The organism is Nocardia sp. NBC_01009, from assembly GCF_045208035.1.
Classification (GTDB): Bacteria; Actinomycetota; Actinomycetes; order Mycobacteriales; family Mycobacteriaceae; genus Nocardia.
This window is the reverse complement of sequence record NZ_CP108695.1, coordinates 5461183-5576525: the sequence shown is the minus strand read 5'-3', so window position 1 is coordinate 5576525 and position 115343 is coordinate 5461183. Positions and strand designations below refer to the sequence as shown.

103 protein-coding genes, 8 pseudogenes and 1 riboswitch (2 of these 112 only partly in view) are annotated in these 115343 nt (G+C 66.2%); of the genes and pseudogenes, 57 read left to right on the top strand and 54 right to left on the bottom strand.

Annotated elements, in window-relative coordinates; translation table 11 throughout:
* The 7 genes and pseudogenes from OHA42_RS24910 to OHA42_RS24880 all read left to right on the top strand — a co-directional run.
* Positions 1 to 845, top strand: partial view of a polyprenyl synthetase family protein gene (locus OHA42_RS24910; protein WP_406230267.1) — the 3' portion only. Its footprint begins 187 nt before the window's first position; 845 of the gene's 1032 nt are visible here — the last part of the coding sequence; its start codon lies beyond the left edge, outside the window; the stop codon is at positions 843 to 845.
* 257 nt (positions 846 to 1102) lie between these two features.
* Entirely contained in the window at positions 1103 to 1603 is a 501-nt protein-coding gene (locus OHA42_RS24905; RefSeq protein WP_406230266.1) for a hypothetical protein, read from the top strand.
* Between the two features lie 5 nt (positions 1604 to 1608).
* Entirely contained in the window at positions 1609 to 2556 is a 948-nt protein-coding gene (gene ispH / locus OHA42_RS24900; protein ID WP_406230265.1) for a 4-hydroxy-3-methylbut-2-enyl diphosphate reductase, read from the top strand.
* Between the two features lie 60 nt (positions 2557 to 2616).
* Positions 2617 to 2907: pseudogene (locus OHA42_RS24895) on the top strand (flavodoxin-dependent (E)-4-hydroxy-3-methylbut-2-enyl-diphosphate synthase); the annotation flags it as partial.
* Positions 2904 to 3980 (top strand): polyprenyl synthetase family protein, encoded by a 1077-nt coding sequence (locus OHA42_RS24890; protein WP_406230264.1) that lies wholly within the window; start codon positions 2904 to 2906, stop codon positions 3978 to 3980. The pseudogene OHA42_RS24895 and the gene OHA42_RS24890, both read left to right, overlap by 4 nt.
* Before the next feature lie 12 nt (positions 3981 to 3992).
* Positions 3993 to 4222, top strand: a pseudogene (locus OHA42_RS24885) (ferredoxin family protein); the annotation flags it as partial.
* 181 nt (positions 4223 to 4403) lie between these two features.
* The gene (locus OHA42_RS24880; RefSeq protein WP_406230263.1) at positions 4404 to 6656 is read left to right on the top strand and encodes a germacradienol/geosmin synthase; all 2253 of its coding nucleotides are present in this window, start codon (positions 4404 to 4406) and stop codon (positions 6654 to 6656) included.
* 19 nt (positions 6657 to 6675) lie between these two features.
* Here OHA42_RS24880 and OHA42_RS24875 read toward each other — a convergent pair whose 3' ends face one another.
* The 5 genes from OHA42_RS24875 to OHA42_RS24855 all read right to left on the bottom strand — a co-directional run bounded on the left by OHA42_RS24875 (position 6676) and on the right by OHA42_RS24855 (position 12632).
* Complete coding sequence (locus OHA42_RS24875) at positions 6676 to 7464, bottom strand: adenylate/guanylate cyclase domain-containing protein (protein ID WP_406230262.1); 789 nt, start codon at positions 7462 to 7464, stop codon at positions 6676 to 6678.
* 823 nt (positions 7465 to 8287) lie between these two features.
* Entirely contained in the window at positions 8288 to 9085 is a 798-nt protein-coding gene (locus OHA42_RS24870) for a class I SAM-dependent methyltransferase (RefSeq protein WP_406230261.1), read from the bottom strand.
* A 102-nt stretch (positions 9086 to 9187) separates the two neighbouring features.
* On the bottom strand, positions 9188 to 11455 hold the full coding sequence (locus OHA42_RS24865; RefSeq protein WP_406230260.1) for an MMPL family transporter: 2268 nt from the start codon (positions 11453 to 11455) through the stop codon (positions 9188 to 9190).
* A 145-nt stretch (positions 11456 to 11600) separates the two neighbouring features.
* Complete coding sequence (locus tag OHA42_RS24860; RefSeq protein WP_406230259.1) at positions 11601 to 12110, bottom strand: GtrA family protein; 510 nt, start codon at positions 12108 to 12110, stop codon at positions 11601 to 11603.
* A 45-nt stretch (positions 12111 to 12155) separates the two neighbouring features.
* Entirely contained in the window at positions 12156 to 12632 is a 477-nt protein-coding gene (locus tag OHA42_RS24855; RefSeq protein ID WP_406230258.1) for a MarR family winged helix-turn-helix transcriptional regulator, read from the bottom strand.
* Positions 12633 to 12722: 90 nt separating this feature from the next.
* Here OHA42_RS24855 and OHA42_RS24850 point away from each other — a divergent pair, with 90 nt between their 5' ends.
* The 3 genes from OHA42_RS24850 to OHA42_RS24840 all read left to right on the top strand — a co-directional run bounded on the left by OHA42_RS24850 (position 12723) and on the right by OHA42_RS24840 (position 16285).
* Positions 12723 to 13052, top strand: a complete 330-nt coding sequence (locus OHA42_RS24850; protein WP_406230257.1) for a rhodanese-like domain-containing protein — start codon at positions 12723 to 12725, stop codon at positions 13050 to 13052.
* Between the two features lie 372 nt (positions 13053 to 13424).
* The gene (locus OHA42_RS24845) at positions 13425 to 15698 is read left to right on the top strand and encodes a molybdopterin-dependent oxidoreductase (protein WP_406239585.1); all 2274 of its coding nucleotides are present in this window, start codon (positions 13425 to 13427) and stop codon (positions 15696 to 15698) included.
* A 110-nt stretch (positions 15699 to 15808) separates the two neighbouring features.
* Complete coding sequence (locus OHA42_RS24840; RefSeq protein ID WP_406230256.1) at positions 15809 to 16285, top strand: nitroreductase family deazaflavin-dependent oxidoreductase; 477 nt, start codon at positions 15809 to 15811, stop codon at positions 16283 to 16285.
* A gap of 84 nt (positions 16286 to 16369) precedes the next feature.
* Here the strand turns inward: OHA42_RS24840 and OHA42_RS24835 are convergent, their stop codons facing one another.
* Together OHA42_RS24835 and OHA42_RS24830 are read right to left on the bottom strand one after the other, a co-directional pair.
* Positions 16370 to 16798, bottom strand: a complete 429-nt coding sequence (locus OHA42_RS24835) for a hypothetical protein (RefSeq protein ID WP_406230255.1) — start codon at positions 16796 to 16798, stop codon at positions 16370 to 16372.
* The gene (locus tag OHA42_RS24830; RefSeq protein WP_406230254.1) at positions 16795 to 18759 is read right to left on the bottom strand and encodes a LysM peptidoglycan-binding domain-containing protein; all 1965 of its coding nucleotides are present in this window, start codon (positions 18757 to 18759) and stop codon (positions 16795 to 16797) included. Before OHA42_RS24830 ends, OHA42_RS24835 begins: the two co-directional genes overlap by 4 nt.
* A gap of 148 nt (positions 18760 to 18907) precedes the next feature.
* Here OHA42_RS24830 and OHA42_RS24825 point away from each other — a divergent pair, with 148 nt between their 5' ends.
* Positions 18908 to 19291, top strand: a complete 384-nt coding sequence (locus OHA42_RS24825) for a hypothetical protein (protein WP_406230253.1) — start codon at positions 18908 to 18910, stop codon at positions 19289 to 19291.
* Here OHA42_RS24825 and OHA42_RS24820 read toward each other — a convergent pair.
* From OHA42_RS24820 to OHA42_RS24810, 3 genes are all read right to left on the bottom strand, one after another.
* Complete coding sequence (locus OHA42_RS24820; protein WP_406239583.1) at positions 19286 to 20077, bottom strand: class I SAM-dependent methyltransferase; 792 nt, start codon at positions 20075 to 20077, stop codon at positions 19286 to 19288. The genes OHA42_RS24825 and OHA42_RS24820 overlap by 6 nt on opposite strands.
* Positions 20078 to 20142: 65 nt before the next feature.
* Positions 20143 to 20487 (bottom strand): VOC family protein, encoded by a 345-nt coding sequence (locus OHA42_RS24815; RefSeq protein WP_406230252.1) that lies wholly within the window; start codon positions 20485 to 20487, stop codon positions 20143 to 20145.
* A gap of 1 nt (position 20488) precedes the next feature.
* Entirely contained in the window at positions 20489 to 20659 is a 171-nt protein-coding gene (locus OHA42_RS24810; protein WP_406230251.1) for a CopG family transcriptional regulator, read from the bottom strand.
* 169 nt (positions 20660 to 20828) lie between these two features.
* On the opposite strand from OHA42_RS24810, the gene OHA42_RS24805 reads away from it, so the two are divergent.
* On the top strand, positions 20829 to 21737 hold the full coding sequence (locus OHA42_RS24805; protein WP_406230250.1) for a hypothetical protein: 909 nt from the start codon (positions 20829 to 20831) through the stop codon (positions 21735 to 21737).
* A 26-nt stretch (positions 21738 to 21763) separates the two neighbouring features.
* The gene (locus OHA42_RS24800; protein ID WP_406230249.1) at positions 21764 to 21967 is read left to right on the top strand and encodes a hypothetical protein; all 204 of its coding nucleotides are present in this window, start codon (positions 21764 to 21766) and stop codon (positions 21965 to 21967) included.
* Positions 21968 to 22173: 206 nt separating this feature from the next.
* Here OHA42_RS24800 and OHA42_RS24795 read toward each other — a convergent pair whose 3' ends face one another.
* From OHA42_RS24795 to OHA42_RS24780, 4 genes are all read right to left on the bottom strand, one after another.
* On the bottom strand, positions 22174 to 22995 hold the full coding sequence (locus OHA42_RS24795) for a transporter substrate-binding domain-containing protein (protein WP_406230248.1): 822 nt from the start codon (positions 22993 to 22995) through the stop codon (positions 22174 to 22176).
* Positions 22996 to 23089: 94 nt separating this feature from the next.
* Complete coding sequence (locus OHA42_RS24790; protein WP_406230247.1) at positions 23090 to 24235, bottom strand: RNA polymerase sigma factor; 1146 nt, start codon at positions 24233 to 24235, stop codon at positions 23090 to 23092.
* A gap of 6 nt (positions 24236 to 24241) precedes the next feature.
* Complete coding sequence (locus OHA42_RS24785; RefSeq protein ID WP_406239582.1) at positions 24242 to 24649, bottom strand: YciI family protein; 408 nt, start codon at positions 24647 to 24649, stop codon at positions 24242 to 24244.
* Positions 24650 to 24937: 288 nt separating this feature from the next.
* Positions 24938 to 25597, bottom strand: a complete 660-nt coding sequence (locus OHA42_RS24780; protein WP_406230246.1) for a TetR/AcrR family transcriptional regulator — start codon at positions 25595 to 25597, stop codon at positions 24938 to 24940.
* Positions 25598 to 25865: 268 nt separating this feature from the next.
* Here OHA42_RS24780 and OHA42_RS24775 point away from each other — a divergent pair, with 268 nt between their 5' ends.
* Positions 25866 to 26177, top strand: a complete 312-nt coding sequence (locus OHA42_RS24775; RefSeq protein ID WP_406230245.1) for a hypothetical protein — start codon at positions 25866 to 25868, stop codon at positions 26175 to 26177.
* Positions 26178 to 26371: 194 nt separating this feature from the next.
* Here OHA42_RS24775 and OHA42_RS24770 read toward each other — a convergent pair whose 3' ends face one another.
* Positions 26372 to 26500, bottom strand: coding sequence for a helix-turn-helix domain-containing protein (locus tag OHA42_RS24770; RefSeq protein WP_406230244.1), 129 nt, complete (start codon positions 26498 to 26500; stop codon positions 26372 to 26374).
* A gap of 512 nt (positions 26501 to 27012) precedes the next feature.
* Positions 27013 to 28497 carry an alpha/beta fold hydrolase gene (locus tag OHA42_RS24765; protein WP_406230243.1) on the bottom strand — a complete coding sequence of 495 codons (1485 nt, stop codon included), beginning with the start codon at positions 28495 to 28497 and terminating at the stop codon, positions 27013 to 27015.
* Positions 28498 to 29376: 879 nt separating this feature from the next.
* Here OHA42_RS24765 and OHA42_RS24760 point away from each other — a divergent pair.
* Positions 29377 to 30021, top strand: a complete 645-nt coding sequence (locus OHA42_RS24760) for a recombinase family protein (RefSeq protein ID WP_406230242.1) — start codon at positions 29377 to 29379, stop codon at positions 30019 to 30021.
* A 67-nt stretch (positions 30022 to 30088) separates the two neighbouring features.
* On the opposite strand, the gene OHA42_RS24755 is transcribed toward OHA42_RS24760, so the two are convergent.
* On the bottom strand, positions 30089 to 31075 hold the full coding sequence (locus tag OHA42_RS24755) for a GlxA family transcriptional regulator (protein WP_406230241.1): 987 nt from the start codon (positions 31073 to 31075) through the stop codon (positions 30089 to 30091).
* 74 nt (positions 31076 to 31149) lie between these two features.
* Between OHA42_RS24755 and OHA42_RS24750 the strand changes: the two genes are divergently transcribed.
* On the top strand, positions 31150 to 31989 hold the full coding sequence (locus OHA42_RS24750) for a dienelactone hydrolase family protein (protein WP_406230240.1): 840 nt from the start codon (positions 31150 to 31152) through the stop codon (positions 31987 to 31989).
* 55 nt (positions 31990 to 32044) lie between these two features.
* Here the strand turns inward: OHA42_RS24750 and OHA42_RS24745 are convergent.
* The 3 genes and pseudogenes from OHA42_RS24745 to OHA42_RS24735 form a co-directional block, all read right to left on the bottom strand.
* Positions 32045 to 33065, bottom strand: a pseudogene (locus OHA42_RS24745) (transposase).
* Entirely contained in the window at positions 33008 to 34120 is a 1113-nt protein-coding gene (locus tag OHA42_RS24740; protein ID WP_406230239.1) for a hypothetical protein, read from the bottom strand. Before OHA42_RS24740 ends, OHA42_RS24745 begins: the two are co-directional and overlap by 58 nt.
* Complete coding sequence (locus OHA42_RS24735) at positions 34108 to 34950, bottom strand: DUF4158 domain-containing protein (RefSeq protein ID WP_406230238.1); 843 nt, start codon at positions 34948 to 34950, stop codon at positions 34108 to 34110. Before OHA42_RS24735 ends, OHA42_RS24740 begins: the two co-directional genes overlap by 13 nt.
* Before the next feature lie 125 nt (positions 34951 to 35075).
* Here OHA42_RS24735 and OHA42_RS24730 point away from each other — a divergent pair, with 125 nt between their 5' ends.
* Entirely contained in the window at positions 35076 to 35210 is a 135-nt protein-coding gene (locus OHA42_RS24730) for an ArsR family transcriptional regulator (RefSeq protein WP_406230237.1), read from the top strand.
* A gap of 83 nt (positions 35211 to 35293) precedes the next feature.
* On the opposite strand, the gene OHA42_RS24725 is transcribed toward OHA42_RS24730, so the two are convergent.
* On the bottom strand, positions 35294 to 36535 hold the full coding sequence (locus OHA42_RS24725) for a site-specific integrase (RefSeq protein ID WP_406230236.1): 1242 nt from the start codon (positions 36533 to 36535) through the stop codon (positions 35294 to 35296).
* Positions 36536 to 36771: 236 nt separating this feature from the next.
* Here OHA42_RS24725 and OHA42_RS24720 point away from each other — a divergent pair, with 236 nt between their 5' ends.
* Positions 36772 to 37884 (top strand): hypothetical protein, encoded by a 1113-nt coding sequence (locus OHA42_RS24720; protein WP_406230235.1) that lies wholly within the window; start codon positions 36772 to 36774, stop codon positions 37882 to 37884.
* 220 nt (positions 37885 to 38104) lie between these two features.
* On the opposite strand, the gene rox is transcribed toward OHA42_RS24720, so the two are convergent.
* Together rox and OHA42_RS24710 are read right to left on the bottom strand one after the other, a co-directional pair.
* Complete coding sequence (gene rox, locus OHA42_RS24715) at positions 38105 to 39532, bottom strand: rifampin monooxygenase (protein ID WP_406230234.1); 1428 nt, start codon at positions 39530 to 39532, stop codon at positions 38105 to 38107.
* Between the two features lie 412 nt (positions 39533 to 39944).
* Positions 39945 to 40625, bottom strand: a complete 681-nt coding sequence (locus OHA42_RS24710) for a TetR/AcrR family transcriptional regulator (protein ID WP_406230233.1) — start codon at positions 40623 to 40625, stop codon at positions 39945 to 39947.
* A gap of 67 nt (positions 40626 to 40692) precedes the next feature.
* Here OHA42_RS24710 and OHA42_RS24705 point away from each other — a divergent pair, with 67 nt between their 5' ends.
* A complete protein-coding gene (locus OHA42_RS24705; RefSeq protein WP_406230232.1) occupies positions 40693 to 41808 on the top strand; it encodes an FAD-dependent oxidoreductase in 1116 nt (371 codons plus the stop codon).
* A 325-nt stretch (positions 41809 to 42133) separates the two neighbouring features.
* On the opposite strand, the gene OHA42_RS24700 is transcribed toward OHA42_RS24705, so the two are convergent.
* The 4 genes from OHA42_RS24700 to OHA42_RS24685 form a co-directional block, all read right to left on the bottom strand.
* Positions 42134 to 44527: an ATP-binding cassette domain-containing protein gene (locus OHA42_RS24700; RefSeq protein WP_406230231.1), complete on the bottom strand. Its 2394-nt coding sequence runs from the start codon at positions 44525 to 44527 to the stop codon at positions 42134 to 42136.
* A gap of 434 nt (positions 44528 to 44961) precedes the next feature.
* Complete coding sequence (locus OHA42_RS24695; protein WP_406230230.1) at positions 44962 to 45372, bottom strand: VOC family protein; 411 nt, start codon at positions 45370 to 45372, stop codon at positions 44962 to 44964.
* Positions 45373 to 45377: 5 nt separating this feature from the next.
* Positions 45378 to 45827 (bottom strand): helix-turn-helix transcriptional regulator, encoded by a 450-nt coding sequence (locus OHA42_RS24690; RefSeq protein WP_406230229.1) that lies wholly within the window; start codon positions 45825 to 45827, stop codon positions 45378 to 45380.
* Between the two features lie 283 nt (positions 45828 to 46110).
* On the bottom strand, positions 46111 to 47337 hold the full coding sequence (locus OHA42_RS24685; RefSeq protein WP_406230228.1) for a hypothetical protein: 1227 nt from the start codon (positions 47335 to 47337) through the stop codon (positions 46111 to 46113).
* A gap of 114 nt (positions 47338 to 47451) precedes the next feature.
* Here OHA42_RS24685 and OHA42_RS24680 point away from each other — a divergent pair, with 114 nt between their 5' ends.
* Positions 47452 to 47796, top strand: a complete 345-nt coding sequence (locus tag OHA42_RS24680; RefSeq protein WP_406230227.1) for a nuclear transport factor 2 family protein — start codon at positions 47452 to 47454, stop codon at positions 47794 to 47796.
* 79 nt (positions 47797 to 47875) lie between these two features.
* Positions 47876 to 47992, top strand: a riboswitch (TPP riboswitch).
* Complete coding sequence (locus OHA42_RS24675) at positions 47987 to 49357, top strand: purine-cytosine permease family protein (RefSeq protein ID WP_406230226.1); 1371 nt, start codon at positions 47987 to 47989, stop codon at positions 49355 to 49357. It overlaps the preceding riboswitch by 6 nt.
* 24 nt (positions 49358 to 49381) lie before the next feature.
* Here OHA42_RS24675 and OHA42_RS24670 read toward each other — a convergent pair whose 3' ends face one another.
* The 4 genes from OHA42_RS24670 to OHA42_RS24655 all read right to left on the bottom strand — a co-directional run bounded on the left by OHA42_RS24670 (position 49382) and on the right by OHA42_RS24655 (position 53238).
* Positions 49382 to 49927 (bottom strand): hypothetical protein, encoded by a 546-nt coding sequence (locus OHA42_RS24670; RefSeq protein ID WP_406230225.1) that lies wholly within the window; start codon positions 49925 to 49927, stop codon positions 49382 to 49384.
* On the bottom strand, positions 49924 to 51096 hold the full coding sequence (locus OHA42_RS24665) for a hypothetical protein (RefSeq protein WP_406230224.1): 1173 nt from the start codon (positions 51094 to 51096) through the stop codon (positions 49924 to 49926). The genes OHA42_RS24670 and OHA42_RS24665 overlap by 4 nt, the downstream gene beginning before the upstream one ends.
* A gap of 67 nt (positions 51097 to 51163) precedes the next feature.
* The gene (locus OHA42_RS24660; RefSeq protein WP_406230223.1) at positions 51164 to 51619 is read right to left on the bottom strand and encodes a hypothetical protein; all 456 of its coding nucleotides are present in this window, start codon (positions 51617 to 51619) and stop codon (positions 51164 to 51166) included.
* On the bottom strand, positions 51616 to 53238 hold the full coding sequence (locus OHA42_RS24655; RefSeq protein ID WP_406230222.1) for a hypothetical protein: 1623 nt from the start codon (positions 53236 to 53238) through the stop codon (positions 51616 to 51618). The genes OHA42_RS24660 and OHA42_RS24655 overlap by 4 nt, the downstream gene beginning before the upstream one ends.
* A gap of 165 nt (positions 53239 to 53403) precedes the next feature.
* Between OHA42_RS24655 and OHA42_RS24650 the strand changes: the two genes are divergently transcribed.
* Both OHA42_RS24650 and OHA42_RS24645 read left to right on the top strand, forming a co-directional pair.
* Entirely contained in the window at positions 53404 to 53886 is a 483-nt protein-coding gene (locus OHA42_RS24650) for a group II truncated hemoglobin (protein ID WP_328401280.1), read from the top strand.
* 121 nt (positions 53887 to 54007) lie between these two features.
* Positions 54008 to 55144 carry a metallophosphoesterase gene (locus OHA42_RS24645; RefSeq protein WP_406230221.1) on the top strand — a complete coding sequence of 379 codons (1137 nt, stop codon included), beginning with the start codon at positions 54008 to 54010 and terminating at the stop codon, positions 55142 to 55144.
* Positions 55145 to 55217: 73 nt separating this feature from the next.
* On the opposite strand, the gene OHA42_RS24640 is transcribed toward OHA42_RS24645, so the two are convergent.
* Genes OHA42_RS24640 through OHA42_RS24625 form a run of 4 tightly spaced genes read right to left on the bottom strand, consistent with a single transcriptional unit; the run spans position 55218 to position 59180 of the window.
* Entirely contained in the window at positions 55218 to 55697 is a 480-nt protein-coding gene (locus OHA42_RS24640) for a YbaK/EbsC family protein (RefSeq protein WP_406230220.1), read from the bottom strand.
* Between the two features lie 38 nt (positions 55698 to 55735).
* Positions 55736 to 57415, bottom strand: a complete 1680-nt coding sequence (glpD, locus tag OHA42_RS24635) for a glycerol-3-phosphate dehydrogenase (RefSeq protein WP_406230219.1) — start codon at positions 57413 to 57415, stop codon at positions 55736 to 55738.
* A gap of 56 nt (positions 57416 to 57471) precedes the next feature.
* A complete protein-coding gene (glpK, locus tag OHA42_RS24630) occupies positions 57472 to 58992 on the bottom strand; it encodes a glycerol kinase GlpK (protein WP_406230218.1) in 1521 nt (506 codons plus the stop codon).
* Positions 58989 to 59180, bottom strand: coding sequence for a hypothetical protein (locus OHA42_RS24625; RefSeq protein WP_406230217.1), 192 nt, complete (start codon positions 59178 to 59180; stop codon positions 58989 to 58991). Before OHA42_RS24625 ends, glpK (OHA42_RS24630) begins: the two co-directional genes overlap by 4 nt.
* 248 nt (positions 59181 to 59428) lie before the next feature.
* On the opposite strand from OHA42_RS24625, the gene OHA42_RS24620 reads away from it, so the two are divergent.
* From OHA42_RS24620 to OHA42_RS24595, 6 genes are all read left to right on the top strand, one after another.
* Positions 59429 to 60193 carry an IclR family transcriptional regulator gene (locus OHA42_RS24620; protein WP_406230216.1) on the top strand — a complete coding sequence of 255 codons (765 nt, stop codon included), beginning with the start codon at positions 59429 to 59431 and terminating at the stop codon, positions 60191 to 60193.
* Between the two features lie 88 nt (positions 60194 to 60281).
* A complete protein-coding gene (gene glpK / locus OHA42_RS24615) occupies positions 60282 to 61814 on the top strand; it encodes a glycerol kinase GlpK (protein ID WP_406230215.1) in 1533 nt (510 codons plus the stop codon).
* A gap of 84 nt (positions 61815 to 61898) precedes the next feature.
* A complete protein-coding gene (locus OHA42_RS24610) occupies positions 61899 to 62750 on the top strand; it encodes a hypothetical protein (RefSeq protein WP_406230214.1) in 852 nt (283 codons plus the stop codon).
* Positions 62751 to 62822: 72 nt separating this feature from the next.
* On the top strand, positions 62823 to 63509 hold the full coding sequence (locus tag OHA42_RS24605; RefSeq protein WP_406230213.1) for a GntR family transcriptional regulator: 687 nt from the start codon (positions 62823 to 62825) through the stop codon (positions 63507 to 63509).
* Between the two features lie 147 nt (positions 63510 to 63656).
* Entirely contained in the window at positions 63657 to 64007 is a 351-nt protein-coding gene (locus OHA42_RS24600; protein WP_406230212.1) for a hypothetical protein, read from the top strand.
* Positions 64004 to 64348, top strand: a complete 345-nt coding sequence (locus OHA42_RS24595) for a hypothetical protein (protein ID WP_406230211.1) — start codon at positions 64004 to 64006, stop codon at positions 64346 to 64348. Before OHA42_RS24600 ends, OHA42_RS24595 begins: the two co-directional genes overlap by 4 nt.
* A gap of 15 nt (positions 64349 to 64363) precedes the next feature.
* Here OHA42_RS24595 and OHA42_RS24590 read toward each other — a convergent pair whose 3' ends face one another.
* Entirely contained in the window at positions 64364 to 64771 is a 408-nt protein-coding gene (locus OHA42_RS24590) for a hypothetical protein (RefSeq protein WP_406230210.1), read from the bottom strand.
* 230 nt (positions 64772 to 65001) lie between these two features.
* Between OHA42_RS24590 and OHA42_RS24585 the strand changes: the two genes are divergently transcribed.
* Complete coding sequence (locus OHA42_RS24585) at positions 65002 to 65358, top strand: hypothetical protein (RefSeq protein WP_406230209.1); 357 nt, start codon at positions 65002 to 65004, stop codon at positions 65356 to 65358.
* Positions 65359 to 65437: 79 nt separating this feature from the next.
* Here OHA42_RS24585 and OHA42_RS24580 read toward each other — a convergent pair whose 3' ends face one another.
* On the bottom strand, positions 65438 to 65959 hold the full coding sequence (locus OHA42_RS24580) for an ester cyclase (RefSeq protein ID WP_406230208.1): 522 nt from the start codon (positions 65957 to 65959) through the stop codon (positions 65438 to 65440).
* 151 nt (positions 65960 to 66110) lie between these two features.
* Here OHA42_RS24580 and OHA42_RS24575 point away from each other — a divergent pair.
* The 4 genes and pseudogenes from OHA42_RS24575 to OHA42_RS24560 form a co-directional block, all read left to right on the top strand.
* Positions 66111 to 66250 (top strand): annotated as a pseudogene (locus OHA42_RS24575) (DnaJ family domain-containing protein); the annotation flags it as partial.
* 113 nt (positions 66251 to 66363) lie between these two features.
* Positions 66364 to 67389 (top strand): adenosine deaminase, encoded by a 1026-nt coding sequence (gene add / locus OHA42_RS24570; protein WP_406230207.1) that lies wholly within the window; start codon positions 66364 to 66366, stop codon positions 67387 to 67389.
* Positions 67390 to 68014: 625 nt separating this feature from the next.
* Positions 68015 to 68674, top strand: a pseudogene (locus OHA42_RS24565) (reverse transcriptase domain-containing protein); the annotation flags it as partial.
* 54 nt (positions 68675 to 68728) lie between these two features.
* Positions 68729 to 69973, top strand: a pseudogene (locus tag OHA42_RS24560) (transposase); the annotation flags it as partial.
* Positions 69974 to 70006: 33 nt separating this feature from the next.
* On the opposite strand, the pseudogene OHA42_RS24555 reads toward OHA42_RS24560, so the two are convergent.
* From OHA42_RS24555 to OHA42_RS24545, 3 genes and pseudogenes are all read right to left on the bottom strand, one after another.
* Positions 70007 to 70501: pseudogene (locus OHA42_RS24555) on the bottom strand (cbb3-type cytochrome c oxidase subunit I); the annotation flags it as partial.
* Positions 70502 to 70839: 338 nt separating this feature from the next.
* On the bottom strand, positions 70840 to 71460 hold the full coding sequence (locus OHA42_RS24550; RefSeq protein ID WP_406230206.1) for a disulfide bond formation protein DsbA: 621 nt from the start codon (positions 71458 to 71460) through the stop codon (positions 70840 to 70842).
* Between the two features lie 87 nt (positions 71461 to 71547).
* The gene (locus OHA42_RS24545) at positions 71548 to 71775 is read right to left on the bottom strand and encodes a DUF2892 domain-containing protein (RefSeq protein ID WP_406230205.1); all 228 of its coding nucleotides are present in this window, start codon (positions 71773 to 71775) and stop codon (positions 71548 to 71550) included.
* Positions 71776 to 71885: 110 nt separating this feature from the next.
* Between OHA42_RS24545 and OHA42_RS24540 the strand changes: the two genes are divergently transcribed.
* The 5 genes from OHA42_RS24540 to OHA42_RS24520 all read left to right on the top strand — a co-directional run bounded on the left by OHA42_RS24540 (position 71886) and on the right by OHA42_RS24520 (position 75771).
* Complete coding sequence (locus OHA42_RS24540; RefSeq protein WP_406230204.1) at positions 71886 to 74045, top strand: MMPL family transporter; 2160 nt, start codon at positions 71886 to 71888, stop codon at positions 74043 to 74045.
* Between the two features lie 78 nt (positions 74046 to 74123).
* Positions 74124 to 74393, top strand: coding sequence for a metal-sensitive transcriptional regulator (locus OHA42_RS24535; RefSeq protein WP_406230203.1), 270 nt, complete (start codon positions 74124 to 74126; stop codon positions 74391 to 74393).
* Positions 74394 to 74429: 36 nt separating this feature from the next.
* Positions 74430 to 74675 carry a DUF2892 domain-containing protein gene (locus tag OHA42_RS24530; RefSeq protein ID WP_406230202.1) on the top strand — a complete coding sequence of 82 codons (246 nt, stop codon included), beginning with the start codon at positions 74430 to 74432 and terminating at the stop codon, positions 74673 to 74675.
* Positions 74676 to 74723: 48 nt separating this feature from the next.
* Positions 74724 to 75143, top strand: coding sequence for a DUF302 domain-containing protein (locus OHA42_RS24525; protein WP_406230201.1), 420 nt, complete (start codon positions 74724 to 74726; stop codon positions 75141 to 75143).
* A gap of 283 nt (positions 75144 to 75426) precedes the next feature.
* Positions 75427 to 75771, top strand: a complete 345-nt coding sequence (locus tag OHA42_RS24520; protein WP_406230200.1) for a pyridoxamine 5'-phosphate oxidase family protein — start codon at positions 75427 to 75429, stop codon at positions 75769 to 75771.
* A gap of 203 nt (positions 75772 to 75974) precedes the next feature.
* Here OHA42_RS24520 and OHA42_RS24515 read toward each other — a convergent pair whose 3' ends face one another.
* Complete coding sequence (locus OHA42_RS24515; protein ID WP_406230199.1) at positions 75975 to 76328, bottom strand: hypothetical protein; 354 nt, start codon at positions 76326 to 76328, stop codon at positions 75975 to 75977.
* Between the two features lie 118 nt (positions 76329 to 76446).
* On the opposite strand from OHA42_RS24515, the gene OHA42_RS24510 reads away from it, so the two are divergent.
* On the top strand, positions 76447 to 77160 hold the full coding sequence (locus OHA42_RS24510; protein ID WP_406230198.1) for an esterase/lipase family protein: 714 nt from the start codon (positions 76447 to 76449) through the stop codon (positions 77158 to 77160).
* Positions 77161 to 77253: 93 nt separating this feature from the next.
* On the opposite strand, the gene OHA42_RS24505 is transcribed toward OHA42_RS24510, so the two are convergent.
* From OHA42_RS24505 to OHA42_RS24480, 6 genes are all read right to left on the bottom strand, one after another.
* A complete protein-coding gene (locus tag OHA42_RS24505; RefSeq protein ID WP_406230197.1) occupies positions 77254 to 77694 on the bottom strand; it encodes a MarR family winged helix-turn-helix transcriptional regulator in 441 nt (146 codons plus the stop codon).
* Positions 77695 to 77826: 132 nt separating this feature from the next.
* Positions 77827 to 78657 carry an N-acetylmuramic acid 6-phosphate etherase gene (gene murQ / locus OHA42_RS24500; protein WP_406239581.1) on the bottom strand — a complete coding sequence of 277 codons (831 nt, stop codon included), beginning with the start codon at positions 78655 to 78657 and terminating at the stop codon, positions 77827 to 77829.
* 148 nt (positions 78658 to 78805) lie between these two features.
* Positions 78806 to 79669: a MurR/RpiR family transcriptional regulator gene (locus OHA42_RS24495; RefSeq protein ID WP_406230196.1), complete on the bottom strand. Its 864-nt coding sequence runs from the start codon at positions 79667 to 79669 to the stop codon at positions 78806 to 78808.
* A 3-nt stretch (positions 79670 to 79672) separates the two neighbouring features.
* Positions 79673 to 80833 carry an anhydro-N-acetylmuramic acid kinase gene (locus OHA42_RS24490; RefSeq protein ID WP_406230195.1) on the bottom strand — a complete coding sequence of 387 codons (1161 nt, stop codon included), beginning with the start codon at positions 80831 to 80833 and terminating at the stop codon, positions 79673 to 79675.
* A complete protein-coding gene (locus OHA42_RS24485; protein WP_406230194.1) occupies positions 80833 to 82362 on the bottom strand; it encodes a sodium:solute symporter in 1530 nt (509 codons plus the stop codon). The genes OHA42_RS24490 and OHA42_RS24485 overlap by 1 nt, the downstream gene beginning before the upstream one ends.
* A 72-nt stretch (positions 82363 to 82434) precedes the next feature.
* Positions 82435 to 83373 (bottom strand): N-acetylglucosamine kinase, encoded by a 939-nt coding sequence (locus OHA42_RS24480; RefSeq protein ID WP_406230193.1) that lies wholly within the window; start codon positions 83371 to 83373, stop codon positions 82435 to 82437.
* A gap of 181 nt (positions 83374 to 83554) precedes the next feature.
* On the opposite strand from OHA42_RS24480, the gene OHA42_RS24475 reads away from it, so the two are divergent.
* Complete coding sequence (locus OHA42_RS24475; protein WP_406230192.1) at positions 83555 to 84295, top strand: dienelactone hydrolase family protein; 741 nt, start codon at positions 83555 to 83557, stop codon at positions 84293 to 84295.
* 179 nt (positions 84296 to 84474) lie between these two features.
* Positions 84475 to 86073 (top strand): ABC transporter substrate-binding protein, encoded by a 1599-nt coding sequence (locus OHA42_RS24470; protein WP_406230191.1) that lies wholly within the window; start codon positions 84475 to 84477, stop codon positions 86071 to 86073.
* Positions 86074 to 86082: 9 nt separating this feature from the next.
* Here the strand turns inward: OHA42_RS24470 and OHA42_RS24465 are convergent, their stop codons facing one another.
* The 4 genes from OHA42_RS24465 to OHA42_RS24450 form a co-directional block, all read right to left on the bottom strand.
* The gene (locus OHA42_RS24465) at positions 86083 to 86727 is read right to left on the bottom strand and encodes a LysE family translocator (protein WP_406230190.1); all 645 of its coding nucleotides are present in this window, start codon (positions 86725 to 86727) and stop codon (positions 86083 to 86085) included.
* Positions 86728 to 86923: 196 nt separating this feature from the next.
* The gene (locus OHA42_RS24460; RefSeq protein WP_406230189.1) at positions 86924 to 87298 is read right to left on the bottom strand and encodes a hypothetical protein; all 375 of its coding nucleotides are present in this window, start codon (positions 87296 to 87298) and stop codon (positions 86924 to 86926) included.
* Positions 87295 to 87957: a hypothetical protein gene (locus OHA42_RS24455; RefSeq protein WP_406230188.1), complete on the bottom strand. Its 663-nt coding sequence runs from the start codon at positions 87955 to 87957 to the stop codon at positions 87295 to 87297. Before OHA42_RS24455 ends, OHA42_RS24460 begins: the two co-directional genes overlap by 4 nt.
* A 10-nt stretch (positions 87958 to 87967) precedes the next feature.
* A complete protein-coding gene (locus OHA42_RS24450; RefSeq protein WP_406230187.1) occupies positions 87968 to 88858 on the bottom strand; it encodes a LysR family transcriptional regulator in 891 nt (296 codons plus the stop codon).
* A gap of 69 nt (positions 88859 to 88927) precedes the next feature.
* Here OHA42_RS24450 and OHA42_RS24445 point away from each other — a divergent pair, with 69 nt between their 5' ends.
* Entirely contained in the window at positions 88928 to 90022 is a 1095-nt protein-coding gene (locus tag OHA42_RS24445; RefSeq protein ID WP_406230186.1) for a bile acid:sodium symporter family protein, read from the top strand.
* A 1-nt stretch (position 90023) separates the two neighbouring features.
* On the opposite strand, the gene OHA42_RS24440 is transcribed toward OHA42_RS24445, so the two are convergent.
* A complete protein-coding gene (locus OHA42_RS24440) occupies positions 90024 to 90449 on the bottom strand; it encodes a pyridoxamine 5'-phosphate oxidase family protein (RefSeq protein ID WP_406230185.1) in 426 nt (141 codons plus the stop codon).
* Between the two features lie 104 nt (positions 90450 to 90553).
* On the bottom strand, positions 90554 to 90907 hold the full coding sequence (locus OHA42_RS24435; protein WP_406239579.1) for an MmcQ/YjbR family DNA-binding protein: 354 nt from the start codon (positions 90905 to 90907) through the stop codon (positions 90554 to 90556).
* 85 nt (positions 90908 to 90992) lie between these two features.
* Between OHA42_RS24435 and OHA42_RS24430 the strand changes: the two genes are divergently transcribed.
* The 5 genes and pseudogenes from OHA42_RS24430 (at position 90993) to OHA42_RS24410 (ending at position 105669) form a co-directional block, all read left to right on the top strand.
* Positions 90993 to 91229: a hypothetical protein gene (locus tag OHA42_RS24430; protein WP_406230184.1), complete on the top strand. Its 237-nt coding sequence runs from the start codon at positions 90993 to 90995 to the stop codon at positions 91227 to 91229.
* Between the two features lie 115 nt (positions 91230 to 91344).
* Positions 91345 to 91986, top strand: coding sequence for a class I SAM-dependent methyltransferase (locus OHA42_RS24425; protein ID WP_406230183.1), 642 nt, complete (start codon positions 91345 to 91347; stop codon positions 91984 to 91986).
* Between the two features lie 1048 nt (positions 91987 to 93034).
* Positions 93035 to 103792 (top strand): amino acid adenylation domain-containing protein, encoded by a 10758-nt coding sequence (locus OHA42_RS24420; protein WP_406230182.1) that lies wholly within the window; start codon positions 93035 to 93037, stop codon positions 103790 to 103792.
* A 164-nt stretch (positions 103793 to 103956) separates the two neighbouring features.
* Positions 103957 to 104613 (top strand): annotated as a pseudogene (locus tag OHA42_RS24415) (dienelactone hydrolase family protein); the annotation flags it as partial.
* 186 nt (positions 104614 to 104799) lie between these two features.
* Positions 104800 to 105669, top strand: coding sequence for a DUF6924 domain-containing protein (locus OHA42_RS24410; RefSeq protein ID WP_406230181.1), 870 nt, complete (start codon positions 104800 to 104802; stop codon positions 105667 to 105669).
* A gap of 36 nt (positions 105670 to 105705) precedes the next feature.
* Here the strand turns inward: OHA42_RS24410 and OHA42_RS24405 are convergent, their stop codons facing one another.
* Entirely contained in the window at positions 105706 to 106662 is a 957-nt protein-coding gene (locus OHA42_RS24405; RefSeq protein WP_406230180.1) for a LysR family transcriptional regulator, read from the bottom strand.
* A gap of 64 nt (positions 106663 to 106726) precedes the next feature.
* Between OHA42_RS24405 and OHA42_RS24400 the strand changes: the two genes are divergently transcribed.
* The 9 genes in view from OHA42_RS24400 to OHA42_RS24360 are tightly spaced (at most 57 nt apart) and all read left to right on the top strand, a layout consistent with a single transcriptional unit that may run on beyond the window.
* Positions 106727 to 107887 carry an XdhC family protein gene (locus OHA42_RS24400; protein ID WP_406230179.1) on the top strand — a complete coding sequence of 387 codons (1161 nt, stop codon included), beginning with the start codon at positions 106727 to 106729 and terminating at the stop codon, positions 107885 to 107887.
* A gap of 57 nt (positions 107888 to 107944) precedes the next feature.
* Complete coding sequence (locus OHA42_RS24395; protein WP_406230178.1) at positions 107945 to 108835, top strand: FAD binding domain-containing protein; 891 nt, start codon at positions 107945 to 107947, stop codon at positions 108833 to 108835.
* 2 nt (positions 108836 to 108837) lie between these two features.
* Positions 108838 to 109356, top strand: coding sequence for a (2Fe-2S)-binding protein (locus OHA42_RS24390; RefSeq protein ID WP_406230177.1), 519 nt, complete (start codon positions 108838 to 108840; stop codon positions 109354 to 109356).
* A complete protein-coding gene (locus OHA42_RS24385; RefSeq protein WP_406230176.1) occupies positions 109353 to 111743 on the top strand; it encodes an aerobic carbon-monoxide dehydrogenase large subunit in 2391 nt (796 codons plus the stop codon). The genes OHA42_RS24390 and OHA42_RS24385 overlap by 4 nt, the downstream gene beginning before the upstream one ends.
* A 25-nt stretch (positions 111744 to 111768) precedes the next feature.
* Positions 111769 to 112653: an XdhC family protein gene (locus tag OHA42_RS24380; RefSeq protein WP_406230175.1), complete on the top strand. Its 885-nt coding sequence runs from the start codon at positions 111769 to 111771 to the stop codon at positions 112651 to 112653.
* Entirely contained in the window at positions 112650 to 113243 is a 594-nt protein-coding gene (locus tag OHA42_RS24375) for an NTP transferase domain-containing protein (protein ID WP_406230174.1), read from the top strand. The genes OHA42_RS24380 and OHA42_RS24375 overlap by 4 nt, the downstream gene beginning before the upstream one ends.
* Positions 113240 to 114127 (top strand): AAA family ATPase, encoded by an 888-nt coding sequence (locus OHA42_RS24370; protein WP_406230173.1) that lies wholly within the window; start codon positions 113240 to 113242, stop codon positions 114125 to 114127. Before OHA42_RS24375 ends, OHA42_RS24370 begins: the two co-directional genes overlap by 4 nt.
* A 13-nt stretch (positions 114128 to 114140) precedes the next feature.
* A complete protein-coding gene (locus tag OHA42_RS24365; protein ID WP_406230172.1) occupies positions 114141 to 114791 on the top strand; it encodes an SRPBCC family protein in 651 nt (216 codons plus the stop codon).
* Positions 114788 to 115343, top strand: partial view of a vWA domain-containing protein gene (locus OHA42_RS24360; RefSeq protein ID WP_406230171.1) — the 5' end (the start) only. The gene runs 644 nt beyond the window's last position; 556 of the gene's 1200 nt are visible here — the first part of the coding sequence; the start codon lies at positions 114788 to 114790; its stop codon lies off the right edge, out of view. The genes OHA42_RS24365 and OHA42_RS24360 overlap by 4 nt, the downstream gene beginning before the upstream one ends.

Here is a 115343-nt window from a genome sequence, read left to right as displayed (position 1 = left end):
GGAAGGCGCTACGTCCGGCGCTGACCCTCTGTACAGCAGCCGCGGTGGGCGGCGTGAATGCGCACGCGCGGCACGCCGCGACGGCAGTCGAGCTGGTGCACAATTTCTCCCTCCTCCATGACGACGTCATGGATGTCGACCGGCTGCGGCGTGGGCGTCCCGCGGTGTGGGCGACCTGGGGGATTTCCGACGCCATCCTGCTCGGTGATTCGCTGCATGCCCAGGCGGCCAGATTGTTGGCGACGAGTCTGCCTGCGGCGATGGCGGCCGCTGCGGTCGTCAGGCTGGAGGCGGCCGTGATCGAGATGTGTCGAGGTCAGAACGAAGACTGTGCCTTCGAGTCGAGCTCGCGGATCGATGTGGACGACTACGTGCACATGGCGATGGGCAAAACGGGCGCCTTGATGGGTTGTGCGTGTGCCCTCGGCGCGATGTGCGCGGGCGCCGATGCCGCCACCATCACGGCGATGGACGAATTCGGGCGGCAACTAGGGCTGGCCTTCCAGTTCGTCGACGACGTCATCGGCATCTGGGGTGATCCGGCACGCACCGGAAAGTCCGCGAATGATCTGGCGCGCCACAAACTGTCGCTGCCTGTCGTTGTCGCACTTGCCATGCACAATGGCGCGGCGGCTGAGCTGGCCGACATCTATCGGCACGGCCCGACTTCGGCCTCGATAGACGTTATCCGCGCAACGGCTCTCATTGATCGTGTCGGTGCGAGAGAATTGACGCAGCAGCATGCTGACCAACGGGTGCGGGCGGCAATCGATGCGCTACCCGAAAAAACCTCGGCCGATGATCTGATGGCGTTGGCTCACCTGGTGAAACGTAGAGATCGATAGACAGCGCATGAATTCGTCGACGCCTCTGTATTCGGCAGAGGTGGCGATTCTTATTGCCTAGGAGGGGATTGTCGACATTTCATTGAATTCATGAAAGATGTTGGCAAACAACACTATTCCGCACTGTCGTCGATATTAGAATGGTCGCGTGGTCGAATTCCCGCTCTCGGCCACAGGATCATGACAGGCTCCGTGCTCGGGCTGTCGAGTGTGTTCGGCCGCCGGCGAACAACCCACCACAGCGAAAAGGTGCCGCTATGGCTATCGATCCCGAAATGACCCTCACCGACGAGCCCGACGCTTCTTCTTGGCGAGTCGGACAGCTGTCCCTGAGTACCACTGCGCCCCGAAATCTGGCCACCACCACGAAGACTCCGCCGCAAATGGCCGGGATCACCTCCCGGTGGCTGGTGCGGCAACTTCCTTGGGTGGAGGTATCCGGCAGCACGTACCGAGTCAACCGCCGGCTCACGGTGCGCACCGGGCGGGAGCGGGTGTCATTCATCCAGCCCGGCGCCGACCAGGTGCGAGTCGTTCCCGAGACGCTGACGGAGATTCCCGTACTGCGCGGCTTCGATGATCCGGCACTTTGCAAGACCGGTCTGCCCGACGAGTACGGACCCGGCGTGCGTTTCATGGGCGTCGACGACCGCGCCGTCCTGCAGTATCTGGTCACCGCGTACGACGCGGTGGCGATCTTGGTCCCCGACGCCATCGGGATTATGGAGCACGTCGACACCGCCGCGGCGAGAAGCTGATGCCGATGTCGAGGCACCGGACAGTACTGCTGGCGGCGCCACGGTCGTTCTGCGCCGGCGTCGAGCGCGCGATCGAGACGGTGGAACATCTGCTTGCCGCCCCCGACCGGCACGAGCCGGTGTATGTCCGCAAGCAGATCGTGCACAACGCGCACGTGGTGAACGATCTCGCCGGCCGCGGCGCGGTGTTCGTCGAGGAGCTGGATGAGGTTCCGCGTGGCGCGACAGTGGTGTTCTCTGCGCACGGTGTTTCACCACTGGTTCGCCGACAAGCTGCGGAGCGTGGGCTGAGGGTCGTCGACGCCACCTGCCCGCTGGTCACCAAGGTCCACACCGAGGCCAAACGCTTCGCTGCGCGCGGCGACACGATCGTGCTCGTCGGGCACGCCGGGCACGAAGAGGTCGAGGGGACCTTCGGGGAAGCGCCGGAATCGACGGTGGTTATCGACAGTCCCGATGATGTTGCCACGCTGCAGATCCCGGACGGAGCATCGATCGCCTACCTCACCCAGACAACCTTGTCGGTGGAGGAGACCGAACGCACGGTGCGGGCGTTGCACGACCGCTTTCCGCAGCTCCGCGGTCCCGGCAGCGCCGACATCTGCTACGCCAGCACCAACCGGCAGCATGCGGTCGAAGCTATTGCCGGACGCAGCGACCTCGTCCTGGTCGTCGGTTCTAACAATTCGTCCAACTCGCAGCGCATGGTCGAGGTCGCCGAGCGACACGGTATTCCGGCGTATCTCATCGAAGACGCTGCCGCGATCGACCCGGAGTGGCTCACGGTGGCGACGGTGATCGGTCTGTCCGCGGGGGCTTCCGCGCCGCAGCGGTTGGTCGACGAGGTTATCGATGCTTTGCGCTCGATGGGTCCGGTCACGGTCCGTGAGCACCGTACCGCCGTGGAGGACATCACCTTCGCAGCCCCGACACCCGTCAGGCGCCGATCATGACAGCACTGGTGCCTATTGCCGCCGCCTCGTCCGCTGCGGTGCTCGGACGGTTGGAAACCGTGTGGCCGCGTCCAGGTCGATATCCATCGGCTCGCCAGTCGTGTCGAAGCCGCGTTCGAAGGGTTCCCGCATCCGTTGCGGGTCGCCGTAATGGGTTGCGTTGTCAACGGTCCCGGCGAGGCCCGCGAGGCCGATCTCGGCCTCTCCTCGGGCAACGGCAAGGGGCAGATCTTCGTCAGGGGCCGGATCATCCGGACCGTCCCCGAGCACCTCATCGTCGACGCATTGATCGAGGAAGCGCTCGCCCTCACCCAACAGGCAGACCTCCACGAAACGGGGACGACACCGTGACTGCATCTGTGCAAATCGCCGAACCGCTCGATCTGCAGGCCATCCGCGGACAGGTGGATGCCGTGTTGGGGGATTTTCTGCGCGACAAGGCCCGCACCGCCGGGGCACTTCGGCTACCCGAGGAGATCACTCGGCCGCTGCATACCTTTCTGTTTGCGGGAGGCAAGCGGATCCGGCCGCTGCTGTGCGTTCTCGGCTGGTACGCCGCGGGCGGCAGCACGGAGCCGCCCGCGTTCGTCATCAAGGCCGCGGCGTCGCTGGAGATGTTCCACGCAGCGGTCCTGATCCACGATGACATCATCGACAACAGCGATACGCGCCGCGACAGACCGACAGTCCACCGCGCGTTGGCCGAGCTCTACAACGACCGACCCGATCCGAGCAGGTTCGGCGCGGACGCTGCGATCGTCCTCGGCGATCTCGCGCTGGTCTGGTCGGCCGAACTGCTGAACACCGCCGAGCTCTCGGCCACGCAACGCGCCGCGGCCCGCACGGTCGTCGACGCGATGCGCAGCGACGTGATGTACGGCCAATACCTTGATTTGCTCGCCACCGGCCGGCCTTCGAACGACATCGATCGCGCGCTGCAGATCATCCGTCACAAGACCGTCGCCTACACCTTCGACAGCCCACTGCAGCTCGGCGCCGCGATCGCCGATGCGGGCGCGCGGGTTCACGACGCCCTTACCAGCTATGCCCGCCCGCTCGGTGAGGCTTTCCAATTGCAAGACGATCTGCTGGGCGTGTACGGAGACCCCGCACACACCGGCAAGTCCAATCTCGATGATCTACGCGACGGCAAACACACTGTCCTGATGGCGATTGCGCTCGAGCGCGCAGACGCCGAACAGTCCGCGCGCCTGCACACCCTGCTCGGCGACCCCGAACTGGATGACCGGGGTGCGGCCATGTGCCGGGACATCGTTGCCGCCACCGCCAAGGAAACCGTCCACCGGATGATCCGAGCACGGTGGGCCGAAGCCAACCGCGTGCTCGACAAAGCCCCCTTTCCCACAGTGGTGATCCAAGCCATGCGCCACATCGCCGATGACGCCATAGCGCGCACCAAGTGAAAGGCCGGAGTCATGACGTATGTGATCACCCAGCCGTGCTGCAACGACGCGAGCTGCATCGCCGGATGTCCGGTCGACTGCATCCGGCCGACACCGGACCAGCCCGAGTTGCCACCGCCGAAATGCTCTACATCGACCCCGCCACCTGCATCGACTGCGGAAGTCGCGTCGACGCCTGCCCGGTGGGTGCGATCTTCTCCGAAGACGATCTCGTGCAATCACTTCGGCGCTATGCCGGGATAGGTCGTGCGGGCTGGCACTCCATCGACAGGGCGGAGCGTACTCGTGGCGCCTCGACCGGCCGATCGCGAGTGAAGATCACCGACCCCGATGCGTTGGTGGCAGCCGCACGCCCGCCGCAGGAAGCCACCCACGCCGGTACCGCCTCCTGATTCCGACACGTCGCCCGTCCGAGGAGACCTCATGCAGCCTTTCGAATTGCCCGAGTTCTACATGCCGTATCCGGCGCGGCTCAATCCGCACCTCGACGGCGCACGCGCCCACACCAGGCAATGGGCCGCCGAGATGGGCTTCTTCGAACCGCAAGAGGGGCGCCACATCTGGGACGAGGACGATCTCGAGCGTCACGACTACGGTCTGCTGTGCGCGTACACCCATCCCGAGTGCGACGGTCCCGAACTGGATCTGATCACCGACTGGTATGTCTGGGTCTTCTACTTCGACGACCATTTCCTCGAGTTGTTCAAGCGCACCAAGGACACTGCGGGCGCGAGGCACTACCTCGATCGACTGCGCGACTTCATGCCGATCGCGGGTGGCGCGACGCCGGAGCCGACCAACCCGGTGGAGCGTGGACTCGCAGATCTGTGGGCTCGCACGGTGCCGACCATGTCGGTCGGCTGGCGGCGGCGATTCGTGGCGACGACCAGGGCGCTGCTCGAGGAATCACGATGGGAGCTGGCCAACATATCCGTAGGGAGAATCGCCAATCCGATCGAATACATCGAGATGCGGCGAAAGGTCGGCGGCGCACCGTGGTCGGCCAATCTTGTCGAGCACGCCATCGGCGCGGAGATCCCCGCCGAACTGGCGGGAACCCGCCCGCTGAAGGTACTGCGCGACACCTTCTCCGACGGCGTGCACCTGCGAAACGACATCTTCTCCTACGAACGCGAAGTCCAGAACGAGGGGGAGAACGCCAATGGGATCCTCGTGGTCGAGCGGTTTTTCGATTACGAGACGCAACAGGCCGCGGATCTCATCAACGATCTGCTGACCTCCCGGGTGCAGCAGTTCGAGCACACCGCGGTGACCGAATTGCCGATGCTCTTCGCGGAACTCGGTGCCGGTCCACGGGAGCAAGCGGCCGTGCTGGCATACACCAAGGGCCTTCAGGATTGGCAATCCGGTGGTCACGAATGGCATCTGCGCTCGAGTCGATACATGAACAGCAACGGTGTTCGCGCCTCGACCGACCCGCTCGCCATGCTGCTGAAACCCCGGGGGCTCGGTACCTCGGCCTTCATCGCGCCCCTCGCCGGGCGGCTGGGACTCGGTAGGTCGAAGAGCTTCATTCATCCCGACCGCGAGTCGGTCGGCCCCACGCCGCTGCCGCAGTTCTACATGCCCTACGCGGTTCAGTTGAATCCGCATCTGGACACCGCCCGCGAGAACCTGGTGGCGTGGGCGCGTGGCATGGGTTTCTTCGACCCGGTGGTCGGTGTGGTGGGTCCCGGTCTGTGGCGCGAGCAGGATCTGCGTGACGGCGATTTCGCCCTCTGTTCCGCGGGTCTCGATCCCGACGCGACTCCCGCCGAGTTGGACTTGTCGGCTTCCTGGCTGGCTTGGGGAACCTATGTCGACGACTACTACCCAACTGTGTTCGGCCGGGACAAAGACATTGTCGCCGCGAAGCTACAGGGGCGGCGACTGTTGGCCTGCATGCCGATCGATTCGGCCGGGGCACCCGCGACCTACGGTCCGATGGAATCGGCGCTCGCCGATTGTTGGCAACGCACGACGGCAGACATGGCAGTCGACCAGAAGTCGGCGTTTCGGGCCGCTGTCGTGAAGTTCCTCGATGCATGTGAGTGGGAGATCGCGAACACCGTGCTGAACCGAATCCCGGATCCGATCGACTACGTGGAGATGCGCAGACATACCTTCGGGTCGGACCTCACCATGGCACTGTCGAGACTGTCGCACGACGATCTCGTTCCGCCGGAAATCTATGCGACACAGACGATCAGGGACCTGGAGAATACGGCAGGCGACTACGCGACGATGGTCAACGACGTGTTCTCCTACCAGAAGGAGACAGAATTCGAAGGCGACTTCCACAATGCTGTGCGCGTGATGCAGAACTTTTTCGGCTGTAGCAGAGATCAGGGGGTCGAGATCGTCGACAAACTCCTGACCGCTCGCATGCGTCAGTTCGAACACGTGGTCGCCGATGAACTGCCCCGCCTGTACGAGGAACACGGTCTCGACGAATCCACTCGCCGGGGCATCGATCGGCGTGCGGCCGAATTGCAGGACTGGATGGCGGGAATCCTGAACTGGCACATCGCCGTCGGCCGATACCAGGAGCCACAACTCCTGGCCCGCTACCAGCCCGGCCGGTCGCTTCGAACGATCGGTGATCTCCACCCGCAACGATTGTTCGCGCGCTCGGCGGCGCCTGGTCTCGGCGCGGGGATCTCCTCGGCCGGCTGAGGATGGCGCGAGCGCCGAGTCACGCCCGTTCGACCGGGTAGAGGTGGTGGGTGCCGCGAAAACCTTTCAGTTCTACTTCGCGCCCTTGCTCGACGACGATGTCGGGTTCGCCGTCGACGGCGTCTCTGACCGCTGCGCTGATGAGGATTTCGCCGCCGTCGGCCTGGCCGGCCACCCGCGCCGCCATCGCGACATTTCGTCCGAACAGGTCATCGCCGCGCCGGACCGATTTGCCCATGTGAATGCCGATGCGCACGCGAACCCGCTCGGTACCGATGGGTTTGACCCCCTTGCCGAGTGCACTCTGGACATCCAACCCGCACCGCACCGCCTGCTCCGGGTGGGCGAAGGCGATCATGAAGCCATCCCCCTGGCTTTTCACAATGTGCCCACCGTGCTCGGTGACGAAGTTGCGGATCATCCTGTCGTGGCGGTCGAGCAGCTTGACCCAGATGCGATCACCGAGCCGCTCGTTGAGGGCGGTGGAACCTTCGATATCGGAGAACGCGATCACGACGTGGCCGTCCGGAGTCAGCCGGGCGAGGTCAGGGCGTTCGACTTGGGCCCAGTCCGCCAGTTCTTCGACCGAGCTCAGAACCGCGCCGCGGAACCCCTTCTTACGCACCAGATTCGCGGTCTCCCATACGGTCTTGACCGCCTCGCGACTACCGTTCATCCAGAGCGATCGGGAGTCGACCTTCCGCTGCAACGCCTCGAATTGGCGACGGCTGCGGACGAGCAGCACCGACAACGCCACCAGACCAACGGCTTCGAATACGATGACCGCCACCAGCACGAGCTCGATCATGATTGCCCCTGGTATTCCGTCCTCGGCGACTGCAATGTTTCGCGGCAAGTATTCCTCATTCGTGCGGCAAACTTTGCCGGCATCGAGGAGGTGTTCGACGGTGAGCCCCAAGGGTGACCAGGATGCTGCAGGCCGGCGGCTCCGGATCGGTCGAGTTGACCCGCCCGGCGCCGCGTGTGCGGAGCCGGGCGGGCCGCTTCCCCGTGCGCCGCGTGGACGCCGCCACGTCCCACGGCGAAGTCAGCATAATCTCGTTGCCGGGTGCTGGACCAGTCGACACACCCACGCTGACGCATCACATGAAGCGGCAATCGGTGCAATGGTGCACACGACGCGCGATTGCAGTCGATGTAGGCCGAATCTGGGTGTGTAGGAGGCCCATTCGTAGCTTTTGGTCAGTGGCGAGTCAGCGCTGAGGTAGTGCCGTCTGCTTCGGCGCAGTGGATTCGGCAGCGGGCATCGTCGAGCCTGCTGGGGCAGGGGCGGCCGTTCTCGGTGGGCAAATCCCTGTCATCCGGTTGGCTGGGTCAGGGGAGGTGCATCGAGCCGTGCGGAGCCTGTCGGGGGAGGGGAGCGGACGGATCGAGCCTGAGTCGGGAACGTCGGCGAGTTTCTGTGCGCCCAGCTGATTCGATCGTTGGTAAAACAACCCAGTGCAGGAACCGGAGTCGGGCATAGACCAGCTCCTGAAACATTATCCTACGTAGATATGCGCATCTACGCATGCAGCTCACCTCTCAACCCGCAACGACACATCATCTCGACACACCTTCGCTATCGCTCAACAAAAGCCGCAAGGAGGGCGGGGGGCGAAAGCGGTGCGCTATGTTGCCGCGGTTGCGACGATGTATCCCTTGGGATCGCGCCAGCTCTGGCCGGGATGATGAGCGAACCAATCCTCGATGTCTTCGCTCATGTCGGTCAGAATCGCTTGCCGCTGGGGGTGATCGGGGGTGACGCCATGGAAGCCGAACAATGCTTCGGCGAAGCGGATCAGCGGTGCGGCAGCATCGAAGACGAGGGCGTTGTCGGAGCGGTGGATCCGGACGGTGCCGAAGGTGTCGATCATCATCGCAGGCAGCGTGTCGGAATCGACGGTTGCGGTGAAGGCTTCGGTGGTCGTGATGCCGTAGCTACCCGCATGGGCGGCAATCAGTTCCGTGGTGCGCGGGCAGGTGTGCGGGTGGTTCACCACGACGGCGACAGCGCCGCCGGGCTTCGTGGTGCGTCGGAACTCGGCGAGGGCGGCTCTCGGGTCGGGCACGTGGTAGAGCATGTGCCGTGCGGTGACCACGTCGAAGGTGTTGTCGTCGAAGGGGATCTGCTCGGCGTAGGCGAGCACCGCTTGCACGCCGGGGATGGCCGCGGCCGCGGCGACCATGGCGGGTGAGGTATCGATGCCGACCAGTGGGCCGTGGTGTCCGCGTGCGGCGAGGTTTGCGAGGAATCGGGCATCGCCGCAGCCGATGTCGGCGAGGTGCTCGGTTCCGGTCAGCTCGATCGCGGCGAGCACGTCGGTGCCGGGGTCGTCGGGCTTCTCGGAGTATTTCCGGTGCGTGTCGATGCGCGCCTGCAGCGGCGTCGGATCGGCGTATTCGACTTCGAGGCGGGGGCTGCTCATCGGTGGTCGTCCTTCGGTCCGGTGGCCGGCGGTGACGCTTTCCGGCGGTGAGCGTACCTCCGTGGACGGCGTTGTCGAGCGGTTTCGGCGCGCGAGGCGCTGTCAGACGTGCTCGGAGCGTGCTGCGCTGGCGACGGGGAGTTTCATGGTGACCGGGTCGGTGATCGGTGTGGACTTCACCAGGTCGTGCAGATCGCTGGTGCCGGGGCGTTCATCGTCGAGGACAGGTTCGCCGAGGCCGATCTTCTGCTGGATGTGTTTCATCCAGGCCGGTGCCCACCAGCAGTCGTCGCCGAGGAGTTTCATGATCGCGGGGACCAGGAGCATGCGCAGGATGGTGGCGTCGATGAACAGCGCGGCGATCATGCCGTAGGCGATGTACTGCATCATCACGAGATCGGAGAAGGCGAAGGCGCCGGTGACGACGAGCAGGATGAGTGCGGCGGCGGTGATGATGCGGCCGGTGTGTGCGGTGCCGGTGCGGATGGCTTCGCTGGTGCTCGCGCCCTTGGCGCGGGCCTCGACCATGCGGGAGAGCAGAAAGACTTCGTAGTCGGTCGAGAGGCCGTAGATGATCGCGATGATGAGTACGAGCACCGGCGCCATGATCGGTTGTGGTGTGAAGTTGAGCAGGCCTGCGCCGTGTCCGTCGATGAAGATCCAGGTCAGGATGCCGAGGGTGGAGCCCAATCCGAGTGCGCTCATGAGTGCGGCCTTGATCGGCAGGACCAGTGATCCGAAGGTGAGGAACATCAGGATGGTGGTGATGAGCAGGACCATCGCGATCATGAAGGGCATGCGGTACAGCAGGGCGTCGATGCTGTCTTTCTCGATTGCCGGTTTGCCGCCGACCATGAGGGTGACGCCGTCGGGAATGTCCATGGCGCGCAGGTATTCGATGGTTGTGCCGCCCTTGGCGGTGTCGATGAGCGGTGCTTGTAGTCGGTAGACGTCGGGACGCGATGGGGCGGGTGTCGGGACGCCGAATTTCTGGGCGAGGCCGGGTGCTTCGTTGGCTCGTCGCGTGACTTCGCCGACGTCGAGTGAATTGTCGGAGGTGATGATCAGCTGTAGCGGATCGGTTGGGCGGAGGTGGAACAGTTCGTCGAAGTCCTGCTGGGCGGTTCGGACCGGGTTGTCGGTGGGTAGGTATTTTTCGCTCATGCCGCCGAAGACGAGGTTCTTCATCGGCAGGATCAGCAGGAACAGTCCGATGCAGAGGGGGATGGCGATGCGTAGTGGGCGTTGCATGACCCAGCCGGTGGCGCGTCCCCAGAAGCCGTTCTCTACTTCGTCGGCGGTCTTGGTTTTGCGGAATCGTTTGAGTCCGAGCAGGTCTACGCGCGGGCCGAGGATCGCGAGGATTGCCGGCAGGATGGTGATGGCGGTGAGGGCGGCGAGCGAGACGGTCGCGATGGCGCCGTAGGCGAGGGATTTGAGGAAGCCCTGTGGGAACAGCAGCAGTCCGCCGAGGCTGGCGATGATCATGGTGGCGGAGAAGACGACGGTGCGTCCTGCGGTCATGACGGTGCGTCGGACGGCGGTGGGGGTGTCGTAGCCTTCGGCGAGTTCTTCGCGGAATCGGCTGACTATGAAGAGGCCGTAGTCGATGGCGAGGCCGAGTCCGACCATGGATACCACGCCGTTGACGAAGGAGTTGACTTCGGTGAAGTTGGTGAGGATTCGGACGACGCCGCCTGCGCCGAGCACGGTGAGGCCGCCGATGATCAGTGGTAGTGCGGCGGCGACCAGGCCGCCGAAGATGAAGAACAGCAACACCGCGACGGCGGGGAGGGCGAGTTTCTCCATGCGTTTGGTGTCGGTGGTGATCGTGTCGCTGAGGGTGCCGCCGACGGCTTGCAGGCCGGCGATTTGGACCTGGACTCCGGGGAGGAGGAAGGCGTCCTTGACTTTTCGGAAGTTACGCACCATGTCGGTGTCGTTGTCGCCGCGGATGGCGAGTGCGGCGAAGGCTGTGGTTTTGTCGTTGGTGGCGGCCTGTGCTCCGCTGAGTTTTCCGGTTTCGGTGCGCCAGTAGGCGCCGTTGATGCCGGTGATCTCGGTGGGATGTTCGCGGGGGAGGCGGTTGAGGTGGTCGACTACCGCGGTGCTGAAGGCGGGGTCGTCGACGGTTTTGCCGGCGGGTGCGGTGAACAGCAGGATGACGTCGCCGTCGTGGTTGCGGCCGAAGGCTTCGTCGGCGAGGCGGCCTGCGCGGGCGGATTCGGAGGTGGGGTCGTCGAGTCCGCTGGAGCTGAGGTGGTCTTCGAGACCGATGCCGTAGCCGCTGAGGGCCAATAGTGCTGCGACGGTGATGCCGAGGACGGCGAATCGGAAGCGATGGACGAGGTTCCCCCAGCGTGCGAACATCAGCCGATTCCTTGCGTGGGGCGGCGGGGCGGCGGGGCCGACGCTGGTCTGGGGTGTGCTGCGCCGGTCGGCAAGGGGCTGCATCCTTTCCGCGGGTGGACGCACGGTGCGCTTGTCATCAAAGGTACAGATGGGGCTGGTGTGCTCAGATGCTGTGCAGTTCGGCTTCGTGGAGGTCGTCGGGGAAGACGAAGCGGCGGAATGCCCAGAAGCGGAAGACCATTGCGAGCAGGACGCCGAGGATTTGGCCGGTGATGAAGTTGGCTATGGCCTGGGTGACGGGTCCGACGTGGGGCACTCTGAGGTCGAGTAGGTAGAGCGAGATGGCTTGGGGGAGCAAGGTGACGCCGATGCCGAGTGCGCTGATGGCGAAGAAGAGTGCGGCTTCGTGGTGGCGTTGGCGGCCGCCTCTGGTGCGGAAGGACCATTCGCGGTTGAGGATGTAGGAGGCGATGGTGGCGATGAGTACGCCGAGAAGTCGTGCGGTGAGTGGTTTTTCGCCGAGGACGGTGAGTTTTACCGTGTAGACGACGCCGGTGTCGATGAACCAGGTGATGGCGCCGACAACGGCGAACTTCAGCAGTTCGCGATGTTGGATCGCCTTGGAGCGGTAGGGCTCTGGTATTCGATCGAGTGCGGGCTGCACGAGTGACACGCCACCGACTATAACGGCGTGTCAGTGGGTGTGCCTGGTCGTGGGTTATCGGATGCGGTTGTCGGTGGTGAGTGGGAGGTGGGTGGGGCCGAGGATTTTGCCGAGTGTGGTGGCGAGGGTGGTGAGTTCGTCGGTGTCGAGTTTTTCGGCGAAGTGTTTGTCGATGTTGGTGAGGTAGTGGGGTGCGGATTCGTGGAGGCGGGTGCGGCCTGCGTCGGTGATCGAGACGAACGCGGATCTGGCGTCGTCGGGGTTGGTTCGGCGGGTGAGGAGGCCTGCGGTCTGCATTTCGGTGACGAGTCTGCTGACTCGGGTGCGGCTGAGGACGACGCGGTCGCCGAGGTCGGTCATGCGGAGTGGTTCGGTGCCATCGAGTTCGAGTAGGACGTCGTACCAGGCCAGGGGTAGTCCGAAGGATTGGCGCAGGTCGGTGTCGAGTTGTGGGACGAGCTGTGCGTGCACGCGGAGTAGTGCCGACCATGCGGCGGCGGCGGCGCGGCGGTGCTTTTCGGAGTTCGTCACGTGGTGATCCTATCCATTATGTGCGCCTGCACGTTTATGATAATCTGTGTGCGCACGCACATAAATGTGTTGTCGAGGAAGGAAATTTTCATGACCACAGTGATCACCCGGACCGAACTGGCCGCCGCGATCGAGGCGGGTGCGGTGACGGTGCTCGATACCCTCGGTGCCGGCTACTACGAGAAGGCGCACCTGCCCGGCGCGCTCACCCTGGTGGCATCCGAGGTGGATTCCCGTGCCGCCCAGCTGCTTCCGGATCGGAGTGCGCCCGTCGTCACCTACTGCTCGAACCTGGCGTGTCAGAACAGTGAGATCGTTGCCGGGAAACTGCGTGCGCTCGGCTATACGAACGTGCGTGCCTACCGCGCCGGAATCCAGGACTGGACCGAAGCGGGTCTGCCGGTCGAGTCCGAATCCTGACCGGAGTCCAGGTCGTCGTGCCCGCCCCGACCTTGCCGATCGGCTCGGTATGGTCGAGGCGTGCCGCCCACCGTACGGGTAGCTTGTCGAGGCCGATAGCGACGGCGTTCCCGATGTTGAACCAATAGCGGTGCAGCGCTTAGAGTTTCGTTCGCGTCAGCGGAGGATCCGGCCGTTGCGGCCGGTCCGGAGCAAGTGATGGTATTTGGCCGGTTCGGCGGTGGTGGCGGCGCGTACATGCTGCGGGCGGATGTCGGATGCGAGCTCGACGAGTCGTCCATGTTTCATGATCCGCCGGTGTGTCCGAACTACGGGGCCATTTGGCGGATCAAGGGGAAGCGGGGGCTCTGGCTGGCCGGCTACGGTGGTGTGATGACCGCGCATCTGACGCATTGGGGAGTGTTCGAGGCTGGTAGTGACGGTGAGCGGCTGACCTCGGTGCGGCCGTGGCGTGGTGATCCGGAGCCGATGGCGTTGATCGACAATGTCGCCTCCGCGCAGCATCATCGGACGCGGATCGACCAGCCGTATGTGCGCAGGGGGTGGCTGGAGCACGGGTCGGGGCCCGCGCGGCGTGGTGACGAGCCGTTTGTTCCGGTGTCGTGGGAGACCGTGGTGGGGTTGCTCTCGGGTGAGCTGAGTCGGGTCTATCGCGAGTACGGTGCGGAGTCGGTGTACGGCGGGTCTTATGGGTGGGCCAGTGCCGGGCGGTTTCATCACGCGCAGAGTCAGGTGCATCGGTTCCTGAACTGTCTCGGCGGGTATGTGCGGCATGTGAACAGCTACAGCCTCGGCGCGTCGAGTGTGCTGTTGCCGCATGTGATCGCCGATATGTCGGTCCTGGAAGGGCAGGCGACGGCCAAGAGTGTGCTTGCGGAGCATACGGATTTGGTGGTGGCCTTCGGCGGGTTGTCGCCGAAGAACTCGGCGGTTTCTCCGGGTGGAGTGTCACGTCACAACACGCGGACGTGGATCGGTGCGGCGCGGGCGCGTGGCTGCCGGTTCGTGTCGATCAGCCCGTTGCGTGACGATATCCCGGCCGAAGCGCAGGCCGAGTGGCTCGCGCCGCGGCCGGGTAGCGATGCGGCGCTGATGGTGGCGTTGGCGCAGGTGTTGGATGCGGAGGGGTTGGCGGACCAGGATTTTCTCGACCGGTACACCGTCGGTTACGAGCGCTTCGCCGGCTATCTGCGTGGCGAGCGCGACGGGGTCGTGAAGGGGCCGGAGTGGGCGGCGCAGATCTCCGGGCTGCCTGCCGGTGAGATCCGGGCGTTGGCGCGCGATATGGCTGCGGTGCGGACGATGGTGACCGTGAGTTGGTCGCTGCAGCGTGCCGAGCACGGTGAGCAACCGCTGTGGCTGGGGGTGGTGCTGGCGGCGATGCTCGGTCAGATCGGGCTGCCCGGTGGCGGTTTCGGTCACGGCTACGGGTCGACGGCACACGTCGGTGAGGCCGCGCGCGCCTATTCGGTGCCGAAATTCCCGCAGGGCCGCAACGGTGTCGACACGTTCATCCCGGTCGCCAGAATCGCCGACATGCTGCTGAACCCCGGTGCGGACTATGACTACGACGGTCGGACACTGACCTACCCGGACATCAGGCTCGTGTACTGGTGCGGCGGGAATCCCTTTCACCACCATCAGGATCTGGCCAGGTTGCGTGCGGCGTTTGCGCGCCCGGAAACAGTGGTCGTGCACGATGCGTTCTGGACCGCGACCGCCCGGCATGCCGACGTGGTGCTTCCCGCGACGATGTCGATCGAACGCGACGACTACGGCGCTGGGCCGAACGATCGGGTCTTCTTTCCGATGCCCGCGCTGACCAGGCCGCAGGGGCAGGCGCGTGACGATTATGCGATCTTTGCCGAGTTGGCCGAAACCCTCGGTGTCGGAAAGGAATTCACCGAGGGCCGCACGGCGCAGGAATGGTTGCGGCAGCTGTATCGGGAGTGGCAAACCCACCGCGGTGACGAAGTCCCGGACTTCGAGATGTTCTGGGACAGCGAGCCGCTCGAGCTTCCGATACCCGATCCCGATCAGGTGTTGTTCGCGCAGTTCCGTGCCGATCCGGAACGTTTCCCGTTGACCACCCCCAGCGGGAAGATCGAGATCTTCTCCGAAACCATCGACGGTTTCGGCTATCCGGACTGTCCAGGGCAGCCGGTGTGGATGGAACCGGAGGAATGGCTGGGTGGGCCGGCGGCCGCACAGTTCCCGCTGCAGCTGATCGCCAATCAGCCCCGCACCAAGTTGCACAGTCAGCTCGATGTCGGCGCGCACAGTCGATCGGCGAAAATTGGTGGGCGAGAACCGGTTCGGCTGCATCCCGATGATGCGGGTGCGCGCGGCGTCGGGGACGGCGACATCGTGCGGATCTTCAACGACCGGGGCAGCTGTCTGGCGGGGGTCGTTGTCGATGACGGGGTGCGCGTCGGTGTCGCGCAGCTGTCGACGGGCGCCTGGTACGACCCCGACCCCGCGGATCCCAGCTTTTGCAGGCACGGTAACCCGAATGTGCTGACCGCAGATCGCGGGACCTCGCCGCTGAGTCAGGGCTGTACCGGTCAGCTCGCGCTCGTGGAGATCGAGCGGTTTCGAGGCACCGTGCCCGAGCTGGCCGTCGATCGCCCACCCCGGATCATCTAGTGTGTCTCCCGCCACTTTTGGTGGGCCTGACCGGGGGTAAGGCAGTGAGGGTGGTCTCAGTGCGCGCTTCGGTGCGCTCGTCGGGTGCCGGCGTCTGTCAGGATTCGAGGATGGTGTCCAATCCCTTGCCTGCTGTCGCCCGACGGCTCGCCGCGCAACGCTGGGTCATGCGCATGGCGCCGGTGGTGTTGTGGCTGGAGCGTGTGGTGCGCCGGGTGAGCGGTGGCAAACGTGGCATCCTCGATCTGGCGGGGCTGCCGTCGATCGAGATCACCGTCGTGGGCCGAAAGACCGGGCTGCCACGCACGACGGCGCTGTTGTATGTGCCGCACGACGAGAACTTCCTTGTCCTGGGGTCCAATTGGGGCAGCGTGAAGCATCCGGTGTGGTCGGCGAACCTGCGCGCGGCGAGCACGGCCAGCGTGCGGACCAAGTCCGAACGGCTCGAGGTCACCGTCACCGAGATCACGGGAGCGGACCGCAAACGGGCCTGGGACCTGGCCGTGGAGTTCTGGCCGGGCTATGAGATGGAGTACGAGCTCTCCGGCGGTCGCGAGTTCCGCATTTTCGAGCTTCGCCGGGTCTGACGTTCGCCGGATCCGCGCGTTCACTGTCGCCAGTCGGCTGCGGGCTAGGCCGGGGTGTGCCGGGACATATTTGCCCGCAGCCTCCTACAGGCTGAAGTGATCGGCGTAGACCAATCGTTCGGTGGCGCGCGGTGTCTGCTCGCCGGGCACCGGATCGGCGGGCAGCACTTCGTATTCCTCGATCTGTACCCGCAGATCGTCGGACGTCCCCGGTGTCAGCAGCTGCTGCTCGGGCTTCAGGGGCAGCGCCGCGGACCAGGTCGCTTCGAAGGACCCGAATCGTACGCCGGCCAGCTCGCACGGCACCGAGACGATGTCGATCCAGTCGATGTCGGAGCCGGAGGTCGTATTCCGGGCTTGCAGCGTCGCCACCACCCGCCGCGACTTCGACAGCGCATCCCGGAAAGTGTCGCGGTCGCTCGGCGGTGTCGGTCTGTCGGAGCCCGGCGTTGCGGTCACGGCGGTCACGCCGGTCACGCTGATCCGTACCTCGCCGTCCTCGGGTCGGCTCAACGTTCCGATCCGCTCTGGTGGCAGCTGTAGGAAGTCCGTAGCGACGACCTCGGAGAACGCCATGCCCGGAATCGAGTTGGGTTGATATCTGGCGACCGACAAACGCAGGAACGGCCAGATCGCGTCGGCGGAGTCCAGGACCACGTCGACGAACCAGCGCTTGCGCTCCCGATGAAACTCGGGGCGGAACGGTAGGCGTTGATCACCTTGTCCCTGTCCTCGGGTTTGTCGGACTTGCGTTCCCTGACGACGTGCGCGACCGGGCGACCGGGCTTGTCCTGTGGTACCAGCGTCAACTGCACCGCACGCTGCTCCCACGCGGAAAGCACCGGCACCTCATAGGTGTTCTGCATCTCGGGCCCGGCCAGGATCGGGTCGCGCGCCCAGAGGCTGACCTCATCGTCCTTACCCTTGGCGAGCTCCGCATCACCGGTGGTGAGGATGGCCAGCATCTCGCCGTCGCCGCTGGAGTACCACGGCCGGTCCAGCCAGATGCGGACACCGCTGCGCCGAATCCGCCTGACGGCGAAGGGATGTTCGGGCTCGGTCGTCTGCTCCCACTGGAACATCGGGATCACATCGCGCACCACCGGCGGGAGCGGCGGCGCCGAACTCGGGATGTTCACCGCGACCTCGTTGCCCGCCGACGCCTCGTCATCCGCGCTGGGAAGCTCGTCGGGCAGGAAGAACTCCCGATAACGCGATATGCCGTGTAAGCGGTAGTGCACAGTGCGGGCCTTGGTGTCCGGCAGCGTGTGGATGGCAGTCCGGACGTCTATTTCGCTGATGCGCTTGCCGACTTTGTGACCGCCGTCCTGCAGCGTGAACAGCGACCCGCGCTCGTGCTCCTGGATATGGTGATCGACGACGATCGCTGTGGTGCCGCTCAGCGTGGGCTCGTCGGTGCCGGGGTCGTCGATAAGGTCGAGCCGGTAAGGTGCCTCGATCGCGGTCTGGTCGGGCGCCGGCACCGCGAGTGGCACAGTGGCCTCGGGTGGGCGTCGCTGTCCGTCCTTCAGCCGTGGTACCGCCAGCGGCGGTACCCGCAGTCCCAGCGTGCTCAGCGCACCGGACACCGTGAACGGCAGCTCTGTTCCCTTGGGCAGTTCGAACACAACTCGCGAGTCGTCGGCCGCGCGTGCCCGCGCCACCGTCGGCTCTGGTGCTCCGGTGAACGTTGCCTCCTCGTGCAGGTTCTGCACGCCGAAGCGGATGATGATGTGCGCGTCCTCGGTGACCGCGACGAGTCGCGACCCGCGCGGGTGATCGGGAGTGGGACCGGGCTGACCGCTCAGTCCGGGGATGACGAGGACCTGGTCGGGAAAGATCGCGTGCGGGTTGCCGATGTCGTTCGCCGCGGTGATCAGGTGATACTTGAACGGGTCACCATAGAATCGTTCGGCGAGGTCCCAGAGCGTGTCGCCGGATATCACCGTGTGAGTAAACGGGGGAGCGGGCCGAGGCGGCGCCGGACGCGGGGGGATGACCAGAACCTGGCCCGGGAAGATCCGGTTCGGGTTGGGGATCTGGTTGGCGGCAGCGATCAATGGGAACAGCCGTGGGTCGCCGTAGAACCGTTGCGCCAGGTCCCACAATGTGTCGTCGGGGCTTACCGTGTGGGTGGTCATCGCGGGGACCGGCGGACCCTCGTCGGTGCGGATTCGGCATCCGATCGCCTCACATCGCAGGTTCAACAGATCCGTGGGACGCAGCAGCCGGAAGAGGATCGGCGGCGGGGGCGGTTCGGGTTCAGGCCCGGGCGCAGGTGGCCGCCTCGGTGGTGGAGGTGGGGGTGGCGGCGCGAGGTCTGGTATCTGCAAATTCTGGCCGGGGAAGATCAGATCAGGATTGGCGATTCCGTTCGCTTGGGCGACGATCGGGAATTTCATCCCGTCACCGTAGAATTGCAGCGCAATGCCGAACAGTGTGTCGCCATGCTCGACGGTGTAGATGCGAGGCATCACGCACCTCCTGCGTTGGTGGTCGAGGTTGTGGCCGAAAGTACGACCGCGCCGCCATGCGCACACGAGTAGCCGCTACTCGAATCCCGACGTGTGAACATCCGCTCATGTCGCGCTGTCCGAACCGGCCACCGAACTGCCCGCGAGCGTGGAGAAGTTCAAGTCGCGGTATGCGACGTTCGGGTTCAGTGATACGGCGAGCCTCGAGGTCGGCACCTTGTGGGCGACTGCGTTCGCGTTGACGACGTCGAGTGCCGTCGACGAGACAATCGTCGGCGAGCTTGTTAAGAAAGCGGTGAGCTGGGCACTGAGCAAGCCGGTAGGCCCGGATGTGGACCAGTTGGCCACAGCACACTGTTTTGCCGATACCGTGCCTGTCGGGCCGGGCACGGTATCGGCTTCAGTGGTCGCCGGTACGGCGATGGCGATGAGCCCCTGCCGCGAGGCAGCGGGGGCGAATGTTGTTCGGACGGTGCGGCTTCGAAGGATTACACCAGCCCGAGGCGACCTCGAAACGGTCGCCACACTATGACGTCGCCACCAGGATCTGTTCCGACTCCGTGGGGCGCAGCCCGTCTGTGCGGTCGGTGAAGTAGCGACGGTTGATGTCGCTGGGCGAAATGTGCTGGGTGGCAGCGAAACCCGCGTCCTCGGCCAGCGCCACGATCTCGTCGGGACCGAAGAAACTGATGAACGGAGTGCCCGATTCGCGGGCGCCCTGCTCGACATACCGGCGCAGCTGCTGTTCGTCGGGGCCGACGAGTTCGAGCGGCAGCATGAATGTCGTGGCCAGAGTAGAGCCGGGCGCGAGCTTCGCAAGCTGGTGCAGGGTGGCGATATTCGTCTCCTTGGTGAGGTACATGGAGACGCCGGTGGATGCCACGACCGCCGGGCGGTCCGGGTCGAAACCGGCGGCTGTCAGCCGATCCCACCACGAGTCCACCTCGAAATCGACGGGGACCAGACGTAACCATTCCGGGACGCCGTATCCGAGCTCGGTGAGGCGTTGTCGCTTCCATGCCTGGGGGCCGGGTTGGTCGATCTCGAACACCGTCAGGCGTGCGGCGAGCTCGGGTCGGCGTTGCGCGAAGGTGTCGAGTCCGGCGCCGAGCAGAACGTACTGATCCACGCCACGCTCGATCTGTTCGGCGAGGAGGTCCTCGATGAAGCGGGCCCGGGACACGATGCCTGCTCGCATCTGGCTGGTGGTCTGCGGGTCCATATCCGGGCGACGTCGCCAATCTTCCTCGGGCGATGCCAGCCGCAGACCTATCTCGTCGCGGAATACGTAAGGGGGCGAATCGATCTGCACGTGCATCGCCCGCCACAGCGCGACCCGGATCGCGGTGCTGTCCGGCGCGACCTGCTCGTCCGGTATGGCGATCACTGCTTGCCCGCCGGTGCTTGCAGGCTCCAGAGCCGCCCGTCCGGGTCGCGGACGGTCATCTCCTGGGTCCCGTAGTGGGTCGGCTCGAACTCGGTGACGATATCGACTTCGCCGCCGGGGCGGTTCTGCGTGCCGGCGACCTTCAGAACCAGCTGCGTGCGCGGCTGCTGAGTCGTAGGGACCTCGGCAACGAAAACGCTGGGACCGTCACCGTTGCGGAACTGGCCCGAGTTGTGGTCGGTTTCGAACTCCACCTCGAATCCCAGCTCCTGCAGAAACTTGGCCGCCTTGCCCCAATTGTGGGTTTCCAGGAGCACGGCCTCGATACCTTCGGTCGTCATATCAATCCTTTCCCGACGATGACTGCCGGTGGGTGTCGTCGAGGTATGCCCGCAGCGCGTCGGCGACCAGTGCCGACAATGACATTCCCGACTCGATCGACTGAAATTTGACCTGCTTGATCAGCCCGATCGGCAGATAGACGTTGAACTGCTTCACATCCTCGTCGCCCACAGCACGATGCTAGCATGCTAGCAATCTAGCCGCCAACGCTCGGCTCGCCTCAGGGGATGGACAAGCGGACGGCAACGGCGTAAAGCTGTTGATGAAGTGCCGACTACCCGGTCTGAACGATCCACCACCCTCGGTGCGAGAGCCGGGATCAACTTCGAGGCGAGCGACGATGGGTGAGAATCTCGGCGCGAGCACCTCCAACCTCGGTGGCGTCCGCGCGACGGCAACGCAGACCGCGTTGACGACCCTGGTTGCGCAGTTCGCCGAACGCTGGCACTCATCGAGCGAACCACCCAATCTGTCGGTTCACTTGCCGACGGAGCCCGCGCTGCGGCGAACCGTGCTGATCGAGCTGATCAAATTGGATATGCACGAACGCTGGTCGCGCAGCGACGACGCGCTCCGCCTTGCCGACTATCGCGAACAGTTCCCGGAACTGGGCACTGCTCCGCTGCCGCCGGATCTCATCTACAAGGAGATCAGCGCCCGCAGCCGCCGCAACGACGTCGACCTGACCGAATACCAGCACGACTACCCGACCCAGATGGCGCGCATCACCGAGAGTTTCGACCGCAGCGGCCCGCGCACCACGCTGCTGGCCGACCCCACCGCGCTCGATGCCATCGACACCATTGCTCCGGGCGCCACCATCGACGACTTCGACCTGCTGCTGCCGCTGGGCCGCGGCGCGTTCGCGCGGGTATTCCTGGCTCGGCAGCGATCGATGGGCCGGCTGGTCGCGGTAAAGATCTCCCACGACCGCGGCACCGAACCACAGACCTTGGCCCAGCTCGACCACGACCACATCGTCCGTGTCTTCGATCAACGCCAGATCACCGAACAGCATCTGAAACTCATGTACATATGGATCCTGGCCATGGGCATCTTCCTGGTGAAGCTGCTGTCGCTCGGGCCGCTGCCGGCCGGATTGCTGGCAAATCTCATCGCCTCGAGCCTCATTGCGGCCGCGGCGGCGGTTGTGTATACGTACTTTCCAGCCACATTCTTCGTCTTGCGCTGGTACTGGTTGCCGCCGGGCACACCTATCCCGACGACTCGACCCGGCTACACCGGCTGATCTGGCGCAGCCGCCTGTATCTCGGTGTGGCGGCCTCGGTTCCGTTGATCGGCGTGCCGGTAGGGCTGATGTTCCTGACTCCGCATCAGCAGCATACGGTGATCGGCTCGATCGTAGCCCTGTGTGTCGGTGGGTTCTTCGCCTTCGCTGTCGCCCTGGCCACCTTCTACGCTCTGCAACGGGATCTGGAGGCCCTCGATCACATCGTGGATCCCCATCCCCACTCCTAATACTCTCCAGCTGGCACGACGGTCCAAGCCTTCGGTTCCCCTCCATGATCGTTTCTCTTTCAGCGGTGGAACCAAGTGCGACTTCCGATCGACGCCCCTCGGCGATTCGACTTGCTTGGTGCAAAGAATGCAGGACAACGCTCTTCGGAGGAAACCGCGTCCTGTCGATTCGTGATCGCTGCGAGCAGATCTCGTGCGGGTGTCGCTCAGTTGCCGCTGATGGGCGCGTCGTCACCGATCCACCGGGCGAAGGAGTGGTCGACGGCTCCGGTGGCGAGTTGGGTTGCCAGCCATGCGTTCACGGTCGTGGCCAGTACAGGGTCGTTCTGCTTCAGCAGGAACACCTTCCGGAAGGAGTCGAACGGGCGCTCGGGGTGCAGGACCTGCAGACCGGGGTGGCTGCGGACGCGGTATCGGCCTTCGACGGAATCGGTGACGAAGACATCGACCCGGCCCTGGTCGATTTCGTCGAAGAGGGTGAGATTGTCGTTCCACAGAGTCAGTTGGGCGTCGGGAAAGTTCTTGCGTGCGAATGCTTCGTTGGTGCCACCGCGGTTCGCGATCACCCGCACGCCGGGTTGATTGATCTGCGCGATCGTGGCGTAGTCGGCGCCGCTCGCGCGCCGCGTGATCGGGGCTTTCCCGTCGATGCCGTAGGAGATCGAGAAGTCGGAGAACCCGCGGCGTGCGGGCAGGTCGGAGATTCCGCCGACCGCGACATCACACTGCTGCGGCGCGAAATCGGTTGCCAGCGTTGCCCAGGTCACCGGGATGAACCGGATCGGGCGGTGCAGCACATCGGCGAGGCCTCGGATGAGTTCGATGTCGATCCCGACGTATCCGCCTGCGCCGTCTCCCACCGAATACGGCGGGTAGTCCCCCGGCGTGCACACTCGCAATTCGTCTGTGGCGGGTAATCGGCCCGGTTCCTGCGCGGTCGCGGGGATCGCCACTACGGCAACAGCAGTCCAACCGGCGACCAGGGCCGTGATCCGCTGAAGGCGCGCACGCGTGTGTTGTCCGAGCATCCTGAGGAGATTACCGGCTGAGGGGGTGCGGGCTCTGATCCTTGTCGGCCCGGTGCCGGGAATCTCGCCTCTGCGGTCGACACTTCCTCGCTGCTCAACTGCGCAACTGTGCGTTGAGCCGTGCGGCCTGTCGCGTGAGGTGGTCGCGTTCGGGGAGGCTGGGCGCCGATCGGGCAGCTTCGGTGTAGAGCCGTGCTGCGGTCACCGGGTCACCGTCACGCTCGTGTAGGTAGGCCGCGGCGGCGGCGTGGCGGGGCAGGGCGGGGTCGAGCCCCGCCAGGGCGGCCAGGCCGGCCCGCGGGCCGTCGGCTTCGCCGACCGCGACAGCCCGGTTGAGGCGGGCCACCGGGCTGTCGGTGAGGCGCACCAGTTCGTCGTACCACTCGACGATCTGCACCCAGTCGGTCTCCTCGGCCGTCCGAGCGTCGGCGTGGAGCGCAGCGATGGCGGCTTGGGCCTGGAACTCGCCCAGGCGGTCGCGGGTGAGGGCTGTCTGGAGCACGTCGACGCCCTCGGCGATCAGGCGGGTGTTCCAGAGGCTGCGGTCCTGCTCGGCAAGAGGCACGAGCCTGCCGTCGGGGCCGGTCCGTGCCGGGCGCCGTGCGTGGTGGAGCAGCATGAGCGCGAGCAGGCCCGCGACCTCCTCATGGTTGGTCTTGGCCGCCAGCTGGCGAGTGAGCCGGATCGCCTCGCCGGCGAGGTCGACGTCGCCGGAGTAGCCCTCGTTGAAGACCAGGTAGAGCACGCGCAGGACCGTGGCGGCATCACCGGGCTGGTTGAACCGGACGCCCGAGACGGTGCGCTTGGCCCTGCTGATCCGCTGGGCCATGGTCGCCTCCGGCACGAGGTAGGCCTGCGCGATCTGACGCGTGGTCAGGCCGCCGACCGCGCGCAGCGTGAGCGCGACGGCCGAAGCCGGTGTCAGGGACGGGTGCGCGCACAGGAAGTACAGCTGGAGCGTGTCGTCCACCACCTCGCCCGGGCCGGGCATGGGCTCGCCCTCGACGCGGACCTCGCGGTGCCGTCGGGAGATATCGGCGCGGGTGGCGTCGAGAAACTTCCGCCAGGCCACGGTGACCAGCCAGCCCTTCGGGTCCCGCGGCGTGTCGTCCGGCCACACGCGCACGGCCTCGACCAGGGCGTCCTGCACGGCATCCTCGGCCGCGGCGAAGTCGGCTCCGCGACGGACGAGGATGCCGATCACGATGGGGGTGAGGGTCCGCAGCAAGGCCTCGTCCACCGTGCGTCACTCCGTGATGGTCGGAGACGCGGCCAGGAAGGGGCGCACCTCGAGCCACTCGTGGATCGGCTTCCCACCCGCACCCGGAGCCGCGGACAACTCGCCGGCCAGCTCGAGCGCCCGCTCGTAGGTCTCGACGTCGATCACCATCCAGCCGGCGATCAGGTCCTTGGTCTCCACGAACGGGCCGTCGGTGACCGGCGGCCGCCCCTCGCCGTCGTAGCGGACGAACGTGCCCTGCGGGGACAGCGCTCGACTGTCGACGAACTCGCCGGTGCCCTCGAGCCGAGCGGCGAAGTCCTGCATGTACTGCACGTGGGCCGAAAGTTCCTCGGGCGTCCACTGGTCCATCGGCACGTCGTTGACCGATGCCGGTGCGCCTCGGTAGTGCTTGAGCAGCAGGTACTTGGTCATCATGTTCTCCTCAGTGCCGTTCGGCCCATGGTGGCCGTGTTCACTCCAAAGACGAAGCCGCGCGCGGGTTCTCGACATCCCACCGCGACATTTCCTGGCGGACTCATCGGTGAACACCGGAACGACCAACCAAACACCTCTCGACGAGACCAAAGATCACCAGCTCAGGAGCCTACTCAGCCATATACGCTCGGGCCAGGAAACCCGACCATTTCCGGCGTTGGTCAGTGGGTGCAGCTTCGTGCGGGTGGGTGAGCAGCTCGACCCGGTCGATGGTGTGGAGTTCGTTTACGAAGTCGCCGCGCGCACGGGCCGGCTTCGGTAGAGCGGTCGACTGAGGTCCGCGGCCCAGACCGGGGTTCGCGCCGGCCACATGCGCAGGGCGAGTTCGGAGACATGGCGGAGGTCTTCGTGGTTGCAGCCGTTGGCGGCTTGGGTGGCGATGCCGTCGATGATGGCTGTGACGAAGTAGGCCAGGGCTTTCGGGTCGGCTTCGATCGGAAGGTCGCCCTCGGCGCGGGCGCGTTCGAGGCGGTGACGCAGTGCCGCAGTGCTTGCGGTGCGCCGTGCGATGACTTCGTCCCGGATCGGGTCGGTGTCGGGGCCGCAGGCGTGTGCATGACTGACGAGCAGGCAGCCGCGGGGTGTATTCGGGCCTGCGGTGAGCGCGATCGTTCCGGACATCAGTGCTTCGGCGACTTCGACTGCAGTGGGGCGATTCAATGCGTGTGTCGCGAACGCGCGGGGGCCCTCGATGTAGCGGTCGAGGACTTTGCGGAAGAGGTCTTCCTTGTTGCCGAACGCGGCGTAGAGGCTGGGGCGGTTGATACCCATCGCCTCGGTCAGGTCCGAGAGCGCCGTGCCTTCGTATCCTTGACGCCAGAACACTTCCAGCGCCCGGTCGAGGGCGGCATCGGGGTCGAACTGTCGGGGCCGTCCGCCCACCATCGCGTTACCTCCAAATTTCTATACCCCTCGGTACAGTGCCCAGTCGGCCGGATGTCCAAACCTCCCCGTATGCGACCAGTCGAGTGTCCGATTGACACTAGCCGACGCATGGTCTAGCTCGATTCCGATCGGCGCATCGAGCGGGTTGTCGTGATGCAGGACATAGCGTGTGGCACCCAATCGATCATCCAGTGCCGCAGGTTGTTCCGTGGATCTGTCGGTGGCGCCCGGTAAGCTGAGTGCACTGCTTCGGAGGGGGGAGGTTCTGATGTATGTATTGATGGCTGTCGTCTTCGTGCTCGCGGGCGCTGTGCTGGTGGGGTTCTATCCCGTCGCGGGCGGCGTGGCTTTCTTCGTCGCGGTCGTGTTGGTCAGCGTGAGTGGTGTCCGCTTCCTCCGTCAGCGGAAACGTGCCGAGTCGTGGACAGCCGCAGGCCGGGCTCGGGCGGCGCAGGCCGGCGGTGGCGCTGCACTCGGTAGTTACATCAACGGTGGCGGTTGCAGTGGTGGTGGTGACGGCGGCTGCAGCGGCGGGGGTGGTTGCGGTGGGGGTGGAGGAGGCTGTGGCGGCGGCGAGTGAGATGCCGCCGCCGGCAACCCTGTTGAGGTAGTCAGCAGCAATTCGTCCGGGAAGCACAGACTCGGCAGATCGCACCTCCCCACCGGGCGAGCGGCTGGTCGACCTCCGCAAGTGGTTCGAGTCAGACCGGTCTCTAGTTGGTTACCTACCGTGCTGCTCCTACTGCGACTGCGCACATCGATGCGGCACGGCGCTCAGTGCGGTCGGGCGCGGGTGAGGAGCCACCAGGTGACGATCAGGTCGTCTGTGCGGTCGAGGTCCAGCCCGATCAGTTCGGAGAAGCGAATAAGTCGGTTGCGAATTGTGTTGCGGTGCAGGTACATTGTGGCGGCGGTGTCGTCGATCTGTCGATCGCGGTCGAGGAAAGTTTCGACGGTTGTGAGTTCGAGAATCCGGTCGGGAGGATCGGCGGCTGGTCAGGTCGCGCGAGCCCCCACTGGTGACGGTCACGCATTTGGACCGTGCGCTATTCCCCGTGACTGCGGTGAGTGAACTCCGGCCTCTGCCATCGGGTTGTACGTTGGCGAGCCGACGTTGAAGCGGCTGATCTCGATGAAAGTGGCGTCGACAAGTCCCTGGTTGGGCGGGACTGCCGAACCGCGATGATGCCGAGATCATTGCGGTTACTGAGGTTCCCGGCGCGACGTCGCTACCGGGATCACATCGCGAGGCCGACCTCGGTAGCACACCCCGTACGGCCCCGGCTATTCCCAGGGCCCTGCCCGCCGCGCCGGAGTTGTACCGCACCCAGTTCGACGACGAAACCCGTCACGGTCGCCGCTTGACCGATCCGCTGGCCCGGATGAGACCGATCATCCTGGGTCAGCGGTGTGGGCTAGGGGGTGGAATGATCCACGTAGCAGGTGATGTCGGTATCCGGCATGGTGCCCACGCTGAAGTATGTGTTGATCGCGTCGTTCACGCAGTCGCTGAGTTCGGGCCGGAATGTCATGTGGATACGGACATCCTGCAGCGTCACCATCCGCGACTCGGACATGTCCTGATGCAGTCGGACGCCGTGGGTATAAGGCGTTCGTGGATCTCCCGTCGCCTGCAGGATGAGCGCGGGCACCGAATTCCGGACGACAGTCGGAGGCTCGACCGGGCGAGGCCAGAAGGCGCACGGCTGGATGTTGTTCGCCAGTGCGCCGAACACCGGCTGCGTGGCACGGGTCTCTTCGATGTTGCGCCAGTACCAGGTCGGATCGATCGGCGCCCCGACATCGCCGCAGGCGATCTGCGCAAGCACCGAGTTCTCGTTGTCGCGCAGCGCCTCCACGATGGTGCGAAGCCGGGGTGTTCGCGATGTAGTGGGCGGCCCGCCCGCGGCATCGGCGATCTCCCGCACAGTGGCGGCCATCGCTTCGTTCAGCCGGAAATTCATCAGCAATCCGTGCAGGATGAACGGAAGCCAGTGATCGTCAATGGCAAACCCATCGATGACAATCGGTTGGCGTGCCGCGACACGAACGAGCTCCTCGATCTTCGCTCGCACCTGCTGTGGAGTCGTACCGAGCCGGAACTCGTCATCCCGACCGGAAACCCAGCCGGCCCAGTCGTCCAGCGCGATCTCGTCTGCCGGACCCCAATCCTGAACCAAGCCCTCCCAGTACCGGTCCGGGTCGATCGTGCTGTCGAGCACGACGCGGTCACTCCTCTCGGGGAACATCTGCGTGAACACGGCACCGAGGTAGGTGCCGTAGGACACGCCGTAGAAGTTGGCCTTCTCTTCACCCAGGGCGCCTCGCACAATGTCCATGTCACGCGCGGTGTTGCGAGTGGTGAACTGCCTCAGCTTGTTCGGATCACGAATCAGGCAGGTCGCGGCCATCCCCGCGGACTGAACGGTGTCGTGCACGAATCCCAGCGGATCCAGACCCGCCGACCGAATCATCTCGCCTACCGGCCACCCGCACCGCGGACTCCGACCGGATTCGCCGACCCCGCGCGGATCCATGCCGATCAGGTCGTAACTTGCCAAGACCTCCGGCGAGAGCACATCACCGAGCAGATCCAGACTGTCCAGACCCTCCCCACCCGGGCCGCCCGGATTGGACAGCAGAATTCCCCGCCGCTGCACCGGATCGCCGGCCTTCACCCGCGAAATCGCCACGGTCATGGTGCGATCGTCGGCATTCCCGTAGTCGAGCGGCACCAGTACATCCGCGCACTCGCCACCGGCCTTGTCGACATTCTCGACGCCGCAAGGCTTCCATTCGAGCCGCTGGTGATAGAACCGGTCCAACCCGATCGGGTGCGCGTCGTCCACCGGGTCCGCCTGGCTGTATGCCGGCACAGCCATCAGCAGGGACACCGTCACTACAGACATCGAACGCCAGAACAGGTTCACCGACAACAGACTTCGCCTCTCGACATGAAGGACCACGCAGGTTGGTGCGACGTGAACCGTAGCCGATACGGGGGTTCGGTTGTGGTAACCCACACCCACTCAGGGTGAATCGAGCATTTCGGCGCGCATCGAGTCCGTGAAGTAGCGGCGGATAGAGGCGGGACATGTCGGCCTCGCATCCATCGTCCGTTTCTGCTATTGCATGATCGTCCGCGGTAGATGGAACGGCGTGCTGATACAGCTGTAGAACTGCAGGGTGTAGCCGCGTCCGATGGTCACCATGGTGGGTTCTCTCGTGCTTCGGTACCGATGCTCGGCTGGCTTTCTCCGTGCCTTCTCCAACCGGACGCCAGCTGCCAGTGGCTCCGTCCCATTCGCTGCTGCCCACGGTGAGCAGTACCTCCACCGGCCCGCCGCACACGCCGCAGTGCAGTTCGTCGAATTCCGCGGGATCGCGGAAGGTGAAGTGCGCCGGCCATCCACCCAACTTCCAGCCAGATGCCACGGACAGGTTGTTCACATAGTCCACCAACCGCCCTTCGGACCAGGTCTGTTCGGACCAGGTCAGCAGGCGCTCCATCAGTTCCTCGTCAAGGAGGTGGTTCAGAGGGAACTCCCTCACTTGGCCCCGGAATCCTGAAGCTTTCCCCAGCCCCAAAGTAAGGCCGTCTGAAGCCATCCAGGTCCGTTTGTCCTGGGCGGTAGCCGGGTTGGCTATCTGTTCCGCTTCCTTGGGAGTGGGACAACCCGATGTCGCGCCGAACACGCCGCGGTCGGTGATCGGACACCAGGGCGAACCGGAACGGCATTCGTTCCGGAAATCGTTCCACCGAAGATGTTCCGAAAGGCATGTACGGCTGCGAATTCCGGTACATTTCGGGTACGGCGAACGCACCACAGCATCCGGTCGGCGGACTCGAACTCGGCTACGCCCGAGTCTCGACCACCAAGCAAAGCCTGGAACGCCAACTCGACGCCCTCACCGCCGCAGGCCTGCCAGATGAGCGGATCTACCTCGACAAGAAGACCGGGGCGGCCGTCGACCGGCCCGGACTGGCCAAACTGCTCGAATACGCACGCCCCGGCGACACCATCGTGGCCTACACACTCGACCGGCTCGGCCGGAACCTGCGCGAGGTACTGAACCTCGTCCACGACCTCAGCGAAAACCGAATCGGCGTGCGCACGCTGGCCGACCCCATCCCGATCAACACCGCCGACGAAGGCATGGCCCGCATCGCGTTCCTACTGCTCGCCCTGTTCGCGGAGATGGAACGCACCTTCACCGCCGAACGCGCCGCCCACGCCCGCAGCGTCGCCGAATCCAAGGGCCGCCACATCGGCCGACCCACCGCCTGGCCCGACGGCAAGATCGACTATGCCCGGCTGCTCCGCGAACAAGGAAACAGCCTCGGCGAAATCACGAGCAAGACCGGCATCCCGAAGACATCACTGCACCGCTACCTCACGCTGGCGACCGAACAAGAACAGTGATCGCGGTGGCTACCTGGCTGAACAGGGCTTCATGTGCCAGGTGACACGACCGTTAACGGCACTCCTATTAGGTCGATTCGGCCGCGCGGGTGCGGGTGGCGGTCGGTGTCTCGCCGGTGTGCCTGCGGTAGATGCGCCGGAAGGCCGCCGGATCGGCGTAACCCACCGCGCCCGCGATCACGTCGACAGGCTCGCGTGTGGTCGTGAGTAGGGTGGCCGCCTGCCCGACCCGGAGGCGATGAACGTACTGGGTGGGTGAGACGCCGACGCGGTCGCGGATGCGGCGGGTCAGAGTGCGCGGAGAAACCGCTGCGACACTGGCCAATTCGTCCAGCGATAGTTGCCGGTGCAGATTGGCGTGCACGTGCTGTTGCACGGCGCGCAGCACCGGGTCGGTGGCCCGTAGATGCTCGAGCACCATGTAGCGCGACTGCGACATGCGGGCATCGAGCACCAGGTAGTGAGCCACCTGCTCGGCCAGTGCACCGCCGCCGAGGCGGGCGACCAGCGCCAGCAGCAGATCTGTGTGGGCGAAAGCCGCACCGGCGGTGAGTATTGCGCCGCTGTCGACCACCATGCGATCGGAGTGCACGGTGACATCGGGGAAGCGGCGGGCCAACAGCGGCGCCAGCCACCAAGTAGTGGTGGCGGCCCCGCCCGACAGCAGCCCCGAGGCCGCGAGCACGAAGACAGCCGAGCAGGAGGCAGCTACCGTAGCGCCGGAATCAGCGGCACGCCGGATGATTTCGACGGCCTGCATGGTCTGGGGTCGGGTCAGCAGTTCCTCGACACGCGCTTCGCTGGACGCGGACGGCCCCGGCAGCACCAGAATATCGCCGGGTTCGAACTCCGCCGCGCCGAGCGGGGTTTCGGTATCGACGCTGATCAGCCGCCCACCGCTGGATCGGACCGGCAGCCCATCGAGTGATGCGACGCGCTGCCGCAGCCGCCCGCCCGTCGTGTCACCGGCGATCCCGGCTGCCGTGTCGACGATGTCGATACCGAGGCCGAGTGCACCTTCGAGCACACCGTCCAGCGCAAGGTGGGTAATCATGTGGCGAGACTAGACCGAAGAGTGTCGATCTTGCCAATGGCGGTGTGCTGACCTGCTGCGGCAGAGTTTGGGGTGTGCAGCAATCTCTCCCGCAGGATTCTCTCGACGACGACCTCGCCGATTTCGCACCCCGGTCGATCACGCTCGACGGAGTAGCCCGCACGGTGTACGTCAGCGGCACCGGACCGGCGGTCATCGTCATGGCGGAAATGCCCGGCATCAGTCCCGATGTGGCTCGCTTCGCCCGCTGGGTGCGCGATGCCGGGCTCACCGTCTACCTGCCGTCACTGTTCGGCCGCGACGGTGCCTATCCAGAGGCAGAGGCCGGCGTGGAAGTCTTCAAACGAGCCTGTGTCAGCGCGGAATTCCGGGCCTTCGGCGCGGGCAAGTCCAGCCCGGTCGCGGTGTGGCTGCGTGCGCTGGCAGCCCTGGCCCATCGCGAATGCGGCGGTCTCGGCGTCGGCGCGCTGGGTATGTGCTTCACCGGGAATTTCGCGCTCACCATGATGCTCGAGCCCGCGATGCTGGCGCCGGTGCTGTGCCAGCCGTCGCTGCCACTGGATGAGCCTGGCGGACTAGAGATTTCGCCCGGTGAGCTCGCGGCCGTGCGGGAGCGACTCGATCGCGATGATCTCGTGGTACGCGCCTATCGCTTCGAGGGCGACCGCTTCTGCACCGCGCAGCGTTTCGCCGCCTACGCCGCAGCGCTGGGTCCGCGTTTCGAGCCGCGAGTGCTGCCCGCCGACGCGGCGAATCCCTCTCCGCCGCCGTTTTTCTCGCAGATCGTCGGCTGCCCGCACAGTGTGGTCACCGCGCATCTGGTCGATACGGCGGGGGAGCCGACCGCCGCGGCCCGCGACGAGATCCTCGCCTTTCTCGTGGACCGGCTGACTGCGGACGTCCCGTTGCAGTGACATAGCGTCCACTGCTGGTCCAGCTTCGCGGCCACTTCCGACGTACAGGAATTCTCTAGCCCGCAACACGTTCTCGGCTCAGGTCCAGGCGTGTGTCCATGTCGAGCCGGAATCGGCCATAAGGGTTGATATTCGACCAGAACAACGGCGACATCGCCCGGCGTTCGTTGTCGCCGACCAGGTCGTGGAATTCCGGATTCTCCAGGACGGCTTGGAGCAGAAGGGTATTGATGTGCACCTTCGCCGATTGCAGCAGGTGCAGCGCCAGCATCGAGACCTCGGCGTGTTCGCGGTCGGCGCCGGTGAGCTGGGAGTCCTTGCCGTAGAACACGACGGTGTTGGCGGAGTTCCAGTTCTCCACCACCTGCAACCCGCTGTTGATCTCCCGTCTGAGCTCTTCCGACGCGAGGAAGTCGCAGGCGAAGATCGTGCGCACCGCCCGTCCCAACTCTTCGAGGGCTTGATAGGTGGGGTGTTTCGGGCCGCCGCGGGTGAATCGCCGCAGGATCGAATCCGACTCGGCGGTTCCCAGACGCAGCGCGGTGGCGTATTTGACCATCTGGTCGTACTGCTGCGCGATCAACTCCCAACGGATCGGGCGGGTGCACCGGTCCCGGCTGGCCGTACACCGCCGTGTCGTCGGGCCGGTACAACCGGATCGAGCCGATGTTCTTCAACCTGGGCAACAGCTTGAATCCCAGTAGCTCGGTGAAGGCGAACCCGACCACCGATGCGCCGTGGGTGTCGACGTAGTTGGCTTCGATCTCGGCGTCGGTGCAGTGCCGCAGCAGCCCTTCGATCATGGCCGCCACCTCGTAGCTCGAGCACGATTTGAGCTGGGAGTAGATGCAGACGTTGCGGCGTTCGACGTGCCAGTAGATCATTACCCCGTACCCGCCGTACCGCTGGTGATATTGCGTCATCAGGTTCGACTCCCAGGAGCCGAGCTTCTTCGAATCGCTCGCGTACGCAGTGCCGGTGCCCCACCAGTTCGGATCCCGCGCCGCGAACGTGGCGTTCACCAGTTTCGTTGTCGCGCGGCGCAGATTGTCGCGAGTGATGAAGTGCCGCCGCACATGCCGCAACGCCGCCTCGGACTCCTCATGCTCGCCATGTTCGTCCCGAGCGCGAACAGGTCCAGCAGCAGCCGTCTTCGCAACGTGTCGCGGTCGACCACCTCACGAGAGGCGACCGAGGTGAACTCGGCGGTGAAGTCGGTGAAAAAATCGGCGTCCTCGAGCACATCGAGGAGATCCAGGGTTCTCCAGCGGCGGACGACCTCGGCCTTGATCTTCTCCAGGTTCTCCGGCTCCGGCTGTTTGTCCAACTTCGGGACACTGATCCACTGCTCACCACGCCGCCGCGTCAATCGCACACCGCCGGTAGTGTTCTGGGCCAGACCGGTATCGAGACGGGCCAGGGCCCGGCTCATCCGCTGCTTCAACCCCGCGATGAACTCGGTCGGATCCAGCGGCTGACGGATCGCGGCGTAGTGCACCTCACGGGCGCTGTCGAAATCACCGGGCAGATCATCTTCAGGGTTGCGCCACCGGTTCCCGCTATCGACATAGATCTCGCGTCTTCGGATCGCGTCTCGCAACGCGACCAACACGCACAACTCGTATGGGATGTGCTCGACGCGCCCCTTCTCATCGACCACCGCCTCCTGCCACGCTTTCGGCACCACACCATTGAGCGGGGCGAGCGCGTGTTTGTCGTAGATGCGGACCTTCCCGTCGATGCTCGCATAGCGCGCCAGCAACTCCATCGCCACCATGACCGGCCGGTAGGCGGTGTTGTTGCACCGAAAATCCAACGCCGCCAACAACGCCGGCAACATCCGCCGACAATGATTCGAGTACGAGCTGCGCAGCGCCGTGCACACCCGCGCCCGGAACACCTGGTCGTTGGCCTTCGCCTCTTTCACCAACTCCCGCAGCATCTTTTCTCCGACCACCGGATACAGGGCCTCACACACGATGTCGTCGGGATGATCGACCGCCGCTTCGGCCAGCCGGAACAGAATGTTCTCCTTGCCCCGCACCCGCCGCAGATCCTCGGTCAGCTCCTTTTCCACCCGCTGATCCGCCCGCGTATTGACCTTGTGCACCAGCTCGATCAGCAGATCCACCAGCACAACGCCGCCAGCAAAGTCAGCATTGTCGGCTCGGGCATATCCCGCAGATCTGACGGGAACGACCGCGCCGCTCGTGCCCGCCACGCGTGGACCAGCTTTTCACTCGTATCGGCGAACAAATCCGGTGGCAGCTCGAGCGCCCGCACCGCCGCCAGCTTGTCCACCTCGCGCAGCAACGTCTCCAAACTGACCTTGCCTGGATCGGACTTCAACTCCGCCAACAGATTCCGGCCACTAGCCAACGCAGCCGCACCAATCGTGACCAGGTTGTTCAGCCGGTCGATCGACAGCTCACTCAGCCGCGACACGGTGCGATCGCAGAACCGCTTCTCGAACGTCGTGCGAGCCGATCCGATGATCCGGTCGATACGTCCGGGTGGTTCGATCCGCTCGGCCCGGCAGCGTATCAGCAGCGCCTGACGCAGTTGCTCGTCGCGCAGCTCGACCGGGCACACCTCCGCCGCCAGCCACGACGCGAGCTTGTCCTCGTCGCTGCGTGACGATTCCCGGAAGCCGCACGCATCCCGCACCTGCGCTCGATGGTACTCGATCGTGCTGCCGCTCCAGCGATAAGTGTCCAGCAGCGCTGGATCGACCTTGACCTGATCGGCCATATACGCCACCGCGGCGGCCGGTAACTCCTCCGGCCCGGTGGGGAATCGGCCCCCGAGCTCGAAGAATTTCAGCAACAGGCTGAAGCCGAGACGGGTCGCGCCCGACTTGTTGCCCACCAGCCGCCAGTCTTCACCGACCAGCGTCCACGACCCGATCAAATCCTCGGTCGACCACTCCTGACGCACGCCCGGCAACAGTAGACGAATCACCCTGAGCGCGAAGCTACTTTGGGGCTGGGGCCAGCTTCAGGATTCCCGGGCCCACTTGCTCGGGCCGCAACAGGCACGGATCCGGCACATGGTTACTGTTTTCGACGTATGCGGGCTCGGGCGGAGTGATCAGGACTTCCCTCCAGGGCGAGAGGTCCCACTGGGAGCAGTTCGGTCGTTACACCGTCGGCCAGATCGCCGCCGAGTTCGGCGTCATCCGCCCCACCATCTACCGGCACCTCAACAAGACGACCCCCTAGCCTCACCTCACTGCATCTGACCAGGTACTACGCAAACCTCGTCGGATTTTCCGCGATTACGACCGAAACCCACATCGGACGGGTCACAGGCCCAGTTTGGTGACGGCGTTGTCTTCCAACGGGTTTGCGGTGCGGATGTAGCCGTGCACGGTGCGGGGGTTGGACCAGCGGCCTTGGCGCATGATTTCGCGGTCGCTCGCGCCGCCGAGTGCGGCTTGGGTGGCGAATCCCGCGCGCAGTGAGTGGCCGGAGAAGAGGGCTGGGTCGAGGCCGGCGCGGGCGGCGTAGCGCTTGACGAGTTCGGCGACGGCGCGCCCGGACATGGGGCGGGCGGCGATGCCGCCATGGCGGGTGATGGTGGGGAACAGGGGTTGGGCGGCGAGGGTGGTGCCTTGAAAACCGTGGCAGCGATGGATGTCCGGGGGGGCGGGTGGTGTGTCGGTGAGCCAGGCTTGCAGTCCGCTGGCGCTGTGGGCGGCGTGGGCTTCGAGCAGGTGTATCCAGTCGGCGAAGGCGCAGACGGGGCAGGTGTGCGGGCGTTGGCCACGGGGCAGCGCGACGCGTTGTTCGCTGGTGCCGGTCGGGTCGGTTTTGGTGGTCGGCAGCTGGACGAGCAGGAGGGGTTCGCCGGTGCGGTGGTCGAGGTGTACGCGAACGTCGGTGATGCGCAGGCCGGCAAGTTCGCTGCGGCGCAATGCACCAGCGAATCCGACAAGCAGCGCGAGGGTGTCGCGGCGGCGGGCAGGTTCGGTCGGCCAACCCGGTTCGGGTAGACCGGCCAGCAGCTGTTCGAGGGTGTGCAGCAGGACGGGACGTTTGCGCGTGGGTTGGGAGCGGCGGGTTCGGCGAATGCCGCGCAGGGTCAGGCGAACCACGTCGGAGCGGGTGGGGGAGGGCAGTCCGTTGGCGGCGTGGACGGCGGCGATGGCGGCGGCTTTACGTTCGAGGGTGGCGGCGCTGAAAGCCCAGTGCCGGGACTCGGATTCGCTGTCACTGTGACGCAATGTGGTGGGGTCGGGGTGACGCTGCGCGTCGGCGGCGGCAGCCAAATACACCGCGACGTCCAAGGCGTCGGCGGGCAGAGCCTGCCTATTTTCCGCCACGCACCAGGCGGCCCAGGCGATCCAGTCGGTGCGGTAGGCGCGCAGGGTATTCGCGGATTGGGATGCCTCGAGGTATCGGCGTAGCGACCCTGCTTGGTTGTCGTCGAAGCGTTCGCGCACCAACCGGAGTGCGGCAGCGTCGATCAGGACGCTGCGGACTCCTTTGCGCAGTTCGGTCTGGACCGAGTCCGGTACCGCGACAACAGCGGTTCGATCGTCCACGAATCAGCTCCCTAGTTTTCCCGTAATTCCGTAGTAGTTTCGTTTCATATATGCCAACCAAACGAAACGAAACTCCTGCACCGACAATTGATCACTCTAGCCGAGCCTGACCGCCGATAAGGTTCACTTATCGGCGGTCAGAATTTCGTGTCGCGTATGGAGACGTCCTGGGGCGACACGCATTTCGTTTCGCCCCAATACGTTGGAGTGGACGAAACAAACGCTACGATTCTGTCGTGCCCACCGTATGCAACTACCCCGGCTGCCCCCGACCCATCACTCGCGGCAGCGGCCCCGGCCGACCATCGGAATACTGCGACCATCCGGAGCACACGCGATGGCGAGCCTGGCGTGAACGTCAACGGCAACAGCAGGAGTCGGACATCACGACCGCTTCCGTCACGGTGACGTCACCGGGCCCGGTGACGGTCGCCCGCTTACGCGCCGACGAGCTGCTCACCCAGTTCCGTGGACTGGCAGAACAATTGGGCACCACCCTGAACACCGCCGTTGCCGAACTGTCCACACTGGCCGACCCCTCCATCGCGGAAGCGCAGGTTCAGGCCGTTCAGGCGGATGCGGCCCGCCGGATCGCCGAGGCCGAGATGGCAGGCGTCACCGCCGAGCAGGCCCGACGCGACGCCGAGGAAGCCAAAGCGATCGCCGACGCCGCAGCAGAAGATGCCGCTGCGGCAGCCGAGCACGCGGAAAGTCTGGTCGCCGTCGCGAATACGGCCCGCGACGACGCACTGCGCGAGGTCGAACGCACCACCAGGCAAGCCGCCGACGACGTGTTCGCCGCCCGCAGCGCCGCCGAAGCCGAAATCCGTACCGCACGTCGCGAAGCCGCCGAGGAAATCGAGCGGATCCGGCAGGAGGCCACCGAACAGGTGCAGCAGGCACAGCGGCGCGCCGACACCGAAATCGGACACGCCCAACGCGAATCGGCGGCGCGAGTGGCATCCGCGCAATCCGAACGCGATCTCGCCGTCCAGCGGGCCGCAGACGCCGAACGCGCGACCGAACGAGCGGAAAAGGCCGCCGCGGAACGGGTCGAAGCAGCCAACGAAGCGCGCGAGGAGTGGCGCAGGATTCGCGCCGAACTCGATGCGACGCGCACCGAGTTGGCGGAGGCGCGCCGCACGGCGATCGCGGAGCTCACCGCGGTGCGCACGGAAGCGGCGACAGCCATCGACAAGGCACACGCCGAGACAGCCCACCGCATCGAAGCATTGGACGAAGCCCGCACCCAAACCCTGACCCGCGCCGAACGCGCCGAAGCCCAACTCGACGAGCTGCTCGCCCAGGCGCGGCGCGCCGGCGCGGCGAATCCACCCGGAGCGGAGTAGCCGAGGCGGGCGGGCGGAGCGAGGACCGACGATGGAGCACGGGATGCGAATAGCCGATCTGGGAGGCGATTTCGGCGGCTACCTGTCGGCGAAGGTGCCGACGGCCGCGGCCGTGTGCTGAGATCGGTTCAGGGGATCAATGGAACCGTGGTTGGCGCTGAGAGTGATCTTGCTGACTATCCGTCCTCTGGGTGGCGGAGGCGTTCGCGAAGGTCGGCGCTCAGCTGACGGCAGCGCCGAACCACTTGGGCAGCTGGCTGAGCAGGTCCTGCTGGTTTTCACCGACCCACGCCACGTGGCCGTCCGGCCGCAACAACGCCGCGGGCACGTCCAGTTCCTCGCTGACGTCGACGACGTGGTCGACCCGATCTGCCCAGCCCGCCACCGAGAGCCGGCCGGTCTGGTCGAGCAGTAGCCCGCGGCCGCTGTGCATCAGCTCGTAGAGGCGCCCCCGCTTCAACTCGACGTCCCGCAGCCGCCGGCCGAGCAGTTCGTGCCCCTCGCCGAGGTCGTAGCGAACCCCGATCGCGGTGATCTTCTCGGTCAGGTACCGGTTCACCTCCTCGAAGTCCATAAGTTCCGACAGCAGCCGGCGCACGGACCGGGGACCCGGCTCGGTGGACATCAGCTCGGACTGCACGCGGGTGTTGTTCAGCACGTCGGCGGCTACTGGGTGCCGTTCGGTGTGGTAGCTGTCCAGCAGCCCGTCCGGTGCCCAGCCGTTGACCTCGGCGGCCAGTTTCCAGCCCAGATTGAACGCGTCCTGGACGCCGAGGTTGAGGCCCTGCCCGCCCAGCGGTGGGTGGACGTGCGCCGCGTCGCCGGCCAACAGCACCCGGCCGACCCGGTAGCGCTCGGCCAGCCGGGTGGCGTCGCCGAAGCGGGACAGCCAACGCGGTGAGTGCACGCCGAAGTCGGTGCCGGCGAACACCCGCAGCTGTTGCTTGAACTCCTCGAGGGTCGGCGGGACCGACCGGTCCTCGGCCACCCCCTCGGCGGGCACGACGACGCGGTATACCCCGTCCCCGGAGGGCCCGGCGCCGAACCCCTTGTGGGTCTTGCGGACCTCGGCCACCACGGCGGCCAGCGTCTGCGGCGGCGCGGCCACCTCCATCTCGCCCAGCAGCGACTCGACCCGGGTGGGCTCGCCGGGGAAGCCGACGCCGAGCAGCTTGCGCACCGTGCTGCGGCCGCCGTCGCAACCGACAAGGTAGCGCGAGCGCAGCTGCGTGCTGTCGGTCAGCTCGACGGTCACCCCGTGGTCGTCCTGGCTCAGCCCGATCAGTTCGCAGCCGCGCCGGATCTCGACGCCGAGTTCGGTGGCGTGCTCGGTCAGCAGGCGCTCGGTGACGGGCTGCGGGATGCCGAGGACGTACGGATGTGCAGTGTTCAGCCGGTCGGGCTGCGGCTTGGTGATGCCGGCGAAGAAGCCGCCGACCGGGTACTGCTTGCCGAGCGCGAGGAACCGCTCCAGCAGACCGCGCTGGTCCATCACCTCGACGCTGCGCACGTGCAGGCCGAGCGACCGGACATGCCTGGTCGGCTCGGCCTCCTTCTCCAGCACGAGTGCGTGCACGCCGTGCAGCCGCAACTCGCTGGCCAGCATCAAGCCGGTCGGTCCACCGCCGGCAACGATCACGTCGATCATGAAAACCTCTCATTCGACAAGGTTGCATTTCGGCCAGCTGCTCCGGGGAGTCCGGCGGCGAGCACACCCGCACTTCCGCGCCGAGTGCCCGCAACCGCACCGCGAGGCCCACCGGGCGGTTCGACGCCCCGCGAGGCCCACACCTCGACAAGAGCACACGTACTTCGCGAACCCCTGATTTCCGCAGGTTCTGGCTTCGACCGGAGATTCTGCAGCACGACCCGGGTCTTGCCGCAAGACCCCCGGTGGCTATATGTTGAGAGTGGCAGGAGTGGGTAACCTCCTTGCCTTTGCGCTTTGCCGTCCGCTGCGGACGGACAAGCTCCTCCCGAAGCAGTGACGTGCCGCGTACGGCGATGCGCGTCAACGCCGAATTGGTGCCACGGGCGGCGCTCGTCTGCTCGGCTGCGTGTCAGCTCGAGATGCGGGCTTGGATGCCGTCGAGGAGGAAGTCGAGGCCGGTGCGGAAGGTTTGGTCGGCGTCCAGGTGGGCGCCGTCGCGTATGACCGCGGACAGCGCGGGGAATCGGCCAGTTGCAAAGTTCCGCTCCAGATAAGGCCCGAAGGCGGCCTGCCACTGCCTCTTGTCCATCCCGGTGGCCCGCTCGGCGCGCTGCTCGGTGATCTCCCGGCGCACCGCGCCGATCACGTACGCATTGACCGCGTCGACCACCGGCATGACGGTGTCCACGTCGACGCCGCCCATCGCGGCCACCACAGCCTCTCCTCTGGCCAGCGCGTGCGGCCCGAGCTGAGGCCGCCCACCGATCAGGTCGGCAAGCCATTCGTGCTGGTGAGCGGTCTGCCGGGTGGTTTCGGCAAGGGACCGTAGCACCTCTCGCCAACCGTCTCCGGCCGGCCGCAACTCGGCGTAGACCGAATCGACCATCAGGTCGAGCAACTCCTCCTTGGTGGCGATGTAGCCGTACAGCCGCATCGGCCCGACGTCCAGTGCGGCGGCAACCTTACGTAGCGACACCGCCGCCAGCCCGTCCGCGTCCGCCAGCCGGATCGCCGCTCGTACGATCCGCTCCCGGCTTAATGGGGCCGGCACCGGTCGATCCGGCGGCTCCGGCCTCTCCCACACCAACATGCCGCTGACGATACATCGCATGCTTCGATACAGTGTATTTGATAATGCAGTGTATCGAAGGGCGACCATGACTATGACCATCACCATCGTCGGAGCCGGACTGGGCGGCCTGACCCTCGCCAGGGTGTTGCACGTGAACGGCATCGACGCCGTCGTGTACGAACGTGAACTCTCGCGCGGCGCGCGTGGTCAGGGCGGCATGCTCGACATACATTCCGGGCAGCGAGCGCTGCGTGAGGCCGGCCTGATCGACCAATTCCACGCGATCGCCCGCGGCGAAGGGCAGGACATGCGCCTTCTGGAGCCGGACGGCACCTTGCTGCTCCAGGAGGACACGCCCGACGACGCCCCGCTCGAGCGACCCGAGGTCGACCGCGCCGATCTGCGCAACCTGCTGCTGGATTCCCTCCCCGAAGACGTGGTGCGCTGGGGGCACGCGTTCAAATCCGCCGACAACGGCCTGCTGCACTTCGCCGACGGCAGCAGTGCGACGTATGACCTGCTGGTCGGCGCGGACGGCGCGCAGTCCCGGGTCCGCGCGCTGCTCACCGACGCCCGCCCGGCGCATATCGGTCAGAACGTCGTCGAGGTCGGCATTCCCGACATCGACCGCACGCACCCCGACCTCGCGGCGATGGTCGGGCGCGGCAACTACTGGGTGCTCGGCAACGGACTATCCCTGGCGGCGCAGCGCAACGGCGACGGCCGCGTTCGCATCGGCCTCAGCTTCTATAACACCGCCGAGGACTGGTTCGCTACCAGCGGGATCCCGTTCGACGACCCGGCCGCCGCCCGGGCGCGGCTGATCGACCTGCTCCCCGGCTGGGACTCACGGTTCACCGCGCTGATCGCGGCCTGCGACGACACGGTCGTGCCGCGGTCGATCACCACTCTCCCGGTCGGACTGACCTGGCCGTCGACGCCAGGCGTCACGCTGCTCGGCGATGCCGCGCACCTGATGCCGCCGGTGGGAGAGGGCGCCAACATGGCGCTGCTCGACGGCGCCCTGCTCGGTCTCGCGCTGGCCGCGCACCCGGACGACTTTCCCACCGCCGTCAAAGAATACGAACGCGAGATGTTCGAACGCACCAGCGCTGCCGCCCGGATGTCCGCACGAATGCAGGAAGTCCTGACGTCGCCGGACGCCAGCCGAAGAATGCTCGCATTCTTCCAACCTGGCTGAATGTCACCGATAACGGCTCCTCAAGCTGTCATGAAGTGCAAAGTACGAACGACGTCGCTGGGCGTAGTGGTGTTCCGTAGGCCGATCGCTCTACGGAACACCGCGCCCGACCGGCTCCGCCCCGCTCGCCGGTGTTCGGTAGAGGTGTTCCGCGAACTGTTCCGGTGAACCCCCGTCCTAGGGAACGATCTCCGGTGTGATCGCACCCTTCCGCGTGGGATACGTGCGCTGCTCCACATTGAACCGGCCGACGGAGCGAACGGTGCACATCTGGCCGCGAACCCCAGATGGTGGATCGTCCTCCGACGCAACGGGATCAGGTCGGTCAGGAGCCGATGTAGGCCGCGAGGTGCTCGCCGGTGAGGGTGGAGCGGGCGGCGACGAGGTCGGTGGGGGTGCCTTCGAAGACGATCCGGCCGCCGTCGTGGCCTGCGCCGGGGCCGAGGTCGATGATCCAGTCGGCGTGCGCCATGACCGCCTGATGGTGCTCGACGACGATGACCGACTTGCCGGAGTCGACGAGCCGGTCGAGCAAGCCGAGCAACTGCTCGACGTCGGCGAGGTGGAGGCCCGCGGTCGGCTCGTCGAGGACGTAGACGCCGCCCTTCTCGGCCATGTGGGTGGCCAGCTTGAGCCGCTGCCGCTCGCCGCCGGACAGCGTGGTGAGCGGCTGACCGAGGCTGAGGTAGCCGAGCCCGACGTCGGCGAGCCGGCCGAGGATGGCGTGCGCGGCCGGAATGTGCGCTTCGCCTGCGCCGAAGAACTCCTCGGCCTCGGTCACCGACATCGCCAACACCTCGCTGATGTCGCGGCCGCCGAGGTGGTATTCCAGCACCGACGCCTGATACCGCTTCCCCTCGCACTCCTCGCAGGTGGTGGCGACACCGGCCATCATCGCCAGGTCGGTGTAGACCACCCCGACGCCGTTGCAGGTGGGACAGGCGCCCTCGGAGTTGGCGCTGAACAGCGCTGGCTTCACGCCGTTGGCCTTCGCGAACGCTTTGCGGATCGGGTCGAGCAGTCCGGTGTATGTCGCCGGGTTGCTGCGCCGCGACCCGCGGATCGCGCCCTGGTCGACCGACACCACATCCGCGCCGCGGGGGATCGACCCGTGCACGAGCGAGCTCTTGCCGGAGCCGGCGACGCCGGTGACAACGCAGAGCACCCCGAGCGGGATATCGACGTCGACGTCCTGAAGGTTGTGTGTTGTCGCGCCGCGGATCTCCAGCGTGCCGGTGGGCTTGCGCACAGCCTCCTTGACGGCGGCGCGATCGTCGAAATGGCGGCCGGTGATGGTTCCGCTGGCCCGCAGCCCCTCGACGGTGCCCTCGAAGCAGACGGTGCCGCCCCCCGTACCGGCACCGGGGCCGAGGTCGACAACGTGGTCGGCGATCACGATCGTCTCCGGCTTGTGCTCCACGACGAGCACCGTGTTGCCCTTGTCCCGCAGTTGCCGCAGCAGGTCGTTCATCCGCTGGATGTCGTGCGGATGCAGCCCGATGGTGGGCTCGTCGAAGACGTAGGTGACGTCGGTGAGCGCCGACCCGAGGTGGCGGATCATCTTGACGCGTTGCGCCTCACCGCCCGACAGCGTGCCCGACGGCCGTTCGAGTGAGAGGTATCCCAGCCCGATCTGCACGAACGAGTCGAGGGTGTGCCCCAGCGCGGCGAGCAACGGCGCGACCGACGGCTCGTCGAGGCCGCGGACCCATTCGGCGAGGTCGCTGATCTGCATCGCGCAGGCGTCGGCGATGTTGATCCCGCCGATGCGCGAGGAGCGGGCCAGCTCGCTGAGCCGGGTGCCAGCGCATTCGGGACAGGTGGTGAAGGTGACCGCCCGGTCCACGAACGCCCGGATGTGCGGCTGCAGCGCGTCGGGGTCTTTGGCGAGGAACGATTTCTGCACCTTGGGGATCAGCCCCTCGTAGGTGAGGTTGACGCCGTCGACCTTCACCTTGGTCGGCTCTTTGTAGAGGAAGTCGTTGAGTTCCTTCTTGGTGTACTTGCGGATCGGCTTGTTCGGGTCGACGAAGCCCGACTCGGCGTAGACCCGCACCGTCCAGAAGCTGTCCGACTTCCAGCCCGGGATGGTGAACGCGCCCTCGGCGAGCGACTTGGAGTCGTCGTAGAGCTGGGTGAGGTCGATATCGGAGACTGCGCCCCGGCCTTCGCAGCGTGGGCACATGCCGCCGGTGATGCTGAAGCTGCGACGCTCCTTCACGGTTCGTCCGGCGCGCTCTATGGCGACCGCACCCGCTCCACTGATCGAGGCGACGTTGAAGGAGAACGCCTGCGGCGAGCCGATGTGCGGCTGCCCGAGTCGGCTGAAGAGGATGCGCAGCATCGCGCTGGCGTCGGTGGCGGTACCGACGGTGGAGCGGGGGTCGGCACCCATCCGCTGCTGGTCGACGGTGATCACGGTCGTCAGCCCTTCGAGCACGTCGACCTCGGGCCGCGCCTGCGACGGCATGAAGCCTTGTACGAAGGCACTGTAGGTCTCGTTGATCAGCCGCTGCGACTCCGCGGCGATGGTGCTGAACACCAGCGAGCTCTTACCCGAGCCGGAGACGCCGGTGAACACCGTCAGCCTGCGCTTGGGGATCTCGATGCTGACGTCCTGGAGGTTGTTCACGCGCGCGCCGTGCACGCGGATCAGATCGTGGCTGTCGGCAGCGTGCGGTGCCGGCGACTTCGTTTTCGTCCTCGTGGCCGTGGTCATCGTGTCTCCATCTGTTGCGCGGGCCGTGTTGGCGGTCTCCGTCGTCGTGGCCTTGCTCGATCTAATCAGGCTTCGATCAGTGCGTTCGGTTGTCCCTCGTCGGCGCGCCCGGTCGGACCAACCGGCGGCCGTCACGCGTCAGCTCGCGGTCGAGCTCCTCGTCGGCCTCGCGCCAAGCCTCGATGCGGCGCGAGGGCATGCGGTATCAGTGGTACGGGCCTGGCCCCGGTGTGTGCGACGCGGCACCGGCCACCTATGCCCACTTCTGTTGGTTGGCGGACGCTCGGCGGTTGCACCGCCTCCGGGCCTCGGGAGCGCGTGTGGCACTCATCGGTTGTGCAGCAGCCCGGGGACGTTTCTCTCGGTGCCGGCCTCATGCCGGGGCTCCTTGACGGTGCCGACTGTGCAGGTGATGGTTGCGATCGCCGGATGGCTCAGCGCAGCTCCTGGATGCGGACCAGGTTGCCCGCGGGATCGCGAACCGCGCAGTCGCGAACCCCGTACGGCTGCTCGGTCGGTTCTTGAACGACCTCGGCGTCGCTGGCCTGCACCCGCTCGAAGGTGCCGTCGAGGTCCTCGGTGGCCAGGAGGATGCCGCCGTAGGTGCCTTTGGCCATCATCTCGAGAATGGTGCGGCGCTCATCGTCGGTGATGCCGGGGTCGACGGCAGGCGGATGCAGGACGATGGAGGTTCCGGGCTGGTCGGCGGGGCCGACGGTGATCCAGCGCAGCCCGTTGTATCCGACGTCTTTGCGGACCTCGAAGCCGAGGGTGTCGCGGTAGAAGGCCAGGGCTGCGTCCGGGTCGTCCTGGGGCAGGAAGCTCGAGTGAATGGTGATGTCCATGGCAATCAGGCTAATTGCGGGTCGGCGACCTGCGCTTCTCGATTCCTGACTGGTCTGGTCACCTGTTTCGCCACGCAGGACGGTATCCCCGCCGTCGCGAGGGCCGCCTCGCGCCGGTAGGTGCTGGGCGGCATACCGACCAGCTCGGTGAAGCGAGTGCTGAAGGTGCCCAGCGACTGGCAGCCGACCGCGAAACAGACCTCGGTGACGCTGAGGTCGCCACGACGCAACAGCGCCATCGCGCGCTCGATGCGCCGTGTCATCAGGTAGCCGTATGGCGATTCGCCGTAGGCGAGGCGGAACTGGCGGCTGAGGTGTCCGGCCGACATGTGCGCGTCGCGGGCGAGCGCCTCGACGTCCAGCGGCTGTGTGTACTCCCGGTCCATCCGGTCGCGGACGCGGCGCAGTCGCGCGAGGTCGCGCAGGTACTGTTCCGTGGCGGGTTTGCTGGTCACTTCCGCGATCGTCCCACGTCGCGCTGGAGTTGACCAGCGCCGCACGCGTTCCACTGCACTCCGCGTCCGCTTTGCCACCGGTCTGCTCCAGGTTCAAGGACAGAGCATTCGTCGAAGAGGTCTGCGAGCTGCCCGAGAGCACGGGAGCACGGCGATGCTGCTCGGGCGGCCCGGTGACGGTGGCGTTCAGCAAGGACTGGCGTCGGACCTGACGGAGTTCGATGACGGTATGGACTCGGTGCACCGCGTTACCGACGCAGGCACGATTCGGCGTGCGGGTGGCTCAGGTGGGTGGGGCCTGCTGTTGGAATACCTCCAGGATCTGTGGCAGTGCGATGCGGGCGGTGCTGCCGTGGTCGATGTCGCCGAGGTCGAGCAGGGTGGCTTTGTCGCTGTGCAGTGCTTGCAGGCAGTGTTCGGAGTTGGCATAGGGGATGCTGCGATCGCCAGAGGCGGCATAGAGGTGGACCGGAACGCGTGGTGTCCAGTTGCAGGTGCCGTCGGTATCGGCGACGGCGTCGCGTGCGGCTCCGGTGGGGTTGCGTGACCAGGCGATGAACTTGGGCGTCAACAGTTGTTGTGGCGCGGTGAGCAGGGCTGCGCCGATGGCGATTTCGGTGTGATTGCCGTCGAAGAGTGCCTCCACTGTGGCGGCATACGGTTGCTGGAATGCTTCGGCGGGGCTGTCGTAGAGATGGTGGATGCGGTTCATCGAGGTGAGCCAGTATGCGAAGTAGAAGACCGCGCTCGCGGGCATCACCCGGCCGTCCAGTCCGGCGGGCGTCTGCACGTTCTGCACATCGTAGGGTCCGCTCACCGGTGCCAGCGCCGCGAGCCCGAAGCCGGGGATCTGGCCCGCGTGCAGTGCCTTGCCCAGCGCCGTCGCCGCCTGGCCGCCTTGGGAGAAGCCGGTGACCAGGATGTTCGGGTCGAGTTCGCGTTGCTCGCGGGCCGCGACCGCGCGGGCCGCGCGCAACAGGTCGACCGAGGCACTGACTTCCGTCGGGGCATGGGTGTAGGGATGGAACCCGGGTCCTTCGCCGAGTCCCAAATAGTCCGGCGCGACCGCCGCATAGCCCGCCGCGGCGAACGTGATGGTGCGCGCCCGGTCAGGGCGGGTCGTCCCGTTCACCGACGGCGCATCGCTCTTGAGCGACAGCGTGCCGTGCGCGTAGCTGACCACGCGCAGCCTGCGGGAGTCGGTGCGCGGCAGCACGACCAGGCCGCTCGCGGTCGTCGGCCGGCCGCTGGTGTCGATGGTCCGGTATACGACGCGATAGGCGTCGATACCGTTGCGGGCCGAGGCGTTCAGGTACGTGCTGGTGTCGGCTGCCGACATCTGAGCGACCGGTGTTGCCGAGACGATCTCGCCGCGGGTCGACTGCTCGGCGGGTGCCGTGGTCGCACGGCTGTCCGCGTCCGGTTTGTCTGCGGCCGCGCACGCCGCCGACCCACCCAGCAACACGATCGCGCCGAGCACCGCGACCGCGCGACGCATGGATCCGATCATGACTGTGCCCGCCTCTCCTCGGCGAATTCACCGCCTGCACGACAGCATTCGCTGCATTCTGCGACGGCCTGCGCGGCATGGTGAACACTCGAACCATGTCGTCCTTCGACGCTCGTGCACTGGCCACCGGTTGGCTCGACTACACCCTGCGCGGCGACCCACCTGCTGAGTCTGTTCGCACCGGACTTCTACGACAATGTCAGTGGCCGTGGGCTGGACATCCTCGACGTCGTCGCCCAGTGGTACGACACGAGTTTTGCAGACCGCAGTGCAGAATTGCACGAGGTGCTGTCGAGCGAGGACCGCGTCATGGTGTGGTACACCTTTCGCGGTCGGCGCATCGGCAATGGGTTTCCGCGGTTGCATGGTCGTCGCATCGAGGGAAGACCGGTGGCCTGGGACCAGGTGCACATCTTTCGGGTACGACGGGTTGGTTGTCGAGCGCTGGGCCGTGCGTGACGACGCCCAGTTGCGGGATTCGGTCGAAGGACCGAAGGCTATGTGACACGGTGCGTCGCGTGTACTATTCGCCCGAATAAGACCCCACCGCGGGAGCTCGGGCACGGCCGGGCTGAGAGGGCGGACCCGATGTTTCGCCGACCGCATGAACCTGTCCGGGTAATGCCGGCGTAGGGAGTAGTGCTCCGGCATGTCCGCACAGACCCTGGATGAATCCGAACGGCACGAGGCGCCGCTGACCCTCGAGGAGCCCGCACCGAAGGTGCTGTCGTTCTGGGACCAGAGCGCCTTCTGGGCCAATCTCGGCGTCAGCCTTGTCGCGTTTACCGGCGCGTACACCGTGCTGGCCCCGAACACCGAGTACGCGCCGCAGATCTCGATCGCCGCGGGCATCCTCGCGATGATCGTGGGAACTGTCCTCGGCGGTGTGATGCTCGGGCTTGCCGCGGTGCCGGGGGCACAGACCGGCAAGCCCGCGATGGTGTTGCTGCGTGGCCTGTTCGGCGCGAAGCTCAGTTATCTTCCGACCGTGCTGAATATCGCCCAGCTCATCGGCTGGGGGACCTTCGAGTTGATCGTCATCGGTAATGCGGCCGAAGAGTTGTTCGGCGGTGGTCCGCACTGGCTGTATGTGGTGGTGGCCGGTGTGCTGACGACCGCGCTGACGATCTGGCCGCTCGGCTCGGTCCGAATGCTGCGACGGTTCGTGACCGTCGGCGTGGTGATCGCCCTGATCTGGTTCTACATCCAGTTCCTGCACAAGGGTCTGCCCGACCTGACCACCAATCCCGGCCCCAAGGGTTCTGGGCCGTTCGGTGTCGACTGGAGTTTGTTCTGGATCGCCACCGATGCGGCGCTGGCCGTGTCGATCTCGTGGGTGCCGGTCGCGGCCGACTACACCCGCCATTCCCGCAGCACCGGTGCCGCTTTCGGTGCGGCCAGCGGGGCGTATGCAATCACCCAGATCGTCGCCTACATCCTCGGCCTGTTCGCACTGGCCCTCGCGACCGGTGACGGCGGCCAGTACACGCCGTTCCTGCAGGTGAGTCTCGGTGCGGTGTTCTTCTTCGTTTTCGTGTTGCGGGAGGCCGATCAGTCCTTCGCCAATGTGTACTCCACGGCTGTGTCCATCCAGAACCTCGCGCCACGCATCGACCGTCGGGTGCTGTCGATCGGGCTCGGTGCGCTGATCACCGTGCTGGCGCTGCAGCTGAAGATGGAGAACTACTTCGGTTTCCTCGGGTTGATCGGTTCGGTGTTCGTGCCGCTGCTCGGTGTGCTCGTCGCCGACTTCTTCCTGCGCGCGAAGGGGAACTGGAATACCACACCGGATGCCCCGTCGCGCTGGGGGATGATCGTCGCCTGGCTGGTGGGCTTGTCGGTGTATCAGCTCATCAACCCGGGTGACGCGGGCGTCTGGACCGACTTCTGGGTGAACATCCAGGAGAAGCTGCACTTCACCAAACAGCCGTGGATGAGCGCGTCACTGTTATCGTTCCTGGCCGCGGTGCTGGTGGCCTGGATTGTCGGGCGGGTCGCGACCGCCCGGAAATCGTCCTGACAGCACCGCGATTCGCGTAAAGGTTCAGACGATCAAGGTTTGGCAACCCGGTCGCGTGCGACGCCAGGCCACCGCAAGGAACACGATCAGGCCCAGCAGTGGCAGGGTGCCGATGGTCCAGCTCAGCGGCAGTGGTGGTCCGGGTTGGTCGAGAACTTCGACGCCGTCGAGGGTCCCTTCACCGTGCCCGAGCGGCCCGTCGATGCTGAAGGCGAATCGGTAGCTGCCGGGGTCGTCGAACGCTTTGACATCCAAGCCCCAGGAATCGCGTTTACGGGGGTGCCGCACCAGCGGGGCGGCGCGGCGTCCCGGTTTGATCGCGGGCCCGGTCACGCGCAAGGTTCCGGACTTGTCGGCGATGCCGCCATCGGGCATGAACGTGAAGTCCAGGGACTTCATCGCACGCAGTGGCCAGGTGGAGAACCCGACGGTGAGGCTGTACGGGCCGGCCTGGACCCGCTCGGTGTGCACGACGTCGACCGGCGCGTACGCGGCGGCGGGTGCGATCGCGATCAACGACAGTGTGACAGCAGCCAACACAGCGACAGCGAGTCTGCGCAGCACGGTCATCGGTGGTCCTCCGTTGCGGGAGCGAGAAGGGGCAGCATGGTGGTGAATCGGCCGCCCAGGAATCCGGCGAGCAATCCCAGCGGAATCCCGAGCAGCGTGACCGTCAGGACGTCGGCGAATGCGAGGTGGGACATGGCGTGGGTGAGGTTCATTTGCAGCGGAAAGCTCACCCCGACGATTACGCCGGTCGCGACTCCGGCCACCAGCACGATCTTCTTGGCGTCGTAGCCGCGGGTGCGGGCCAGCCAGAACAACCCTTCGACGACGGTGGCCGCGACGATCAGGAACATCGGCATGATCGCGGGCAGCTCCGGTGGCCGGCCGGTGAGACCGTCACGTAGCGGCAGCCCGATCGCCGAGGCATAGGTTTCGGCAGCCCACGGCGAGAACCACCACAGGATCGCCTGCATCGCTCCCAGCGATCCGGCGATGGCGACGGCGGCCCCGGCGCGGGCAAGCAACGCCGCGCCGAGGATCAGCAGCATCGGCCCGAACAGCACGATCCCGAGGATGGTCGGATCGGCGGGCAGCTCCAGGTTGTTCAAAGCGTTGGTGGGGATCGGCGCGAAAGTGATCAGGATCGGGATCGCCACCACGATGCCGATCCTGCCCCAGCGGTGGTCGCGATGGGCGGCGAAAACAATGATGCTGCCGATCATGGTGAGCGTGATCGACAGGAACAGCGCCACGTGCGAGGGGGTGTTCAGCACCGCGTCGAAGCCGTAGATCGAATGCCACTGCAGATCGAGGAGACCGTAGAGCAGGAACAATGCCGCACCGGCTCCGGCGATCATGTAGCCCAGCGGTGCGGTGAGATTGCTGCCGAACACCCGTATGGGCGTGCCGCCCATACGGGGCACCGGTCGTCCGGCGCGTTGGGCGGAGGTGGCGATGAGGACCATGGCGAGGCTCGCGAACCCGGAGATGGCGCTGCCGGAGTACAGGAACAAATGCGGCAGGGTGAAGAAGGTGTCGGGGCCGACTTCGTTGTGCCACTGGATATCCCAGCTCAAGCCCACCAGTGTGACAGCGGTGCCGAGGACGACGACCCAGGCCCCGATACGTGCCGCCGTGCCATTGTCGGAAGCGGCGGCCGGTGCGGATTCTGCGGTGGTCACCGACGGTCCGGCATGGTCTGCGGACGTGTCGGACGGTGCTGGGGTGCTCATGACGGGCGGTCCTTTCTCTGGTCGTGCTGCGGTGGTGGTTCCTGGTGCGTGTGGGGCCGCATCGGTGTCAGCCACCGACCCACACCGGCAGCGTGAGCTGCTCGCCGCCGTCGTGGGTATCGATCGAGAGCCGGAGGTCCCAGGGGCCGGTCATCATCAGGGCCACACCCGCCGCATGGAAGTGGCCGGGACTCATTGGCGCCGCCGTCACCGGTTGCCCAGCGTGGCCCATGAGCGGCTGGTTCGCCTGAAGCAGCACGGCGCCATGGTCGATCGGGACACCGGCCCGATCGGTGATCGTGATGTCCATGTCGGTGGTGCCGAGGCGCAGCCTGTCGACGGTGACGGTCACGAGATGCTGGGGTGTGCCGGTGTTCAGCACTACTGGGGCGGGCGAGCGCGGCCACACGAGCCACACGAGCCACACGATGACAGCGATGACGACGCCACCACCACCGACAAGAACACCGGGCCGCCACGAACCCTGGCCGGTTGCCGGTGCGGCGGTCGGTGCCGCGCTCACCGGTGCGCTCCTGCCGGCGGGGCGGCGGCGACATCGAGCACGACCGGAACAGTGAGCACGGTGTAGTGCCGTTCGACCTGGATCCACAGTCGGTATCGGCCCGCGGAAGGGAAGGTGTAGGTGAAAGGGACATCGGGCCCGTAGGCGGCCACGGTTTCGTCCGGGGCGCTGTCGCCGTTCACAGGTGTCATCAGCATGGTTCCCCGACCTGCGGCGGCGGTCGGGCCACCCATCTCGTGCATGCCGCGCATCCCCGGCATGTCGGACATACCTGTCATCGATGTGGAACCCATCGAGTGGGCGTGTCCCCAGATGGGCGAATTCTGTACGGCCGCAGCGATATCGGTGCCATCGGTGTCCGGCAGTGGTCCGGCCATGATCAGGTGCCCGACCATGCCGAGCCAAGGTTGCAAGTCGGCGGTATCGCCGACCTCGACGGTGAGGGTGGTCGGTGTGCCGGCTACCGTGGTTGTTGTTCTGACCGTGATGGGGTTGGTGTCCATTACGGTCGATGCGGTGGTCGTTGCTGCGCCCAGATGCACTGCGGTCGCTGGCGGAACCTGTGCTGTCGCACCTGGTGTGACAGTGAAACCGGTTGCGACGCGCACCATTTGGACCCCGCCGCCGCGGCGGGCCAGCTCGGCGGACAGGGCATGATGCCCGGGTTCGGGCGAGGCCAGATGGACTTGATAGCGGCCAGGGGCGATCCGGATCGGGTGCAGATGCGACAGTCGACCGGACGGGCCGACCACCAGCAGGTGCATCAGCGCACTGTCGTGCACGAGCAGGTCGTCGACGGGTGCGCCGGTGGCCGCGTCGATCACGACCAGATCGAGATCGCCCGGCTGCCCGGCCGACACGGGGCCACCTGCCACGGTGAGCAGCACTGGGGGACGGGAGAAGTCCGAGATCAACGGTTGTCGTAGGGCATAGGGATTCTCGACGTTGTCCACCGTCGGGTCGAGCTGGCTGCCGGGTTGCGGAGGAAGCGGTAGCGACGCCGACAGCAGCGCGGCCGTCACCGACACCGCGATCCCGGCCACCATCCCACCGGCCGGAAGCAGCGCCCACCCGCTGCGGCGGGCACGGATCGCCATCAGGATCGACACGGGCAGCAGCACTCCTGCGACGAGGAACCCGCCGTAGACCAGACGCTCCGGCGGCGAGGTGACCTGTGCGGGCACCACGAACGGAATCCGCGCCACGCGCACGCCGTCGCCGACGGCCAGCTCCCACGGCCCGGCCCGATCCATTGCCAGTGTGGCCGAGTACATCCCGGGTGTGCCGCCGAGATCGATCACCGCCTCGGTGCTGGGCGCTCCCGGGGCAGGTGCCCTCGGGTGTGCTGTCGCTCCGGTCGGTGTCGCCGCGAGCGTGAGTTGTCCTGCGGCAGTCCCCGTGTGGGTGACGACGTCCACGCGAAGCGGGCCGGGCACGCTGGTCACCCGACGCAGCACGAGGGTCAGTTCGCGATCTCCGAGGCTTTGGGCGACCGACACGTCCGCGCCCGAGGCCGGCGAGTCGGCGAACGCCGGTGCCATCCACACGGACACGAACAGAGCGCACAGTCCCGCGGCGAGCAGGACGCGGCCGCGAACGGCATGAGCGGCAACGGTCACCACCGCCATGGTAGGGGCGGGAACCGGCGAGATCATCACCTTCAGTGGGGATTTGGCCTCCCTCGCCGGAGTGATGCCGCGCTGGGGGAAGTCCCGGATAATCCGACGCCCGGTGGATGTTCGCGCGCCGGCAGCGCGGTTCGGGTTTTGTGTAGGGTTGGGCTGGTGACGGACTCTGCTGTCGGCGATCCCGCCGTACCGACCCTGTTCGAATGGGCGGGCGGCATGCCGGCCTTCGAGGCGTTGACCACCGCGTTCTACCGTGAGGTCCTGAAGGACGATGTGGTCGGCCCATTGTTTCGCGGCATGGACCCCGGGCATCCGAAATATGTCGCGATGTGGCTGGCCGAGGTGTTCGGCGGGCCCGAGACCTACAGCAGCGAGCGCGGCGGCTACCACCACATGGTGCGTCAGCACCTCGGCAAAGCGATCACCGAACCGCAGCGTCGTCGCTGGGTGAACCTGCTGATGGATGCCGCCGACGAGGTCGGTCTGCCCGCCGACCCGGAATTCCGCGCCGCTTTCGCCTCCTACATCGAGTGGGGCACCCGTATCGCGCAGACGAACTCGCAGCCCGAGGTACACCCGCCGCTGGAAGCGCCGATGCCGCACTGGGGCTGGGGCGTCGCACCGCCGTATCAGCCGTAGGTTCGGTGGTGGCGTGCGGTCGACGCCGACGTTGGGTTAACGCTGTTATCGTCGATAGCGCCCATAGCGCCGGGCGGGAGTGGACCGCGCGCTGCACCTGCGCCAACAAGGACGAATCCTGTTGAAGTACGTTCCGCGTGTTGTTCTGTTCCTGGCGATTCCCGCCGTGCTGTTCCTACTGCCCTGGTGGACCGTGGTCGAAGCGCCGACCAGCGGCGACGGCCCGTTGTTCTGGCTGGGGTCGGCGGTGTTCCTGCTCGGGTTCCTCAGCCTGCCCGCGGCCATGTTCCTCGGGCACGGGCCCGCACAGTCGGATGCCGCATCTATCGTCGGCGACACGTTGCTCGGTGTGATGTGGGTGGTGTTCAGCTGGTCGGTGATCGGCAACATTGCCCGCGTGGGGTTGATCGCCGCCGGGGTGGCGGATCCGGGACGATCGCGCATCGTCGCGGTCGGAGTGCTCTCGGTGGCGGCAGTGTTGACGGTGTGGGGAATCGTCGAGGCGCGGCGGGTGCCTCGGGTGCGCACGCTGGAGGTGTCGATCCCCGGACTCGGGCGCGGACTCGACGGGCTGCGGATGGTCGTCATCACCGATACCCATTTCGCGGCGCTGGACCGGTTGCGGTGGTCGGAGCGGGTCGTTGAGGTCGTCAACGCGCAGCGGCCCGATATCGCTTGCCACGCAGGCGATCTCGCGGACGGATCGGTCGCGAAGCGGCGCGCGCAGGTGGATCCGCTGGGCAAGGTGGACGCCGAGCTCGGCAAGTTCTACATCACCGGCAACCATGAATACTTCGGCGATGCGCCCGGCTGGATCGAGCACATGGCCTCGATCGGATGGCAGCCGCTGCACAATCAGCACGAGACCGTCGGCCGGGGCGGGGACCAACTGGTGATGGCGGGCATCGACGACCCGACCGGTGTCGGGCTCGAAGGCCACGGGCCGAACCTGTCTGCCGCACTCGCGGGCGTGGAACCGAACACACCGATCGTGTTGCTCGCCCATCAGCCCCGCCAGGTCGCCGAAGCCGCCGCTGCGGGTGTCGCACTGCAGATCTCCGGCCACACCCACGGCGGTCAGATCTGGCCGTTCCACTACCTTGTTCGCCTCGAGCAGCCGGTCGTCGCCGGCCTGAGCCGCCACGGCGCGGGCACCCAGCTGTACACGAGCCGCGGCACCGGATTCTGGGGCCCGCAACTGCGGGTTTTCGCGCCCAGCGAGATCACCGTCCTGGTGTTGCGGTCACCCCAGAGCTGAGGAGAGTTCGCGGGAGGCACGACGAGCGTTCTCGCCGGGGAAACGCTATTGCGTCGGCGCCGTCCGAACCGGGCTAGTCGACCGCGATCGCCTCGGCGCCGGTGACCGCGATCAACTCGTCGAAAGTGGTCGGGAAAACGGTGTGTGGATGTCCGGCGGCGGCCCAGATCTGCTGCTGCTCGGCCAAGGTCTCATCGATCACTGTCCTGATCGGAGCCGGATGCCCGACCGGGGCTACACCACCGATGGCCTGGCCGGTGTGTTCGCGCACGAATGCGGCACTCGCGCGAGCGAGTTCGGGGACGCCCAGGTGCGCGGCGACCTTGCCGGTGTCGACCCGATGCGCGCCACTGGTGAGCACGAGCACCGGGGTGCCGCCGGTATCGAAGATCAGGCTGTTGGCGATCGCCGCGACCGGGCAACCGAGTTGTTGGGCCGCGGCGGCCGCGGTGGGGGCGGTTTCCGGGAGGACCCGAACCACGGGGGTCACTCCGGCCGCGCGCAGGGCGGCCTCGACGGCGAGCACAGTTGGCTTGCGGGCGATCTCGTCCATGGCGGCGATCCTAGCCGCGGCCTTCCCGGCCGACCGGGTCAGGCGCAGGCGACCAAGCGGGCGGCGTTGGCGGTTTCGTCGTCGGCGGCCTCGTTGGCCGCCAGTTCGGCCTGGACGCGGTCGCGGTAGCGGGCGACCTCGCGGTCGGTGTCGGCAGCGTCCCAGCCGAGGTGGGGGCCGATCAACCAGGCGATCTCCGGCGCAGCGGCCAGGCCACGGTCCCGGGATTCGATGGAAATGCGGGTGCGGCGGGTGAGGACGTCGTCGAGATGCAGCGCACCCTCATGGGTGACCGCGTAGACGATCTCGGCGGCGAGGTATTCCTCGGCGCCGGTGATCGGCTTGCCGAGGTCGGCGTCGGCGGCGATCAGCTCGAACAGGTCGCAAACGGCGGAGCCGTAGCGGCCGAGCAGTCGTTCGACGGTGGTGGTGGACAGTCCGGCTCGCTGTGCCACGCTGTGCACGTCGGCGACCAGTTCCTGGTAGCCGACCGCGCCGAGTAGCGGCAGATGCTCGGTCACCGACGGTGCGGCCGCGCGACCGAGACCCTCGACCGCGGCGTCGACGACATCGGCGGCCATCACCCGGTAGGTGGTGTATTTGCCGCCCGCGATCACCAGCAGGCCCGGAACCGGTTCGGCGACAGCGTGTTCGCGCGAGAGCGTGGCGGTGTCGCTGGAGGCGCCTGACAGCAGGGGACGCAGGCCGGCATAGGTGCCGACGACGTCGGCGCGGGTCAGCGGCTCGCGTAGGACCGCGTTGACGTGGTCGAGCAGATACTGCACGTCGGCATTGCTTGCCGAGGGATGATCCTTGTCCAACGACCAATCGGTGTCGGTGGTGCCGATGATCCAGTGGTTGCCCCACGGAATCACGAACAGCACGCTCTTCTCGGTGCGCATGATCAGCCCGGTATCCAGGTCGAGGCGTTCGCGCGGAACGAGAATGTGCACACCCTTGGAGGTGCGGACATGAAACGGGAACTCCACGCCGGTCATCTGGTTCATCTCGTCGGTCCATACGCCGGTCGCGCTGATCACGCGGCGGGCGCGCACGGTGTATTCGCGGCCGGATTCGAGATCGGTGACGTGCGCGCCGACGACGCGGGCGCCATCGCGCAGCAGGCCCGTCACCTTGGTGCGGGTCAGTACCGTGGCCCCGTGCTGCGCGGCGGTGCGGGCAATCGTCATGGTGTGGCGGGCGTCGTCGACCTGTGCGTCGAAGTAGCGGATGGCGCCGGTCATCGTGTCGGCACGCAGCGCGGGCGCCAATTCCAGTGCCCGCGTGCGCGACAGATGCTGGTGCATCGGCAGCGCGCGTGCCCCACCCATCGTGTCGTAGAGTGCGACGCCCGCACCGATGTAGGCGCGCTCCCACACCCGATGCTGCAGCGGCAGCAGGAACGACACCGGGCGGACCAGATGCGGCGCCAGTTTGCGCAGCAGTAGGCTGCGTTCCTTCAATGCCTCGCGCACCAACGCGAAGTCGAGTTGCTCGAGATAGCGCAGCCCACCGTGGATGAGTTTGCTCGACCGGCTCGACGTGCCGGCCGCGAAGTCCCTGGCCTCCACCAGAGTCACCGACAGGCCGCGCGCGGCGGCGTCGAGGGCGGCGCCGGCGCCGACGACGCCGCCGCCGATGACGAGGACGTCGATTTCATGGTCGCCCAATGTGTTCAGCGCGGCAGCGCGGTAGGCGGGGTCCAAACGAGCGGACACAGCGTTCTCCTTGTTTCAGTGCTAGTCAGTAGTCGATAACGGGTCGTCGAGGCATGTCAGTCCTCGACGTCGATCCAGTCGAGGGTGCGCGCGACCGCCTTTTTCCAGCGGGCGTAGCCGCGCTCGCGCTGGTGTTCGCTCCCGGTGGGGTTCCAGCGTTTGTCCTCGTGCCAGTTCTGCACGAGTTCGTCTGTGCTGCCCCAGAATCCGACGGCGAGACCGGCGGCGTAGGCGGCGCCGAGCGCGGTCGTCTCGGCGACCATCGGACGCGACACGGCGACGCCGAGGAAGTCGGCCTGCAGCTGCATGCACAGTTCGTTGGCGGTGACGCCGCCGTCGACGCGCAGCACATCCAGCCGCACCCCCGAGTCGGCCTCCATGGCTTCGACGACGTCGCGGGTCTGGTAGCAGATGGATTCGAGGGTTGCGCGCGCGAGATGGGCGTTGGTGCTGTAGCGCGAGAGGCCGACGATCGCGCCGCGGGCGTCGGATCGCCAGTAGGGTGCGAACAGTCCGGAGAATGCGGGCACGAAGTACACCCCGCCGTTGTCCTCTGCTTGGCGCGCCAGCGATTCGCTTTGTGCCGCACCGGAAATGATGCCGAGCTGATCACGCAGCCACTGCACGGCCGAGCCGGTCACCGCGATCGAGCCTTCCAGCGCGTACACGGGCTTCTCGGCACCGAACTGGTAGGCCACGGTGGTGAGCAGCCCGTGCCGGGAGTGCACGATTTCGTGACCGGTGTTGAGCAGCAGGAAGTTTCCGGTGCCGTAGGTGTTCTTCGCTTCGCCGGGACGGAAGCACACCTGGCCGACGGTGGCCGCCTGCTGATCACCGAGGATGCCCGCCAGCGGCACCGCGCCGCCGAACGGTCCGTCGGTGCGTGTGGTGCCGAACAGCTCGGGGTTGGCGGAGGGGGCGATCGCAGGCAGCATGACGCGCGGAATTCCCAACAGCGACAACAATTCTTCGTCCCAGTCGAGGGTTTCCAGGCTCATCAGCATGGTGCGGGCGGCGTTGGTGGGATCGGTGACGTGTACGCCGCCGTCGGTGCCGCCGGTGAGGTTCCACAGTAGCCAGGTGTCGGTGGTGCCGAAGATCGCCTCGCCCCGTTCGGCATCGGCCGCGACGCCGGGGATGTTGTCCAGGATCCAGCGCAGCTTGCCGCCGGAGAAGTAGGTAGCGGGTGGCAAACCGGCCTTGCGGCGGATGATTTCGCTGTGGCCTGCGCGTTCGAGCTCGGCGGCGATGCGGTCGGTGCGGGTGTCCTGCCAGACGATGGCATTGCCGTAGGGGCGCCCGGTCCGGCGATTCCACACCACGGTGGTTTCGCGCTGATTGGTGACGCCGACGGCGGCGAAATCCGTGGCGGTCAGATCGGCCTTGGTGAGGGTGCTTTGAATGACGGCCCTGGTACGTTCCCAGATCTCGGTGGGATTGTGTTCCACCCAGCCCGGTTGCGGCAGGATCTGTTCGTGCTCGAGCTGGTGACGCGCAATTTCGTTGCCCCCGTGGTCGAACACCATGAAGCGGGTGCTCGTGGTGCCCTGATCGATGGCGCCGACGTACCGGCTCATGACTGCGCCTCGCTGAGGCTGGGCTTCGTCATGCCGAGGAGCGGCGAGTTGATGATGCGCTCGCTGATGGCTGTCCTGAGCGCCCACCCCGTATTGGCCGGCAACACAGTCGCGACCACACCGACTCCGAGGAGCACCAGCATTCCCATGCCGAGTGCTGCACTCACCGAGATCGAGCCGAAGTTCACCGTTGAGTCTCCGTTCGCCGTGCTTGGTCGCGACCGCGACCGTCGATTCGACGTTACGGAGGGATTTCGTCATCGGACATACCTCGCGTTCGACAATGCTGAACGATCGAGGTGTCGGTGGGGAACTGCCGCGGCTACTGTCCGGCCGTCGAGGAGGTCGCTATGACGCAGGTCATGTCCGGTGTTGCTCCACGATTACTGCGCATTCGACATTGTCGAACCGGGGGGTTCCGGTTAAGTTTCCGGTTATGCCAGGTCCGATCCAATCGATCGAGCGAGCGGCGGCCGTGCTGCGGTTGCTCGCTCGCGGTTCCGGCCGCCTCGGCGTCGCCGACATCGCCGGGGCACTCGGTCTTGCCAAGCCCACCGCGCACGGCATCCTGCGTACTTTGCATGGTGTCGGGTTCGTCGAACAGGACCCGGCCAGCGGCAAATATCAACTCGGCGCGGCATTGCTGCACCTGGGCACCAGCTACCTCGACGCCAACGAGCTGCGTTCACGGGCGATCAACTGGGCCGACGGGCTTGCCGCGCGCACCGGTGAGTCGGTGCGTATCGGGGCTCCGGCCGAAGGGACTGTGGTGGTGGTCCATCACGTCTTCCGGCCCGACAACACCGAACAGGCACTCGAGGTCGGGGAGCTGCTGCCGCCGCACGCGACCGCGCTCGGCAAGGTGCTGCTGGCCTACGACTCCGACCTGGCGGCCGCGGTACGCGGCAGCGCCCTGCCCTCGCTCACCCGAAGAACGATCGTCGACCGCGTCGCGCTCACCCGGGCGCTTGCCGGTGTGCGCCAGGCCGGGTGGGCCGGGGACACCGAGGAGTTCAGGCCGGGCGAAGCGGGCATCGCGGCGCCGATCCGCGCCCACGGTGGACTCGTGGTCGGCGCCATCGGCATCAGCGGCCCCGTCGACCGGCTCTGTGACTCGCAGCTGCGCCATCGGCCCACGCTGGTGGGTCATGTGCTCGACGCCGCGCACGCCGTGTCGCGTGATCTCGGTGCCGGACACTGACCTTGCCACGTCGCGGGCACGACCCGAATTCGCTCCCCGACCGCGACCCGGGGATGCGGCCACCGATCCCGACAGGAAGTAGCTGCGGATGACACAACGCTTTGTGCTGGCGATCGATCAGGGCACCACCTCCACCCGGTGCATCCTGTTCGATCAGCGAGCCCGCCTGGTCGGTGTCGCTCAGCGTGAACATCAGCAGCACTATCCGCGGCCGGGCTGGGTCGAGCAGGACGCAATGGAGATCTGGCGCAATGTCGGCCGCATCGTGCCGCAGGTGCTGCGCGACTCCCGCATCGCCGTCGATCAGATCGCCGCCCTCGGTATCGCCAACCAGCGCGAGACGACGGTGGTATGGGATCGCCGCACCGGCGCCCCGCTGCGCCGCGCCATCGTCTGGCAGGACGTGCGCACCGAAGAGCTGGTGCACGAACTGGCGGCGAAACCCGGCGCGGAGCGGATCCGCGAATTGTGCGGCCTACCCCTTGCCACCTACTTCGCCGCACCCCGGCTGCGCTGGCTGCTCGACACCACTCCCGGTCTGCGTGCGCGCGCCGAACGCGGCGAAGTTCTGTTCGGCACCATGGAATCCTGGCTGATTTGGAACCTCACCGGCGGCGTCGACGGCGGCAGCCACGTCACCGACGTCACCAACGCCAGCCGCACCCTGCTGATGAACCTGGCCACGCTCACCTGGGATGAGGAGCTGCTCGGTTTCTTCGGCATCCCCGCGGCGATGTTGCCGCGGATCCAACCCTCGACCGGGGACTACGGCACCACTCGCCGCGTCGTCCCCGGCATTCGCATTGCCGCGGCTCTCGGCGACCAGCACGCGGCTCTGTTCGGCCAAACCTGTTTCGCCCGTGGGGAAACCAAGTGCACTTACGGCACCGGCGGCTTCCTGATGATGAACACCGGCGCCGAACTGGTGCAATCCACCCATGGTCTGCTCACCACCATCGGTTATCAGATCGGCCCCGAGCCGGTCTATGCCCTGGAAGGCCCGATCGCGGTCACCGGCTCCCTGGTGCAATGGGTCCGCGACAATATCGGCCTGGTGGCCAGCGCCCCCGAAATCGAAACCCTTGCCCGCACAGTGGAAGACAACGGCGGCTGCTACATCGTCCCCGCCTTCTCCGGTCTCTATGCTCCGCACTGGCGCAGCGACGCCCGCGGCCTCATCGCCGGCCTCACCTCCTACATCACCAAAGGCCACATTGCCCGCGCCGTGCTGGAAGCCACCGCGTGGCAGACCCGCGAAGTGGTCGACGCCATGAACGCCGACTCCGGCCTGCAAGCCAGCACCCTGCGCGTCGACGGCGGCATGACCTCCGACAACCTGCTCATGCAAATCGTCGCCGACGTGCTCGGCATCCCCGTCATGCGTCCCTTCGTCCCCGAAACCGTCTCTCTCGGAGCGGCTTACGCCGCAGGGCTGGCAGTGGGCTACTGGCCGGACCTCGAAGGCCTGCGCAACAACTGGCGCCTGGCCGGACAGTGGATGCCACAGATGGATCCCGATCTGCGCGCTGAGGAATACGACAACTGGAAGCGCGCGGTCTCGCTGACCTTCGGCTGGTCACGTTCGAAACGGGCTCGCGACAGCACCAGGCCGGCGTCATGATCTTGTCCATGACGAAAGATATTGCTGGACAACAGATTTGTCATTGATACGGCGGTGGTGCGACGAGACGGTCAGAATCAAAGGGTGACCGAATTCCTACTATCACCCGATCGGCGAGACGAGCTCGCTGCCCTGCTCGGCGACGACGCGCGGTTTCGGGCCGAGTATCCGACAGTGGCGGACTACCTCGACACGGCCCCGCGGTTGCCCGGCAGCGGTGATGATGAGGCCGATCGTGCGTTCGACATTCGGCTGCTGCATTACATGACCGGTGGGCCGAGCGACAACCCGTATTGGGACATCGTCGCTCCCGCCGTCACAGATCGCGCGGGGGAGGCAACCGGCAGGGTGGTGAACGGAGGACGAGACAACGGAAGTGCGCGATTGGGGTTCGCACAGACCGTTCTGCAGGCTGTCTATGCCTACGCCATCCCTTCGCCGGAAACCCTGAGCTGGATCGCGGAGGTGTGCGAGGGCAGGCGGGTGCTCGAAGTCGGGGCCGGCCGCGGATACTGGGCCGATCAGATCGCCAGGGGCGGGGGCGAGGTGCTGGCATTCGATTCCGAACCGCCCGGCGTTCACGACAACATGTCTTTCCCCGTTGCCGCAGGTCAGCCCGCCACCTGGGGTCGGGTCGGCGATCTGGAGGAGCTGTCGGCGCTGCGCGCCGCCGGTGGCGATGGCGCGGGTGTGCTGCTGTTGTGCTGGCCGCCGGGCTGGGGTAACCCGATGGCCTCGGAAGCGCTCGCGTCCTACCGGCGGGCAGGCGGTGATCGCGTCATCTATATCGGCGAACCGCGCGGCGGAAAGACGGCGGACGACGCCTTCTTCGAGGCCCTCGATACCGAGTGGCAGCTGCTCGATCAGGATTCGAACTTCGTCGCATGGTGGAACCTCGACGACTCCGCGCAGTGCTGGCGCCGACACTCCTCCTGACTTTCGGCGATTCCGCGTTGTGTATACACAGCGACGTATACACTCGGCTCACGTTGTTGAAAGGACCTCGCGATGCCGGAACCCGCATACGTCGCCATCGCCGGCGAAATCGCGAAGCAGATCCGAACCGGCAAGCTTGCGCCCGGCACCCAATTACACAGCTATTCGGAACTGGCCGAGCTGTATGAGGTCTCGGGTGTCGTCATCCGTCAGGCGATCGCACTGTTGCTCAGTCAGGGGCTGGTCCGCACCGTCGCACGCAAGGGGACTTTCGTCTCGGAGCGACCGGATCTGGTCCGGGTATCTCCCGAGCGGCAGTTCGAAAGCGCGGAGGGTTCTTTCGGCAACGAGTCGGATCGTCCGGTGTGTGTAGATCGCGATGTTCGCCGGCTTCCAGCAGGCAACCTCGCGGAGCTGCTCGGCATCGCTCCCGACGACGAGGTAATGCACGTGATCACTCGCGTCACCGAGGACGGGCGACCGATCTCGATCTCCGATACCTATCAGCCGGTCGACCACGTACAGAAGGCCCCGGCATACCTGGAGGAGACGATCACCGACCGGCCACCGGCGCCCGAACACGCCACCTGGTTGGGCACCACCGCAGGCGAACTCGTCAAGACTGTGCACCAGAGATTCATCAATGCCGCCGACGAAGTGGTGATGATCTCCGACGTCAGCTATCCGCGCGATCGTTACAGCGCCTTCGTGTTCCGGATGAGACTCGATCATGACCCGGAGGTGGACGGTTTCACGTAGCAGACCGATCGGGAGTTGGCCCGTGATCGTTCCGGGCCTCGATAAGAGTGGCCCCCGGTGGTTCCAGCCACCGGGGGCCAAAAGCACCGAAGCGGTTCCAGCCGCTTCAGCCTTCCGTACACCTCAGAAGATTGGGCCCCCTGAAGCATGTCCAGCGTAGCTGGCCGGAATGTGATGAAACGCGCGATCGGATTCCTCCGGCGCGACATCTCCGGCGACGACCGGGAGGTCGATGAAAAGGCGATCAACGATCTCGCAGCGGCCGAGGGCTACCGTGTCGACACCATCGTGACTGTCGGCCCGGAAGTCCCCCACCCGTTCAGCCGGATCCTGGTGGCCGTGAGCAGAACCGACGCCGACGTGGTGATCACACCCAGCCACGTCCATGTGGCCGACTTCGCTCGCGCGCTGCTCGTGGTCGCCGACCTGATCATCATCACCCCGCACCAAACCTTGCGCCGCGGCGTGCGGCACAGCGCAGAAAGCGACCGGCCATGACCAGCTGGCAGTGGATTCTCGTCGTGCTGGTCGTCGTCGCTGTCACCGCGGTCGGGCTGTTCGCGATGTCGGTCCGCAATGAACGCCGGGAAGAGTCGACTTCCTATCAGTCCCGCGATCGTATCGACCGCGAGACGTTCTGTGCGCTCGGATGGCCCGCGGTCGATGCCCCGCCGGAGGATGCGGCCAAGGCCTTCAGCATCGATGAGGCGCACACATTGATGCGCACGCACCGGGACTGCCGAGTCGAATCGTGCCCATGGAAGCGGGTCGCCTTCCAAACTCTGGTCGCCGCCGGACGGATCAAGCCCGACCTGAGATCCGAGCGTTACGCGCGATGACCAGGTACCCGGCGGCTACCAGTCGCGCACGGACTCTGCGCCTTCGATGAGGCTTTCACGCGCCCAATCGAGGTCGAGACTCAGCTCGGCTTCCGCTTCATCGAGGATGTGGTCGAGTGCATCGAAAAGATCCTCACGGTCGGCGGTGTCGATGAAGGGATCCTCTTCCTCGAGGATGTTGAATGCTTCGCCGTACTCGCGGCCGATTTCGGTCATTCGGCCGACGGTCGGATCGTCCGACAGCGCGGCAAGTACCGCCTGACGCGTCGACTCGTATTGCGCGAGCGCCTTCTGGTACTGGGTGCTGCTGATGTGATTTTCATTCTCCCAGCCCCGCAGTGGGTTCCCGCGATTCTCCGCAACCGATTCAGGCTGGTCGACGTGGGACATAGTCGGGGAAGTCAGCTCGTTCGCGTCGTTCATGTCGGTGATCGTATTGATCTGGAGAGGGTTTTCCGCACCTGGTGATTCTGCTTCCGAACGCTCACCGCCGGGGCAAGCCGGCGCACAGCCCGGGGACAGCGCTCGTGGGGGAGCCCCGCCTTTCGCCCGGACCGAGCACCGCATCGCGGACGTATCGCGAGATTATCAACGTGCCCGCACATCCTGGAACCTGCCGGATCACCGGTGAGTGGATGGGATGGAGTGCTGGGATGAACAACCCGAGCCGGTTTGCGGTGGTCGGTGCCACCGGACGCGCAGGCCGAGAACTTGTCGAGGCGCTGCGCCGCGAGGGGCACGAGGTCGTCGAGATCGCTCGGTCCGACCGGACGCCGCGCGGCATCGAGGTCGTCATCGATATGTCCAGCGCGGCGGCCGAATTGTCCGCATCTCGACTGGGGTTGCAGGAAACAGTGGCGCCGTCGGATACCGAACGCGAACTCTTGCCGCACTGCATCGATGGAACCTTCGCCGACTGGCTGGCAGCCAACTCGAGCCGGCACACCGAATACACTTATCGGTCTCCATCATCGGCACACCGCGCGATCGCTGCGCCACCTCGACGGTGACGCGCGTCGTGTCCGCTGGTGCGCGTCCTTGCGCTCGAGCAGGCCGACGGACCTCCGCGCACGCGGCAGCGGCGGTCGGTCAGGTTGCCGCGCCACGCCGTCGCCGCGCACGCAGTGCTTTGGCAACCGGCGCAACGGAATTGACGAGCATGAACATCAACCGCTCGGCTCGGGAACCCTGGGCCGGCATGATCGCCAACTGCCTGGCGATCTCGAGGCCGTTCGAGATTGCGGTGTTCGCCGCGATCGCGCCGTCGTGCACGACGAACAGGTCGGTGCCGAGGATGTTCAGCGCGCACCCGTTGGGTGCGACCCCGATCAAGGGCTCGGTGCCGTCGAAGGTGCCCCACATGCGCCAGTGCACCGCTGCTCGGTCGTCCTGCTCGGTCACCGAGATGATCTCGGCCCGAAAATCGGGCACCGCACGATGGATCGCCCGGAAGTAGTCGACGACTTCCTCGGGCGCGCGCAGTCGGGCGATCCCGACGAAGTCGTCGATCGCGCCGGGCTGCCAGCACGCTGCCACCGTAGCCCAGTCCTGCGCCGCGAGTGCCTCGATGTACCGACGCGCAACAGCGCCGGGGTTCGTCGATGTGGTCATCCCGTCAGTCTCCTCTCGTGCCGAGCCTGCTCCCCACCGTGCCGAACACAACCACGCGCCGAGGTCGGTTTCGACGAACATTCTCCGCACGGCGTCCGATTCCGCACTGTCCGTAATATCGAGGTATGCACGTGCGGTCGAAATTGTGGCGATGACCGAGCGCAAGCGGTTGGGCGTTTCCTTCGAATCGTGGATCGACAAGCTGATCCGCGAGGCGACCGAGCGTGGGGAGTTCCAGAACCTGCCCGGTGCGGAAAGCCTATTCCCGGGTCCGGTGGCGTGGATGACGAGAAGCTCTGAGGTGACATCCTTTTCATCAACGTCGGCGCCCTCGGCGTTACGAGTTCGCCGCGGACCTGATGCCTTTGCCGGGCCAGGTGGCGTCGGCGGGGGATGATGGCTCCATGTCATCGGATCTCGCCGCGTTCGTTCGGGGCCTGCCCAAGGCTGAGTTGCACCTGCACCTGGAAGGCACGTTGGAGCCGGAGTTGAAGTTCCGGTTGGCTCAGCGCAATGGCATCGAGTTGGTCGAGAAGACTGTCGCCGAGGTCAAACAGACCTATAAGTTCCACGATCTGACCTCGTTCCTGCAGGTCTACTACCCAGCCATGCGGGTGCTGCAGCAGTCGCAGGACTTTCACGACCTCGCGTTCGACTATCTGACCCGCGCCCACGCCGACGGGATCCGCCACGTCGAGATGTTCTTCGATCCGCAGGCGCACACCGGCCGCGGTGTCGCTTTCGCCGCGGTGATCACCGGCTACCGCTCCGCGATCGTGCAGGCGCGCCGGGAGTTCGGGATCTCCGCCGAGCTGATCCTGTGCTTCCTGCGCGACTACTCCGCCGAGTACGCCATGGCGACCTTGCTCGAAGCGCTGCCGTACAAGGATTGGATTATCGGGGTCGGGCTGGACTCCGACGAGCGCGGTAACCCGCCGAGCAAATTCGCCGCCGTTTTCGCCCGTGCCCGGCGCGAGGGTTTCCTGCTGACCATGCATTGCGATATCGACCAAACCGACTCCATCGAGCATATTCGGCAGGCGTTGGAGGACATCGGTGTCGATCGACTCGACCACGGCACCAATATCGTCGAAGACGACCGGCTCGTCGAGCTGGCCAAATCCAAGGGCATCGGACTGACCTGCTGCCCGGTCTCGAATTCGTTCGTTACCGAGCAGATGAAGTCGACCGAAATCATCGCGCTGCTCGACCGGGGGCTCGCGGTCACCGTCAACAGCGACGACCCGTCCTACTTCGACGCCTACGCGGCGGACAACTACCTCGCCCTCGCCGCGCATGCCGGTCTCGACATCGACCGAGTGGTCGCACTGGCCAAGAACTCCTTCCGGGCGTCGTGGATTACTCCTGCCCGCTTGGATGCGTTCCTCGGTGAGATCGACGACTATGTCGCGAAGAACCGGGGAGCCTGACGACAGCGCTACGGACCGGGGTTCCGGTAGTACTCGCGCGAAAAACGTTCCGGTAGTACTCGCGCGAAAAACAACGGGTAGTGCGTCACGAACGTGGAGAGGAGCTGAAGACGTAGGAGAAGCTTCTTGAAGCGGTGCTGCGTAGAGATGGAGGATTCTCGGCCCTCCAGTGTCGCCCTGCATGGGGGAGGCACTAAACCACCCTCTGCTGCGTTAGCTGAAGACTGTCGTGGTGAGCGATGAGGGAAAAGGCGTCCGTTGGAGGCGTCAGGTGGGGATCAGGAAGGCGTTGCGCTGAAAGCCCTTCCGGGGGTTCGCTGTTGAAGCGTCGAAATGTTTAGGACGACATCGAAACCTGGGTTTTATCCGACCTTGGAATGAGTCTGGCGGGAACCTGCTTACTGGCCAGATGGTGTCCGGCGTGAAGGCGGCGCGAGCCTGATCTGCTGCTCTTGCGTGGAACGTGAGAAGGCCCGTCCCGATACTTCTGTCCGCGAAGCTGATTCGCGGACGGAGAGAGGGAGCATCCCAAGCGGAGAACCCGCGAGGGACCGAGTACCGATGCGGGACGGCGCTGACGGACTGGCTCGTAGTAGCTGGGAAGTTCCTGCCTGGCGCGGTGGGAATGGAGCCAAGGGGCCAGGTCATCGGTGGCTTGTACTTGTTCGATCAACCAGGCGGATGTCCTGGGAGGAGTCGCGTGAGTGAGCTGAAGTCAACAGGCAAGCCGTTCGAGATCTCCAAGCGGGAGGTCTGGGAGGCGTGGGAGAAGGTCAAGCAGAACAAGGGCGGATCGGGAGTCGATGGCGTGACCATCGAGGACTTCGAGAAGGATCTGAAGAACAACCTCTACAAGATCTGGAACAGGATGTCCTCGGGAAGCTACTTTCCGCCTCCGGTTCGAGCGGTAGAGATACTGAAACAGCACGGTGGCGGCATGAGGACCCTCGGAATCCCTTGTGTCGGAGACAGGGTGGCGCAAACGGTGGTGGCCGCGCACTTGGAGAAACGGGTGGATCCGGTGTTCCATCCCGACTCCTACGGCTACCGGCCGGGGAAGTCCGCTCTGGATGCGGTGAGTAAATGTCGGGAACGGTGCTGGAAGAAGGACTGGGTGATCGATCTCGACGTCCAGAAATTCTTCGACTCCGTCCGGTGGGACCTGATCGTCAAAGCTGTGGAGGTGCATACCGATGCCCCGTGGGTGGTGCTGTATGTCAACCGGTGGCTTCGCGCACCGGTGCAGCAGCCCGACGGGACCCTGCTGGAGCGAACCCGAGGTACTCCCCAGGGGTCCTCGGTGTCGCCCGTGCTGGCAAACCTGTTCCTGCACTACGCAATCGAGTTGGACAAACGCACCGGCTACCTGGACTGCTTCGCCCACGCCAGCGGAAAACAAACGCGCACCCCAGAGCTGAAGCGGAATCTCATCGCGGTGCTGCTGGCCGGTGCGACGAACCTGGGGTTGACGCGGATGGCCGAAGGATCCGGCATCTCCTACGACATCCTGTCCTGGACCGAGGAATGGTATGTGCGGGAGGAGACGCTGCGCGCGGCGAACCTGGCGTTGATCGACTATTACCAGCGCCTGCCGCTGACCGCGGTCTTCGGTGCCGGCACGCTGTCCTCGAGCGACGGGCAGCGTTTCCCCACGCGCGGCAAGTCGACGACCGCGCGGGCGATGAGCCGCTACTTCGCTGGTGAGGGGCTGTCGACCTATACCCATGTCACCGACCAGCACGCCACCTACGGCACCAAGGTCATCGTCGCGACGAAACGCGAAGCCCACTACGTGCTCGATGAGATTTTGGGCAACGCCACCGATCTGCCGATCACCGAGCACGCCACCGACACCCACGGGGTGACCTTGGTGAACTTCGGGCTGTTCGACCTGCTCGGGATGCAGCTCTCCCCGCGGATCCGGGATCTGGGTAGAATCACCGTCTACCGGCCTGAACGCCGTGCGGACGCCGAGGCCCGGTTCCCGCACGCGGGACCGTTGATGACCCGCAAGGCGAACCTGGATTTGATCGCCGAGCACTGGGACGATCTGCTGCGGTTGGCCGGATCGTTGAAGTTCGGGCACGCCACCGCCTCCCTGCTGGTCGGCAAACTCTCGGCGTCGAGCCGCCAGAACACCCTGGCCGCGGCACTCAAGGAGTACGGGGCGCTGCGGCGCACCATCTACGCCGCGAAATATCTCGCGGATCCGGACTATCGGCGCAAGATCTCGCGCCAGCTCAACAAGGGCGAGTCCTTGCACGCGCTGCGCCGGGACCTGCTCTATGCGCACGAGGGCATGATCCGAGCCCGCCAGCTCGAAGACCAGGCCGAACAAGCGTGGTGTCTGACCCTGGCCACCAACGCCGTGATCGCCTGGACCACAGAGTATTACGGGCTCGCCGTCGAGCAGATGCGCCGGGCCGGGCAGCGTGTCGACGACGAGGTCCTGGCCCACATCTCCCCAGCGCACAGCGCCAACATCAACTTCTTCGGCACGATCGAGGTTGACATCGACGCCGAACTCGCCCAGCTGGGGCCGACCGGGTACCGGCCGCTGCGGGTACGTGACACGCTGTTCTGAACGCGCGCGGCCTGTCCGGTTTCCCAGGTGTGGTCAGCCAGTGGTGGGTTGGGCCGCGTCGGTGTCGGTGTGGATGGTGCTGCGGCCCCAGCCGATGTGGGATTCGGCGCGCATGCGGTCGATCATGTGCGGGTAGTGCAGTTCGAAGGCGGGTCGTTCGGATCGGATTCGGGGTAGTTCGTAGAAGTTGTGTCGCGGTGGCGGGCAGGTGGTGGCCCATTCCAGGGAGTTGCTGTATCCCCAGGGGTCATCGACGGTGACCACCTCGCCGTAGCGGTAGCTTTTGAACACGTTCCACACAAAGGCGGTCATCGACAATCCCAGCAGGAACGATCCGAGGCTGGAGATGGTGTTGAGGGTGCTGAATCCGTCGGTGGGCAGGTAGTCGGCGTAGCGGCGGGGCACTCCTTGGTTGCCGAGCCAGTGCTGGACCAGGAACGTGGCGTGGAAGCCAATAAAGGTGGTCCAGAAGTGGAGTTTGCCGAGGCGTTCGTCGAGCAGGCGGCCGGTCAGTTTGGGGAACCAGAAGTCGCTGATCCAACCGACAGCACACCCGTCGTCGTCGACGGGCAGCGGTGTGCTCGGGTCGCCGCTGTCCGCCCATGGGGCCAGAGGATTCTCCCGGTCACAAGACCGTGGCGCGAGCGCTGTGCTGAGCGCGATGGCCGGTCCGCTCGCGGGGAGTGTGTCCTCGCGTGTGGTGTCCTACTTCTTACGCGTCCGCCACCACGGCGTAGCGGGGTTCGCGGTCTCATGCCCTGGGCACCATTGGTCGGGGGAGACACCGGCTCGGACGGAGTCGATGTGGGCTCCGCAGCCCGACCAGGTGGTTTTGCCGCAGGTGCGGCATCGGGAAGGTGAGCACATCAGCGGGTCTCCTCGGTGGTGCGTTCGATCCTCGGGGGGCCTTGGTAGGGGCGGTGCAGGGCAGCGAATCCGGGGGTGGTCGCGGCGGTGACGAGTGCGTCGAGCAGGTCCCGACCGCGTTGCGCGGTGGGGCTTTCGGTCAGGACGGGGCCGTTGAAGCCGTGTCCGTCGATGACGATGATCGGGCTGCCGCCGCTGCCGCCGAGCGCGTCTTGGCTGGCCTTGTGCCTCTGGGTGACGTCCCTGTCGAGACCGGTGTCGTCCACGTGGTCGGCCAGCGCCGGGTCCAGGCCCGCTGCGGTCAGTGATGCGGCGAGCGCTTCGGGCCCGAGATCGCCGCCGTGCACATGCAGTCGGGTCCCGACAGCGTCGTAGAGACGCGCGAACGCCTCGGCTCCGGCGGTGCGGGTAGCCGCGGCGAACACTCTGCCCAGGCGGCGTGAACGGTCGATCATCGGCTGATGAGCGGCATCGACGTCGTGGCCGTCGTTGAGCGCGGCCAGGCTCATCTGCCGCAGCCGGACCGTGTGCGGGCCGGCGTCGGCGGCGGTGAGCAGCCACCGTGAGCTCACCCACGCGAACGGGCATACGGGATCGAGATACAGGTCGATTTCGGCCATCGACGGCCTCCTGGGGGAAGTTGTGGCGCGGCGGTTCGAGCGGGGATCGTGACCAGCCGCACCGAGGGGGATGCGTGCAGGTCGAGGTCAGCGGCTGGGGTGGGAGCGGGGACGGCCCTGCAGGTCGACCCCGAACACCGGGCCCAGCAGACAGAAGTTGAACACCCCCGCCGCGATCGGGACCAGCCCGATGACCGCGACCGCGATGCCGGCGGGTCCGCCGATGACGGCGAGCCCGATCAGGATCAGCGCGATTCCGGCGACGATGCGGGCGGCCCGACCTGCGGTGCCTCGCATGAACTCGACGATACCCATGATGGCGAACTCCTCTGTCTCGGCCCAACGGGGTTGCACTCCACAATACCCCATGGGGTATTGTCGGCTCGGTATTCAATATACCCCCTAGGGTATTGAAGGAGGGTCAGATGGTCGAGACGAAACTCGCTGGGACCGCCGCTGGCGCCCAGCACCCGGACACAGGTCCGGGGATGCTGGGTCGGTGGGGTGCGTTCATGGCCGGGCACACCCGCGCGGTGATCGGGGTGTGGCTGCTGATGCTGATCGCGCTCGGGGCCGCCGCGCCGAGTGTGTTCACCTCGCTCGCCGGAGCGGGATGGCAGACCAACGGCTCGGAATCGGTGCGCGCACGAGAATTGGCCCAGCAGCACTTCGGCGGCAATTCCTCGGCCGCGGTGCAGGTGGTGATCCACTCCGACACCGCCACGATCGGTGATCCGGCGATGGCCCGCGTCATCGACGAGGTCGGCGCGGTGTTCGCCGGTGACGACCGGATCGGGCAGGTGATCGCCCCGCAACCGGGGTTCACGATCAGCCCCGATGCCCACACCGGCATCGTGATCGCCGGTGCGAACGCCTCCACCGACGACATGGTCAAGGCCGTCGACGAGCACAAAGACGCGCTGACCGCGCTGACCGGGGACGGGATCGAGGTCTACCCGACCGGGGCCTCGGCGTTGTGGAGCGATTTCAACGCCGCCAACCACGACGCGATGATCAAAGCCGAGATGTTCTCCTGGCCGGTCACCTTGGCGATCATGGTGCTCGCGTTCGGGTCCATGGTCGCGGCCGGGCTGCCGCTGCTGCTGACCCTCGCCGGCCTGGTCGCCTCCGCGGGTGGGCTGGTGCTGCTCAACCAGATCACCCCGATCTCGGTGTGGGCGATGAACTTCGCCATGATGTTCGCCCTGGCCCTCGGGATCGACTACGCACTGTTCCTGGTCGCCCGCTTCCGCGACGCCTTGGCCCGCACCGGCGATCCCCGGGCCGCGGTCGCCGAAACCATGGACACCGCCGGCAAGGCGGTCCTGTTGTCGGGGTTGACGGTGCTGGTGAGCTTGTTGGCAGTGCTGATCGTGCCCGCGCCCGCGGTGCGCACGATGGCGGTGGGGATCATGTTGGCGGTGGTGTTCGTGCTGGCCGCGACCCTGACCCTGCTGCCCGCCGCGCTCGGTGCCCTCGGCGGCAAGGTCAACGCCGCGGCGTTGCCCTTTGCTCGCCGGCAGCAACACCGCTCTCCGGTGTTCGCGCGCTGGGGCCAGATCCTGCACAAGCACCCATGGCCCTTCGCCGCGGTGGCGCTGGCCATCCTGATCGGGCTGGCGGCGCCGGTGCTCGGGCTGAAAACCGCGATGCCGTCGATTCAGGTCGTGCCCGCCGACGCGCCGGTGCGCCAAGGCTATGAACTGATTCAGCAGCAGATGGGCCCCGGAGCCCCCGGCATGCTCTCGATCATCACCGCCGCCGCCGACGCCGAGACCACCGCCAACACCGCGCGCACCAGCACCGGCATCCTCATGCTCACCCCGCCCCAGCCCGCCGCCGACGGCAGCGACCTGGTGATGATGGCGGCCATGCCCGCGGTGGACCCGTCCGCACCGGAGATGGCCGCGATCCTGGACCGGCTGCGCGCCGATCTGCCCGAGAACGTTCTCGTGGGTGGTGCGGCAGCGGAGAACCTCGACCTGCAACAAGCCCTCGACGACTATCTGCCGATCGTGGTCTCGATCATCCTGGTCCTGGGATTCGTGCTGCTGCTAATCGCGTTGCAGGCCCCGCTGATCGCGGCCCTGGGCACCGGGGTCAGCCTGCTCTCGACCGCGGCCGCGTTCGGGGTGGCCAAGCTGATCTTCCAGGACGGGCACGGCGCCGGGCTGCTCGGTTTCACCCCGCAAGGGTTCCTCGACGGGTGGGGGCCGGTGTTCTTCTTCGCGATGATCTTCGCCATCGCCATGGACTACACGGTGTTCCTGCTGGCCACCGCCAAGGAACACTACGAACGCACCGGCGACCCCCACGCCGCGCACCTGGACGGGCTCGCGCATTCGGGGCGGGTCATATTTGCCGCCGCGGCGGTGATGGTGGCGGTGTTCTTCGCCTTCGCCCTCGCCGACCCGCTACCCCCCAAGGAGATGGGCATCATCCTCGGTGTCGCGGTGCTGCTCGACGCACTGCTGGTGCGCCTGGTGCTGCTGCCGGTCATCTTGCGCCTGACCGGACGCGCGGCCTGGTGGACCCCGGCGTGGCTGGCGCGGATCCTGCCGAGGATCAGCTTCGCCCATCACTGACCCGCGCGAAACGCTCACCCTCCCGGAATACCCCGTAGGGTATTCTGGGAGGGGTTCGACAGAAGAAGGAGATACACGATGGTCGGCGACGAAAACAGCATCGCACCGGTACTCAATCGGCTGCGCCGTGCACACGGACAGCTCGCGGGCGTGATCGCGATGATCGAGCAGGGACGCGACTGCAAGGACGTAGTCACCCAGCTCGCGGCGGTCTCACGAGCCCTGGACCGGGCCGGATTCAAGATCGTCGCCACCGGGCTGCGCGAATGCCTGGCCGGGCAAGCCACCGAGGGCACCGACCCGATGACCGTCGAGGAACTGGAAAAACTGTTCCTCGCCCTGGCCTGACCGACACCTGACCCCACCGAAAGGGAGTTCGACGTCATGTCGTTGCCCTCGCGACCCCGTGCATGGACCATCGACCGAGTGGGACCGCTGCTGGCCGGGATCCTGATCCTGACCAGCGCCGCACTGGCGGCGGCGCTGTCGCCGTGGTGGCTGCTGCTGACCGTCCTGGTCGAGGCGAACCTGCTGCTCTACAGCGCGCTCGACTGGTGCCCGGCCAGCCTGCTCATGGCCCGCCTCGGTATCCCCGCCGGCACCGCGACCTGCGCGGTCCCACGCACCTGAACACCCACCACACCTCCAGCGTCATCAACCGAGAAAGCGAGCCAGCTCATGACCGACACCAGAACCGACCTGGGACTGTCCACCACCGTGACCACCAGCTTCGACGACGCCGTCGAACGCACCCGCACCGCGCTGGCCGAGCAGGGCTTCGGGATCCTCACCGAAATCGACATGCAGGCCACCCTGAAAGCCAAACTCGGCCACGACATGGAGGACTACCGAATCCTCGGAGCCTGCAACCCGCCCCTGGCCCACCAAGCAGTCGAAATCGACCGCCAGATCGGACTACTGCTGCCCTGCAACGTCGTCGTGCGCCGCTCCCGCGACAACGACGCCGACATCATCGTCGAGGCGATGAACCCCCAACTGATGGTGCAGGTCACCGGAGAACCCGCGCTGGCACCCATCGCCGCCGAGGCCGCGACCAGACTGCAAGCCGCCATCGACTCGCTGCACCACACCCGCTGACCCCCGCACGGGCTCCTCAGACCGGTGCAAGCCGATCCGGATCGAGCGTCGAACGCCGCTCCTACCGGCTTCAACCAACGCTGGCCCGGATGCCACACGAGTGACCAGCGGGGCCTTCACGCTCACCCCACTGACCCATACGCTGGAAGTGAAGACATCCCGTGTGCGGCGGACCGGTCCCGATGCGATCGCACGGCACCCATCGAGTGAAAGGGATCGCAGCGATGACAAAACTGTCGACAATCAGCGACGCCGAGTGCCGGGTGCTTCTGCGATCGTTCCGGTGGCTCGGATCGCGTACCTTGAGGACGGGATTCCGGTCATCCGGCCGATCAACTTCACCGTTGCCGGTGACGGCGTGGTGGTGTGGACGGTGCCGGGCCGACACGGCGCCGCGGTAGCCGGCCAGACCGTGGCGGTGGAGGTGGACCAGATCGATCCCGACTCCCACAGCGGCTGGACCGTGCTGCTCACCGGGCAAGCCACGACGGTATCCGACATCGACGAACTGGTCGCCGCAGTCGATGTGCCCCGCCTTCCCTGGGTATCGATGCGCAACGATCAGGTCATTCGCGTCGAGATCGACCGCATCTCGGGCCTGCGCCTGGCCCCCGCCCCCTCGAAATAGCCCCCCGGTCCGACAACAGCGTGTTACAGGCACGCAGACACCCCGGCGCCGGGATCATCCACCGCGCCAGCAGGGCTGTTTCGAGCACCAACATCTCCGCTCCTGGACGCCTTCCGCCAGCCCCGGATAATGGTCTGTTATCCGGGGTAACATCGGAGGCAGCCTGCGGCGATCCCGTCGCGGCACAACACGAAGCGGTCCCGTTATCCGGGGCAAGCCGGGAAGCTGGGCACCGATGGCTGCGAGTAGCCGCCGTCGATAATGATGCCGCCGAGCTTCCTGGCGAGGGCGCCACGGGCGAAGAGTTCACCGGCCAGCGCGATCTCCTTGCCGCCGCCGTCGACGACGATGACATCACCTGGCGCAGCGGATTCGATGGCGCGCAGAACGGCGAAGAAGTCGTCTCGGCATCGGATGGTGTATGCGGGCCCGAAGATTCTCGTGGTGGCGGAGCGGGATCGAATGGCGCTGTGCAGCACGCGCGTTGCCTTGTCGGCGTCGCAGAGTGCGGTGGTGTCGACGGCAAGGAATTTCGCGCGGAGCTGGTCGTGCGGCATCGGCAACGCCCCTTCGAGGCTCGATGTGTGTGATCCAGGTGGCATCGTACGGGTCAGTGGCACGTCGGTAAGGTTCAGCCGGACCCGGGGGACCGTCGATGAAGGCAGGTCGATACTCATGCTTGCTCGGATTGTTCGCTTGGCCGTCGTCATGGTCTGCGCGGCAGTCGGTTCGGTCGCAGGCCATGCGGCCGCGGCCCCCGCAGTCGGTCGAAATCCGGTGTTGGTGATCGGCGGGTACGACGCCGATCAAGGAAAACTGGAAAGCCTGCGGACATGGCTCGGCGCGCGCGGGTATCCCGCGTATTCGATGGTGCTGCTCGGCAATCCGACCGGAACCGCGGCGATCGCCGACTCGGCGCACGCGGTGGCCGACAAGGTCGCGGAGATCCGGCGCGAGACCGGCGCGGTGCGCGTCGACCTGGCCGGCCACTCCATGGGTGGTCTGACCCAACGGCACTACGCCAAGTTCCTCGGCGGATCGGATCAGGTCGGCACCTATGTCGACTTCGGCACGCCCGAACTCGGTGAACCGCTCGGATGGCTGTGCTCGGCATGGTCTCAGGGCTGTCGCGACCTGGCTCCGGGATCGGAGTTCCTGACCGAACTCAACGCCGACCCCGCAGTGCCGCCCGGCCTGCCCGCCTACCATCTGTTCAGCGAAGGTGCTGGGGGAGAGACGAACTCGCTGCCGGGCGCTACCAACCGGAGCATCCAGTCGTTCTGCCCCGGACGACAGGTCGGCCACGCCGACGAACCCGTCGATGGCGCGGTGCGGGAACTGATCGATTCCGCACTGCGGGGTGGGCCGCTCACGACCAGCTGCCCGTAGCGCGACCAGCGATCCGGACGACCCGATCGACTGATCATCGCTCGGTGACGAGTTCCGGTCGCGGTGCGTTGCTGACGCGCGGGCCGGCCCTCCTCATCCCCGCTGGTGGTGCGTGAGCAGTCGAGCGAGCAGGCAGGTCAGGTTCTGTCTGTCCTCGGCCGAGAGCGGTCCGAGTAGGTCGTCCTGCACCTTGTCGAGCGCTCGGTCCATGCGTCGCAGTTGCCGGTCGCCGGCCTTGGTGAGGGTCACCATGTTGCGTCTTCGGTCGTCCGGGTCCGGCGTCCGCTCGACGCAACCCTGCTCGGCCAGCTCATTGATCGCCGCCACCACGTCGCTGCGGTCCATGCTGCACCGGCGACCGAGCTCGGCCTGGCTGGCTACCCCGAACTCGTCCAGCGCAGCCAGTATGCGGTAGTGATACCCCCGCGCACCCACCTCGCCGAAGCCGTCGGACGCCAACCGGTGGGCGTGCACTGCCAACTGGGTGAGCAGCCAACTCGGCTTCACGGTCAGGCGTGCGGGCGTCTCTTCCACGACAGCCACCATACATCGTTGGCGCAGCCAATGAAAATTGGCATAGTTGGCGTCGTCAATATTTGCGACGCCAATGAAGACGCCAATGAAAGGGAGTGACATGCCTGATGCCACTCGACACAGGTGGCCGATTCACCGAACGGCGGTGCGTACGAATCCTTGCGTTCGGTCGAGCAGTTTCCGTGCAGCTGCTGCGTCGACCCCGGCCAGCTGCATGACGATGGCGGTCTTCGCGTGACCGCCCGCGGCATCCAACAGGGCTGCGGCAGTGGGTGCGTCGACTCCGGTGGCCTCGGCAATGATGCGACGGGCCCGGTCGACGAGCTTGGCATTGGTCGGGTGCAGATCGACCATGAGGTTGCCATAGACCTTGCCGACCTGGACCATGGTCGCGGTCGAGAGCATATTGCAGACCATCTTCTGTGCGGTGCCCGCTTTCAGTCGGGTGGAACCGGTCACTACCTCAGGGCCGGTCTCGATCTCGATGCCCACGTCGGCATACGCAGTCGAGTCGGCATTGCGGTTGCAGGAGATCGCGACGGTTGCGGCACCCACCGACCGCCCGTAGTGCAACGCCCCGATGGTGTAGGGGGTTCGCCCGCTCGCCGCCAGGGCGACGACGACATCCGCAGCAGTGAGATTCGCTGCGGCCAGGTCCTGTTCGGCGCGCGCCGGATCGTCTTCGGCGCCCTCCACTGCCTTCGAGAATGCTTCGGGACCGCCGGCGATGATCCCGACCACCTCACCGGGAGCGATGCCGAAGGTAGGTGGGCATTCGACCGCGTCGAGCACGCCGAGCCTGCCGCTGGTGCCTGCACCGATATAGATCAGCCTGCCGCCGCGCCGCCGCGACTCGACAATCAGCTCGACGGCGCGTGCGATCTGCGGAATTGCTTGTGCCACAGCAGCGGCGACGCCTGCGTCTTCTGCGTTCATGGTGGCGAGCAGCTCGACGACGGGCATCGAGTCGAGTGTGGCGGTGCGCGGGTTCGGCAGTTCGGTGGTCAATGATCCGATGTTGTGCACTTCGCCTCCTGTGTCCCGCGAGAGATCGACCCGATCCGTGCTCCATAGTTGTTCGCCCATGCCGTCAGTGCACCGCGAGTGCGGCTCACCCCAGCTCCTTGGTCCGACGATCCGCGACGGCGTCATAGGTTCGGCGCAAGGCCGCAGGCGCCGACGGCGTGCGCTGCAGGACACCCACGTAGAGCGCATCCACTACGAGCAGCTGACTCATCCGGCTCGCCATTGCCGCGGACCGGAATCCGTCTTCGCGGCCGGCCACGAGCACTGTGTGTGCGGCCGAACGAGCCAGCTTCGACTGGGCTCCGGCCGTCACGGCGACCGTCGTCGCCCGGGCGCTCACTGCGCGGAGCACCGCGTCGACGACCCCTGCGGTTCCGCCGGAGTGCGAGAAAGCGACAGTTACGTCGCCTGCCTCCAGCAGGCTCGCCTGCACGAGTGCGTCGTCCTCGGATATGCAAGCACCGCACCACATTCCGATCCTGGTCAGCTTCTGCGCCATGTCCATCGCGACGAGCCCGGACGCCCCGATTCCGATCAGCTGCACACGCCGCGCCCCGACCAGTGCGTCGACGACCGCCTCCATGGTCGCGGGGTCGGCGAGTTCCGCGGTCGCCAGCATCCCTTCGGTCTCGAAGGCAGTCAGCTTGTGCAGCACCTTCGACAGCGGATCGTCGCCGTCGATGTCGGTGGCGAACACCGGTGCCCGGTCCTCGGCGCCTGTTGCGGCCAGTGCGAGACGCAGCTGCGGATAACCCTCATAGCCGAGCATTTTGGCCAGCCGAACGACCGCAGACGTGCTCGTCGTGGACCGCTCCGCGAGTTGATTCACTGTCAGCTGCGCGGCGCCCGAAGGGTTGTGCTGAATCACCCGCGCAACCTTCAGCGCGCTCGGGGTGAGCTGCGGGATGGCCGCGAGTAGCCGGGTGCGGACGTCCTCACCTTCTGTCACGGTTCACCCCGCCACCGTGAGGCGTTGCAGGGGCGTGGTCGGAGTCGCGGGGAAGTCGAATCCCGCTGCGCCGGGCGTGAGGGACCCGAGCACCGTCGTATGTGCCGCTCCGGTGCAGGCTGCATGGTTGCCTGCGAGCCCGTGCGCGGTGAGGAAGCCGAGTACAGCGAACGCCGTGGCCTCCTTGGCGGCCGAGGGCAGGCCGAGTTCGTCGGAGGTGCGCAGCGTTGTGGTGCGCAGGTGCTCACGCACCATCGCCATGAGGGTGGGGTTGCGTGTTCCCCCGCCCGAGGCGATGACTTCGGTGGGTTCGAAAGGGCCGAGGGCATCGGCGATGGTGTGTGCGGTCACTGCGGTCACGGTGGCGACGATATCGTCGTCGGCCAACGTCCGGCCCTGCAACACGCGCTCGAGGTAGCCGCGATTGAACAGCTCCTTACCGGTCGTCTTCGGCGGCATGGCGTCGTAATAGGGCTCTGCGAGCAGGGTTTCCAGTAGGTTGTCCTCAACCATCCCGCGGGCAGCGCGGACGCCGTCGCGGTCGAAGTGTTCACTGCCTCCGGTGACGAGCTCGACCGCCGCATCGATCAACGCATTGCCCGGTCCGGTGTCGAACGCCGCCGGTGGATCGCCGGTGACGGTCACGTTGGCGATGCCGCCGATATTGAGCGCTGCCGAGCGACCCGGGCGCCCGGCCAGCCACAGCACATCGAACAGTCCGACCAGTGGTGCGCCCTGTCCGCCCGCGGCGATGTCGCGTGCGCGGAAGTCGCTGACGACCGGCACACCGGTGCGCTCGGCGATCCACGCCGGTTGCCCGAGCTGCAGCGTGCCGTGCGTGGTGCCGTCGCGCACCCAGTGGTAGACGGTTTGACCATGCGATGCGACGAGATCGACTGTGCCGCTGAAGAACTCGTCGATGGCCGCATCGGCGGCAGCAGCGAACGCCTGTCCGATGGCGGTGTCGAGCCTGCACACAGCCGCCATGTCGAGCGAGCCGGGCGGCAGTGCCGCGATCAGTTCCGCGCGCAGCCAGTCGGGATATGGCCGGCTGAGCAGCCCGACTACGCGGACGTACATGGTGTCGTCCTTCGCGACGATGTCCGCGCCGACGGCGTCGATCGCATCGTGGGAGGTGCCCGACATCAACCCGATGACCCGCATCAGGCCACCACCTCGATCGGTTCGGGCGCGGTGCGTGCGGGTGCCGGATGAAAGCGGCTGGTGAGCCCACCGACCGCCAACGTGACGAGCACGCCGATCGGCACCAGCCACTGAGCGGCGATGCCCTTCTCTGTCACCTTCCCCGCGACCGTGACATCAATCTTGATGACCCGCACAACGAACGTCATCACGATTACGGTGACGCCGAAGGCGACGATGGCATCGAATTGGTTGGCGCGCGCGACGAGCCGACCGAGCAAGAAGGCCCCGAGCAGCGCCCCGTAGGTGTATCCCGCGATCGTGAGCGCCGTGAGGTAGACGTTACCGGTCGTCGCGCTGAATCCCATGGCGCACAGCGCCATCAGCACCGCCCACACCAGCGTCATGACCCGCGCCAGCCGCAGCAGTGACTCATCGGAGATCGCGGTGCGGCTGAAGCTGCGAATGATGTCCGCGACGGTCGAATTCGCCATCGAGTTCAGCGCGGAGGACAGCGAACCCATCGCCGCGCCGAGGATTCCGGCGACCAGCAGCCCCGAAATCACCACGGGTAGTCCGTGCAGAATGAAGTCGGGATACAGGCTGTCGGCGCTGGACAGGCCGAGCTCTTTGGGTGTCTTGCCACCGTTGTATGACCACAGCAACGCACCGACCAGGGAGAACGCCGCGAATTGCAGCGCGACGAAGACACCGGAGGCGATCATCGCCCGCTGGCTGTCGCGCAGTGACCTCGTTGCGAGGATGCGCTGCACGATCAACTGGTCGGAGCCGTGCGAGGCCATGGCGAAGAGTGCGCCGCCGAGGATCGCCGTGGGCAGTGCGAAGCTGTTGGTGAGGACGTGCCCCAGGTCGAAATCGGTGTCGAAGACACGAAACTTGCCTGCGTGCAACGCATCCGACCAGCCGTCGGCTCCGACATGACCGGTGAGGACGCAGATCGCGATGATGGCTCCGGTGAGGTAGAGGCCCATCTGCAGTGCGTCGGTCCAGATGACGGCCTTGATGCCGCCGAGGTAGGTGTACACGACCGTCAGCAGTGTCAGTGCGACGATGATGACGTCGTAGCCGATGTTCAGGCCGAACTCGCTGAGTAGCAGCTTGATCGGGATGGCGGAGGCGAACAGGCGCACGCCCTCGGCGAGCAATCGAGTGAAGACGAATGTCACCGAGGCGACACCCTGCAGATAGCGGCCGAACCGCAGCTCGAGGTACTGGTAGGCGCTGACGAAGCCGCCGCGTTTGTACAGCGGGATCAAGGCGATCGCCACGATCGTGCGGCCGATGATATAGCCCAGCGCCAGCTCGACATTGCCGAAACCCTGGTCGGTGTAGGCGCCGCCGGGGACGGAGATGACAGTGAGCACGCTCGTCTCCGTCGCGACAACCGAGAAACATACTGTCCACCAGGGCATTCGGCCCTCGCCGACGAAGTAGTCGCTGCTGGATTTCTGCTTCCCGGACAGGCGTAGGCCGATCCAGGCGACGACGACGAGGTAGACGACGATGACGGCGAGATTGAGTGCGTTCATCGCAACTCCCCGGTGACGCGGCGGACGAATGCAAATAAGTGTCAGCCGTCACATGTGCGATGTCAATATTTGTCAGGCTATTCGCGCCACCAATGCTTCGAGTGCGGTCGTCGGGTCGAGGGCCAGGAGTGCCGCGCCGTCGATCGGATCACCTAGCGGTGCCCGGCGATCGATCGCGTGCGCTATCGAATGATCGAGCGGGTCCAGTAACGCTGCGCCGAGCTTCAGCAGGCCTCCGGTGATCGCATACGGCACCGGAGGACGGATGCCGGATCGGTCGATCGCGGCGAGGACCGTCCGGGCCAGCGCACCGCCAGCGGCCGTCATGATGGCGGCCGCTGTCTCGTCGGTCGCGGCGGCGGTGGCGACGAACGGGGCGAAGCGAGCGGCGATCAGAGCTGGATTGTCTTGTTGCCCCAGATATTTCGGCAACTCGTCCAGGGTGATGCCATACAGTTCACCGATCGCATCGACCAGAGCGGTGCGTGGAGCGCGGCCGTCGTGGGCGCGCAATACGGCCCGTAAGCCTTCGGAACCGATCCACCCGCCGCTGCCCTCGTCACCGAGCAGTGGTCCCCAACCATCGACCCTGGTGAAACGTCCGGCGTCGTCGACCGCTGTCGCGACGGCTCCGGTGCCCGCCGTGAGGACGACGCCCGGTGATCCGCCGAGCGCTCCCGCATGGGCAGTGACGGCGTCAGAGGTCACCGCGACCGATGCGGCGGCGACCGAGGAAATGGTGCGCACCGCGGCCAGGTGTTGCGCAAGGACCACGGCAGCCTCCGGAGCGGCCGCGGCCCCCGCCGCACCAACAGACAGGACGAAAGGCGTTGTCGGAGCGATCTGGTCGATGACGGCGCGAATCGCATGCTCCGCGGCGGCAATGCCGCCCGCATTCGCGAGGCCGGGGGAGCCCTGCCCCTCGGCGTATCGCGTCTGGCCGCCGTCAACCCGCAAGGAGCCCCGACAGCTTGTCTTGCCGAGGTCGACGGCGAGGACATAGCTGGTCATGAGCCAATATCTTTGCAGCTACGGCGGGCCGAGTCGGCGGTGGCGGAAATCTCCCCGAAAAATAGCGCCAACGGCGGATGCTGGTGAGCGGTATTGCGTCGTAGGTGATTTCATGAGGATCCGTCGGGCGGCCAGAATCTCCAGTGGCAGTTCCACGTGACCGATACGAAAGAGAGTTGACATGACCCCAGACGTCGCCGCGGCGGCCCATCCGGACCGGACGTTAGCCTACGAGGACGGCGGCACGGCGTTCGCCGGATTACTCGTGCCACACGCGCCCGGGTCGCCGGTGCGCGGTGGGGTCATGATCGCGCCGGATTGGCGTGGACTCAGCCCGTTCGTGCGCCAGGGGGCAGCCCGGCTCGCCGGCGACGGCTTCGACGTCGCGGTAGTTGATCTCTATGGTGGCGGCCTGTACGCGACCGAGGAGTCGCAGGCGGGTCCGCTGATCACTGGCCTGATCGACGATCGCGCCAGCGGCGTGTCCCGTATGGCAAGTTGTCTCGAAGCGTTTCGACGCAAGGTGGGCGCATCGACGTCGGTCGTCCTGATCGGTTACAGCATCGGTGGCATGGTCAGCCTCGACTTCGCCCGAGACGGTGCCGCGGTGGCCGGGGTCGCGTTGTGCTCGGCATTGTTGAAGCCAGCCGAGCCGGGGGCACCGACGAAAGTGTCGGCGCCGGTCCTTGCCATGCACGGCACTCGGGATGTCGTGTGCCCGATGGACATGGTCCAGGCCCTGTCCGAGGAGATGGACAACGCAGGCAACGACGCCACGATCGTCCTCTACACCGGCACCCACCACGCGTTCTACAACCCTGAAGCGGGCACCGATCCGACCGCTCGCCTCGTCTACTCGGCGACGGCCGAGGCGCGCTCCCGGGACATGATCGATGAGTTCCTGGCGCAGACATTGACCTAAGCCGCGGTGCCGGTACACCACGCGACGAGCCCGAAAGGATCGGATGATCGGTGGATCCGAGGACAACGCCCGCTCGAATCGCTACTGTCCGAGGGCATTAGGCGAACCACATCGGCATTGCGGTGGTCGACCTCACGTGCGTGCCGTGGATTCGCTCCTTCTCTAACCAGGAGAACGCGTTGAGATTCACCAGAGCTACAGCGTTGATCGCGACGGCACTGCTTGTCACAAGCGTCGGGCTGTCCGCATGTTCGTCGAGCGACAGTGCCGAGGCCGATATCGTCACGACGAATGGCGGCGAGCCACAGAACCCCTTGGTGCCCACCAATACCAACGAGAATATGGGCGGTCGTGTCACCGATCGACTGTTCGCAGGTCTGAAGTATTACGACGCGAACGGGATAGCCCATGACGAGGTGGCGGAGTCGATCAAGTCGACGGATCGGAAGAACTACACGATCACCATCAAACCGGACTGGAAGTTCACCGATGGCACGACCGTGACGGCCAGGTCGTTCGTCGACGCCTGGAACTACGGCGCACTCGGCACCAATGCACAGCTGCAGGGCTCGATGTTCGACCCGATCCTCGGATACGACGAGGTGTCGGCGGAAAAGCCGACGGCACAGACGATGTCGGGGCTGAAAGTCGTCGACGAACGAACCTTCACCGTGGCGTTGAAGCAACCGTCCATCGATTTCGAGACCGCATTGGGCTTCATTGCGTTCTATCCGCTGCCCGAGGTGGCATTCAAGGACATGAAGGCCTTCGGTGCGAACCCGGTCGGCAACGGGCCGTATAAGTTCGAAACGTGGGAGCACAACGTCAAGATCGATCTGGCGCCCAACCCCGACTACCGAGGCGGGCGCCCGGCCAAGAACAAGGGCCTGCGATTTGTGATGTACCAGTCGTTCGACACGGCCTACTCCGATCTGCTGGCGGGCAATCTCGATACCCTCGATGTCATCCCGGACTCGGCGCTCTCGACCTACAAAAAGGATCTGGGCGACCGAGCAATCACCAAGCCGATCGCGTACAAAGCATGCCTCGGTATCCAGACCAACGTTGCGCACTTCGGCGGCGAGGAGGGTCTGCTGCGCCGCAAGGCGTTGTCGATGGCAATCAATCGAGATCAGATCTCCGAGAACATCTTCCAGGGCTTCAGGAAGCCCGCGCGTGATTTCACCGCGAGCACCCTGCCCGGATTCAACGGAAACCTGCCGGGCTCCGAGGTATTGAAGTACAACCCGGAGGAGGCCAAGAAGGTGTGGGCGCAGGCGGATGCCATCTCACCGTGGTCGGGTCGATACGAGATCGCCTACAACTCCGACGGCGGCCACCAAGCGTGGGTCGAAGCGGTCGCGAACAGCATCAAGAACACCCTTGGTGTCGATGCTGTCGGTGCGCCTTACCCGACGTTCAAAAATATTCGGGACCTGGTGAATTCGAGGGCCATCGGCAAGGCGTTCCGTTACGGTTGGCAGGGCGATTACCCCACCATGCTGCAGTTCCTGACCTCCATGTACTACAGCTTCTCCACGATCAACAATGTCGACTACAAGAACCCCGAGTTGGACGCCCTGCTCGATGCGGCGCTCGCGGCTCCGACCTTGGAGGAGTCCTACAAGATCGTGGCCCAGGCTCAGACTCTGCTGATCAAGGACATGGCCGACATCCCGCTGTTCGATTACGTTGCTGCCGCGGGACGGTCGGACCGAGTGAAGAAGGCCGAACTCACCTGGAACGGACTGTTCGACTTCGAAGGAATCGAGAAGTAGCCGCAACGCTCACGGCGTCTCGGACAAGGCCAGCTTCACTCCGAAAGCCAGCAGGACCGAGCCGGTCATCGCTTCCATCGCTCGCTTGACCGAGGGGCGGGCTATCCACGTTCTCGTGAACTGCACGCCGAATATCAGCACGCTGAACCACAGCAATCCCTCGATGTCGTGGACCACCGCGAGCGCCACCCCCATCGCCAGGTGTGGCGCCTGCAGCGGGATGAACTGGGGCAGCATCGCGATGTAGAAGACGCCGATCTTCGGATTGAGGAGATTGGTGGCCGCACCGCGCGCCCACGCGCGCCACAGGCCACCGCTCGCGTCGCCGTCGCCGTCGTCAACGCCGGCGGTGGACCCACGACCGCGCCACAGCGTGACCAAGGTCTTGACGCCGAGCCAGACGAGATACACCGCGCCCGCGATCCGCAACACCGTGTAGGCCAGATGCGAGGTGGTCAGCAACACCGAAAGGCCGCACGCCGCAGCCGCGCCCCAGACCAGCACGCCGGTCCCCACGCCGAGCGCCGTCGCGAAGGCGTGGCGGGAGCCTCGGACAATGGCGGCGCGCAGCACCAGTGCGGTGTCCACGCCGGGAACCAGCGTGAGCAGTCCTGCCACAGCGGCGAAGGAAACCAGGCCCATCCAGACACTCATGGACTCAACTTACTTGCCTCAGCGCATCTTCCACTCGCTGTGCACGCACGGCCACGAGCGTCGAGCCCGGCGAACGACGTTTGCCCTACTGGCACTCACCGATCGGGTGGTCGTCGGTCAGCTGGACGACCGAGGTGTGCGCGGGCCCGTCTACGGCGTCGAGCAATTCGATGGTTCCGGATCCGGCAAGCCCGAACTACAGCGGGTCGGAGATTTCGGGCATGGTGTCGGAAATTTCGGGTCTGTCGCGATGGGATGCGGCGATCAGCAGCACTACCACGCCGGCGAGCACCGTATGTGCGGCCCACAGTGCGAGCCACGGCAGCAGGAAGCCCTCATCGGTGAACTGGCCACGATCGCCCACACAATACAGCGTGAAATTTGTTCCGGTGCCTTCGGAGTCGACGAAGGTGTCCGATACGACCATCGGTTCGGGGTACGGCTCGGCGCAGAACAACGGTGCGGTCAGCTTCGCCTCTCCGGGCCAGATCGCAATCGGCAGTACGCATCCGACAAGGGCGGTGCATGCGGCGGTCGCGGCGAGGACCATCGTCAGTTTCCGGAGACTCATGCCCGCTGCACCCGAATGAACGCTCCGGCGCTGTCGAACTGGGCGACCGCTGCGGCACGCGGCGAGGTGACGTTGACCGTGATCAGAATGTCGCGGCCGAATCGATTCGCCAAAATCGTTGATACATAGCCTTGTTCGAGCCCGCTGCGCGCGAGTGCGGTATCGACGACATCCTCGATCCGCGACAAGCCGGTCACCTCGCTGACCGCGAACGCCTCCCCGTCCAGATCGTCGGAGGCCGACACCTGCACCGGCGTGGGTTTGCTCAGCGCCCCCTGACCGAACGTGTAGTCGTCGAGCTGCTCGGACTGCTGCGGCACCCGAATACGCAAGTGCGCCATCGCCTGCGGGCCCGCGAGGTTGTGTTTCCCGCTGAGGAATCGGGTGAGCTGGGGCGGCTGATCGGGCACGACGATCCGCAACTGCGACGAGTTCGGCGCGGTCAACAGGATGACGCTGGTCTGAAAGTCCGCCACCCCCAAGCGCTCCCGCAAGGCCTCGATCGCCGCGGCCGGCAGTGCGGTCACCAACCCGCCGCCCCGTTCGTGTACCAGGTTCTCGAAGTCGCCGCGATCGACTGCACCGATGCATCCCGTGGCAGTCAGCGCTACCACGCAGGCTCCCAGCATCGACGTACGCCATCTCCGGGTCTGCGTCATGGGGTGCATGCTAACGGGCATCGGTGTCGGAAGGCCGAAGTCCGTGCAGGCGATGCGCGTTGGCAGTGATGGCATCGTGGAGTGCCTGTTCTGGAGCGGTCGGGTGGGTGCGGCGATGCATGAGGACGAATTCGAGGTCGCCGAGGGCAGGCAGGTGGGGCGCGTCGAGTTCGACGAGGCCGTCGGGCAGCAGGCTTGCGGCGTGGACGACGTAGCCGAGGCCGGCGAGCGCTGCGGCACGCAGGCCGAGTTGGCTGTCGCTGATACAGGTGGTGCGCCAGACTCGGCCCGCGCGATCGAGTGCCTGTAATGCGATCCGTCTGGTGAGACTGGGCGGCGGGTACGTCACGAAGGGGATCGGATCGTCCGTAACGGCAGTGCCGGGCGGGCCTGCCCACACCAGGCGGTCGCGCCAGATCAGCTCGCCGTGCTGTTCGCCGGGGAGTCGCTTGCCGAACACCAGGTCCAGCTCGCCGGATTCCATGCGAGTTTTCAGGGTCTCGCTCAATCCGACGGTCAGTTCGAGGTCGATGCCGGGATGGGTGCGCCGGAATTCCAGTAGCACCTCGGGCAGGTCGCTGGCCACCAGGTCGTCGGAGGCGCCGAAGCGCAGCACACCGGTGAGCGTCGAGTGGGAGAAGAACTGCTCGGCTCGAGCGTTCGCCTCGAGGATGGCTCGGGCGAAACCAACCATTGCTGCACCATCGGCGGTGAGTGCAAGGTTGCGGGTATCGCGACGCAGCAGTGCGCGTCCGGTCGCCTTCTCGAGTCTGGCGATGTGACCGCTGACCGTGGACTGGCGCAGGCCGAGGACCTTGCCCGCTGCGGTGAAGCCGCCCGCGCGTTCGACGGCAAGGAACGTGCGGAGGAGTTCAGGATCGAACACAGCCCAATTTATCATGTAATCGGTTTACAGATATTCGATTGAGCGCCTTTCGTGATGAACCGTCCCGGTCGTAGCGTCATCGTCATGAAGTACCTCAACAAGGTCTATATCGACGGCTTCATGCTGGGGATCGTGGCGTGCGCGGGCCTGGCCAGTGTCTGCCCCGCGCAGGGGGCGATGGCGGAAGCAGTCGACCGGGGTACGAAGATCGCGATCGCACTGTTGTTCCTGCTCTACGGTGCACGACTGGAGCCGCGGGAAGCGATCGCCGGGTTGCGGCATTGGCGTTTGCACGCCGCAGTTCTCGGGATGACGTTTCTGGTGTTTCCGCTCATCGGACTGGGGTTGCGGGTGCTGGTGCCCGCGGTGCTGACCGACAATCTGTATGTCGGCGTGCTGTTCCTGTGCCTGGTGCCTTCCACCGTGCAGTCCTCGATCGCGTTCACCGTGATCGCCCGCGGCAATGTCGCGGGCGCTGTGGTGAGCGCTTCGCTGTCGAATCTGGTGGGTGTGTTCGCGACGCCGCTGCTGGTGGTTCTGTTGCTGAACACCACGGGTAAAGCCGAGGTGAAGCCGTCGACGGTCCTGGTCATCATGGTGCAGCTGTTGCTGCCGTTCCTGCTCGGTCAATTGCTGCGGCCCCGCCTGGGTTGGCTGTTGCGCCGGCCGATGCCGCTGAAGGTGGTCGATCGGGGCTCGGTGTTCCTTGTCGTGTACGCCGCGTTCAGTGCCGGTATGGCCGAACACATCTGGAGTGGCGTGTCGCCGGGCCGGGTATTCGCGACGGCCGCCGTGTGCGCCGGGCTGCTCATGGCGGTGCTGGGTATCACCGCGGGAGTCGGCAAAGCGGTCGGCTTCTCGATGCCAGACCGAATCGTGCTGGTCTTCTGCGGATCGAAGAAGAGCCTCGCCACCGGGCTGCCGATGGCGTCGGTGCTGTTCGCGGGACAACCGGTCGGCCTGATCGTGTTGCCGCTCATGATTTTTCATCAGATTCAACTCATCACCTGCGCTGTGCTGGCACAGCGCTATGCCCGCAAGTTGCCCGCGGAGGCCGTGATGTGGACACCGTCGAGCCCGACCAGCGGGCAGTCGAGGCCGGCAGCATCAACCGTTGCCGGGCCATCGGAACCCGCGCGGCCGCGCTCGGCGGCGCGGCTGTCGCGGCCGCGCGGGTGAGTCAGTTCAGCCAGTCGCCGATGCCACCGACTTTGGTGATGGTCACGCGGATGAGGTCACCGTCACCGGCTGCCGGATCGGAGAGGAAGTCGGAGTCGGGTCCGATGTAGAACTTGGCGAGCCGGTTCAGCAGCTCACGGCCACCGGGCCCGGTCACCACGGCATTGCCCTCGACGACCACGTATTCGGCGAGACCGTAGTCGTCGATCCGGCCGGACTGATAGGACACCGCGACGCGGGGATCGCGTTGCAGGTTGCGGACATAGCGTTTGTCCAGGCCCATCGACCCGATGGTGAGTGCGTCGGCCTCGGCGTGGGTCCACACGCAGCGGACGTGCGGTGAGCCGTCGGCGTTGGTCGTGACCAGATGGGCGAGCAAACCGCCGTTGATCGCATCCATAGCCTTGGCAGGCAACGTAGTTGGCATGCCCGAGGTTAACCCGTCGGCACGGCCGAGGCGGCACGATCGCTCGTGCCAACGTCGCGGCGGCTCGTGCCGCGGAGCCATGGGCGCGATGGATATGAGCCGGACTACGAATCGGACGTGGACGTACTCGGGTGATGGTGCAGAAACTTCGGCACCACCATGCGCCACGCGTCGATAACGAGTTCGCGCATCTCCTGCTCGTCGATGGCGGCCATCCAGCAGTCGACCCAGTTATAGCGCTGATCCGACACCCGCGGCATCCGGAACTTCTCCGGTTCGGCCGCGATGAGGGCGGCGCGTTCCTGCTTGGGAAAGGCGAAGCCCATGACCGACTCGTCGCGGGAGAAAGCGAGATACACGATCCGACCGACGCGGAACTTGATGCGGTCCGCTACGACCGCCTCGTAGGAGCGAGGGAGGGTGAGTGCAAGTCCGCGCACGTCCTCGACGGTGACCATGCGCCGATCGTGCCACTGGGCACCGACAACTTTCATTTCGCATTCCTCCAGGGCTGCCCGGCGGTATCGTCCGTGACCTGAGGCTATGTCTCTGCTCGGAACCGCCGTCACCGTCGAGGAGGTCGCGATGCCGCGACGCATTTCAGGCCGCGTCCTGTGGCGCCACCTGCTTCGTGGATTGATCCTGTGCGGAGCGTGCTTCGGCGGATCGGCGCGGTGCTACGCGGAGTGGGCTCGCGACAATCCCGTCGACGCACAGCCTGCCGCGCGGTGGGATTGGTCGGTTCCCCACGAGTGGTACGACATGGCGCATCGTCGCTGACGCACCGGCATCCGTCATCTGCGCAATGTATCAGCGAGATTCGGCCGCGGTCACGGCCGAGAACGACGCGGCCCGGCGTTGACATGAATCGAAGTTGAGGTTGGACACTGGAGGGATGATCCAACCTGCCGAATTCTGGAATTCCGTCTATGACAGCGGTGCCGCGCCGTGGGTGATCGGAGAGCCTCAGCCCGCGATCGTCGACGTGATCGCACAGGGCCTGGTGCGCGGCGCGGTGCTCGACGTCGGGTGTGGAGCCGGAGAGCACACCATTCATCTGGCCCGACTCGGCTACGACGTGCTCGGGGTGGATCTGTCGCCGAGCGCGATCGCCTACGCCAGGGCCAATGCGGAGGCACACCGCGTCTCCGCGCGTTTCGCGGTTGCCGATGCACTGGATCTCGGCCGAGAACCCCTGTACGACACCATCATCGACAGTGCGCTGTTCCATGTCTTCGCGCACGACAACGGCGACCCGACCGACTACGTCCGCAGTCTGCACCGGGTGTGCAAACCCGGTGGGCTGGTCCATGTCCTCGCCCTCTCGACCGCCGAACCGGGTTTCGGTCCGCGCATCGGCCGCGAGGCCATTGCGGACGCGTTCGGTGACGGCTGGGTGCTCGAGGAATTGCAGCCCGTTCGCTACCGTGGCCGTGTCACCGAGGTGGTTACCGAGGCCGAGCAACTCGGACTCACCTCGGGCAGCGTGGTCGACGAAGCGGCCTGGTTGGCCAGGGTGCGTCGCGCCGAGAGGTAGCAGCGAAAGGCGAGCTCGCCTGATTGTGTTGTTACGCCGACACATTCGGAGGACGAGTGGGATTGTGGGCGGCCATGCTTTGCCGCCTATGATCTCCGTTACTGATCTCCGCGTGTCCCAATGTGATTCCTGGGAATAGGCGCGAACTCCCAAGTCGAAGAACAAGACTTAATTGATGAAGGCGATGCGAACTGGGCACTTTGTGTTTGTTTTTCCAGGAATACGAAGCGCATCGATAATTCGCGCCCAATTTGTGTACTCACTGATGTCGATGACGTGCGACCAGAACTCACTGAGCGGATTCATCCCAGAGGAGGGTGCTGCGGTGGCGCTTGCATGCGTGACGGAATCATACACGCAATGCGTTGATGCTGTGGTCGACGAATTCTCGCTGCAGATTCGCGACGAGCGACTCTTTGGTGGGGGTAACCACCTTCTGGTCACGACGCAGGTCGATACGGGGAAGCATAAACCTCGCCTTCAGGTCGAGTTCGGATCCAGTACCAGTGATCTGCTGCGGGATACGACCACCTATGCGTACCAACTCCACCAGCAGAAACTGCTGGTCACCGGATGGTGCCCCGTGTCGACATGTCGCCGCGCTGCACTGTCGATCGTGGCCCGTCGAACACCGAATCTCTGTCCTGTCGCGCGGCGGTGTGGCGCTGAACAAGATCAGACGCCCGGTCACGCAGTCGTTTCCGTGTCTGGATCGGCGAGATTTTTCGGTCATTTCGGTGCGGAGGTGAACTTCTCGCACATCGCATTTCATTTTTATCGTGTAACACGTGAACATTGGTGGCACGATCCACTAGTAGGCGAGATTCGGGGCTCGGTCCGGACAGGTCGTACGCCCCACACATCGCGAGGGATGCAAAACCCCTCGGAACGTCATCCGGACAGTGACGTCGGGATGTAAGACGCGTGCAGCGAGAGATTCGAATGCAGCGATTTGCGGGAGCGTTCTTGCACCCGATGCTCGGTGGCAAGGAATAGCTCGAGCGAGGACCACATGCGGCACCGACCGGCGGATGTAGACACCGATCCCATGACGACACGGGATATGGAGGCCGGGCCGTTTCCGCTCTCGGCGGCACAGCGTGGCATCTGGTTCGCACAGCAGGTCGCCGGTTCCGTGCCGATCTCCATGGCTCAGTACATCGAGATCATCGGCGACATCGACCTCGATGCAATGATCGCTGCGAGTTGCCGGGCCGGACGTGAGTTCGGCACCGGCTACCTGCGTTTGATCGAGATCGATGGCACCCCGTACCAGACGGTGGACCCGACGATGGAGACCGAGCCGGCGATCATTGATCTGCGCGCGAAACCGGATCCGATGCGCGCGGCCCGAGAATGGATGCGCGCGGACTACACCGCGCCGCTGGATCTCCTGCGCGACCGCCTGGTGAAGGGCGCCGGCCTGCGCATCGGTGACGACACCTGGCTGTGGTACTGCCGGATCCACCACATCGCGCTGGACGGCTACGCGGCCGCAACGATGGTCGGCCGGGTCGCCGAGCTCTACACCGCTGCAGTCAACGGAACGCCGGAGCCGCTGTCGCGGGCGCAGTGCCTGACCGACATCGTCGCTGCTGATGCCGCCTACCGCGATTCCGAGCGCTTTCACGCCGATGGTGCATATTGGGCCCAGCGGCTGGACCGGGCACCGGCCGCGGTGAGCCTGTCCGGCGCGGTGGCGGTGGCGGATGCGCATCCACTGCTGGTGAGCGCCACCCTGCCGGAGGAAACCGCCGAGCTGCTCGAATCGGTCGCTCGTGCGGCAAACTCGAGCCCGGCGCCGGTTCTGGTCGCCGCGTTCGCGGCGTACCTATCCAGAGTCACCAGCGGCACCAGGGACAGCGAGACCGACGATGTGTTGCTGAGCCTGCCCGTTTCGGCGCGCACCACCGCCGCACTGCGTCACTCCGGCGGCATGGTGGCCAATGTGGTGCCGCTGCGCATCGCCATCGACGAAGAGATCACGGTCGGCGCAGCTATCCGTGCCACTCAGCACGAGCTCACCGGCGCGCTACGCAGGCAACGCTATCGCCAGGAAGACATCTTCCGAGACCTCGGCTACGCCAGCGATCAAGTCGCGAGCTTCGGCCCGTCGGTCAACATCATGGCGCTCGATACCAGAGTGGTCCTCGGCGAAGCCGTCGGTCGGCTGCGGGTGCTCACCTCGGGGATCATCGACGACCTGTTCGTCAATCTGTATCCGGGCATCGGCGGCGAGAGCACCAATATCGACTTCCAAGCCAACCCGAATCTCTACACCGAGGCGGAGCTGGCGCGCCACCATCGGCGGTTCGTCGGTTACCTGCACCGGTTCCTCGCGGCGGGGCCGCAGCGACCGGTGTCGTCGGTAGAACTGCTCGACCCCGGCGAGTACGCCGAGCTGACGCCGGTGCGGGGAGCGGATCCGGTTGCGCCGCAGTCATTCCCGGAGCTACTCGCACTGGGTGTGCGCCGTAATCCGCACGGTGCTGCGGTTGTCTCGGACGAAACACAGCTGACCTACACCGAGCTCGATGCGCAATCGACCCGGCTGGCCCGGCTGCTCATCGCGCGCGGTGCGGGCCCGGAGCGCGCGGTCGCCATCGTGATCGGACGGTCCGTGCAGTCGGTCCTCGCGGTATGGGCCGTGGCGAAAACCGGCGCGGCCTTCGTCCCGATCGACCCGATGCTGCCGGCAGATCGGATTGCCCACATGCTTGCCGATTGCGGCGCGGTCATCGGATTGACCGTCACCGAGTCGCAGGCAGGGCTACCCGTCGGCATCGACTGGCTCGTCTTGGACGACGCGCGCGTCGAAACGCTGTGCGCGCGGCAGGTTGCGGCCCCGATCACCGACACCGACCGCCGCGCCCCGATCCGCCTCGACAACACCGTGTACGTGATCTACACCTCCGGATCGACCGGGCTGCCCAAGGGCGTGGCCGTATCTCATCGTGGACTGGCGACGTTGGTCGCCGAATCGGGCCGTGCGCTGGACATCGATGCGACATCCCGGCTCGGGCACGCGGATTCGCCCAGCTTCGACTCCGCTATCGAGGAGCTGCTGGTGGCCTTCGCCTGGGGCGTCACCTCGGTGATCGTGCCGCCACATACCTACGCCGGACCGGAGTTCGCCGCAGTGCTGCGCAGCAACACAGTCACCCAGTTGTCGATCGCACCGGCCGTGCTCGCCTCCATCGACCCCGACGAGGTGCCCACGCTGCGTGCGGTGGTCGTAGGCGGGGACACGTGCCCGGTCGACCTGGTGTCGCGGTGGGCATCCCGGGCTCACCTGGTGAACAGTTACGGGCCCACCGAGGCCACCGTTGCCGCGACCATGTCCGACCGCCTGCGGCCGGACGCGCCGATCACGATCGGCGGGCTGATGCCAGGGATGACAGCCGTCATTCTCGACCGCAGGCTACGTCCGGTCCCAGTGGGCGCTGCCGGTGAGCTGTACCTGACCGGCCCCGGCCTGGCCCGCGGCTACCTCGGTCGATTCGCCCTCACCGCATCGCGTTTCGTGGCCGGACCGTTCGCCGTGCCCGGCACCAGGATGTACCGCACCGGTGACATGGTGCGGTGGGCCGACCACGGACTCGGGCTCGAGCTGGAATTCCTCGGCCGTAGCGACCTGCAGGTGCAGATTCGCGGCCTGCGCATCGAGCCCGGCGAGGTGGACAGCTGCCTGGAGCGGCACGCCGAGGTGGCCATGGCGGTCACTGTCCCCGCCACCACACCGGCCGGCGGCACCGTGCTCGTCTCCTATGTGGCGCCCAAGCCGGATACCGCGCCGGACCCGGTCGAGCTGAAGATCTTCGTCGCCGATTTCCTGCCGGAGTACATGGTGCCCTCGGCCGTGGTGCTGCTCGCCGCGCTGCCGCTGACCACCGCGGGCAAGGTGGATCGCGCCGCACTGCCCGCTCCGGATTTCGATGCGCGCGAACAGGTCTCGCGCCCGCCGGCGACACCACGCGAACACCTGCTCGCCAGATTGTTCGCGGAGGTCCTGCGCCTTGACGAGGTGGGAGCAGAGCAGAGTTTCTTCGCGCTCGGCGGCGACAGCATCGTCTCGGTACAGCTGGTCGCGCGGGCGAATGCGGCCGGTCTGGTGTTCACCGCGCGGGATGTGTTCGAGCGCAAGACCGTTGCCGGCCTGGCCGCCGTCGCCACCGAGGTGGCCGGTGCGGCACCGATACTGGAGGAGCTGCCCGGCGGCGGCATCGGCGTGATAACGCCGATGCCGATCGCCGAGGAGGTGCTGGCGCACGGCAGCTTCGACCGTTTCGCCCAAGCGGTGCTTGTCGAACTCCCACCGGGCATCGACCGGGCCACCCTGACCGCCACCTTGCAGGCGGTCATCGACCACCACGACATGCTCCGGTCCCGGCTGGACCGGACCGGCGAAACATGGACGATGGTCACTCGGCCGGCCGGCACGGTGCGCGCCGAATCCGTGTTGCGGCACAGCTGCATCGACGCCGTCGTCGATCGGGCCGCGTACGACCGCGGGCCCGCCGCCGCACTGGACGGGGTAGCCGTGCGCGAAGTGCCTACCAGTCGAGAAGTGCTTCCGAGCCTCGGCATTTCGCGTCGATCGGGTGAGGACAGCGGCGAGCACGCCACCCAGGACACTGCTGCCGGAGACGACAGCTGGGCCGCGCATGAGTTGCAGATCGCCGCCGACGAGCTGGATCCGGCCTCGGGCGAAATGTTGCGGGTCGTGTGGCTGGAACGCGGTGGGGATCGGCCTGATTCGTTGTGGCTGGTGCTGCACCACCTGGTGGTCGACGGGGTTTCGTGGCGGATCATCCTGCCGGACCTGGCACACGCGTGGGCCCAGCTGATCGCAGGGCAGCGGCCCACGCTGGAACCGGTCGGCACCTCGCTGCGCCGCTGGGCACGGGCGCTGGCCGACGAAGCGGTACATCGGGCCCGGGTCGCCGAACTGCCGTTCTGGCAGAAGATACTCGACCTGCCGAACGCCGATCTCGATGTGCGGCAGCTGGATTCGGTACGCGACACCGCGGCAACAATGGGTCGTATCGACATCCGGGTGCCCGCGGACATCACGGCGGCCGTGCTCGGCACTGCTGTGGAGCGCTTCCACGGTGGCGCCAACGACGTGCTGTTGACCGCGCTCGCGTTGGCGGTGTCCCGCTGGCGAGCCGAACGTGGCGCAGTGAAGACCGCACGCACGCTGGTTGCGCTGGAAGGCCACGGCCGCGAGGGGGATGCCACCCACAACGCGGCATCCCGCGGCGGCGCAGGCTCTGCGCCAGGGACGAGTGCCGACCCGAGGGATGCCGCCGCGAGTCCGGCCGTCGCACAGGGGGATACACCTGCGCCGAGGGCCGATCTCGCCCGCACCGTCGGCTGGTTCACCACGGTGTTCCCCGTCGGCCTCGACCTCAGCGGGATCGACATCGACGATGCCTTCGCCGGTGGCTCGCATGCCGGCCGGGCGATCAAGCAAATCAAGGAGCAGTTGCGTGCAGTGCCGGACAACGGCATCGGCTACGGCTTACTGCGCCACCTCAACCCCGTGACGGCGACCGTGCTGGCCGACCGGCCCGCACCGCAGATCGGGTTCAACTATCTCGGCCGCGTCCCAACCCAGGGGCTGTCGGGACCGTGGCTGCCCCGTCCGGCGACATCCGGCTCCGGCGCACCGTTCGCGGTCACCCAGGACGATGCGATGCCATTGCCCGCAATGGTCGATGTCAACGCCCTGTCCGACGGCGACGAGATTGCTGCCACCTGGACCTTCGCCGCCGAGATCCTCCACATAGACGAGGTCGAGGCGCTGGCGTACCTGTGGGTCGAGGCCCTCGGCGCGCTGGCCCGTCATGGCGAAAAGGCCGAGGCGGGCGGACACACCCCGTCCGACTTCCCGCTCGCCGCCACCACGCAGCGGGATATCGATGGCTGGGAGCGGCATTACCCGGCGTTGGTCGACGTGTGGCCGCTTTCGCCACTGCAGTTCGGACTGTACTTCCATGCGTGTTTCGACAACGGCGTCGACGACTACGTGATGCAGCCCGTGCTGTCGCTGGCGGGAACCGTCGACGATGATCGGCTGCGTCGCGCCGCGGCCGCGTTGCTGGCCCGCCACGACAGTCTGCGGACGGCGTTCGTGGCCACCGACGGCGGGCCTCGGCAGCTCGTCGTCGGGTCGGCCGAGATCGACTGGCGCACCACCGACCTGGCGTGGCTACCGGAGGACGCGGCACACGCCGAATACGAACGACTGGTCGCCGAGGACGCGACAATGCGCTTCGATCTGGCGCATCCGCCGCTGCTGCGACTGCACTTGATCCGGCTCGGCGCCGAGACCTATCGGTTGTTGTTGACCAACCACCACATCCTGCTGGACGGCTGGTCGACGCCGCTACTGGTGCGGGAGCTGCTGACCCTCTACGCGACCGATGGCGATACCCGCGGACTGCCTGCCGCGCCGTCCTACCGGGATTTCCTGGCCTGGCTCGCGGCACAGGACGCGGAGGCGACCAGAAACGCGTGGGCACACGCCCTAGCAGGGATCGATGCACCGACCTTGGCGGCTGCGGCGGGCCCTCCCGCAGCGGCGCCCGGGCAGGTGTCGCGCGAGATCGACATCCGAACCGTGGCAGGGCTGCAGGAGCTTTCCCGCACCCTCGGCGTCACCGTGAACACCACGGTGCAGGCCGCATGGGCGCTGATCCTACGCGCGCGCACCGGCCGCGAGGATGTCGTCTTCGGCACCACCGTCTCCGGTCGCCCACCGCAGCTTGCCGACGTGGAATCGACCATCGGCCTGTTCATCAATACGGTTCCGGTCCGGGTGCGGCTGGACCCCGGCCTGACCATCGCCGAACTGTTGCGTCGCATCCAATCCGAGCAGGCCGCGTTGCTCGACCATCATCACGCCGGCTTGGTCGACATCCACAATGTCGTCGGGAATCGCGAATTGTTCGACACTGCAACCGTATTCGAGTCCTATCCGCTCGATCGGCAGGCGCTGGCCGAGATGCCCGACATTGCCGGCATGCGGGTGCTCGACGTCACCGCCACCGACAGCACGCCCTATCCGCTGTGTCTGCAAGTACTGCCGCGCCGCACGCACCACGCCGACGGCAAGCGGACCGAAACGCTACAGGTGACGTTGAAGTACCGCAGCGGCGTCATGGATACACCAGAGGCAGTCGGGTTGCTCGACCATTTCGAGGCGCTGCTGGCACATCTCGTCACTGCCACCGAGACAAAGCTGGCCGCCCTCCACCCGGCGGCGACGGTGGCGGTGGTGTCAGGACCGCCCGCGCCGGAGCCGCAGACGCTGCCCGCGATCCTCGACACGGTCGCTACCGGCTCACCCGAGGCGATCGCGCTGTCGTGCAACGGCATCCACCTGACCTACCGCGAACTGGACCTGCGCTCGAATCAGCTGGCTCGGTTGTTGCTGGAGCACGGCGCCGGCCCCGACAGCCGGGTGCTGCTCGCCCTGGCCCGCTCGGTCGAATCGGTAGTGTCGGTGTGGGCCGTCGCCAAGACGGGTGCCGCGTTCGTCCCGCTCGATCCCGGCCATCCGGCCGACCGGATCGCCTACGTGGTCGCCGATGCCGGGGCCGAGCTCGGCCTCACCACCACCGGCTGTCGTGCGAACCTGCCGGACGCGGTGGATTGGCTGCAACTCGATGATCCCGCCACCGTGGCAGCCTCGGTGACCCGCTCGACCGCGCCGATCACCGACAGCGAGCGCGGCGGCGGAATACATCCGGATCAGGCCGCATATCTGATCTATACCTCCGGTTCCACCGGCACGCCGAAGGCGGTGCAGATCGGGCACCGTGGCATCGCGGGTGTCGTTGCCGCGCAACAGGAATCGCTGCTTGTCGATTCCGCCGCGAGCGTGCTGCACGTGGCGTCGCCGAGTTTCGACGCTTCGATGTTCGAGCTGCTGATGGCACACGGATCCGGTGGGCGGATGGTGGTGGCGCGCCCGGATGTGTATGCCGATGCGGCACTGGAAGATCTGTTGCGCGACGAAAACGTCAGCCACATGGTGATCACCCCATCGGTGCTGGCCACATTGGAGCCGACCAACCTACCCGACCTACAGGTGCTCGCTGTCGCGGGCGAGGCATGCGGTCCGGAACTCGTGGCCGAGTGGGCGACCGGCCGGCGCATGCTGAACCTTTACGGCCCGAGCGAATTCACGATCTGGGCAACCGGAAGCGAGCAACTGGCCGCAGACGAGCCGGTCACCATCGGCGCCCCGATCTGCGGCGCGACCGCGCTGGTACTGGATTCCTGGCTGCAGCCGGTGCCCGCGGGCACGGTCGGCGAACTGTGGCTGGCCGGTGCTGCGTTGGCGCTCGGCTACCTGGACCGGTACGGCCTGACCGCCACGCGGTTCGTCGCGAATCCGTTCGACAAGGCGGGCGGGCGGATGTATCGCACCGGGGACCTGGTGCGCTGGAGCGCGGATGCCCGCACGCTGGAATATGTGGGCCGCACCGACTTCCAGGTGAAGATCCGCGGCCTGCGGGTCGAGCTCGGCGAGATCGACAGCGCACTCACCGGGCTGCCGGACATCGAGTTCGCGATCACCACCGGGCAGGAAGGCCCGGCGGGCGCCACCGTGCTGGTCTCCTACGTGCTGCCCAGAGACGGGGTGCGGCTGGATATCGACGGGGTGCGCGGCCGGATCGCCTCGGCACTGCCCGCCTCTATGGTGCCCGCCGTCATCGTCCCGCTGGACAGCATTCCGATGACACCGGTCGGCAAACTCGACCGGGTCGCCCTGCCAGCACCAGACCTGCGTGCCGGGCTGCGCCGCGCCTACCGGGCGCCGCGGAGCGACCGCGAGCGGACCATCATCGATGTATTCGAGAAGGTGCTCGACATCGAAGGCATCGGCATCGACGATTCCTTCTTCGATCTGGGCGGCAATTCGCTGCTGGCCACGAAGGCGGTCAGCAGGCTCGAAACGGCCCTCTGCGAGGTTGCGCAGCATGCTGATGCGGCGCCCGACGAGCTCGGTGAAACGGAAGACACGGGCACAGCACCGAATAATGCTGTGGTGCAACACAGCTCGTTGAGACTGCGCGATCTGTTCGAGGCGCCCAACGCGGTCGGACTGGCGGCCAGGGCGGTCGCCAACGGTCCGGTCCGACCGCGGCTGCGGGCCTACGACCGGAACGGTCCGGTCCCACTGTCGCTTGCCCAGCAACGGATGTGGTTGCTCAATCGGCTCGACACCAGCTCCGGGGACTACAACATGCCGGTGGCCATCCAGCTGTCCGGTGTGCTCGACGTGCATGCCATGCAAGCCGCAGTCGGGGATCTGATCGCCCGGCACGAAGTGCTGCGCACGATCTATCCGGAGTCCGCGGCCGGCCCGGTGCAGGTCGTTCTCGATGCCGAGGAAACAGTCCCCGAGCTCGTCGTCGAAGACATTGCGGAAAACGCTGTAGTGCAGCGCATCCGGGAAATCGCGGCGAGGCCGTTCGATGTGACGGCCGAGGTGCCGGTGCGCGGTGCGGTGCTGCGAGTCACGGGCAGGCACACCGCGTCGGCCGATGATGACCGCCGCAGTCGCATCGCAGGAAACGGTGATGCACACAACAGCGGCGCCGCATCCGAGCACGTGCTCGTGCTGGTGCTGCACCACATCGCCGGTGACGGATGGTCGTTCACTCCGTTGGCACGCGACGTGATGACCGCTTACTCGGCGCGTGTCGCAGGTGCGGCCCCGGAATGGACGCCGCTGCCGGTGCAGTACGGCGACTTTGCCCTGTGGCAGCGGGAGCTGCTCGGCGGCGAAGACGATCCGGAATCGGAAGCAGCCCAGCAGGTCCGCTACTGGCGCGATGAGCTGGCCGGGCTGCCCGATCACCTGCCGCTGCCCACCGACCGGCCGCGGCCTCGGGTGCTCGGCCACACCGGCGGACGCGTTCCCTTCGCGCTGGACACCGCCACACACGCGGCACTCACGGAACTGGCGCGCACCCATAATGTTTCGCTGTTCATGCTGCTGCACGCCGCGTTCACGGTGCTACTGGCCCGACTGTCGGGCACAAGCGATATCGCGGTCGGTACCCCGGTTGCCGGACGTGGCGCGGCGGAATTGGACGACCTGATCGGCATGTTCGTCAACACGGTGGTGTTCCGGGCCGACATCGACGCGGAGGAGAGCTTCGCCGACCTGCTCGGTCGGATCAGGGAACGGGACCTGCGGATGCTTGCCAACACAGATGTGCCGTTCGAGCGGCTCGTCGAGGTACTCAACCCGCGCCGGTCCATCGCCTGGCATCCGCTGTACCAGGTGGGGTTCTCCTTCGAGAACCTGGCCCCGGCCAGATTCACACTGCCCGGCCTCGAGCTGGCCGCGATCGACATCGACACCGGCGTCTCACAATTCGACCTGCACCTGCACATCGGCGAGGACATCGGCGAGGCGGGCGCACCGAACGGCATCAACGGCCATTTCGTCTACGCGACGGATCTCTTCGATGCGACGACGGTGAAGGGCTTCGGCGCGGCGCTCGTTCGGATACTCCGCACCGTGCTGGCCGACCCGTCGACCGCGGTCGGTGCGATCACCCAGTTCGACAACCCGGAAATGCTTGTGGCGCTGGACGCGCGCAACCGGGCCGACGAGCGTTCGATGCCGAGGTGGCCGACCCGCGCCGAGTTCCGTCCAGCGGTCACCAAAACCGAGCGAGCGGTGGCCGCCGCCTACGGGGAGGTGCTGGAGCTGTCTGCCCACCGCATCGGCAGCAACGACGACTTCTTCGCCCTCGGTGGCAATTCGCTCAACGCGGTGCGGACAGCCCGGCTGCTCGGGGAGGCCTTGCACACCGAGGTCGCGGCGCTGGCGGTGTTCGCCGATCCGACCGTCGCCGGCTTGGCCGAATGCATCGACAAGGGCGCGGTGGGAGCGAAGGAACCGGCCGCAGCGCTGCGAGCGGCCCTGGAGGTGGTGCTGCCGATCCGAGCCAGAGCCGAAAGCGTCGACCTGCCACCGCTGTTCTGTGTGGCACCCGCCTCGGGCGTGGCCTGGTGCTACGCCGGGCTCGGCGCGTATGTCGACCCGCGCCGCCCGATCTACGGGCTGCAGTCGCCGAAATTGGCGGCCGGACCCGGCGACTGCGGTCCGGCGACCATCGGCCAGTACGCCAACCGCTATGTGCGCGAGATCCACAAGATCGCTCCGCGCGGCCCCTACGAGCTACTGGGCTGGTCCTTCGGCGGCTTCGTCGCGCACGAGATCGCAGCACGGCTGCGGTGCGCCGGTGAGCATGTGCAGCTGGTCCTGCTCGACACCGATCCGGCGGCGCGACACCTCGAGCCACCGGATCAGCTCACCCCCGGTCGATTCGTGCACCAGTTCGGTCCGATGCTCGGCGTGCACGTCGAATCGACCGAACTGAGTGCCGCAGCGGCCGCCACGGTGCTGCGGCACACCCTGGCGGGCACACTCGACGTCACCGGCGCCGACCTGGAGCGGTGGACCGCCTCCTACAACGCGTCGGTGCGCATGGTCGAGGGCCACCATCCGCGGCGATACGACGGCAATCTGGTCTTCTTCGCCGCGGCACGGGACCACGAGGGCGCCGTGAAGGCGGACCCGATCGCGGCGTCACGGCGCTGGCGCAGGCATGTCGCGGGAACCATCGCCACCTACCCGCTCGACGTCACGCACGACGAGATGACCGCGCCCGAGGTGCTTTCCGAGATCGGTCGAGTATTCGAGGAGCATGCGCAAGGAATCGGGTCCGACTTCGTGCGACGTGCAGTGGGTGCGTTGTCCGGCGGACGGTGATCCGCAGAACGCCGCCTACGGTGCCGCAACCCAACCCCAGCACCGCTCGCTCTGCCCGACCTCTCGGACTGAAAGTGCCTCACCGGGGATTGCCGCGCCTCTTGCAGATGATCGACTGTCCGAGTACTCCGGATACCAGGAGGTGTTCGATGCCGCCCTTTGCATCCGATCCTTCGACGCGGACCGACGAGGTCACCGTGCCGTCGGAGTCTGTCCGGCTCACCGGGCTACTCGCCGTGCCGCAGAACTCCACCGCTCTGATCGTCTTCGCGCACGGGAGCGGTAGCGGTCGACACAGTCCGAGGAATAGATTTGTCGCCGATGTGCTGAACCGTGCGGGACTCACGACGATGCTGGTCGACCTGCTGACCTCGGACGAGGAGGGAGATCGTGCCTGCGTTTTCGATATCGAGATGCTCGCCCATCGTCTCGTCGACGTCACCCGTTGGCTGCGCACGCGGTCGGCACTGAGCGGCCTGCCCACCGGATATTTCGGGGCGAGCACCGGAGCCGGTGCTGCGCTCTGGGCGGCCACCGAACCCGGCACCGAGATTGCGGCCGTCGTCTCTCGTGGCGGCCGCCCCGACCTGGCCGGTCCGCGGCTGGCGCTGGTCCGCACACCGACGCTGCTTATCGTCGGTGGTGACGACAAGCGCGTGCTGGAGCTCAATCGGGAGGCCCGGCTGCGGATGCCGTGTCCGAGCGAGATCGACGTTGTCCCCCACGCGACGCACCTGTTCGAGGAGCCCGGCGCACTCGAGCAGGTGGCGGATCTGGCCCTCGACTGGTTCGGCCGCCATCTCAGCGTTGCGAAGCCTTGAACACCATCGCTCCACGGCATGAGTTGCCGAAAGCGTTCACCTCCAATGAGACTCACGCGTGGTGGCGCAGGTCGTCATGCGGAACCGGGCCGAGCGGCACCTACGTTCATGTCGGTGCACACCCACAGTTCCGTCTACCCTTCCACGACATAACCGGCAGGCACACAAGCACGATGGGGGTTCTCCATGCAGCGTTCCAACTGGCCGCTTCTTGACGGCCGCACCCGGTCGCTCGAGATGAAGGAGTGGGGCGACCTGGCCGTCATGGACCCCGACGCCGGCAAGCAGCCGCGCGGCCGCGGGTTCCTGGCGGCCGAGAAGAACTGGCTGCACATCGACGCCGGAAGCGCCCTGGAGAACCCCATGGTCACCCTCTACGCCGGAGATGACCCGGGAGCAGAGAGCGGGTGGGACGAGGTCGAAGAGATCACCGTGATCTCCACGACCGGCTTCCTTGCCCTGTGCGACAGCGGATACGCGCCTCTGCGCAAAGAGAACCTCGCCACCGCAGGAGTCGGCCCCTACCTGATCCGCGTCCATGCCAGTGACCGGTCGTCGGGCGGAAAGAAGCCCCGCTTCCTCATCCACGTCATCCCCGGCGAGCGTACGGCGGCCGAGCCCGAGCCGGCCTCCGCCACGATGGAGGAGGGCGCAGGTCCGCTCCTGGTGCGGACGTCCTTCGAGCAGCCGGATGAGTGGGCGCGCTTGCTCCAGGCCCTCGAAGGAGGCTCGGAGCACTACGAGTCGATCACCGTCATCGACAACCGCGCCTACGCGGGCTTCACGGCGGATCAGATCCAGGCGCGGATCGGGCGCGATGACGAGGACCAGCCCGACAGTTCCGTCGTCCTCATCGCCGACGAGCGGGCACTGGCCTCCGCAGAGTTCCCGTTGCTGGCCGTGAACAACGTGCCCGACGATGACGACGATCCGTTCAGGATCACCCTCGCAGCGGCCGGTTCCTTCATTGTCAACATGGAGCTGGCGAACACGAGCTTTGGTGAGTGGGGCTGTGGTCTCGACGCCGACGGCGTCTGCCGGGAAGAGCACTACTGATAGCGCTGGGCGAGCGCGGCGCGGCGGTGCCCGGGTTCAACTCCACAGCGTCACATGCACTTTCGGGCGGAACCGCGTCACGCCCACGCCGGACCCGCGGATCATCGCCTGCATGCATCGCGGGGTCGTGATGAACCGCAGCAGTTCCGACACCGCGGGCTGGCGGGTGTCGGGCGGCAGGGTAGTCGCGCACCACTCATCGGATACCTGAAGGCCGGGTCCCTTGATGTGGCTCAGCCGACCAGCCGCGAGGTCGGAGGAAACGGCGAAGCCGATCGTCAGGGTGATGCCGCCGACACGGCGGACCTCTTCGAGGGCAGCAGCGTCACTCTGGAAGATCCGCTGGTGTGATTCGGGAATGCCCAACTCGCGCAGCATCATCGCGATGTGCCCGTCGACACTTCCGGCCCCAGGGCCCAGCATCCACTGCTGCTCCCGCAGCAGCGCCGGATGCGGTGCGACGTCCGCAAGTGGGCTGTCCGGGCGCGCGACCGAAATGATCTGATACTTCAGGAACGGTCGGGCGGTGATGGTCGTGTCGGTGCCGTCCTGCCCCGGCCCCAGCGCGATGTCCACCGCACGGGACTCGATCAGGCTGCGGAACTGGCTGGTGGGATGCACACTGAGCTCGACCGACAGATCCTTCGCGCGCGCCGCGAACAGGTCGATGAGGCCGGGCGCGGCATGTTCGGCGAACGCGCTCGATGCCGCGATGCGGAGCAGCCGTCGGCCGTGCGCCGCTTCGCTCACCTCGATGGCGGTCTGGCGCTGCAGTCCAAGAATCTCGATCGCCCGGCTGGCCAGGCGGAGCCCGCCGGGGGTGAAAGCCAGACCCGCCGCCGTGCGGGTGAACAGCGGGTCGTCGAGCTCCTTGCGCAGCTGGGCGATGTGCATCGAGACACCGGCGTCCGTCATCCCCAGCTCTCTGGCCGCCGCATGGACGGAGCCGAGCCGCACCACGGTCGAGTAGGCCCGAAGCTGGGCGGGCGTCACAATCCGAGTCTAGTTTGGAGGTGGACGCAGCGCCGAGAGCCACACAGCGTCTGGAGGACGCATTATGCAGGACGTGCTCACGGATCTGATGACAACATGGAACGCCGGGGGCACGGCTGGGGTCGCGACGGTCGTGCGGACCCTCCGTTCGTCGCCGCGACCGCCTGGTGCGGCCATGGTCGTTGCCCCGGACGGGACGGTCGGCGGTTCGGTCTCCGGTGGCTGCGTCGAGGGCGCGGTCTACGAACTCGCCACCGATGTCGTCCGGACCGGTCGTCCGGTACTGCAGCGGTACGGCCTTTCCGACGAGGACGCCTTCGCCGTTGGTCTCACCTGCGGCGGCATTATCGACATCTTCGTCGAAGCGATCTCGCGGGAGACGTTTCCGGAACTCGGCGAGGTCGCCGCGGACATCGCCGACCAGCGGCCGGTCGCGATCGCGACTGTCATCGAGCACCCCGACGCCGCCCGGGTAGGGCGACGGCTGCTGATCCGGCCGAGCAATGCCCACGGCACGCTGGGGTCGGCGCGCGCCGACGATGCGGTGATCGATGATGCAGGCGGGCTGCTCGCGGCGGGCCGCAGCGAGGTGCTGTCCTACGGTCCGGACGGGCAGCGTCGTGGCGAGGGCATGGGTGTCTTCGTCGCCAGTTATGCCCGACAGCCGCGGATGCTGGTGTTCGGGGCGATCGATTTCGCCGCCGCCGTCGCCCAGCAGGGATCGTTCCTCGGCTACCGGGTGACGGTGTGCGACGCGCGGCCGGTCTTCGCCACCTCCGCCCGGTTCCCGACCGCCGACGAGGTCGTCGTCGACTGGCCGCACCGCTACCTTGCCGCGCAGATCGCGGCCGGCACCATCGACTCGCAGACCGTCGTCTGCGTGCTGACCCACGATCCCAAGTTCGACGTTCCGCTGCTCGAGGTGGCACTGCGCGCGCCGCGGATCGGCTATGTCGGCGCCATGGGGTCGCGACGCACGCACGACGAGCGGCTGTCCCGACTGCAACAGGCGGGCCTCACCGACGAGCAACTCGCCCGACTTGCCAGCCCCATCGGGCTGGATCTGGGCGGCCGGACACCGGAAGAGACGGCGGTGTCCATCGCGGCCGAGATCATCGCGCGACGCTGGGGCGGACACGGCCGCTCACTGGCTCAAACCGGCGGCCGGATTCACCACACACCGGTCGCGAACAGCGAATTAAGTGATTCCTTAAATCGGTCTTGACGACTGAATGGGCGGGGCAGAGGCTTGGCATATTCCCGCCGATGTGAGGTCGATCACATGCAAGTTCCTGGGCCATTCGAATACGAGCGCGCAACGGGCGTGGATCACGCCATCGGACTACTGGACCGGCTGGGGGAGGAGGCGCGCATCGTCGCGGGCGGGCACAGTCTGCTGCCGATGATGAAGCTGCGTCTGGCGAATCCGGAATATCTCATCGACATCAACGACCTGGCTGCCGAACTGGGTTACACCGTCACCGATCCGACCCTGGTGCGAATCGGTGCGATGGTCCGGCATCGGCATGTGCTCGAGTCCGACGATCTCGCCACGGTGTGCCCGATCTTCCGTGATGCCGAGCGCGTGATCGCCGATCCGGTCGTGCGCAACCGCGGCACGATCGGTGGTTCGCTGTGCCAGGCCGATCCCGCCGAAGATCTCTGCACGGTCTGCACGGTCCTCGGTGCCACCTGTCTGGTGCGCGGACCGTCCGGCGACCGGGAGATAGCGATGGACGACTTCCTGGTCGGTCCGTACGAAACCGCCATGTCGCACAACGAACTTCTGATCGAGATCCGAATTCCCGTGCGGCATCGGACATCGAGTGCCTACGCGAAAGTGGAGCGTCGGGTCGGCGACTGGGCGATCGCGGCGGCCGGCGCGACGGTGACACTGCAAGGCGGGACGATCGCGGCCGCGCGGATCGGTCTGACGGCGGTCAACCCCGACCCAGCGGCGCTCGCCTCCGCGGTGGACGTGCTCCTCGGTGAGCCGCCTACCGAGGAGGTCTTCTCGGAGGCGGGCCGCCGGGCGAGCGCAGCGTGCTCACCTGGCTCCGATGCGCGCGGCAGCGCGGACTACAAACGCCATCTCGCGTCCGAACTGACGATTCGCGTGCTGCGCACCGCGGTTGAGCGTGTTCTGAATCATCCTGCGCTGGAAGGGAATTAGCCATGCAGGTAACCATGACCGTCAACGGTGAGCCGGTGACCGCGGAGGTCGAGCCACGTACCCTGCTCGTACATTTCCTGCGCGACCAGTTGCGGCTCACCGGAACCCACTGGGGCTGTGACACCAGCAACTGCGGCACCTGTGTGGTGGAGGTCGACGGGGAACCGGTGAAGTCGTGCACGATGCTGGCCGTCATGGCCGGCGGTCGTGCGGTGCGCACCGTCGAGGGGCTCGAGGTGGACGGCCAACTCGATCCCGTGCAGGAGGGCTTCATGCAGTGTCACGGGTTGCAGTGCGGATTCTGCACGCCCGGAATGATGATCACTGCCCGCGCCCTGCTCGACCGCAACCCGAATCCCGACGAGCAGACCATCCGGGAGGCGATCTCGGGCCAGATCTGCCGCTGCACCGGATATACCACCATCGTGCGGTCGATCCAGTGGGCCGCGGCGAAGCAACGAGGCGAAGCAGCGGAGCCCGAACCCGTTGCGGCGCCGGCGCCGGTAGGGAGCGCGTCATGACCGCCGTCGAGTCCCGGCCCGAAGATCGTGTCGACAACGATCACAAGCCGTGCGGTCACGGCAGGATGCTCCGCAAGGAGGATCCGCGGTTCATTCGCGGACGCGGCAATTACGTCGACGACGTGTCGCTGCCCGGCATGTTGCATTTGGCGATCCTGCGTTCCCCGTTCGCGCACGCGCGGATCGTGAGCGTCGATGTCTCCGCGGCACAGGCACATCCGAAGGTCAAGGCAGTTGTCACCGGTGCGGATCTGGCGGTGAAGGGACTGGCCTGGATGCCGACGCTCTCCAACGATGTGCAGGCGGTCCTGGCGACGGATAAGGTCCGATTCCAGGGCCAGGAGGTGGCCTTCGTCGTCGCCGAGGATCGCTACTCCGCGCGTGACGCGTTGGAGCTCATCAACGTCGAGTACGAGATGCTCGATCCGGTGATCGACGCCCGGACTGCACTGGCGCCCGAGATGCCGGTGATCCGCGACGATCTCGAGGGCAAGAAGGACAACCACTGCTTCGACTGGGAGACCGGCGACGCCGCCGCGACCGAGGCGGTATTCGCGCGCGCCGACGTCGTCGTCGAACAGGAGATCGTCTATCCGCGAGTGCATCCCGCCCCGATGGAGACCTGCGGGGCCGTCGCGGATCTCGATCCCGTGACGGGGAAGCTCACGTTGTGGTCGACGAGCCAGGCGCCGCATGCCCACCGCACGCTCTATGCGTTGGTGGCCGGATTGCCCGAGCACAAGATCCGGGTGATCTCACCCGATATCGGGGGCGGGTTCGGCAACAAGGTGCCCATCTATCCGGGATACGTCTGCGCCATCGTCGGGTCGCTGTTGCTGGGCAAACCGGTGAAGTGGATGGAGGATCGCAGCGAAAACCTCACCAGCACCGGGTTCGCCCGCGACTACATCATGGTCGGCGAGATCGCCGCCACCGCCGAGGGCAAGATCCTGGCCATCCGGTCGACCGTGCTCGCCGATCACGGCGCCTTCAACGGCCAGGCCGCGCCGTTGAAGTATCCGGCCGGCTTCTTCGGCGTCTTCACCGGTAGCTACGACATCGAGGCGGCCTACTGCAAGATGACCGCGGTCTACACCAACAAGGCCCCTGGCGGCGTCGCCTACGCGTGCTCGTTCCGGATCACCGAGGCCGTCTACTTCGTCGAGCGGATGGTGGATTGCCTCGCCTACGAACTGAAGATGGATCCGGCCGAGCTGCGGCTGCGGAATCTCCTTCGCCCCGACCAGTTCCCGTACCGCAGCAAGACAGGCTGGGTCTACGACTCCGGCGACTACGAGAAGACCATGCGCCTGGCGATGGAGATGATCGGCTACGACGCCTTGCGAAAGGAGCAGCAGGACAAGCGCGCCCGCGGCGAGTTGATGGGCATCGGGATGTCCTTCTTCACCGAGGCCGTCGGCGCGGGTCCGCGCAAAGATATGGACATCCTCGGACTCGGGATGGCCGACGGGTGCGAGCTGCGCATCCACCCGACCGGCAAAGCCGTTGTGCGCATATCGGTTCAGACCCAGGGACAGGGGCACGAGACGACCTTCGCCCAGATCGTTGCCGAAGAACTCGGCATCCCGCCGGACGATATCGACGTGGTGCACGGCGATACCGATCAGACTCCGTTCGGCCTGGGCACCTACGGCAGCCGGTCGACACCGGTCTCGGGCGCCGCTGCCGCACTGGTGGCGCGGAAAGTGCGCGACAAGGCGCGGATCATCGCATCCGGCATGCTCGAGGTCTCCGTCGCCGACCTCGAGTGGGAGAAGGGATCGTTCCATGTCAAGGGTGATCCGTCCGCGGCCGTGACGATCCAGCAGATCGCGATGCGAGCACACGGCGCCGGTGATCTGCCCGAGGGTATCGAGGGCGGACTCGACGCGCAGATCTGTTACAACCCGGAGAATCTCACCTACCCCTATGGTGCGTACTTCTGCGTCGTCGACATCGACCCGGGGACGGCCGTGGTAAAGGTCCGGCGCTTCCTCGCCGTCGACGACTGCGGCACCCGGATCAATCCGATGATCATCGAGGGTCAGGTGCACGGCGGCATCGCCGACGGCATCGGCATGGCGCTGATGGAGATCATCGCCTTCGACGAGGACGGCAATTGCCTCGGCGGATCCCTGATGGACTACCTCATCCCGACGGCGCTAGAGGTTCCGCATTTCGAGACCGGGTACACGGTCACCCCTTCGCCGCACCACCCGATCGGCGCGAAAGGCATCGGCGAATCGGCCACGGTCGGATCACCGCCAGCGGTGGTCAATGCGGTGGTGGATGCGCTGGCGCCGTTCGGAGTTCGGCACGCCGACATGCCGCTGACACCGTCGCGGGTGTGGGAAGCGATGCAGGGGCGGGCCACACCGCCTATCTGAGTGAGTGCGAGCGATGAGATCACCGATGAAGTTGACCGAGCGGGCACAGCAGCTGGTTCGCACCCGGACTCCGTTCGTGCACGCGACCGTCGTGCGCGCGCAACAGCCGACCTCGGCGCATGCCGGCGACGAGGCGATCCTGTTGCAAGACGGGACGATCGAAGGATTCGTCGGCGGCCAGTGCGCCCAGAACTCGGTCCGCAAGGCAGCGCTTGGTGCCCTGCAGTCGCACGAAAGTGTGCTGCTGCGCGTGCTGCCCGACGGCGATCTGCAGTTTCCCGAAGCGCCCGGCGCGGCGGTGGTGGTGAATCCCTGTCTGTCCGGCGGAGCGCTGGAGATTTTCCTCGAGCCGCAGATCCCGGCGCCGCTGGTGCGCATCTGCGGCGCGACACCCATCGCGGACGCGCTGGCCGAAATGTGCGAACTGGTGGGATTCGGGGTGCAGCGCAGTGCTGCCGGCGCCGACTCGCTGGCGGACACGACGGCAATGGTGATCGCCAGCCACGGTGGCCCGGAAGCCGAGATGATCCGCGCCGCGCTCGACACCGGTGTGGGGTATATCGGGTTGGTGGCCAGCAAGATTCGGGGTGCGTCGATTCTCGACGAGCTCGGGTTGAGCGACGCCGAGCGGGCGCGCGTGCACACCCCGGTGGGTTTGCCGATCGGTGCCAAGACCTCTGCAGAGATCGCCGTCTCGATTGTCGCGCAAGTGATCCAGGCGATCCGCAAAGATGGCCTGGCCGTCACGCCCCGCCCGGTGGATGTCACGGTCGAGGCGCTCGATCCAGTGTGCGGCATGACCGTGACGATCGGGCCGGACACACCGCATCTTACTATCGACGACATCGACTACTGGTTCTGTAGCTCCGGCTGCCGCACCTCCTTCGCCGCGGCGAAGACGGGCTCATGACAACCGGGTTTGTCACCGGAGTCGTACTCGCTGCGGGAACCTCACGGCGTCTCGGCACTGCAAAACAGCTACTGCCGTACCGGAATACGACGGTTCTCGGCGCCACTCTCGACGTGGTGCGATCTTGCGCTTTCGATCAGATCATCGTCACTCTCGGCGGCGCAGCGGCGGCGGTCCGGCAGCAGGTCGATCTCAGCGGGATGGAGGTGGCGATGGCCGACAACTTCGATTCGGGCTGTTCGTCGTCGTTGCGTTCGGCACTGAGCGCGGTGCATCCCCGGGCCGCCGGAGTCGTGCTGATGCTCGGTGATCAGCCGGGTCTGTCGGAGGCGACCGTCGACCGACTGATCGCAGAGGGAATGTCGGCCGCGATCACGGTCTGCCGCTACCACGACGGTATCGGGCATCCATTCTGGCTGAGCCGCAGCGTATTCAGCGAGTTGGCCCGATTGCACGGCGACAAGGCCGTGTGGAAGATCATCGAGTCGGGCCGGGTCATGGTGTCCCGACTCGACATCGACGCACCGATGCCCTTGGACGTGGACACCTGGGACGACTACGAGCGCCTACGTGCCGCGGCGTCGCCATGATGTCGCCGTTCGACGATGTCGAGGACGTGGTGCGACGATTCGACGCCGACGACTACCTACTCGATACCGGGACCGCCGCCGCCTTCTATCTGGCGACCACGTTGGGTCGGCCGCTGCTGCTGGAAGGCGAACCGGGAGTGGGCAAGACAACGGCGGCGAAGACCCTGGCCACCGTGCTCGGTGCACCGCTGATCCGCCTGCAGTGCTACGAGGGACTCACCGTGAGCGAAGCGCTGTATGACTGGAACTACCAGCGTCAGCTGCTCAGCATCCGGCTCGCCGAGGCGCGCGGCACCGACCTCGCCGAGGCCGACCTGTTCACCGAAGCATTCCTGGTGGATCGCCCGATCCTGCGCTGTGTGCGATATCGCGGTCCGACGCCCCCGGTGCTGTTGATCGACGAAATCGACCGTGCCGATGACGAATTCGAAGCACTGCTGCTCGAATTCCTCGGTGAGGCCACCGTGACCGTTCCCGAACTCGGGACCTTTGTCGCCGAACACCCGCCAACCGCGGTGCTGACCTCGAACCGCAGTCGCGACCTGCACGACGCGCTGCGACGGCGCTGCCTCTACCACTGGATCGACTACCCGGAGCCCGCTCGCGCGGTGGCGATCGTGCGACGCACCGTGCCCGGGGCAACCGACGCGCTGATCGAGCACGCCACCCGATTCGTCGGCCGTGCCCGCGATCTCGATCTCGACAAGCCGCCCGGCGTCGCCGAGACCATCGACTGGATCGCCGCGCTGGCGACGCTCGACGTCGCCGATCTCACCGCGCCGGAGGCGGTGACCGCGCTGAGCGCACTGGCGAAGACACCCGACGACCGCGCCACCGTGCACACGGCATTCGTCGAGTACACCCAAGGCTTGGCTACCGGATGAGAGGGATACTCCGATGAAGATTGCCAACGAGTTCACTGTCGATGCGCCCGTCGAGCGGGCATGGGAGGTGCTGACCGACCTCGAACAGGTGGTCCCGCTGATGCCTGGAGCGCAGATGGTCGGCTGGGAGGGAGCCGACTTCCTCGGCAAAATCAAGGTCAAAGTCGGCCCGGTGACCAGCGAATTCACCGGGAAGGCGAATTTCGTCGAGCGCGACGAACACGACCATCGCGCCGTTATCAACGGCAGCGGCCGGGATTCACGCGGATCCGGAAACGCAGCGGCGACCATCACCACGCAACTGCACGAAGACGGCGACAAGACCCGCATCACCGTGGACACCGACCTCAAGATCGTCGGCAAGCTTGCCCAATTCGGCAGCGGGATGCTGCAGCAGGTGTCCGAGAAACTGGTTGGTCAGTTCGTGGCAGCCCTGGAAGCGAAACTCGCGGAGGGCGATCCGGCCGCCGCGCAGCCGGTGGTCGGGCCGGACAGCCGAGGGATGCGGCCGCAACCGGTCGCACAATCCGAGCCGGCACCGCTCGACCTCGTCGATCTGGTCGGGCCCGCGATAATCAAGAAATATGCGCCGGCGATCGCGTCAGGGCTGGCTGCCGTGCTCGCAATTGTCCTGGTACGCAAGCTGATGCGCAGGAAGCGATGACTCGGGCGGTTCTGTTACGAGGTGTCGATCTCGCCGCATTCGCTGTCGCGGTGGTCGCGCGGCTGCGGCGTGGTGGCGTCGCGGTGGCGCCGAGCGGGCCCGCGCTGTTCGTGCAAGCCTTGCGCCGCATGACGCCGCGGTCGCGCACCGAGTTCTACTGGGCTGCGCGGCTCACGCTCGTCGATCGCATGCAGGATCTCGCTGCCTTCGACGCGGTCTTCGCGACGGTGTTCGCCGACGCGGTGTTAGGCGTGGACCCGCCGAGCCGAACGCGCAGTCTGCCGACCGAACGCACGTCGGCACCGCGTGTGAGCGGTCGGGGGCAATCTCGGCAAAGCGGTGAAGTCCCTTGGGCGACAACGCGATCGGCGGTAGTTGCCGACCGATCGGCCGACCAGGGTGTGGCGCTGCCGGACGTACTGCCGAGCCGGCTCGCGGCACGAGCACAGGAACCGTTCGACCACTTCGATCCGGACGATCTGCGAACGGTCGGAACTTGGCTGGAGCAGGCGTCGACGCACTGGCCGCAGCGCAGCAGCAGGCGCTACGAAA

Bases quoted from the DNA above. Each gene is read 5' to 3' on its own strand.
- OHA42_RS24905 (WP_406230266.1), top strand. From the start codon at position 1,103: ATGGCTATCGATCCCGAAATGACCCTCACCGACGAGCCCGACGCTTCT.
- ispH (WP_406230265.1), top strand. From the start codon at position 1,609: ATGTCGAGGCACCGGACAGTACTGCTGGCGGCGCCACGGTCGTTCTGC.
- OHA42_RS24880 (WP_406230263.1), top strand. From the start codon at position 4,404: ATGCAGCCTTTCGAATTGCCCGAGTTCTACATGCCGTATCCGGCGCGG.
- OHA42_RS24875 (WP_406230262.1), bottom strand. From the start codon at position 7,464: ATGATCGAGCTCGTGCTGGTGGCGGTCATCGTATTCGAAGCCGTTGGT.
- OHA42_RS24870 (WP_406230261.1), bottom strand. From the start codon at position 9,085: ATGAGCAGCCCCCGCCTCGAAGTCGAATACGCCGATCCGACGCCGCTG.
- OHA42_RS24865 (WP_406230260.1), bottom strand. From the start codon at position 11,455: ATGTTCGCACGCTGGGGGAACCTCGTCCATCGCTTCCGATTCGCCGTC.
- OHA42_RS24850 (WP_406230257.1), top strand. From the start codon at position 12,723: ATGACCACAGTGATCACCCGGACCGAACTGGCCGCCGCGATCGAGGCG.
- OHA42_RS24845 (WP_406239585.1), top strand. From the start codon at position 13,425: ATGACCGCGCATCTGACGCATTGGGGAGTGTTCGAGGCTGGTAGTGAC.
- OHA42_RS24840 (WP_406230256.1), top strand. From the start codon at position 15,809: ATGGTGTCCAATCCCTTGCCTGCTGTCGCCCGACGGCTCGCCGCGCAA.
- OHA42_RS24830 (WP_406230254.1), bottom strand. From the start codon at position 18,759: ATGCCTCGCATCTACACCGTCGAGCATGGCGACACACTGTTCGGCATT.
- OHA42_RS24820 (WP_406239583.1), bottom strand. From the start codon at position 20,077: ATGCACGTGCAGATCGATTCGCCCCCTTACGTATTCCGCGACGAGATA.
- OHA42_RS24815 (WP_406230252.1), bottom strand. From the start codon at position 20,487: ATGACGACCGAAGGTATCGAGGCCGTGCTCCTGGAAACCCACAATTGG.
- OHA42_RS24805 (WP_406230250.1), top strand. From the start codon at position 20,829: ATGGGTGAGAATCTCGGCGCGAGCACCTCCAACCTCGGTGGCGTCCGC.
- OHA42_RS24795 (WP_406230248.1), bottom strand. From the start codon at position 22,995: ATGCTCGGACAACACACGCGTGCGCGCCTTCAGCGGATCACGGCCCTG.
- OHA42_RS24785 (WP_406239582.1), bottom strand. From the start codon at position 24,649: ATGACCAAGTACCTGCTGCTCAAGCACTACCGAGGCGCACCGGCATCG.
- OHA42_RS24780 (WP_406230246.1), bottom strand. From the start codon at position 25,597: ATGGTGGGCGGACGGCCCCGACAGTTCGACCCCGATGCCGCCCTCGAC.
- OHA42_RS24775 (WP_406230245.1), top strand. From the start codon at position 25,866: ATGTATGTATTGATGGCTGTCGTCTTCGTGCTCGCGGGCGCTGTGCTG.
- OHA42_RS24770 (WP_406230244.1), bottom strand. From the start codon at position 26,500: ATGTACCTGCACCGCAACACAATTCGCAACCGACTTATTCGCTTCTCC.
- OHA42_RS24760 (WP_406230242.1), top strand. From the start codon at position 29,377: ATGTACGGCTGCGAATTCCGGTACATTTCGGGTACGGCGAACGCACCA.
- OHA42_RS24755 (WP_406230241.1), bottom strand. From the start codon at position 31,075: ATGATTACCCACCTTGCGCTGGACGGTGTGCTCGAAGGTGCACTCGGC.
- rox (WP_406230234.1), bottom strand. From the start codon at position 39,532: ATGATCGACGTGATCGTTGCCGGCGGTGGACCGACCGGCTTGATGCTG.
- OHA42_RS24710 (WP_406230233.1), bottom strand. From the start codon at position 40,625: ATGTTGGTGTGGGAGAGGCCGGAGCCGCCGGATCGACCGGTGCCGGCC.
- OHA42_RS24705 (WP_406230232.1), top strand. From the start codon at position 40,693: ATGACTATGACCATCACCATCGTCGGAGCCGGACTGGGCGGCCTGACC.
- OHA42_RS24700 (WP_406230231.1), bottom strand. From the start codon at position 44,527: ATGACCACGGCCACGAGGACGAAAACGAAGTCGCCGGCACCGCACGCT.
- OHA42_RS24695 (WP_406230230.1), bottom strand. From the start codon at position 45,372: ATGGACATCACCATTCACTCGAGCTTCCTGCCCCAGGACGACCCGGAC.
- OHA42_RS24685 (WP_406230228.1), bottom strand. From the start codon at position 47,337: ATGATCGGATCCATGCGTCGCGCGGTCGCGGTGCTCGGCGCGATCGTG.
- OHA42_RS24675 (WP_406230226.1), top strand. From the start codon at position 47,987: ATGTCCGCACAGACCCTGGATGAATCCGAACGGCACGAGGCGCCGCTG.
- OHA42_RS24670 (WP_406230225.1), bottom strand. From the start codon at position 49,927: ATGACCGTGCTGCGCAGACTCGCTGTCGCTGTGTTGGCTGCTGTCACA.
- OHA42_RS24665 (WP_406230224.1), bottom strand. From the start codon at position 51,096: ATGAGCACCCCAGCACCGTCCGACACGTCCGCAGACCATGCCGGACCG.
- OHA42_RS24640 (WP_406230220.1), bottom strand. From the start codon at position 55,697: ATGGACGAGATCGCCCGCAAGCCAACTGTGCTCGCCGTCGAGGCCGCC.
- glpK (WP_406230218.1), bottom strand. From the start codon at position 58,992: ATGAGCCGGTACGTCGGCGCCATCGATCAGGGCACCACGAGCACCCGC.
- OHA42_RS24620 (WP_406230216.1), top strand. From the start codon at position 59,429: ATGCCAGGTCCGATCCAATCGATCGAGCGAGCGGCGGCCGTGCTGCGG.
- glpK (WP_406230215.1), top strand. From the start codon at position 60,282: ATGACACAACGCTTTGTGCTGGCGATCGATCAGGGCACCACCTCCACC.
- OHA42_RS24605 (WP_406230213.1), top strand. From the start codon at position 62,823: ATGCCGGAACCCGCATACGTCGCCATCGCCGGCGAAATCGCGAAGCAG.
- OHA42_RS24600 (WP_406230212.1), top strand. From the start codon at position 63,657: ATGTCCAGCGTAGCTGGCCGGAATGTGATGAAACGCGCGATCGGATTC.
- OHA42_RS24595 (WP_406230211.1), top strand. From the start codon at position 64,004: ATGACCAGCTGGCAGTGGATTCTCGTCGTGCTGGTCGTCGTCGCTGTC.
- OHA42_RS24590 (WP_406230210.1), bottom strand. From the start codon at position 64,771: ATGAACGACGCGAACGAGCTGACTTCCCCGACTATGTCCCACGTCGAC.
- OHA42_RS24585 (WP_406230209.1), top strand. From the start codon at position 65,002: ATGAACAACCCGAGCCGGTTTGCGGTGGTCGGTGCCACCGGACGCGCA.
- OHA42_RS24580 (WP_406230208.1), bottom strand. From the start codon at position 65,959: ATGACCACATCGACGAACCCCGGCGCTGTTGCGCGTCGGTACATCGAG.
- add (WP_406230207.1), top strand. From the start codon at position 66,364: ATGTCATCGGATCTCGCCGCGTTCGTTCGGGGCCTGCCCAAGGCTGAG.
- OHA42_RS24550 (WP_406230206.1), bottom strand. From the start codon at position 71,460: ATGGCCGAAATCGACCTGTATCTCGATCCCGTATGCCCGTTCGCGTGG.
- OHA42_RS24545 (WP_406230205.1), bottom strand. From the start codon at position 71,775: ATGGGTATCGTCGAGTTCATGCGAGGCACCGCAGGTCGGGCCGCCCGC.
- OHA42_RS24540 (WP_406230204.1), top strand. From the start codon at position 71,886: ATGGTCGAGACGAAACTCGCTGGGACCGCCGCTGGCGCCCAGCACCCG.
- OHA42_RS24535 (WP_406230203.1), top strand. From the start codon at position 74,124: ATGGTCGGCGACGAAAACAGCATCGCACCGGTACTCAATCGGCTGCGC.
- OHA42_RS24530 (WP_406230202.1), top strand. From the start codon at position 74,430: ATGTCGTTGCCCTCGCGACCCCGTGCATGGACCATCGACCGAGTGGGA.
- OHA42_RS24525 (WP_406230201.1), top strand. From the start codon at position 74,724: ATGACCGACACCAGAACCGACCTGGGACTGTCCACCACCGTGACCACC.
- OHA42_RS24515 (WP_406230199.1), bottom strand. From the start codon at position 76,328: ATGCCGCACGACCAGCTCCGCGCGAAATTCCTTGCCGTCGACACCACC.
- OHA42_RS24510 (WP_406230198.1), top strand. From the start codon at position 76,447: ATGCTTGCTCGGATTGTTCGCTTGGCCGTCGTCATGGTCTGCGCGGCA.
- murQ (WP_406239581.1), bottom strand. From the start codon at position 78,657: ATGCCCGTCGTCGAGCTGCTCGCCACCATGAACGCAGAAGACGCAGGC.
- OHA42_RS24490 (WP_406230195.1), bottom strand. From the start codon at position 80,833: ATGCGGGTCATCGGGTTGATGTCGGGCACCTCCCACGATGCGATCGAC.
- OHA42_RS24485 (WP_406230194.1), bottom strand. From the start codon at position 82,362: ATGAACGCACTCAATCTCGCCGTCATCGTCGTCTACCTCGTCGTCGTC.
- OHA42_RS24480 (WP_406230193.1), bottom strand. From the start codon at position 83,373: ATGACCAGCTATGTCCTCGCCGTCGACCTCGGCAAGACAAGCTGTCGG.
- OHA42_RS24475 (WP_406230192.1), top strand. From the start codon at position 83,555: ATGACCCCAGACGTCGCCGCGGCGGCCCATCCGGACCGGACGTTAGCC.
- OHA42_RS24465 (WP_406230190.1), bottom strand. From the start codon at position 86,727: ATGAGTGTCTGGATGGGCCTGGTTTCCTTCGCCGCTGTGGCAGGACTG.
- OHA42_RS24460 (WP_406230189.1), bottom strand. From the start codon at position 87,298: ATGAGTCTCCGGAAACTGACGATGGTCCTCGCCGCGACCGCCGCATGC.
- OHA42_RS24455 (WP_406230188.1), bottom strand. From the start codon at position 87,957: ATGACGCAGACCCGGAGATGGCGTACGTCGATGCTGGGAGCCTGCGTG.
- OHA42_RS24450 (WP_406230187.1), bottom strand. From the start codon at position 88,858: ATGATAAATTGGGCTGTGTTCGATCCTGAACTCCTCCGCACGTTCCTT.
- OHA42_RS24445 (WP_406230186.1), top strand. From the start codon at position 88,928: ATGAAGTACCTCAACAAGGTCTATATCGACGGCTTCATGCTGGGGATC.
- OHA42_RS24440 (WP_406230185.1), bottom strand. From the start codon at position 90,449: ATGCCAACTACGTTGCCTGCCAAGGCTATGGATGCGATCAACGGCGGT.
- OHA42_RS24435 (WP_406239579.1), bottom strand. From the start codon at position 90,907: ATGGTCACCGTCGAGGACGTGCGCGGACTTGCACTCACCCTCCCTCGC.
- OHA42_RS24430 (WP_406230184.1), top strand. From the start codon at position 90,993: ATGTCTCTGCTCGGAACCGCCGTCACCGTCGAGGAGGTCGCGATGCCG.
- OHA42_RS24425 (WP_406230183.1), top strand. From the start codon at position 91,345: ATGATCCAACCTGCCGAATTCTGGAATTCCGTCTATGACAGCGGTGCC.
- OHA42_RS24420 (WP_406230182.1), top strand. From the start codon at position 93,035: ATGACGACACGGGATATGGAGGCCGGGCCGTTTCCGCTCTCGGCGGCA.
- OHA42_RS24410 (WP_406230181.1), top strand. From the start codon at position 104,800: ATGCAGCGTTCCAACTGGCCGCTTCTTGACGGCCGCACCCGGTCGCTC.
- OHA42_RS24400 (WP_406230179.1), top strand. From the start codon at position 106,727: ATGCAGGACGTGCTCACGGATCTGATGACAACATGGAACGCCGGGGGC.
- OHA42_RS24395 (WP_406230178.1), top strand. From the start codon at position 107,945: ATGCAAGTTCCTGGGCCATTCGAATACGAGCGCGCAACGGGCGTGGAT.
- OHA42_RS24390 (WP_406230177.1), top strand. From the start codon at position 108,838: ATGCAGGTAACCATGACCGTCAACGGTGAGCCGGTGACCGCGGAGGTC.
- OHA42_RS24385 (WP_406230176.1), top strand. From the start codon at position 109,353: ATGACCGCCGTCGAGTCCCGGCCCGAAGATCGTGTCGACAACGATCAC.
- OHA42_RS24380 (WP_406230175.1), top strand. From the start codon at position 111,769: ATGAAGTTGACCGAGCGGGCACAGCAGCTGGTTCGCACCCGGACTCCG.
- OHA42_RS24375 (WP_406230174.1), top strand. From the start codon at position 112,650: ATGACAACCGGGTTTGTCACCGGAGTCGTACTCGCTGCGGGAACCTCA.
- OHA42_RS24370 (WP_406230173.1), top strand. From the start codon at position 113,240: ATGATGTCGCCGTTCGACGATGTCGAGGACGTGGTGCGACGATTCGAC.
- OHA42_RS24365 (WP_406230172.1), top strand. From the start codon at position 114,141: ATGAAGATTGCCAACGAGTTCACTGTCGATGCGCCCGTCGAGCGGGCA.